Origin of the sequence: Paractinoplanes brasiliensis (genome assembly GCF_004362215.1) — a bacterium.
Lineage (GTDB): Bacteria > Actinomycetota > Actinomycetes > Mycobacteriales > Micromonosporaceae > Actinoplanes > Actinoplanes brasiliensis.
Window position 1 is genome coordinate 3,730,636 of record NZ_SNWR01000001.1, and the last position, 114,330, is coordinate 3,844,965.

Genomic DNA, 114,330 nt, shown 5'->3' on the forward strand with positions numbered 1-114,330 from the left:
CGCTGCGTTCTTCACCGAACACCTCGGTTCCGCGTAATGCCATGGGTCTTCAAGGACTCAACGGCACTGTCACGGCGGCACTTCGGCCTGTGGTGATTCTGGCTGACGTGCCGGTCAGAGGCACGACGATTCGCGTTCGCCACATCGCGGGGTCACCTGTTCGGTCTGGTCCCACGAGGTATTCCTCCCACATGAGCGGAACCTGCCTGATGTGGTGCAGGGCCAGCCATTCGCTGAGCCGGTCGTAGGTGTTCAGCAGCGTGGTCCACGGTCCGTGGTGCAACGCCCGCACCACGAGACCGCCGGACAGTCTGCAGGTCGTGAACGGCTGGCCGATCCTGGGCCGTCTGCTGGTGGGGTAGGCGGCCAGGACGTCGAATTGTCCGTCGCCGCGAGGGCGCAGAACGCAGACGGGCGGGCCGGCAGCCTGGACCCGGAGGCGTTGCAGGGCGCTCGCGACGACGGGAAGGATGTCCTGCGGGTAGCTGCGCAGCACGGTCAGTTTCACCGTGCCGCGGATGCCGAACAGCGACACCGGTTGACTGGTCGCCACCTCGGCGTCGTGCGGTGCCACCCCGGCGTCGAGAAGTCCTTGCTCATGCATGACGCCCCCTTCTGAATCGACGCCCGTCTACCCAAGGTGAACAGGGGCGCGAAGGTGGGGGCAGTGCCGGAAGCCTCTTGACGCCGCGTGCTGGCGTTGGGTATAGGGCCCGACGCTCGGGTTCGCCGTCGCCCAAGTGCCATCGCGCGGCTGCGGCGGGCGCTTTCGGTCCTGGACACGGCAGCCGGCATCCGCTACACAGGGTTCCGGTCATTTCACCGTGCGAGGTGATGTCGATCTTCGGTGCGGCGTGTAAACGCTTCACCAGGCACGGTTACACGAGATGATCGGAGTCAGGTGGTGCAGCATTCGGTCACTGCGGTCTTGGATCACCAGACGGCGATCGTCGAAATCGCGGTGACCGGCGCATGGGATCCTCGCATGTGGCTCGAAGCGCATCGGTGCATCGGCAAATGCCTGGCCGAGCATCCCGCCGGGATGCTTCTCGACCTCACGTTCCTCGACGATGCCACGGCCGGCAGCGCACCCCTATGGGTGGCGACCAGCGCGCAGGCGGCCCGGACGCAGCCGCCGATCCCGGTCGCGGTGTGCATGCCCGCGCAGTCGCCGTTGGCCGCGCGGCTGGCGCGACTCGGGGCCGGCCGCCGTTTCGCGATGTACGCCGACCTGATGCAGGCGCGCACGGGTCTGGCCGCCGCCCGCCCGTTGACCGATCAAATCCTGCTACGCCTGCACCCTGAGCCGATGGCGGCATCCGCGGCCCGTGACGTCGTCACCGCGGTCTGCCAGGAGTGGGGCATGGAGCCGCTGCTGGATCGTGCCCGGCTGGTCGCTTCCGAACTGGTCAACAACGCGGTCGAGCACGCCGGAACCCGCATCGACTTCGTCGTCACCCGGCTCGGTCCGCTGCGCCGAGGGATCAGCCGCCGGCCCAACCGGCTGCGCGTCGCCGTCTACGACCTCGACCCGCATCTGCCGGCGCAGCCGTCACCCGCCATGCCGCCGGGCATCGGGCTCAATCAGCGAGGGTACGGGCTGCGCATCGTCGATGCCGCCGCACGAGTCTGGGGTTCCCTGCCGACACCGGCCGGCAAGGTCGTCTGGGCTGCGCTGTACGACGATCCGCCGATCGGCTCAGAACCGAAACCGCGACGATAGGCCGGCATGCGGCCATTCCGTCTTCAGGTCGGCGCCCGCTTCGTGGGCGAGGGAGGCGGCGCCGTGACGGAGGTCGTGGAGCCGGACCGGGAGTAGGCCGGCGCGGTTGATGAGGATCCGGAATTCCGGTGCCGGCCGTAGTCGGTACGCGTGTCAGTCGCCTTCTTGCAGGCGGTAGCCCATGCCGAGCTCGGTGAGCAGGTGCTGTGGGCGGGCGGGGTCGGCCTCGAGCTTGCGTCGCAGTTGGGCCAGGTATTGCCGCAGGTAGTGGGTTTCGTGGGTGTAGGTGGGTCCCCAGACCTGGGTCAGTAGCTGGGTCTGGCTGATCAGCTTGCCGGGGTTGGTGGCCAGGATTTCGAGGATGCGCCATTCGGTGGGGGTGAGCCGGACGGGGTTGCCGTCGTCGTCGCGTACCTGTCGGTCGGTGAGGTGGACGGTGTACCGGCCGATCTTCACGGCGGGGACAGCGCTGGTGGTGACTGTCCGGCGGGTGGCGGCGCGGATACGGGCGAGGAGTTCCTCGATGCCGAAGGGTTTGGTGACGTAGTCGTCGGCGCCGGCGTCGAGGGCTTCGACCTTGTCGGTGCTACCGCTGCGGCCGGACAGCACGATGATCGGGGTGGTGGCCCAGGTGCGCAGGTTGGTGATGACGTCGACGCCGTCGGTGTCGGGCAGGCCCAGGTCGAGCAGCAGTAGGTCGGGGTGCCGCGCGGTGGCCAGTCGTAGCGCGGTGGTGCCGTCGGCCGCGATGTCGACGTCGTAGCCGCGTGCGCGCAGGTTGATGCGCAGGGTGCGCAGGATCTGCGGGTCGTCGTCCACGACGAGGATCCGGGTCACGGGGTGTCCTTCGCGGCGGGTGAGCGGCGGTGGAGGCGTTCCACGGCGGCGCGGTCGGTGAGTTCACCGGCACGTGTCTCGTCGGCCGTCGCCGGGGGTGAGACGGTTGCGGGCAGGGTGAGTTTCATGGTGACGCCACCGCCGGGCGTGGTGTGCGGGGTCAGGGTGCCCCCCATGGCTTCGGTCAGCCCGCGGGAGAGGGCGAGTCCGAGTCCGGTTCCGGTGTCGTTGGAGCGGTCGCCGAGGCGTTGGAAGGGTTGGAAGACGCGGTCGCGTTGATCGTCGGGGATGCCGGGTCCGTGGTCGATGACGGATAGTTCGATGCGGTCGTCGGCGTCGGCCGCGGTGATCAGCGGTGGCCGGTCGGGTGGGCTGTAGCGCAGGGCGTTGCGGATGAGGTTGACCAGGACGCGTTGCAGCAGTCCGGCGTCGGCGTTGACGGTGGGCAGGTCGTCGGGGATCGCCATGGTGACGGCATGGGCTTCGCCGCTGACCTCGTCCAGGGCTGCGGGTACGGCGTCTTCGAGTCCGACCGCGGTCAGGGTCACGCCGAGGGCGCCGGCTTGCAGGCGGCTCATGTCGAGGAGGTTCTCGATGAGCCGGTGCAGGCGCTGGTGGGATTCGGCGGCGCTGTCGAGTAGTTCCTGCTGGTCTTCGTCGGAGAAGTGGATGTCGGGGCTGCGCAGGCTTTCCACGGCGGCCATGGCAGAAGCGAGTGGGGTACGCAGGTCGTGGCTGACGGCGGCGAGCAGCGCCGTGCGCAGCTTGTCGGCTTCTTCCAGGGGGCGTGCGCGGGCGGCCTGCTCGGCGAGTCGTTCCTGGCGCAGAGCGGTGGCTGCCTGGGCGGCGAAGGCTTCGACGATGCGCTGGTCGGCGGCGGCGAGGCTGCGGCCGTGCAGGACCAGGGTGAGGTCGTCGTCGACGGGGACGGTCGTGTCGCCGTCGGCGGGTGCCTGACAGGGTGGGTTGCCGACGGTGGCGGCGATGTGCCAGGCGGCGGGGTCGTCCTGACGGCCGCCCGGCGTGCCGGGTGGCCGTTCGAGCAGGGTGACCGAGTTGAGCTGGAAGTTTTCGCGTAGGCGTTCCAGCAGGGCGGTGAGCGGGCGGGTTCCGCGCAGGACGCTGCCGGCGACGGTGGCCAGGGTGGTGGCCTCGGCGCTGGCCGCGGCGGCTTGGCGGGTGCGGCGGGCGGCGAGGTCGACGACGGCGGCGACGGGTACGGCGACGAGGAGGAAGACCAGCAGGGCGATGAGGTTGTCGCGGTCGGCGATGTCGAAGGTGTGGTAGGGCTCGGTGAAGAAGAAGTTGAGCAGCAGGAAGCCGATCACCGCGGCGGTCACGGCCGGCCACATGCCGCCGAGCAGCGCCACGGCGACGACGGCGGCGAGGGTGACCAGCACGTCGCTGGCCAGCGACAACTCGTCGCGCAGCGCCCGTAGGGTGAGGGTGAGTACCGGCAGGCCGAGCAGCGCCAGGGTGAAGCCGGCCAGCCGCCGCCGGCGCGACAGCGGGCTGCTGCGGGCGGCGGGCCGTCGGCGTCCGATCTCGGCGTGGGTGACCAGGTGCACGTCGATCGGTCCGGACAGGGCGGTGGTGGTGACGCCGACGCCGGCGGACAGAATCTGCGCGAACCGGCCGCGGCGGCTGGCGCCGAGCACGAGCTGGGTGGCGTTGACGCCGCGGGCGAAGTCGAGCAGGGCGGTGGGGATGTCGTCGCCGGTGACCTGGTGGTAGGTGCCGCCGAGGCTTTCCATCAGGACGCGTTGCCGGGCGAGCCGGGCCGGGTCGGCGCCGGTGAGGCCGTCGGAGCGGGCGACGTGGATGGCCATGAGTTCGGCGCCTTTGGTGCGGGCGGCGATGCGGGCGGCGCGGCGGATGAGGGTCTCGCCTTCGGGGCCGCCGGTGAGGGCTACCACGACCCTTTCCCGGGCTTCCCAGGTGGCGCCGATGCCGTGATCGGCGCGGTAGGTGTCGAGTTGTTCGTCGACCTTGTCGGCCAGCCACAGCAGGGCGAGTTCGCGGAGCGCGGTGAGGTTGCCGACCCGGAAGTAGTTGCCGAGGGCGGAGCTGACCTTGTCGGGGGCATACACGTTGCCGTGTGCCATCCGGCGGCGCAGCGCTTCCGGTGTCATGTCGACCAGTTCGACCTGTTCGGCCTGGCGGACGAAGCGGTCGGGGACGGTTTCGCGCTGGGCGACGCCGGTGATCTGTTCGACGACGTCGTTGAGCGATTCGAGGTGCTGGATGTTGACGGTGGACAGCACGGTGATCCCGGCGTCGAGCAGTTGCTCGATGTCCTGCCACCTCTTGGTGTGCCGGGATCCGGGGACGTTGGTGTGCGCGAGTTCGTCGACGACCGCGACCTGGGGACGGCGGGCCAGCACCGCGTCGAGGTCCATTTCCTGCAAGACGGTGCCCCGGTAGGTCAGCGGGGTGCGGGGCACCGTCTCGAGGCCGGCGAGCATGGCAGCGGTGTGCTGGCGGCCGTGGGTCTCCACGACGGCGACGACCACGTCGGTGCCCCGGCTCTGCCGGCGGTGGGCCTCCTCCAGCATGGCGTAAGTCTTGCCGACGCCGGGGGCAGCGCCGAGGTAGATGCGCAGGTGACCACGGGCCATGTGCCGATCCTTCCGGATGCGCGGTTACCGCGGGAACGCGCGGTCGAGGGCGAGGTTGAGTTCCAGGACGTTGACGGCGGGTTCCCCCAGGAAACCGAGGGCACGGTCCTCGGTGTGCGCGTCGATCAGCTGCGCGACGGTGGCGGGGTCTGTGCCGCGTTCCCGGGCGACGCGGGCGGCCTGCAGGTCGGCGTATGCGGGGCTGATGTGCGGGTCGAGGCCGGATCCGCCGGCGGTGACGGCGTCGGCCGGCACGGCCGGCCGGTCGGGGGCGTCGCCCCGCACTGGTGTGATCACGGCGCCGGCAGCGATGTAGTCGACGCCCGGCTGGGCGCTTTCCACCCGAATGCCCTGGTAGGTGGCCAGGAACGGGGTGCCGGTCTGGTTCACGCTGACGGCCCGTACGACGGGTCCGGTGAGCCCGTCGCGGTGGAACACCGCGAGTACGGCGCCGACCCCGTCGCTGGTGCAGTACGGCCGGCCTCCGTCGACGCCTTCGAGGTCGCCGACGGCCTTGCTGCGGGTGCAGACCTGGGTGAGCAGGCTGGTGCGCTCGGCGGTGTCGACGACGTCTTCGGGGCCGAGGTTGCTCGCGGAGGTGGCGGTGGGGTCGTAGCCGTCGCCGGCTGCCGACGGCCGTGACTGGAAGTACCAGCGGATCGGGTTGCCGTCGGTGTCGACGTACGCCTGGCCGATCAGCCGGCTGCCGGCACGGTTGCCGCCGGCATCGGTCACGAAGGAACCGGCGGCTCGCTCGTGCAGGCCGGGGAACTGGGCCACCGCGACCACGGCCAGCGGATATGCCAGGCCCGTGAGGATGGTGAGGACGAGCAACGCGCGTAGCGCGGCGAGGTGGTGGGCGAGCCAGGAGGGTAGGCGCATGGTCAGATCCCGGGGAGGAATTGGACGAGCAGGTCGATGAGTTTGATGCCGGCGAACGGGACGAGAACGCCACCGAGGCCGTAGACCCACAGGTTGCGGGCCAGCAGCGTTGAGGCGCTGGACGGGCGGTAGCGCACGCCGCGCAGCGCGAGCGGGATCAGCGCGATGATCACCAGTGCGTTGAAGATGACCGCGGACAGGATCGCCGACTCGGGACTGTTGAGCCGCATGATGTTGAGCCGGTCCAGGCTCGGGTAGACGGCGGCGAACATGGCCGGGATGATCGCGAAGTACTTGGCGATGTCGTTGGCGATCGAGAACGTGGTGAGCGCGCCTCGGGTGATCAGCAGTTGCTTGCCGATCTGCACGATGTCGATCAGCTTGGTCGGGTCGGAGTCGAGGTCGACCATGTTGCCGGCTTCCTTGGCCGCCGAGGTGCCGGTGTTCATGGCCACGCCGACGTCGGCCTGGGCCAGGGCGGGGGCGTCGTTGGTGCCGTCGCCGGTCATGGCGACCAGCCGTCCGCCCTCCTGTTCGCGTCTGATAAGGGCGAGTTTGTCCTCCGGCGTGGCCTCGGCGAGAAAGTCGTCGACGCCTGCCTCGTCGGCGATCGCCTTGGCGGTGCGCGGGTTGTCGCCGGTGATCATCACGGTGCGGATGCCCATCCGGCGCATCTGATCGAAGCGTTCCCGCATCCCGGTCTTGACCACGTCCTTGAGGTGGATCACCCCGAGCGGCCGGGCCGGGTGCCCGTCGACGTGCTCGGCGACCACCAGCGGGGTGCCGCCACTGCCGCTGATCGCGTCGACGATCTCACCGACCTGAACGGTGGGATGTCCGCCGTTGTCGCGGACCCATTTCATGACCGCGGCGGCGGCGCCCTTGCGGATGCGCCGGCCGGCGATGATGCCGTTGGCGGCCAGATCGACGCCACTCATCCGGGTCTGCGCGGTGAACGGCACGAACGTGGCGTGGGTCATCAGACCCGGCTCGCGTTCGCGCAGCCCGTGCTCGTTCTTGGCCAGCACCACCACCGACCGTCCTTCGGGGGTCTCGTCAGCGAGGCTGGACAGTTGCGCGGCGTCGGCGACCACCAGCGGAGTGACCTCGTCGACGGGCAGGAATTCGGTGGCCTGCCGGTTGCCGAGGGTGATGGTGCCGGTCTTGTCCAACAGCAGGGTGTTCACGTCTCCGGCGGCCTCGACGGCCCGGCCGCTCATCGCGAGCACGTTGCGCTGCACGAGCCGGTCCATGCCGGCGATGCCGATCGCCGACAGCAGCGCGCCGATCGTGGTGGGGATCAGACAGACCAGCAGGGAGATCAGCACGACGCCGGTGACGCCACCGGCGTCGATCGCGGCGGTGTCGGGCGCGGCGGCGTTGAACGTCTTGGCGTAGATGGCCATCGGCTGCAGCGTGACCACGGACAGCAGAAAGATGATCGTGAGCGCGGCGAGCAGGATGTTCAGCGCGATCTCGTTCGGGGTCTTCTGCCGGGCCGCGCCCTCCACCAGGGCGATCATCCGGTCGATGAAGCTCTCTCCGGGTTTCTGGGTGATGGTCACGACGATCCGGTCGGACAGCACCCGGGTGCCGCCGGTGACCGCGCTGCGGTCGCCGCCTGACTCGCGGATCACCGGCGCGGACTCGCCGGTGATGGCCGATTCGTCGACGCTGGCGATGCCCTCGACCACGTCACCGTCGCCGGGGATCACGTCACCGGCCTCGCACACAACGACGTCGCCGGGACGCAGTTGCGGCGCGGCCACCTGATCCTCGGTCCAGGTGCCGGGGGCGGCGTGCGGCTGCCAGCCGGAAAGCCGGCGGGCCACCGTGTCGGTTCGTGCCTTGCGCAGGCTCGCGGCCTGGGCCTTGCCGCGGCCTTCGGCGACCGCTTCGGCCAGGTTGGCGAAGATCACGGTCAGCCACAGCCAGCCGGTGATCAGCCAGGCGAACACGGAGGGCTCGGCGAGGGTGAGCACGGTGGTGAAGACGGCGCCGATCTCCACGATCAGCATCACCGGATTGCGCCACAGGGTGCGCGGGTCGAGTTTGCGTAGCGCGTCCGGCAGTGATCGCCAGAGTTGCCGCGGGTCGAGCAGGCCGCCGCCGACCCGGTCCTGCCGGGTGGCTGGTGCGCTCGCTGTAGCGGCGGGAGCCGACACGGTGTCCTCCGTACCGATGGGGGTGGTCATGACAGTCCTTCCGCGAGCGGGCCGAGGGCCAGGACCGGCAGGAACGTCAGGGCGACCAGGACGACCGTGACGCCGACGAGCATGCCGACGAACAGCGGCCGATGGGTGGGCAGCGTGCCGGCCGACGCGGGCACCGGCTGCTGCCGGGCCAGTGACCCGGCCAGGCCGAGCACGAGCAGGATCGGCAGGAACCGGCCCAGCAGCATCGCGATGCCCAGCGCCGTGTTCCACCAGGGTGTGTTGACCGTCAGCCCGGCGAACGCCGAACCGTTGTTGTTGCTGGCCGAGGCGAACGCGTACACAACCTCGGAGAAACCGTGCGGGCCGGTGTTGAGCGCGGTCCGCCAGTTCCCGGTCGCCATGGCCGCCGCCACGCCGATGAGCACCAGCGCCGGCGTGGTCAGGAAGTACAACGACGCGAACTTGATCTCCCGGGCGCTGATCTTCTTGCCCAGGTACTCCGGGGTGCGGCCCACCATCAGCCCGGCCACGAACACCGTGACCACGGCCAGCACGAGCATGCCGTACAGACCGGCGCCGACCCCGCCGGGCGCGACCTCACCGAGGAGCATATTGATGATCGGGATCATGCCGCCCAGGGCGGTATAGGAGTCGTGGAACGAGTTGACCGACCCGGTCGACGTCAGCGTCGTCGCCGCGGCGAACGTAGCCGAGTTCGGCACCCCGAACCGGGTTTCCTTGCCTTCCAGAGCGGCGCCCACGGCCTGCGGCACTGTGCCCTGATGGGCCGCCTCGAACCCGATCGTCAGCGCGACCGCGGTGACCGCGATGATCGCCATCGCGGCCAGGATCGCGTAACCCTGCCGGTTCTGCCCGACCATCCGGCCGAACACCCGGGGCAGGCTGAACGGGATCACCAGCAGCAGGAAGATCTCCAGCCAGTTCGTCCACGCCGTGGGGTTCTCGAACGGGTGCGCGCTGTTGACGTTGTAGAAGCCGCCACCGTTGGTACCCAGGTCTTTGATCGCCTCCTGGGAGGCCACCGGCCCGCCGGTGATGTGCTGCACCGCCCCGCCCAGGGTGGTCACGTCGGTGCCGGCGGAAAGGTTCTGCACCGCCCCGGCGGCGATCAGGACGATCGCCGCGATCACGCTGACCGGCAGCAGCACCCGCAGCACGATCCGGGTCAGATCGACCCAGAAGTTGCCCAGTTTGTCGGTGCCGCGGCGGGCGAAGCCCCGGACCAGGGCGATCGCGATGGCGATACCGACGGCGGCGGAGACGAAGTTCTGCACCGACAGGCCGGCCATCTGCACCAGATGCCCCATCGTCGACTCGCCCGAGTACCACTGCCAGTTGGTGTTGGTCACGAACGACACCGCCGTGTTCCACGCGCCGTGTGTCATCACCCCTGGCAGCCCCAGCGAGAGCGGCAGAAGGTTTTGCAGGCGCAGGAACCCGTACAGCAGCAGGATGCTGACTGCGGAGAAGGCCAGCACACTGCGGGCGTAGACCGCCCACGACTGCTCGGCGTGAGGATCGACCCCGACGAGCCGGTACACCCCGCGTTCCACCCGCGAGTGCCGGTCACCGGTCACCACCCGGAACAGGTAGTCACCGAAGAACCGGTACGTCACCGTCAGGGCGGCCACCAGCGACACCACGAACAGCCAACCGGCCAGGTCGCCGCTCATCAGAACCGCTCCGGAAACAGCAGCGCCGCCACCAGGAACACCAGCAGACCCGCAGCCACGATCAGGCCCACCGCGTTGACCACGCTCACAGCCGCTCCAATCCTTTCAGCACCGCGGCGAAGACCACGAACAGTCCCACCGTCAACAGCACCAGGGCCACGTCAGCCACCGTGCGACTCCCTCGCATAGACAGGCGTTTCGACCCCTGCGGGTCGAAGCCGAACGCTTCCGAGCCAGGACCGCCTGCAGCCGGCGTACGGCGACACCCACACCGGCCGTCCCCGCCAGCACCACCACAGGCCACACCTCGGCCTCGCCGTGCCAGGTCAACTCGCCGAAACGGTTCACCAGGAACCCGTTGAACAGCAGACAACCCAACTCGGTGGACCGCGGCCGCATCACCGGCTCCCGACTCGACTCGGCACGGCTCACTCGTGCCGTGCCGGACAATCACAACGCGCAAACGCACTCGCCGGACAGGGTCCTTGACGCGATCCCTACGCCCCGGCCACGAATATTGATGCCGTCTTGACGCCTGCCCCACCAGGTGCCGCCGGCCGTGCGACGATCATTGACCACGGCGCGCCGAACGGATCAGAACCTGCAGATGATGGAGTCCACTGCCGGACAGCTTGTCCTGGGGTTGCTGCTGCTCGCCGTGGCGGCGCTGGCCTTCATTGCGGGTTTGTTCCTGCTTGTCTGGCTGCCGCTGGTCGTGCCGCAGCCCCACCGGCGAACACCGCGGCGCGGTCGGGCACGAATCCGGGCGACGGCCCGGACAGCCCGCGACACGATTGCAACCCGGCTCCGACGCTGGCCGGTCACGGCGACGCTGACGCAGGTCGTCGGGCATCCGGCCCGGATGGTGGTCCTCGGGTTCGGCGCCGCGGTGCTGCTCGGCTCGGTGCTGCTGGCGCTCCCGTTCGCTACCGGGTCCGGCCAGGCCGCACCCGTCATGACCGCGGTGTTCACCGCCACTTCCGCGGTGTGCGTGACCGGCCTGGTCGTGGTGGACACCGGAACGTACTGGTCGACCTTCGGTGAGCTGGTGATCCTGCTGCTCATCCAGATCGGCGGCTTCGGGATCATGACGCTGGCCTCGCTGCTCGGCCTGCTCGTCGCCCGCCGGCTACGGATGCGCCTGCAACTGGGCACCCAGGCCGAGACCAAAGCCCTCGGCGTCGGCGAGGTCCGCCGCGTGATCCTCAACGTCCTGCGCATAACGGTCGTGGTGGAGGTGCTGATCGCCGCGGTGCTCACCTGGCGGTTCGCCGACGGGTACGGTCACGGCTGGGGCCGGGCGACCTACCTCGGAGTGTTCCATTCGGTGTCGGCGTTCAACAACGCCGGCTTCGGCCTCTACCCGGACTCGCTCATGCGGTTCGTCGGGGACCCGCTGATCTGCCTGCCGATCGTCACCGCGATCATCATCGGCGGCCTCGGCTTCCCCGTGCTGTTCGAGCTGCGCCGGGAATGGCGCACCCCGCAACGTTGGTCACTGCACACCAAGATCACAATGGGGATGACAGGGATCCTGCTGGCCGGCGGCTGGCTGGCCATCGGCCTGGCCGAGTGGACGAACCCCAAGACCCTGGGGCCGCTCGGCGTCGCCGACAGACTGCTGGCCGGCCTCGTCACGGCGGTGATGCCACGCACCGCCGGGTTCAACAGCCTGGACATCGCCGGGATGCACGACTTCACCCTGCTCATGCACGACGTGCTCATGTTCATCGGCGGCGGGAGCGCCAGCACCGCCGGCGGCATCAAAGTCACCACCTTCGCCGTCCTCGGATTTGTCATCCTCGCCGAGATCCGTGGCGAACCCAGCGTGCACGCACTCGGCCGCAAACTGCCCGCCGGCGTGCAACGTCAGGCGCTCACCATCGCCCTGCTCGGCGTCGCCGCCATAGCCGCCTCGACGCTCGCGCTGCTCGTGCTCACCCCGTTCGCCCTGGACGTGGTGCTGTTCGAAACAGTGTCCGCGTTCGCCACCGTCGGCCTGTCAACCGGGATCACCGCCCAGGTCGGCACCGCCGGGCATGTCATCCTGAGCCTGCTGATGTTCATCGGCCGACTCGGCCCGATCACCGCCGTCACCGCACTGGCCCTGCGGGAACGGACCCGCCGGTACGAACGACCCGAGGAGCGACCCGTCGTTGGCTAGAAAACCGATCGACCACCGCATCGTCGTGCTCGGCCTCGGCCGCTTCGGCGGCTCCCTCGCCGCGGAACTCGTGCGTCGTGGCTGGGAAGTCACCGGCATCGACGCCGACGCCCAGGTCGTGCAGACGTACGCCGACCGGCTCACCCACGCCGCCATCGCCAACACGACCGACGAGCAGTCCCTGCGCCAGCTCGGCGTTCGCGACATGACCCACGCTGTCGTCGGCATCGGCACCGACCTGGAAGCCAGCATCCTGACCACCAGCCTGCTGGCCGACCTCGGCATCCCCAAGATCTGGGCCAAAGCGATCAACCGGCAGCACGCTCGCATCCTCGAACGCGTCGGCGCCCACCACGTCGTGCTTCCCGAACACGAGATGGGCGAACGCGTCGCCCATCTCGTCACCGGCCACATCCTGGACTTCATCGAGTTCGAAGACGACTACGCCCTTGTCAAAACCCACGCACCCGAGGAGGCCGTCAACAAAACCCTGGCCGACTCCGGTCTGCGCTCCAAATACGGCATCACGGTCGTGTCGATCAAACGACCCGGCGAGGAATTCACCTACGCCACCGCCGAAACCACCGTCTACGCCGGGGACATCCTCATCGTCGCCGGCCGCACCGGTGACGTCGAAACGTTCGCCAACTTGAGCTGAACGACCAGATCGCGACGCCTACCGCGCGCCGCTGCCCGAGCCGGATGAACGAACGGCTTGCACCCGGGCACGTCTCATGAATCCTGGGGCCGGGCGCCCCGGTCGCGCCAGCGTTCGATCAAAGCGGGCATTTCACTGAGCATGTAGGCGTAGAAGTCGCGCATGTCTGCCAGCCGCCTGCCTGCGAGAGTGTCCGGGCCGGCGACCTTGATGCCCTCGTCGGCGGCACCGGTCATCAACGTCAGCGCCATGTTTTGCTTCGACATCAACGTGGCCCACGCGCCGTCGCGGAAGCGGAAGTGCTCCCGGCGGCTGCCCGGGGCGGGCACGCGCTCGATCATGCCGAGCTCGGTGAGGTTCTTCAGGGCGCCGGACATGGCGCCGGAGCTGACGCCGAGCTGGGCGCCGATTTCTCCGGCGGTCATGGTGTCCTGCTGGGTGAACAGCAGTGCTGCCATCACCCGGGCGGTCATGCGCTGGAGCCCGTACTGGGTCAGCGTCAACGCGAAGTGCTCGGCGGCGTCGGTCAAGTCGTCGGTCACACGGATATCCTACCCGCGAACGGAGAACTCTGAGACTTCACAGATCTCTGAGACTTCAGTACGGTGGCGGGTATGGACGACGACGCGATCGTGCTCGACAACCTCACCAAGACCTACGGCAGACGCCGGGGCCTCGACGGCCTCGACCTACGCGTGCGCACCGGTGAGGTGCTCGGCTACCTCGGCCCCAACGGGGCCGGCAAGTCCACCACCATCCGCCTGCTGCTCGACCTGATCCGCCCCACCACGGGAAGCGCCCGGGTGCTCGGCGTGGACCCGCGCATCGACGCGGTGGCGCTGCACCGGCGGGTCGGCTACCTGCCCGGCGACTTCACCGTCGACGGCCGTCAGACCGTCCGCGGCTGCCTGCGGTTCCTCGCCGGCCTGCGCGGCGGGCTCCCCGCCGCGCGCATCGACGTGCTGGCCGAGCGGCTCGACCTGGACCAGTCCGCCCGGATCAAGAGCTTGTCCAAGGGCAACCGGCAGAAGGTCGGCCTGGTGCAGGCGTTCATGCACGAACCCGAACTGCTGATCCTCGACGAGCCGACCTCCGGACTCGACCCGCTCGTACAGCAGACTTTCCTCGACATGGTCACCGAAGCCGCGAACCGCGGCGCCACCGTCTTCATGTCCAGCCACGTCCTGGCCGAGGTGCAGGCCGTCGCCGACCGCGTCGCCATCATCCGCGACGGCCGGCTCGTCGCTCTCGACACCGTCACCGCCCTGCGCTCTCAGGCCGTACGCACCGTCGAGCTCACCTTCGCCGAACCGGTCACCGCCGCCGAGTTCGCCACCGTGCCCGGCGTCGACGACCTCACCGTAACCGGCACCGTGCTCACCTGCCGGCTCACCGGTGCCCCGGACGCGTTGCTGCGCGCCGCGACCCGGCACACCGTCACCGGCCTGACCGCGACAGAACCCGCCCTGGACGACCTGTTCCACACCTACTACGCGGGAGCCGATCATGGCGTCTGACGTGTTCACCAAGACCCTCACCGACGACCGTCGTAGCCTTGCCGGTTGGGCCGTCGGGGCCACCCTCGCCGGGATCATGTACGCCTCGTTCTACCCCCAGCTCGCCGACGGTCAGATGGCCGAAGCCGTCGCCAACTACCCCGAGGCCATGCGCGAGGCATTCCGGCTCGAAGACCTCACCTCCGCCGCCGGCTACCTCGGCTCCTCAGTCTTCGGACTGATCCTGCCGCTGATCGCCATGTTCTACGGCGCAGCCACGGGCGCCCGCGCCATCGCCGCCGACGAGGAAACCGGCCGCCTCGACCTCCTCCTCGCCCACCCGATCAGCCGCACTCGATTCCTGCTCCACCGCTTCGCCGCCCTGACCGCCGGAGCCCTCGTCATCGCCGCCACCATCCTGCTCGGCATGCTCGCCATCCGCTCCGGCGCACAGCTCACCAGCATCTCCGTGACCCAGTTCGCCGCCCAATGCACGCAACTGGCCCTGCTCGCCATCGCCTTCGGTGGCCTGGCCATCGGGATCGGCGCTGCCACCGGCCGTCGCGCGCTCGTCTTCACCGTCACCGCCGTCATCGGCGTGCTTGCCTACGCCCTGCACGCCTTCGCCGGACAACTCGGCGTAGGCGGCGCGAGATACCTGTCGCCGTTCCACTACTACATCGGCGGCGAACCGCTGCGCCACGGCATGCAGTGGGCCGACGCCACGGTGCTGCTCGCGGGCGCCGTCCTGCTGGTCGCCGCCGGTGCCCTCTGGTTCAACCGTCGCGACCTAAACACCTGACCGACGGCGGCCGGACCCGTTCGTGTTCCGTCCCACCACCTCGCCCGTGGGCGCTCTCAAGCTGTCTGGCTTCCTGTCCTCAACGCCGACCACATCGTCTTGCCGCCAGTGACAGGGCGACAGCCCCACCGGTCTGCGGTCGCGGAGACGAGTATCAGCCCGACGGCGAACCCGGGGCCGAGCCGCGCGACTCCTGGAGTCCGTAGCGGTTTGTGCCGGGACAGTGGTACTGCCGTCGCTGACCAGGATGAGCAGCTGCCCGTCGTTGTTGATGATCTGCAAGTCGATGAGGTGCCCGCGTGCACGACGGCATTGGTGACGAGTTCGGTGATGATCAGGCTGGCTGGGCCGATCAAGTGCGGTAGTTGCCATCGCTCGCACGCCTCGGCGACGAGATGGCGCGCGTGACGCGCTGACCCGGCGGTGGGCAGCAATAGGTCGATTACTGGCGGAAAGTGGTGATCCGGTCGGTGCGTCATGCTCGTGCCCCTGTCCATCGCCAAGGGCTGCGCCGGGTGACCCGCTCGCTGACGGCGTCGGGGATGCTGGGTCGGCGTGCGAAAGATACGGCGCCGCTTCGCGACATGATGCTGTTGTGACCGACGGTGCATACCCGCCGCGGGGCGGGTTACTCGGAATGCTCCGACAGAGGCCGCAGTGCAGCCCACCCCAGATCCAGACCTGTTCACGCCAGACAGCGCCAACAGGCCTTGACCGACGAGATCGGCAGCGGAAGACGGTGCTCAGCCAGCACCTCATGTGTCACCGAGGAGCCCTTCGGGGACAGAATGGGTGAGTGGGGGCCCGTTACGGCGTGGACAGCCCGGACGATCGAGACCGGGCCGGGCAAGCACGCGATGATGCCGCTGATGCCCGTGACACGGCGGCGCACGATCGCGATCAAGATGCCGAAGCCCGTGATCAGGCGGCGGCGATCCGCGACGAGACCGGCTACGAGGCACAGCAGGTCGCACAGGAGTGGCTGCGAGCCGCCGAACATCGTGACCGGGCGGCGGCCGAGCGAGCGGAAGCGGCTCTCCGGCGCGAACAGGCGGCAGCCGGCGACCAGCCCGACCGGGAACAACTGCTGCTCTTGTGGGAGCTGGCCGCATCCGACCGCGACGCCGCAGCCATCGAACGTGACCAGGAGGTCGCCGACCGGGCCGCCTTCCGCGACTACCCGGATCACGTTCGAGGTGAAAGATCGGCCGCAGCCAGGGACCGCGCCGCCGCCGACCATGACCGGACGGAGGCCGGCGCCGACCGGGACGCCTCAACAGTCGACCGCGCTGCCAACGACGCCACGCGCCAGCAAGCCGCCCTCGAACGCGCCATTGACGACAACGCCGACCCACACGACGACCGATAGACCACGAGTCTCGGAGTCGCAGATCACCGGCCATCCGTGCCTACTGTCAGCAACGGACTTTCATGGGCATGCCGGTGGTCATGGCGAGGCAGGTGATCCGCCGGCAATCGCATGTCATCGCGGCCGGCCTGCGGAGCAGATGTTCTCCGCCACGGGTCCGGTGGAACCCTCGTCGAGCTTGACAAAGGTCGATGGTTTCGAGATCCTGATTCCACTACTTAACTAGTGGATTGGTTGATTGGTTGATCTTCCGGGTCGATCGGCGGGCCGGGACTTCGGTGTACGTGCAGCTCGTTCAGCAGGTTCGCCAAGCGGTTCGGATGGGGCGGTTGGAGCCGGGTGACAGGTTGCCCACGGCTCGCGAGGTCTCCGAGAGCACCGGCATCAATCCCAACACCGTGCTCAAGGCGTACCGGGAGCTGGAGACGGCGGGGCTGGTGGAGGCGAGGCAGGGTTCCGGCACGTACGTCCGTCACGGCCTGGCGCCGCTGCCTGAGGACGCCGAAGGGTTGCGGGGTGAGCTGGCGGCTTGGGTGGCCCGCGCCCTGGCGGCTGGTCTGGACGTCTCGGATATGCAGGCCCTGGTCGCCGAGGTGGCGGCTTCGAAGGAGGCGCGGCGTGTCGGCTGACACCGCTCTGGAGGTCACCGGGCTCACCCACAGCTTCGGTCGCCGGCGGGCGCTGGACTACTGCTCGTTCACGGTGCCGGTCGGTGCGGTCACCGCGCTGGTCGGGCGCAACGGGGCCGGCAAGAGCACGCTGCTGCGCGCCGCGAGTGGGCTGTTGCGACCGGACGGCGGCGAGGTGCGAGTGTTCGGGGAGCCCGCCGGTGACCGCTCACTTCCCCGGATCGGGTACGTGGCGCAGGCGGCGCCGTTGTACCCGACGCTGACGGTGGCGCAGACGCTGGACCTGGGCGCCCGGCTCAACCCGAGTTGGGACGCCGCCTACGCGCGGCAGCTCACCGACGGGGCGGCGCTGCCGTTCGCGGCGCGGGTGGGCATGCTTGCGCCGGGCCACCGCAGTCGCTTGGCGCTGGTGATGGCGCTCGCCAAACGGCCCGACCTGCTGCTTCTGGACGAGCCGTTGGCGCCGCTCGACCCGGTTGCCCGTACGGAGGCTCTTGGGACGTTGATGGCCGACGTCGCCGAGCGGGGCACGACCGTGGTGTTGTCGTCGCATGTGGTGGCCGACGTCGACGGCGTCTGCGACCACGTGGTGGTGCTGGCCGAGGGGCGGGTGCGCCTGGCCGGCGAGGTGGAGCCGATGCTGGCCGCGCATTCGGTTGCGGTGGGACCCAGCGACGCGATCAGCGCACTCGGTGGTGTGGAGATCGTCGACGTACGGACCGCGGGTCGCGACGCCACCGCGCTGATCCGGTCCGCCGGGCCTGCCACCACCGAGGGTCTCTCATGGCACCGCCCGACGTTGGAGGAACTGCTTCTCGGTCACCTGCGGTCGGCGGGACTGCAGCCGGAACGAAAGGTCCCCGCCTGATGAACTGGCTCGTCCTGCGGTTGATGCGTCCGTATCTGATCGTCGCCGCCGCTCTGAGCGCCGTCTCCACGACGTTTGTCCTCATTGGCGCCCGTGTCATCGGGCAGCAGGCGGAGGCGTACGGCATCGTCGTCGAGGCGTACGCGCCCGACCGTACGGGCTTGTGTGAAGTGGCCGTCAGTTGCCTGCCGGCCGGGGCGGCGACCAATCTGGCGCAGGCCGTCGTCCTGGTCGCCACGTTCGTGCCGTTGCTGATCGGGCTGATCCTGGGCGTGCCCCTGTTCGCCCGGGAGCGGGAGGATGCGACCGACGTTTTCGTGCTCACGCAGTCGGCGCCTCGGCGGCGCTGGTTGTCAGTCAAGCTTTTCTGGGCACTGACCGGCAGCGCGATCTGTACGGCCGCGGTAGCCGTCAGCTTCCGCCTGGCCGCCGCCCGGTACACGCTGGTCCTGGATGAACTGGGCTACGCGCTGCTGCGCGAGGTCCACAAGAACAGCATCGCGTTCATGGTGATGCAGGCGGTGTTCATGACCGCGCTGGCCGGCGTCGTCGGACTGATCACCGGGTGGACGCAGCGCACCCTGGTGACGTCGGTTCTGCTGTGGCCGGTGGCGCTTGTGGTCGCGCAGATCGGCGGGCTGGTTCTCGGGATGCTGGCCTTCCTGCTGACGTCGTGGTCCGACTCGCTGTCCCGGATGTTCGGGACGCTGGGCGAGGACGAGACGGCCACCTTCGCGGCGATCGCTCTCGCCGCATGCACCGTCACCGCCGTGTTGGTCGGACGACGACGCATCGCCCGCTGAACCCGGTTTGCCGCGCTGGAAACGCAGACGTCGTGGACCCGCGAAGGCTCGCCCGTCTCCGAAAAAGATCGAAATCGAATTCCTGTGCCCGCCTGGGTGCATGGTCACCCTGGGGCCCTCCCGGGGGGAACGGCCTGGGTGCCTGGTCACCCTCCTCCAAACCACGTCGGTGACCAACGCACTCTCAGGTGCCTACTTCCCGATGGAGAGTTACCCGCTGATAGTGGAGCGGCATCCGGAACTTCACGAAACAGAGGTTTGAGCATGTCGTCTCTCTCCCTTCCCGGCGGCACCTGGAAGCTGGGCGACCTGACCGTCCCCCGGTTCGGTTACGGCGCCATGCAGCTCGCCGGTCCCTGGGTCATGGGTCCGCCCGCCGACCACGCGGGCGCGCTGGCCGTCCTGCGTGAGGCGGTCGAACTCGGCATCACGCACATCGACACCGCCGACGCGTACGGGCCGCGATTCACCAACGAGATCATCCGGGAGGCGCTGCATCCGTATCCGGAGTCGCTGCACATCGCGACGAAGGTCGGGGCCGTCCGCGACGAGCAGGGCGGGTGGCCGCCGGCACGTCGTCCCGACCAGCTCCGGCGCGCTGTCGAAGAGAACCTGCAAGTCCTCGGTCTGGAGACGCTGGACCTGGTCAACCTGCGTCTCGGCAACGCCGAGGGCCCCCAGCCGGAGTCACTGGCGGAGGCGTTCGAGACGCTCGTCGACCTGCAGCGGCAGGGCCTGATCCGGCACCTCGGTGTCAGCAACGCCACCCCGGAGCAGGTCGCCGAGGCGCAGTCCATCGCGCCGATCGTGAGCGTGCAGAACATGTACAACCTGGCTCACCGCCACGACGACGAGCTGATCGACCGGCTGGCGGCGGAGAACATCGCGTACGTGCCCTTCTTCCCGCTCGGTGGTTTCTCGCCGCTGCAGTCCGACGCGCTGGAGAACGTGGCGGCGCGGCTGCAGAGCACCCCGATGGCGGTGGCCCTGGCCTGGCTGCTGCAGCGATCGCCGAACATCCTGCTGATCCCGGGCACCTCGTCGGTTGCCCATCTGCGCGAGAACATCGCCGGTGCGGGCATCACGCTCTCCGGCAAGGACGTGGCGGAACTCGATCAGATCGGCCGCTGACCCACTTCCCATCGGGGAGCAAGCCCTGCGCGGGGGCGTAACATTCCTCGCGCAGGGCAGGGCAGGGGAGGTCGGGATGGTCACCAGGACGGCGGCTGACACCAGAGCCGAGGCCAAGGCGCAGTACAACGCGTTTCTCGCGGTGTGCCCGAGTCACAAGATGCTGGAACGGATCTCCGGCAAGTGGGTCACGCTCATCCTGTCGATACTCGGAAGCGGGCCGGACTGCGCCGGGGAACCCCGGCCGATGCGCTATTCCGAGTTGTCCCGGGCGCTGGCCGGCGTCAGCCAGAAGATGCTCACCCAGACGTTGCGCTCTCTTGAACGTGACGGCCTGATCAGCCGCACGGTGACGCCGACAGTGCCCGTGACGGTCTCGTACGAGCTGACCGACCTGGGCCTCTCCCTGCACGGGATGATGCGCGGGCTGAAGAGGTGGACAGAGGCCCACATCGAGGAGGTGTCGGCCCACCAGGCCGAGTACGACAGCGCGCGCGTCAGGACGCCGAGCGCGGCGCGTACATGATCACGGCGACGCCGACGAGGCAGATGGCGGCGCCGACGAGGTCCCAGCGGTCGGGGTGGAACTTGTCGACCACAACGGCCCAGCCGAGGGAGCCGGCGACGAAGACACCGCCGTACGCGGCCAGGATGCGGCCGAAGTTCGCGTCCGGCTGCAGGGTCGCGACGAAGCCGTAGGCGCCCAGGGCGACGACGCCGGCGGCGATCCACCAGAGGCCGCGGTTCTCGCGCCGTCCCTGCCAGATCAGCCAGGCGCCGCCGATCTCGGCCAGGGCGGCCAACGCGAACAGCAGCAGCGAGCGGATGACGGTCATGCCGGCAACCTACCGGCCCTTGTTGCCGCCGCGACGGCCCGCCGGGGCGACCGTATGCTGCGCGTATGGAACCATCGGTCGAGGTGGCGCTGGCCGGGATGCTGACGGCCGCCGAGGACGCCACGCCGGTCGACGCCGTTGAGGCCGTCACCCGGGAACTCGGCTTGGCGTTGCACGCCCGCAGCGTGTCCTTCCTCATCGCCGACCTCAGCGGGCGGGCGCTGGTGCGGCTGGCCCACGTGCCGTTCGATACCGAGGCCGAGGGTCGCCGTGACGGCAAAGAGGTGGCGAGCCTGCTGCCCTTCGACGGCGGTCCTCAGGAAGAAGCGCTACGCACGCAGGCTGCTCAGGTGACGCACGGCGATGCCGGATGGGTTGTCCTGGCGCCGGTCACGGAACGTGGCGAGGTGATCGGCCTGCTGGAGATCACTCTGGGCAGTGAGCCGGCCCCGCGGGCGGTCGCGGAGATCGAGCGTACGGCGCATGCCCTGGCCTTCGTGGTGATCGCCAGCCGCCGCCACACCGACCTGTTCGAGTGGGGGCAGCGCACGACCCCGTTCAACCTGTCCGCCGAGATCCAACGCCGGCTGCTGCCCAGCGCCTTCACGTGTGAGGGCGGCTCGTTCACCCTGTCCGGCTGGCTGGAGCCGTCGGCGAGCATCGGCGGGGACACCTTCGACTACAGCCTGGCGCGGGACACGCTGCACTTCAGCGTCACCGACGCGATGGGGCACGGCGTGAGCAGCGCCCTGATCGCCACCCTCGGGGTGGGCAGCCTGCGCAACTCCCGCCGCGCCGGGCACACCCTCATCGAGCAGGCCGAGCGGGCCGGCGCCGCGATCGCCGAGAGCGCCCCCGTACGCGGGGCCTTCCTCACCGCCGTGCTCGGGCGCCTGGACCTTGAGTCCGGCACATGTGACCTGGTCAACGCCGGGCACGTGCCGCCGATCCTGGTCCGGGACGGTGAGCCGGAGGATCTGGTGCTGCCTCGCAACATCGCCCTCGGCATCCTCCCCGAGAGGAAGGTCAGCTCCGGCACGGTCACGCTCCGGCCCGGTGACCGCCTGGTCGTCGTGACCGACGGCATGCGTGAACGGGGGGCTGCCGCCCTCGACCTCGCGGCCTGGCTCCGGTCGCTGACCGCCCTGCACCCGCGGGAAGCCGCACGCGCCCTGGCCGACGGGGTTCTCGCCGCCGTCGGCCCCATCCTGCAGGACGACGCGACACTGCTGATCATCGACTGGCACGGGCATCACGGCCGGCAACGCCGTTCGCGGGCGGGCGCCGACGTGTCCGCCGCCACCTCGGCCGATCACCGCTGACGCGGCGCCCCGTTCACGTCGTCAGCGGCCGCATGTCCGCCTCGGCCGCCGCCACCGTGTCGTACACGCCGAGCACCTGGTCGACCGCGGACACCCGCAGCACGTACGCGACCAGCTCCTGCGTCGCGGCGACACACAACCGCCCCCCCGCGGCCGCGCAGCTCCTTGAACCACACCATCAGGACGCCCAGCCCGCTGGAGTCCATGAACGACACGTCGGCGAAGTCCAGCACCACCTGAACGGCGCCGACCCGCTGCAGGAACTCGTCCAACAGAGGAGCGGTGTCCATGTCCAGCTGGCCGCCGACCTCGACCACGGTGCAGGCCTTGCTCGCGCGCGCCGACAACTGAAGATCCACGACAAGCCTCCGGTCTCCCCCGTTGACCACCCCCCTTTTATCTAACCCGGAAGTGGCGGCGTCAATCACGAGAGCCGCGGTTCTGCCGCAGGTGAAGGGTGGCACGCCGGTAACCTTGCCGAAATCATCTTAGTCATTAAGATAACCGCATGGGCATATCGACAGGCCTCTCAGTGGCCATTTCCGGCGCGGGCCTTTCCGGCCTCTGTCTCGCCCAATACCTGATGCGCGCCGGCATCGACGTGCACGTCTACGAGCGAGATCCGGGTCCCTTCATCCGGCAGCAGGGCTACCGGATCATCCTCGACCGGCACGGACTCGAGGCCCTGCAGGAAAGCCTGCCCCGTCCGCTGTATCGGCTGGCGCTGGCCACCGGCGACGAGCCCGGCGGGCACCTGCGCTTCACCGACAGACGGCTGCGGAACGCGTTCACCATCAACTTCAAGGACGAGCCCCACGCGACCCGGCAGGTCGACCGGCTGACCCTGCGCTCGATCCTCATGGCCGGGCTCGACGGGCGCATCCACTACAACAAGGCTGCCGTCGCGGTGGACGACCACGGCCGGGGCGGGTTGCGGCTGCGGTTCGGCGACGGTTCGGCCGTCGACGCGAGCGTCGTGGTGGGCGCGGACGGCGTCGGCTCGGCCCTGCGTGCGCAGCTCGCGCCGGACGCCCGTCCCGCGAACACTCCGATGGCGGGCGTCTACGGCCGATCTGCCCTGCGGCAGAACGGGGCCGGCGTCATCCCGGAATCGCTGCGGACGAGCGGGGTTCTGGCCATCGCCAACGAGCCGGGCCGGGCCTTCTTCTTCACCTCGATGCGGTTCGGCGAGAGCCCGCAAGAGGCGTTCGCGCGCCTGGCCCCGGGCAGCTATGCGCCCATCGCCGACGACTACGTCATGTGGGGGTTGCTGTTGCAGCAGGAAGAAGTGCCCATGGGCGTACGGGGAAACCTGCTGGCGATGCGGGAACTGGCCGCCCGCCGGAGCGCCGACTTCCACCCGCTGATCCGCCGGCTGGTCGAGACGGCCGAGCTGGACGCCACCGTGCTCAACCTTTTCGCCACCGGCCGGCGTCCACGCCAGTGGGCGGTGCCGCGGGCGACTCTGATGGGCGACGCCGTGCACGTCATGCCGCCGTTCGGTGCGCAGGGCGGCAACACCGCACTCCGCGACGCTGCTCTGCTCGGCCAGAGACTCGTCGAGGCCCGCCGCAACGGCACGTCGATCGAGGAGGCGATCGCCGACTATCAGGACGAGATGCTGCCGTACGCGTTCCGCGCCGTGGACACCGCTGCCGGGCTGATGCGCCGCCTCACCGGGGGCGCGGCCGCACCGCACTGGGTGCTGACCCGCGTGTTACCTCGGCTGCACCGGGTCACCGTGCCGGAGGCATGATTGCGGGCATGCTCCACGAGCCGGCCCGTACGTCCGCGATCGCCGGCCTGATGCGCGCCGGACGGGAGACCTCGCGGCTGTCCGTGGTGTTCCGCTATGCCATCGCCAACCGGCTGGGCCTCACGGTGAGCGACCTGGAGTGCCTCGACTTCCTCGCGGACGTCGGATCGGCCACCGCCGGGCAGGTCGCCGAGCGCACCAACCTCACCACCGGCGCAGTGACCAGCATGCTGCGCCGGCTCCAGCAGGCGGGATGGGTCACGGCCGAACGCGATCCGGCCGACCGGCGGCGGGTGATCGTCACTTTGCGGCCGGAGCGGGCCGCCGAACTGGAGAAGCCGTACGAGGGATTCGCCGAGCGCGCCGGCCGGCTCGTCGAGGGTTACAGCGCCGACGAGGTCGAGTTGCTGGTCCGGCACCACGCCCGCCTGCAGGCGATGTATCTGGCCGAACTCGACAGGCTGAGTGGCGCGGACGCCGACGGCCCGGCGATCACGCCGGGCCGTACTGCGGATCAGTGATCAGGGAAGGTCGATCGGGCGCAGGACGCGGTCGATGCCGTGGGCGATCTGACGGTTGCCCTTGTTGATGTCGAAGCGGTTGACGCGCGGGTTGCGGTCGGTGCGGTCGGCGTCGATCAGCGCGATCCGCTTGTGCCAGCGCGGCCCGTACACGTCAACTTTGATCTTCGAGCCGGCCGCGGTCGCCAGCTTCGCTTTGTCGGACTTGAGGGCCGCCTTCTTGGTGACGGTGGCACCCGGAACGACGTGGTAGAGCAGCACCGACTCGACGGTGTCGATGCCGAGACCGGCCACCGCGGTGAACGCCTTCTTCTCGCCCGGCAGCCTCTTGGACTTGGTGATGTCCTTGACGAGCAGCTGGAACGCGCGGTCGTTGGGGAGGAAGGCGGTCAGGGCGGTCTTGCCGTCGGCGAGCACGGCGACCTTGCTCTTCGGCTTGGCCTTGAGCACGGCCTGCACGGCGGCCGTCAGGATGTCGTAGTCATGACCGTTGTGGTCGAAGCCGCTCTTGTCGGCGGTGAGCACCGCGGCGAGAGACTTGGTCTTGAGCGGCTTCTTGCCGGCGGCCTGCGCGGGCGCGGCACCCAAGGCGGAGGCGACGAGCGCGGCTGTGACGACAGCGGCGGCCTGCTTGCCGAGACGGTTGAACCTCATCTTCGAGCCTCTTTCCGATCTGTACGGGGTGTGGCTCCGACAGCCACACCCGTACTTCGCTCGGCCCGCCCGGGATGGATGCAGTTCTCCGTGAGTGTCGCAGGTCACCCTGCAGTCGGCCTGGCAACCCGGGTGGATGAAACGGGGCGAAAGCCCATAAATAGGTGCTTAAGCAGATCTTACGGTGCTGTGGTGACTACCAATCAGGATCGTCGCGCCGGATGGTCTGTCGCTGTGGCCCTGGTGGGGCTGCTTGCGTTCACCGCCACCGCCGCGCACGCCCAACCGCGAACCACCTCCGCCGGGCAGGCCGACACCGCCCGCTCCCGCAGCGTCGTCCCGGGGGCGTCCGGCCAGATCGCCGTACGCCCGGACGGAAAAGTCTTCGCCACCGTGAGCAAGGAAACCGTCCGGCAGTGGAAGACGGCGAACGGTCACCGGGGCGGGCCCGTGCTCGCCGTCGACGCCGGGCCGATCAACTCCATCGCCTACAGCGCCGACGGGCAACTGCTGGCGGTGGCGGGCAACCGCGAAGTGTCGCTGTGGGACCCCACCACGGGGCAGCAGGCCCGGCCGCCGCTGACCGAGCACACCGGGCCGGTGCGGTCGGTGGCCTTCAGCCCGGCCGGGCTGCTGATGGCCACGGCCAGTGACGACGGATCCGTGCGGGTGTGGGACGCCACCACCGGGGACCTGCTGCGCACGCTGACCGGACACCCCGGCGGGGTACGGTTCGTCGTGTTCAGCCCGGACGGCGAGCGCCTGGCCAGTGCCGGCGCCGGCGACGACAACACCGTACGGCTGTGGTGGGCCGGCACCGGCCTGCCCATCGGCTCGCCGCTGCGGGTCACCCCGGGCCCGGTGTACGCCGTGACCTTCAACCCCACCGGGCGGCTCCTGGCAGCGTCCGGCGGCGGGAGGACCGTACGGGTATGGAACGCGGCCACCGGTGCGCCCGTGGGTAAATCCCTCACCAGCAGCACCGCGCCCGTGTACGCCCTCACCTACAGCCGCGGCGGCAGGATGCTGGCCACCTCGTCGGGCGGGAACAACACCGTGCAGCTGTGGAACATGGCGACCCGTAAGGCGGCCACCGAGCCCCTCACCGGGCACACCGGCCCCGTACGGGCGATGCGGTTCGACCCGAGCGGAAAACTGCTGGTCACCGGCAGTGACGACGGGTCCGTACGGGTGTGGAACGCCACCACCGGAAACCAGAAGGGCAAGGCGCTGCTCGGGCACACCGGTGCGGTCTGGGCGGTTCGTGTCACGCCGGACGGCAAACGCCTGATCTCGGCCGGCGCCGACAACAAGGCCCGGATCTGGCGGATCAAAGCCAAACCGGCGGCCTGACCTGGGAGCCCGCGCGCTGTTTCCCCGCAGCGCGCGGGCAGCTTCCCGGCCACGTTGATAGGTTGCCTGCGTGGGTCATGTCCGGGCAGCGCTCTACCTCGACTTCGACAACGTGTTCGGCGGGCTCTATCGGCTTGACCCGGAAGCGGCTGTCCAGTTCGCCAGCGACCCGGGCGGCTGGCTGCGCCGGATGTCCGTGACGGCCACGTCCGAGGCGCCCCGGCGGTGGCTGGTGCTGCGCTGCTACCTCAACCCGGCGGGCTGGGTGCACCACACCGACGCGGCCGGCGAGCAGACCCGGCTGTTCTTCTCCAAGTTCCGGCCGTGGTTCGTGCGGGCCGGTTTCGACGTGATCGACTGCCCGCGCTACAGCGGCACGAAAAACGCGGCCGACATCCGCATCGTGGTGGACGCCGTCGACGCGTTGTCCGCCGACACCCGGTACGACGAATTCGTCATCGCGTCCGGTGACTCCGACATGACACCCCTGTTGCAGCGGCTGCGGCGCTCCGACCGCCGTACGATGATCGTCTCGCCGGCCGACGCAGCCGAGGCGTTCACGTCGATCGCCGATCACGTGCTCGACAGCCAGCAACTGCTGGAGCTGGTGCAGGGCGAACCGGTCGAGCTGGACGAGGAGTTCCCGGTCGACACCGCGCAGGGCGGGGAGGCGTACGAGACGTTCCGTGAGGTGGTGTCGGCCGAGTACACCGCCGCCACCGAGCCGCTGAACATGGCGTCCCTGGCCGCCCGGGTGCGAACCCAGCTCGGGCAGTCGATCACCGACAGCAACTGGTTCGGGTTCGGCAGCTTCGCCCGCGCGGTGGCCGGTCTCAAACTGCCCGAACTGCGCATGTCACAGCTCTTCCTGTGGGACGAGACCCGCCACGACGCCCCCGAACCGGGCGCGACCACGGTGCAGGGTCCCGCCCAGCCCGAACCCGTCGAGCGTCTGGCCGCGCAGCTCGACCTGCCACGGCTGCCCCAGAAGTGGTGGCCGGCGATCTACGAGACGCTGGCGGCGTACGTGGAGTCGCACCGCTTCAACCTGACCCAGTGCACGAGCTGGTCCCGTGATCGGCTGCGTGACCAGGGAGTTCCGGTGAGCCGGGGAGCGGTCGCCTTCGTCGTACGCGGCTCGGCGTTCGGGGGCTGCCCGCTGTTCCGCCTGCCCCCGCCCACGGCGGCCGAGATCGGGGCGGCCTTCGTCGACAACGTGCTCAGCCGCGCCGAGTCCATCGACATGACCTTCACCGACGAGGAAAGCACCACCGTACGGGGATGGCTCCTCGACAAATAGCACTTGGCCATCGTGACCTAAGAACGAAGCCAGGGTTCAATCACGGCGACGGGCGCGAGGGGCAGGGCGGCGATCGGTCGCTCGACGGCATCGATCTGATACCCGTCGTCCTCTTCGTAGATGCGCGCTCGTGTGCGTGCGCCGTGAGGATCCACCAGCCAGAACGCACTGGGCGGAAGCGGGATCTCTTTGTAGGCCACGACAGTCTTCAGCCGAGCGGCGAGAAATGCCACAGCGACTGTCGTCGGCGGCGTCTTCACGACCGCATCCGTGAAATAGATGTCGAGGTGCCAGGAGAGGTCGCCGATCAGCGGCGTCACGGTGCAGCTGACCGGCGCGGCCCAGTTGCGGTCATCCTGCCCGTCGTCGCCGATGTCGACCTCGCTTTCCGTGAGGTCGGTCAGGGCGGCGGCGAGTACTTCCCGGTTCAGCGCGCCGACCAGGTAGAAGATGTAGCCGTCGTTCACCACGTCTTCGCCCAGTCGGGTGGCGGGACGACCTTGAGGCCCGGCTCGCCGGGGATGGGCTCCAGCGCGTACAGGATGGTCAGGTCGTCGTTGTCGGGGTCCGTCATCACGCGGCCGAAGCTTCCGTCGGCGGCGACCAGGAACCAGTAGTCGGGTGCCGGGCTGCCCTCGTCGAGCAGCGCACGGGTGCGAGCGATCCGGCAGACGGCCTGGGCCAGCTCGAGCGGCGTCGCGCGGGTCAGCTCCTGAAGCTTCTCGCCGGCGGACAGCTCGTGACCGAATGGACCGTCCGCGGGGGTGATGAGGGCGACCGGCTGAGGGCCGGGGTGCGAGCTGAGTCGCTCGTAAGGACCTATGTAGACCAGCTCGGGCGTGATGTTGTAAACCGTGTGCAGCGCCTGGCGCAGCGCTTCGGCAGGGGTGCTGCTGTCGAAGTAGATGCCGTACGTCATGCGCCACCTCGGTAGTTCTTGTGGTGTTGGAAGACCTCGAGGGCTATTGTCCAGTCCGCCTCGCTCACGCTCGGATCTCGGCGTAAGGCTTCGCGGGTCGCGGCGATGTCCCCGTCGTTGCCGATCAAGTTCTTGAGGACCTTGTACGGGGAACGTTCGAGCCGGACGAAGCCCGGTCCTTCGATCGGGAAGGTCGTCCCCCCGGGCTCGACACCGTAGGTGCGGCCGTTGACCCGATATTGGTTGGTCACCGAATCCCACGTGCCGCGGCCCGCGGAGATGTCCGCCAGGTCGCCGGCGACATCGGTGCCGGGAAGCACGATGGTGTTCTTGTCCTTGCTGCGGCTGTTGAGCTTGACGCTGTTGAGGTTGTGGCGCAGCGCGTTGGGCGGTCGCAGCGGAGTGGTGGCCGCCGGCCCGCCCACCGCACCTGATCCGCCGACATTCGCCCGCGCTCGCGCGCCGAGGTGGCCGTCCTGGGCTTTGCCTGTTACCTGGGCCTGGGCGGCCGCGATGCTGGGGGCGTCACCGCCGTCGGGGCCGCCTGTGGTGTGGCGGCGGGGTGGGGGTGGGTCGCCGCCGTCGCCGCCGCCCGGGGAGTGGGGGCGGGGCCGGGCCGGCATCGCGGGTCCTCCGTGGAGTCGTGGGCGGTCCAGCGTCAGGTTAGCGAGCCCTGTCCAGCGTCAATGTCTAAAGTTTGTTTACAAAAACTATTGACCGGACCTGGCGACATTTGCTTTTGTCGATGTATCGCGCGCGCCCTCTGTCCCGGCGCTCGAAAGGTTCCGCCATGAAGAGAAGACGTCTGGTGACGCTGCTGGCTGCGCTCGCCCTGGGTGTGGTCGGCGCGGTAGCGCCGATGACGGCATCCCAAGCGGCCGCCGCGTGCGTGACCCCCTACAACAACAGCGCCGTCTACACCGGCGGCATGACCGCGTCGTACAACGGCCGCAACTGGACCGCCAAGTGGTGGACCCAGGGTGAGGCGCCGAGCACCGGCGGCTCGAACGTCTGGCAGGACAACGGCGCCTGTGACGGCAACAGCGGCGGTGGCGGCGGCACCCCCAACTGCAACTACCCGAACTGGGTGGCCGGGCAGTACTACGCCGCGGGCGCGATCGTCCGCTACACCAACGGGCAGTACTACCAGGCCAGTCACGAGAACCCGGGGTACGACCCGGTCATCAGCACCTGGTACTGGTCGCCCTACACCTGCAGCGGCGGCGGTGGTGGCGGCAACAACGGCGGCGGGTTCGTGGTCAGCGAGGCCCAGTTCAACTCGATGTTCCCGGGGCGGAACGGCTTCTACACGTACGCCGGCCTGGTCGACGCCATGCGGAAGTTCCCCGCCTTCGCCACGTCGGGCAGCGACACCGTCAAGAAGCAGGAGGCCGCGGCCTTCCTGGCCAACGTCGGGCACGAGACCGGCGGCCTGGTCTACATCGACGAGATCAACCAGGCCAACTGGCCGCACTACTGCGACTGGTCCCAGCCGTACGGGTGCCCGGCCGGTCAGTCGGCGTACCACGGTCGCGGGCCGATCCAGCTGAGCTGGAACTTCAACTATTACGCGGCGGGCAACGCGCTCGGCGTCGACCTGCTCAACAACCCGAACCTGGTCGCCACGAACTCGTCGATCTCGTGGCAGACCGGCCTCTGGTACTGGATGACCGGCACCGGCGCCGCTGGCACCACCTCGCACAACGCGATGGTCAACGGCAACGGGTTCGGCACCACGATCCGCGCCATCAACAGCATCGAGTGCAACGGCGCCAACCCGGCCCAGGTGCAGAGCCGGGTCAACAATTACACCCGGTTCGCCGGCCTCCTCGGCGTTCCCACGGGCGGCAACCTGACCTGCTGACCACCCCCGGATGGACGGTGCCGCCGGTAGTTCCGGGCCGGCGGCGCTCGCCCTTTTCTGACGTTTCGCGGTCATCCGGCGTCGCGGCTCGACCGGCGCGAGCGAGGCCGCCGAGAGAGCATCACCGGGGTGGCGCAGGCGGCCTGCCAGGTGACCTCGGGCGCCACCGAGACCCAGCAGACCGCCTCCGAGTTGGCGCGGACGGCCGCCGACCTGCAGGGCACGGTGGCGACGTGCCGTCTCAGCTGAGGATGTGCACGAGGCCGACCACGGTGGCCACCACGACGGCGGCCCGGAGCAGCCAGAAGGCGTGGTCGACGAGGAGCCGCAGGACCGGGACGGCGGTGGTCAGCACCGCGGCCAGGGTCAGGGCGCAGGCGGAGGAGTAGACGGTCAGTTCGGTGCGGGTGGCTTCCGCCGCGGGGACCGCCTCGGCGGTGGCGGCGAAGACGAGCAGGGCGATCGCGAACATCAGGCACCGAGCCAGGTCCCGACGCGGGTCGGGGCGGCGCCTGCGGGTGGCGGTCGGGTGAGTTCGGCCGGCTGTCAGTCGAGAGACCTCTAGGTTCATCTCGCGCCCCCTGAACTTCAGGAAACTTCAATGAAGGCCAGGCTATGTCAGAGGCGTGACGTGAATCCCCGTTCAATCACGTTCTCGGCACAGTTTGTACGGCGGGGAATTTCCCGTAGCGCAACGTTGTGGTCTGGATCTAAACTTCGGCGGCGTTCCCTGAAGTTCAGTGAAGGGTGCGACCTCATGGAATCGGCAGAGCGGCCCGAAACACGTCTGGCGCGACGTCTGCGTGCGCTCCGCCATCAGCACTGGCCCGGCCTACGCATCACCCAGCAGCAGGTGGCCGAGGCGCTGGGCGGCGGGGCCCCGTTGAGCCTGTCGCTCATCTCGTCGTGGGAGTCCACCCACAAGCCGGTCGTGCCCCCGGTGCACCGCCTCGCGCAGTACGCGTTGTTCTTCGCCAGCCGCCGGACGGTCGAGTCGAAGCCGGCCCGGCTGCTCGACGAGCATGCGCTCACCGAGGAGGAACGGGTCATGCGCGAGGGCCTGCACACCGAGCTGCTCAGTCTGCGGTCCTTCGACGACGCTCCCGACGAGGCCGGGGCGTACGGCTCCCGCCAGGTCACGCTGGCCGGCCCGGGCGACGACACGATCGGCGGCGGCACGTGGTTCTTCCCCGATCAGCGGCCCATCATCATCGTCGGCGGCAGCCTGCCGAAACGATTCCGGGAACGCATGCCCTATACGGATGTGAAGGACCCTGACTACGTACGGTCATTCAGTCTCGCCGATTTGGATGCGCTCATCGAGCTCCATGGACATATCCGGGCCGTGAATCCGGCCGCTGAGGTGCGCATTCTCAAGTCCGAGGAGATGGGCGAGGACGACTTCACGTCGCACCTTGTGCTGATCGGCGGGGTCGACTTCAACTCCGTCAATCGTGACGTCACACAGCGGCTTGACCTGCCGATTCGTCAGCAGATGCGTCCCAGCGACTCCGATTCGGGCTTTTTCTCGGCGGCCGACGGAACAACCTTCGAACCGGTCCTCGATCAGGGGAACGGCAGTCTCATCGAAGATGTCGCCTATTTCTTTCGGGGAAAAAGCCCGTACAATGCTCGCCGGACCGTAACGTTGTGTAATGGGCAATACGGTCGCGGAACCTATGGCGCGGTTCGTGCGTTGACCGACGCGAGGTTTCGGGACCGGAACGAAGAGTTTGTCCGGAATCGTTTCTCGGGCGCGCAGGCCTTCAGCATCCTGATGCGGGTCCGGATCAATCCGAACGGAGCTGCGGTGACGCCCGACTGGACCCAGGCGGAGAACCGGCTGCACGAGTGGCCGGCCGACGGTGAGGCGTGAGCGAGGGCGCCCATCATCTGTCGCACCGGGGCCTGATCAGTTCGTCGGCCCCGGGCGACCTCGGGGCACCCGTCGACGCGATCATCGTGCCGAGCGCCCGCTACGAGGTGTCGCTGCGTGAGGCGGCCCGGCTGGCCGCCGAGCTGAAGTGCGTGCTGCTGGTCCTCTCCAGCAAGAGCTCCAAGGCGCGGGACGTCGCCGATTTCCTGCGGGACGTCGAGGCCGAGGTCATCGCCGTCGACTTCCCCGAGGAACCGGTGGCCAAGCTGCCGGTGCTCGAGACCTCCACCATCCTCAACAAGTCACGGTTGCGACGGCGTACGGACACGAGCGCCAAGAGGAACCTGGGGCTGGTGTTCGCCCGGATGGCCGGCTGGAAGCGTGTGGTCTTCCTCGACGACGACATCGTGGTGCCCGATGCCAACGACCTCCGCCGCGCGGTCGCCCTGCTCGGCGCCTGCGACGCCGTGGGCCTGCGCATCGACGGCTTCCCCGACAACTCCGTGGTCTGTCACGCCAACAGGGACACGGGCGCCCTGCAAGACACGTTTCTCGGTGGTGGGGCGATGGCGGTGGCGGCGGATCGCATCGACTCGTTCTTCCCCGAGATCTACAACGAGGACTGGTTCTTCCTCGTCGACGACACGACGCTGCGACCGGTCGGCCAGGCGGGCCTGGCCCTGCAGAAGGCCTACGACCCGTACGCGAATCCGGAGCGGGCACGCGACGAGGAGTTCGGCGATGTGCTGGCCGAAGGGCTTTTCGCGCTGTTCGACGACGGCGGCAAGATCGGCGATGCGACCCTGGGCTACTGGAAGGGCTTCCTGGAAGCCCGTCTCGCGTTGATCAACACGATCAAGCAGCGGTGCGGAACCGACCCGGACCGCGAACCGATGCGGACATCGCTCGTCGCGGCAAGCGGCCGGCTGCAGATCATCACCCCGAAGGACTGCGTCGTCTACATCGGAGCGTGGCAGCGCGACCGCGAGGCCTGGCGACGGTTCATCCGCGGCATCCGGCCGATCCGCCGGACGGACGACCCGATCGCGGAGGCGCTCAAACGGCTCAAGCTGGAGCGGGTCAGTCCGTCGGATCAGCCCCCGTCAACGCCGGCGCCAGGAGGGCGACGAGCAGTGCTAACGGGAGCAGGGTGAGCATCGCGGCGCCCAGCCCGGTGGCGTGGGCCAGCCACCCGATGCCCAGCGGTCCGAAGACGCTGGCGCTGTAGCCGACCGCGGTCATCCCGGCGACCGCTGACGACGTCGCCGCGTCACCGGCCGCGCTCAGGGCAGCCGGGAACACCCAGCAGATGCCGACGCCCCAGCCCAGCGCGCCGATGAAGGCCCACGGTCCGGCATCCGCGAACACCACCAGGACGATGCTGATGCCCGCGGCGATCGCCCCGGTCCGGACGACCCCGGTCGCCCCGATGTGGCGATGTGGGCGCTCGGCGAAGAGCCGCCCGGCCGCCATGGCCGTGACGAACAAGGTGTAGCCGAGGGCGGCGCCGGTGTGGGACAGGCCGCGCTCCTGGTTGAGGAACACGGCGAGCCAGTCGCCGGCCGCGCCCTCGACGATCGCACCACAAAAGATCAGCACCCCGATCGGCAGGAGTCGCCGCAAGGGCCACCGCTGCCGGGTTCGCGGCTCCTCTAGGCGACCGACCACATCCTCGCCGAACGAGCGGAGGCTGAGCGCGCACAGCACAGCCGCGAGCGTGGCGGCCACGGCCAGATGCGGCAGCAGCGGGACGGAGAAACGGGCAGCCGCGAGGCCCAGCCCCGCGCCGGTCATGGAGCCGACGCTCCACCAGCCGTGGAAACGGCTCATCAGGTGTTTGTCGAGGCGGGTCTCGACGGCGTGGCCCTGCACGTTCATGCCGGCGTCCCAGGCGCCACTGCCGATACCCATGACCAGCAGCGTCATGGCCAGCACGGGGGTGGACCGGCTGAGCGCGATCGCGAGCAGCGACACCAGCGTGACGGCGAACCCGAAGGCGAGCACCCGGCGGCTGCCGAAGCGATCGCAGGCCGCGCCGGTGAGCAGCATGGCGGTCAGGGTGCCGAGGCCGAGCATCACGAGCGCGGCGCCGAAGCGTACGAAATTGGCCTGGGTCTGCTCGAGAACCGGCGGCAGCCTGGACATCCAGGACGCCTGTGTGGCGCCGCTGAGGGCAAACACCAGACTCACGCCACGAGCGGCCCGCACCAGTCACCCCCGTCGATGACTCTAACGGGGGCTACTACAAGTCGCTGATCACGCGAGTGCGCAGAGTCACCCGGCTGCGGTCGAAGCCCTCGACCACGTGGCGTCCGCCTGGAGCAGCCGCAGGGCGGCCTGGTCGGGGGAGCCGGCCGGGGCGGTGTAGACGAACAGCGTCTGCTCGGCGTCGTCGGGCAGCGTGAGGGCCTGATAGGTGATGGTGAGGCGGCCCACGATCGGGTGGTGGAAGCGCTTCGTCCCGCTGGTGCGGGCCAGGACCTGGTGATCGGCCCACCAGCGGCGGAACTCCTCGCTGCGTACGGACAACTCGCCGACCAGGGCGGACAGGTCGGGGTCGTCGGGGTGGCGGCCGGCGTCGACCCGCAGGGTGGCCACGGTCTCGGCGGCGATGACGGCCCAGTCGGGGTGCAGGTCGCGGGCGTTCTCGTCGAGGAAGATGAACCGCGCGTAGTTGCGCTCACGAGCCGGCAGGGCGTTGAAGTCGCAGATCAGTGCCCGGGCGGCGTGGTTGATCGCCAGCACGTCCATCCGGCGGCCCACGATGAAGGCGGGCGCGCCGGCGTCGTCGAAGGTTTCGAGCAACTGGTACGTGGCCGGGGCGACCCGCTGCGGACGGCGCTGCGGGCGGCGGCGTGCCTCCCGCGGCCGCGCGAGGTCGAACAGGTGGGCCCGCTCGGTGTCGTCGAGGCGCAGCGCGCGGGCCAACGCGTCGAGCACGGCCTCGGACGGATTGAGGTTGCGACCCTGCTCAAGGCGTACGTAGTAATCGACGCTCACGCCGGCCAGCGCGGCCAGCTCCTCGCGCCGCAGCCCGGGCACGCGGCGAGCGCCGGCCGTGCCACCCAGGCCGAACTCCTCGGGCCGCAGCCGGGCGCGGCGCGAGCGGAGGAACTCCTTGAGGTCCGCGTTGTGGGTCACGTCCACCAGTATCGACGCGGCCGGTCCGGCGCCGGGAGCCGAACCTGGTACTGCCGTTCCTAGGGTGGCCCTGGCCTGTTACGGCCGCTCACGGGCCCCTTCCGGCGGGTCTGATGTAAAGGACTTCGAAACGAGAGAGGTTCTGCCATGAGCATGATCCGTTCCGCCCAGGTCACCGAGCCGGGCGCCCCGTTCCGCATCGTCGAGTCGGACCGGCCCGAGCCCGGCCGCGGCCAGGTGCGGGTCGCCGTCGAGGCCTGCGGGGTCTGCCGCACCGACGCGGCCTTCGTCAACGCCGCCTTCCCGGTGTCGTTCCCGCTGGTCACCGGCCACGAGATCGCCGGGCGGGTGGACGCCGTGGGCGAGGACGTCACCACATGGCAGCCCGGCGACCGGGTGGCGGTCGGCTGGTTCGGCGGGCACTGCGGCGTCTGCGACCCCTGCCGTTCGGGCGACCTCATCCACTGTGCACGCCTGCAGGTGCCCGGCTGGGCCTACCCCGGCGGCTACGCGGACGCGCTGGTGGTTCCCGCCAACGCCCTGGCCCGCATCCCCGACGCCATCACCGCGGTCGAGGCGGCGCCGATGGGATGTGCCGGTGTCGCCACGTTCAACTCGCTGCGCAACAGCGCGGCCCGTCCCGGTGAGCTGGTCGCCGTGCTGGGCCTGGGCGGTCTCGGGCACCTCGGGGTGCAGTTCGCGGCCAAGCTCGGCTTCGAGACCGTGGCGATCGCCCGCGGCGACCACCGGGAAGCGGACGCGAAAGAGCTCGGCGCGCACCACTACATCGACAGCGCGGCCGGTGACGTGGCGCAGCGTCTGCAGCAGCTCGGCGGGGCCTCGGTCGTGCTGGCCACCGCCGGCAGCTCGGCCGCGATGAGCGCCACGATCGACGGGCTGACCCCGAACGGGCAGCTCGTGGTGGTCGGCGCGGACCCGGCCCCGATCGAGGTCAGCCCGTTCCAAATCATCGCAACCAGCCGTACGGTGCACGGCCACCCGTCCGGCACCGCGCGGGATGTCGAGGAGACCCTGCGGTTCGCGGCCCTCACGGGCATCCGCCCCCGTACGGAGACGATGCCGCTGACCGACGTGCAGGCGGCGTACGACCGCATGCTCGCCGGCGACGCGCACTATCGCGTGGTGCTCACCCCCGGCCGGTGACCTCGGCTACCAGGCGACGACGCCCTGCGTGGCCGGCTGCAGAGTGCCGACCTGGAGCGACTTCATGGTGATGTTGTGCTTCTCGGGCGCCGGGAAACCGACCAGGTCGGCCGCCGGGCCGTCGGTCGACGCCTGCAGGTTGAACGAGAGCGAGTTGCCGGCGCTGCAGTTCACGTCGTCCTTGTCGCAGGGCACCCACTTGATGCCCTCGAACGCGCTGGTCCCCGGCTTGAGCACGATCGGGGCGGCCGAGCCGGGCTGGTTGACCTGCGTGACCGGCACGTCGGCAACCTCGTCGGCCGCGTTGCGCAGCGAGATCGAGGCCCGTCCTTCGACGGTGCAATTCGTGGCCGACCTGTTGGTGACGGCGACCAGCCCACGCTGGGCGCCGTCACCCTGGCTGGGCTGCAAGGAGACCTCGACCGTCACGTCCTCGTTGGTGCAGTTCCGCGTGGTGGCTGCCTTGGTGGGTGCCTTGGTCGGTGCGTTCCCCGCCTCCCCGCCCGTGTCGGCGCTGGTGGGTGCGGGTCCGGCCGGTGCGCTGGTGGCGGCGTCGAAGGGCGCGGGCGCCGCCTTGTCACCGTCGACCGAGCAGGCCTGCATTCCGAGGGTCAGACCCGCGAAGGCAGCCCCGAGGACGACGATCCGGAAAGAACGCGCTGGCATGGGTTACTCCTTCATCGCTCTGGCGTGTCGGTCTCCACAGTGGCCCGGCAAGATCCGAACCGGGTTCCCCGTACGCCGGAGTGGCATGAAAACAGGAGCACTGAGCTAGCGCGTGATCACCGTGCGGGTGGCCCCACCCGGCTGAGCGATCAGCTTGGGGACGTCGCTGTCGGGGATGCCGTGCAGGTCGAGTCCGGTGCGGGCCAGGTCGAACGAGGCGCCGATGGAACGGCCGAACGCGAGGCCCTGATAGAACCCCGCGGCGAACTTGATCGCCGACTTGTCCAGCACACCCCGGCTCATGCCGACCACACCGGGGATGTGTGCGGCGATGGCCCGGGCCTGCGGTTCGGTGAAGCAGGCGTTGAGCACCACGCACTCGACCCCGTCGGCGAGGATCCGGAACAACTCGCGCAGCGCGTCCGGCGGGACGTCATGGGCCAGGCCGCGGTGATCGGTGACCTGAATACCGCGTACGGGATCGCCGTGGCCGCTGAAGTGAACGACCGCCGGCCGGTGGCGCAGCAGGGCGTAGGGGAGGTCGTCCAGGCGTACGGCATCGGCGATGCGCACCTCGAGGAGGTGGCTCGCCCCGGCGTGCGCGACGGCGAGATCGACCGCCCGGTGCTCCTCGTCGAGCCGCAACGGCTGGGTGGTGAGCGGATTCGCGCTCAGCATCAGGATCACCTTCGGCTGCCGTGGTGGCCGCGGTGGCTGTCCCATCACGATCTTGTCACCGTGCACCCGGTCACCGCCGTACTTGTCACCCGCGACGAAGTCACCCATGCCGCTCTCTGACGGACGTGTCCGTCAGAGAGCGGCATGAGGACCAGACACCGGGACGTGGAGTTCCGGATCAGCCGCCGGATGCTCTGGGTCGACATGGAGGCGTTCCCCCTCCAGATGGTCACCCGGGTGCGACCCATCGAGATCACGCCGAATCGGTCGAAGATCCTTATTGCGTACGCCCGGAAGGCGGCGGCCCTGCTCGGACTTGGGGTGCTGGGGTTGGCGCTGTTGAGCTGTGCCGGTGACGCCGTGCCGAACTGGCTCACCGGCGTGGTCGCCGTCGTGCTCGCGGGCGCGTTCATCGCCCAGACCGTCCGAGCGATCCGCCTGCTCACCCGGCCCGCGCTGTATGTGCTCAGCGTGGCCACGGCTGGAACGGCCCGCGCCGCACTGGTCAGCGACAAGCGGGACCTGATCTACGACCTGACCCGGCGGGTCGCCGAGGCCATCGACAACCCGGCCATGGAGTACGCCATCCACGTCGAACACATCGAGGGCGACCTGGTGGCCGGCGACAAATACTCCGGCGACCGCGTCGACGGCGACAAACTCGTCTTCGGGAGCTGACATGCAGACGCTCAGCGACGCCCTGGTGAGCCAGATCCTGAACATCGCCTCGGTGCTACTCGTGCCGACCGTCCTGCTGCTGATCCTGCGCCGGCTGATCCCGGGCTTCGGCGACGCCCTCTGGCGCGGCTACTGCCAGTTGCTCACGTGGATGGTCGTCCTTCCGGTCCGACTGATCCGGCTGCTGATCCTCGAGGCGGCCGGACGCCGAGGGCGCCGGCGGCCCTGAGCCGGGTCTTATTGCGTTGCCGGAGCCGGGTGGCCTGCCTAGCCTTGTTCCCATGACGAACACCGAACGGTCTTCCGAGGGCAGACGCGGGTAGCCACTTTTGCGTGGTTGCGCCGCCTCTCCCGTACGGGAAGGGCGGCCTTTTTTGTTTGTGCGGGCTGTTGGAGTAGCGGTCAACTCACCTGATTCTCAATCAGGAGATCACGGGTTCGAATCCCGTACGGCCTACGTTTGTTTTGCTCTTGGCGCGGTGGACGAAAGGTGGAGTCGCCCGGCTTTCACCCGGGACACGTGCGGGTTCGAATCCCGTCCGCGCTGCTGAGGCCTGGTAGCTCAGAAGGACAGAGCGGCCGAAAACGTTGAACGGTGTCACGGCGGGAGAGTTGCGGATGCACCGGGACCGGGCCTGTGGTGTAGAAGACCACGGGGCAGGGAACCTCAGCCCCCGGCAGGGAAGCGCGTTGCCTCACCGTCGACAAGGGGACGTGGGTTCGAGTCCCACCCAGGCCACACTCTGTCCGGAGTTGGTGCGGTCACCTGGTGGTTGCGGTGGTCCGTCGGTAGGTGGTCGGTCGGCCTCTGCCGCCGTTCTGGTGGACCAGGCCTCGATTGCGCAGGCTGCGGAGCGCCTTGCGGATGTTCGGTCCGGTCAGGCTGAGGGTGGTTTGGAGCTCGGCGACGGTTTGCGGGCCGGGTGCGAGTGCGTCGTAGACGCGTAGCTCAGTCGTGTTGAGGGTCGGCGCTGGGTTCGTTGCGCTGGCGGAGGAGCGCAGCAGCACGGTGAATCTGATGTTGGCGTCGATGAATTGTGCTGGTGGCAGTCCGTGGTTCGACAGGGCCTGCGTGATTGTGGGGATGCCGCTGGCCAGTGCCTCGATGACCCGGCCTCCTGAGCTTGCCGAGCGGACGTGTTGGCAGATTCCTACCAGGAGTCCGTTGCGGGCGGACGTGACGGCGTCGTTGCCGAGGCGGTCGACGGTGATGCCGTACAGGCCGCCGGGGTTGGTGACGACGAGGCGGTCGCGGCGTAGCCGTACCTCGACGGCGAAGGCTTGCGACCAGTCGTCGAGATCGCGATGGATCAGGGCGTTGGCGATTATCTCGCGGAAAGCGAGCAGTGGGTACGCGGGTTCGTCGGTGACGCTGCCGTCGGCCCTTTCGACGATTTTGGTGTCGAACGTGCGCCGGGCCCAGTCGAGGGCAGCGTCGAGCATTCGGGGGATGGGTCCGGTGATGGTGATCTGGTTGCGGGCACGGACCGCGGGCGAATCCTGCGGCAACGGTTCGGCGGCGGCCTGGATGACATATCGAGGGAAGAACTGCTGAGGATGTACGCCGAGAGCGAGGAGGCCGGCCACTGTTGGCTGTCCTTCCGACACCGTCACGCCCGCTCGGCGTAGCAGCTCCCCGTCGTCGGTGAAGCGGCCGAGTCCGGTCCCGTCTCGTTCACGGACGGTCGCCAGGTAGGACGCGACCAGGTCGGGGTCGAGGTCGTCCGGGCCGGCTCCGTCGACAGGTCGCCGGTCGAACAGCGGTGGCCTGCGCGCGGTAAGGAACCCTTGGACTTCCAGGTCGGACAGCAGGAAATCGCCGTCGTAGCCACGGATGTACGCGGCGCCGGTCGCGGTGACCCGGCATGGCTTGGCCGACGGGTCACACTCGTGAACGCGAGCCACGATGACGGGTTGTTCGTCGACCGTGCCGTCGTCGATCGACAGGCGTACCGGTGGTGTGAAGGCGCGAGCCTTCGCTGCGAGACCCTGCTTGAGTGCCTGCGGATCGGCCAGATATACGGGGCGGAAGCCGGCGCGTTCGTCCAAGCCGAGGATGATGGTGCCGCCGCCTGCCAGGTTGGCGAGGGCGCTCAGCGAAGAGGTCAGCGAGGTAGGCAGGCCACCCGCTGCGGCCTTCACCTCGACGGCGGTGGTGTCTCCACCGGACGCGCGCAGGGCGCTGACAAGGTCTTCCAGATCCTGGGGCACCGCATGAATGTAACCGTCGACGAGTTACATTTCAATGGGTTCGAGTTACATTTCCGATTACATTGCAGTGAGTCCTATGGCTCCGCCGCGCGACGGCGCCGCTTGATGGATCTTGCGGTGAGTAATGGCAGATAGTCGCCGATCACGCGCATAACAGGTTTCGTCATACTGTCGGTCTGGGCCTGCAATCGCATTGAGGGCACCACTGCCGGGGCGGCGGCCGTATTCTCGACTTTCGGTGGGGCGGCGAAGGGGCGAGCATGCGGATTACCGTGCTGGGCGCGGGGTCTTGGGGGACGACGGTTGCTTCCGTGCTGACCCGGCGGGATCACGAGTCACTTATCTGGGCTCGTAATCCGGAGGCGGCGGAAGAGATCAACGACAAGCACACCAACGAGCGGTATCTCGACGGCTTCACGTTGCCGAGCCGGTTGCGCGCCACCGCGGAGCTCGACGAGGCGGCGGCGCACGCGGAGTTGCTGGTCGTCGGCGTGCCCACCGGGGCGTTTCGCGACACGCTGGAGCGGGTGCGGCCGCGGCTGCACCCCTGGATTCCCGTGGTGAGCCTCAGCAAGGGGCTGGAACGCGACTCGCTGTTGCGGATGACCGAGGTGATCAAAGAGGTGCTGCCGGGGCATCCGGCGGCGGCGCTCACCGGGCCCAACCTGGCCAAAGAGATCATGGCGGGTATGGCGGCGGCCACGGTGATCGCCACGGAGGACCTCACCGTTGCCGCGGAGATTCAGCGGGTGTTCCGGCGCGGGTTGCTGCGGGTGTACACCAACCATGACGTGATCGGCTGCGAGGTGGGCGGGGCGTTGAAGAACGTCGTCGCGATCGCCACCGGCATCGCCCAGGGGCTCGGCGTGGGGGACAACACCCGGGCGGGAGTGATCTCGCGGGGGCTGGCCGAGCTGACCACGCTGGCGGTCGCGATGGGTGGCGAGCCCAACACGCTGGCCGGGCTGGCGGGCATGGGCGACCTGGTGGCGACGTGCATCAGCCCGCACAGCCGCAACCGGTACGTGGGTGAGCAGCTCGGTCGCGGGCGGAGCCTGGACGACATCCTGGCCGAGATGGGGCAGGTGGCCGAGGGGGTCAAGACGGTGCACGCCGCGGTTCGCCTGGCCGACCAGTACGAGTTGGCGATGCCCATCACGCGCACGATCCACCGGGTCGTCACCGGGGAGATCACGGCGGAACGGGCGTACGACGGTCTGCTGCGCTCGCACCCGGCGGGTCACGAATCCGAGCCGGGCTGAGGCACTGAAGACGTTGCCGAACTGCAGGGCGCCCGTTGTGCTGCTCCGGTTGGCGTTTCGGCCAGGGCGCCACGGCCGCGGGTGTTTGGCGGTGATCGCATCAAGTGGGTTTGATGTATTGTGCGGGGATGGAACCGGAGGTGTTTCGGGCGGCGGGGCATCCGCTGCGGTGGCGGTTGCTGACGGCGCTGGCCGAGGGTGACCTGCGGGTGCAGGAGCTCACCACGCGCGTCGAGCAGCCGCAGAACCTTGTTTCCTACCACCTGAAAGAGCTGCGGAAACTGTCCCTTGTGGAGGCGCGGCGGAGCCTGGCCGACGGGCGCGACACCTACTACCGGCTCGACCTCGCGCGGTGCGGGCAACTGCTGGCCGACGCCGGTGGGTCACTGCATCCGGGGTTACGGTGGGTGTCGCCGCCCGTTCCGCGGTCACCTGGCGTTCGGGTGCTTTTTCTCTGTACGGGTAACAGCTCGCGCTCGCAGATGGCTGAGGCGTTCGCGCGGCGGGCGGGCCTCGAGGCGTACAGCGCAGGTAGTCACCCCAAGCCGGTGCACCCGCGCGCTGTCGAGGTGATGGCCGCCCGTGGGCTCGATCTCGGCGCGGCCCGGTCGAAGCATCTGGATGAGTTCGCCGGTCAGGGCTTCGATCGGGTGATCACGTTGTGTGACAAGGTGCGCGAGGTCTGTCCCGATTTTCCGGGTGCCCGGCATTGGAGCATTCCCGACCCGGCCCGCGAGCCGGCACTCTTCGACGCGGTTGCCGACGAGCTGGACGAGCGCATCGGCTTCCTGCTGCACACGCTCGCACGGTCATGACGGCTCCGGAGGTACGGCTGACCACCGTGCTGCGGGAATGGGGACGGATCGGCTGTGTCGGGTTCGGCGGGCCGCCCGCGCACATCGCCCTGCTGCGCAAACTCTGCGTCGAAGACCGGAAATGGCTGGACGCGCAGGAGTTCGAGGACGCGATCGCGGCGTGCAACCTGCTGCCCGGTCCCGCGTCCACCCAGTTGGCGATCTTCACGGCCTGGCGCGTACGGGGAAGGCCCGGGGCCGTGGTCGGTGGCCTCGCCTTCATCCTGCCCGGCCTGATCGCGATCCTGGGGCTGGCCATGCTGTTCCTGGGTGATCCGCCGCTCTGGGTCGAGGCCGCCGGGGCCGGGGCTGGGGCGGCCGTCGCCGCGGTCGCCGTTCAAGCCGGGTGGAGTCTCGTGCCGCCGGGCTGGCAGCGCACGCCGAGCCGGCGCCGCTGGATCGCCTATTTGTTGCTGGGCGCGGTCGGCGCCGCCACGGTCGGGGCCTGGCTGGTGCTGCTGCTGATCGCGTGCGGGGTGGTCGAGGCCGTCTTCCAGCGGGTGCCCGCGAGCCGGCCGCCGCTGGGCGCGTTCCCGCTGATCGCCTCGGCGGGGCTGGCGGGCAGCATCACCTGGGTGGCCCTCAAGGTGGGCGCCCTCTCGTACGGCGGCGGCTTCGTCATCATTCCGCTGATGCAGGCCGACGCGGTCGACCGTTACCACTGGATGACCAGCGCCGAGTTCCTCAACGCCGTGGCGCTGGGGCAGATCACGCCCGGCCCGGTCGTGCACACGGTCGCCGTGGTCGGATACGCCGCGGCCGCCCTTCCCGGCGCGCTCCTGGCGGCGGCGGTGGCGTTCGGGCCGTCCTTCGCGTTCATTCTGCTGGGCGCCCACCGGTTCGACCGGCTCCGCTCCGACCAGCGGGTTCGCGCCTTCCTCGACGGCGCCGGCCCGGCCGCGATCGGGGCCATCCTGGGCTCGGCCGTGCCGTTGACCCTGGCTCTGTCCGAGGTCTGGCAGCTGGTCGTCCTCGCCGGCGCGCTCGTGCTGATGCTGGCCCTGCGACGCGGCCCGGTCCTCACCTTGCTGTCCGCAGCCGCCGTCGGCGTAACCGTTGTCCTGCTCGGCGGCCCCCTGCCCAGCTGAGCCCGAGGTCTGCTGCCCTGCTACCGGGCTGAGTCCGAGGGCGGCTGCCTTACACCGCGCCTGAGCCCGAGGGCGGCTCCCCTGCACCGCGCTGAGCCCGAGGTCTGCTGCCCTGTTACCCGGCTGAGCCCGAGGGCGGCTGCCCGGTTGAGCGCCGCCGGGCATGAGTGACAACCCGCACCCGACGCCGACGGGCCACTGAGTTGACTTCTACAAGCGAATAAAAGAAGGTAAGCCTCAGTTAGGTCAGGCTTACCTAGGGAGTTCGATGACGGCCATCTACCTGATCGGGCTCCGTGAGGGGCTGGAGATCACGCTGGTGGTGTCCATCCTGGTCGCCTTCCTCGTCAAGTCCGACCGGAAACCGCTGCTCAGGTGGGTCTGGGCCGGCGTCGCCGTGGCCGCTGGGCTGAGTGTCGGGTTTGCCGCGCTGCTGCAGTTCGGGGTGGCCCGTCTCGAGTACACGCATCAGGAGCTGTTCGAGGCCGTCGCGTCGATCGTGGCCGTGACCTTCGTGACCTGGATGATCTTCTGGATGCGGCGAATGGCCCGGAAGATGGGTTCCGAGCTGCGCGGACGTCTGGAGGACGCGATCACGGTCGGCCCCCTCGCCATTGTGGGTGTCGCGTTCCTGGCCGTCGTGCGGGAAGGCCTTGAGACCTCGATCCTGTTCTACGCCGCCGCTCAGGGGACCTCGGACAGCGTCCGCCCGCTCGTCGGCGTCTCGCTCGGCCTGCTCACGGCGGTCGTGCTCGGCTGGCTTCTCTATCTGAGCGCCGTGCGGATCAACCTCACCCGGTTCTTCACCTGGACCGGCGCGCTGCTGGTGCTGGTCGCGGCCGGGATTCTCAAGTACGGCGTGCACGACCTCCAGGAGGCGGGCGCCCTGCCGGGTCTCAACACCACGGCGTTCGACATCAGCGGCAGCTGGCCGCCCGGCGCCTGGTACGCCGAACTGCTGCGCGGCATGGTCAATTTCACGCCCGCGCCGTCCGTGCTCGAGACGATCGCCTGGCTCGCCTACGGCATCCCCGTACTGGTGATCTTCCTGTGGCCCCAGAGGCCGACCAAGCCCGCCCGTAAAACCGAGCCTGCACTCAGTAAATAGGAGAACCATGCGTACCCCTCGTCTGCTCGCTCTCGTCGCAGCCGCCGCGGCGACCGTTCCCCTGGCCGCCTGCGGTGACAGCGGTGACGGTGACGGCGCGGCCACCGGCGCGAGTGACAAGATCACCGTCGACGCCTCGGACACCGAGTGCAAGGTGGCGTCGTCCGAGTCCGCGGCCGGCACCGTGACCTTCACCATCGCCAACAAGGGCGCCAAGGTCACCGAGTTCTACGTCTACGCGCCGGGCGACCGGGTCATGGGTGAGGTCGAGAACATCGCCCCCGGCCTGTCCCGCGACCTGATCGTCGAGCTCACCGCCGGCACGTACGAGACCGCCTGCAAGCCCGGCATGATCGGCAAGGGCATCCGGAACGGCTTCAAGGTCAGCGGTTCCGCGGCGGCCCTCACCGAGGACGCGAAGCTGGGCCAGGCCACGACCGACTACCAGCGGTACGTGAAGAGCCAGACCGGCGCGCTGATCGAGAAGACGACCGAGTTCGTGAACGCGATCAAGGCCGGCGACGCCGAGAAGGCCAAGGCGCTCTTCCCGGTGGCGCGCACGTACTGGGAGCGGATCGAGCCGGTCGCGGAGATCTTCGGCGACCTCGACCCCCAGATCGACGGCCGTGAGGGCGACCAGGAGCCGGGTCAGGAGTTCACCGGTTTCCACAAGCTCGAGAAGGACCTGTGGGTCACCAAGGACATCAGCAAGTCGGGTCCGATGGCCGACCGGCTGCTGACCGACGTGCAAAAGATCGTGGACGAGGCGAACAAGGCCACCCTCTCGCCGGTGCAGCTGGCCAACGGCGCCAAGGAGCTGCTGGACGAGGTCGCCACCGGCAAGATCACGGGTGAGGAGGACCGTTACTCGCACACCGATCTGTGGGACTTCGCGGCCAACGTCGAGGGCTCGCAGGCAGCGATCGCCGCCCTGCGCCCGGCGCTCGAGGAGAAGGACGCCGCGCTGGTCAAGACCCTCGACGAGCGGTTCGCCTCGACCGAGGCGGCGCTCGAGAAGCACCGCAGCGGCGACGGCTGGAAGCTGCACAACGAACTCAGCCAGGCCGACCTCAAGGTGTTGAGCGACGAGATCAACGCGCTGGCCGAGCCGATCAGCAAGGTCGCCGGGCTGGTCGCCGGCAAGTAGAGGTCACGGGCGCCGGGCCCAGATCGAGGGCCTGGTTCCCCCGTACGCGGGAAAGGGTCTGCAAGTGCAGCGGCGCAAGGTGATCGGGCTGGCGGGTGCGGGCGTGCTGGGGGTGGCGGCTGCCGGCGCGGTGGGATTGCAGGTGACGGGCGATGAGAAGACGACGCCGGTTGCCTCGACGAGTGATGCCATCGCGTTCTTCGGCGAGCGGCAGGCCGGAATCGTCACGCCCGCGCAGGACAGGCTGCACTTCGTCGCCTTCGACGTGATCACCAAGGACCGGGCAGCGCTGGTCGGCATGCTGGAGTCGTGGACAGCCGCGGCCGCCCGGATGACCGCGGGGCTCGACGCGGGCACGATCGGCGCGGTCGGCGGCATCCCCGAGTCGCCGCCCGACGACACCGGCGAGGCGCTCGGTCTGCCGCCGTCGGGTCTCACCCTCACCATCGGGTTCGGGGCGAGCCTGTTCGCCAAGTTCGGGCTGGGCGAGAAGAAACCGGCCGCGCTGGCCGACCTGCCCAAGTTCCCCGGCGACGCGATCGACCCGGCAATCTCCGGCGGCGACATCTGCGTTCAGGCGTGCGCCCACGATCCCCAGGTGGCGGTTCACGCCGTACGCAATCTCGCGCGCATCGGCATGGGTGTGGTGAGCGTCCGCTGGTCGCAGCTGGGGTTCGGGCGTACGTCGTCGACCTCGACCACGCAGGCGACCCCGCGCAACCTGTTCGGCTTCAAGGACGGCACGGCCAACCTCAAGGCCGAGGAACCGGCGCTGCTCGACGAGCATCTGTGGGTGCGCCCCGGTGACGGGCCGGACTGGATGACCGGCGGCTCGTACCTGGTCACCCGCAAGATCCGCATGATCGTGGAGACGTGGGACCGCACCTCGCTGCTCGAGCAGGAGACGATCGTCGGGCGCAGCAAGGGCGAGGGCGCGCCGCTCAGCGGGACGCAGGAGTTCGACGAGCCGGACTTCACCGCCGTCGACGGCGAGGGCGAACCGAAGATCGCCAAGGTGTCCCACGTACGGCTGGCGCATCCGACGGAGAACAACGGCGCGCGTCTGCTGCGGCGGGGTTACAACTTCGTCGACGGCTCGGACGGTCTGGGCCGGCTCAACGCGGGGCTGTTCTTCATCGCGTTCCAGCGGGACCCGCGTCGGCAGTTCGTGCCCATCCAGACCAACCTGGCGCGGCACGACGTGATGAACGAGTACCTCAGGCACGTGTCGAGCGGCCTGTTCGCCTGCCCGCCGGGGCTGCGGGCGGCGGACGACTTCTGGGGCCGGTCGCTGTTCGCGTGACCGCGACGGGGTGGGTCGCTGTTCGCGTGACCGCGACGGGGTGGGTCGCTGTTCGCTGACTCAGAGGATGCACAGGAAGCATCGATAGGGTTTTGTGCGTGACACCACCGACCGGGGGCAGCCGGCGCCGGCCCGGCCAGTTGGAAACCGAGATCATGAAGGTTCTCGACGGCGCGGCGCGGCCACTGACCCCCGGCGAGGTTCGTGATCTCCTCGAACCGGACGGATCGCTCTCCTACAGCACCGTTGTGACGACTCTCACGCGCCTGTTCGAGAAGGGCGCGGTGACCCGTCATCGCGACGGCCGAGCCTTCCGGTACGGGGCTTTGAGCGCCCCGGCGGGTCTGGTGGCCGACAGAATGAGCCGCCTGATGGCGGTGGAACCCGACAGGGCGACGGTATTACGCCGATTTGTCGCCACGCTCAGTGACGACGACGAGCGTCTGTTGCGTGAACTTCTGCGTGAGGATCCCTCGGCCGGTTGAGCCCGCGGGGTGACTCACCCCTGTGAGGACGCTGAAACCGGGATGCTGCCGGTAACGCACCAATGGCAGCATGGACCTTTCCTGTGCGCGCGGAACCGCCTGCGCGCGGCCCGGGGCCCGGGCCACAGAGCTGGGGGAGTTCTTTCGTGACCGATCAAGCCGCCGCGCCTCCGGGCAAGCTCGACGCCGCGGTGCTCAAGATCGCCGGGGTGGTGGTGCTCGGGGCGATCATGTCGATCCTCGACATCACCGTCGTCAGCGTCGCCCTTCCGACCTTCCAGAACGAGTTCAACGCGACCTATGCCGAGGTCGCCTGGACCATGACCGGATACACCCTGGCCCTGGCCACGGTGATCCCGCTGAGTGGTTGGGCCGCTGACCGGTTCGGCACCAAACGTCTTTACATGATGGCCCTGCTGCTCTTCACGGCCGGCTCGGTGCTCTGCGCCACCGCCGGCTCGATCGAGCAACTGGTCGCGTACCGGGTCCTGCAGGGTCTCGGCGGCGGCATGCTCATGCCGATCGGCATGACGATCATGACTCGTGCGGCCGGACCGGAGCGGATCGGCCGGCTCATGGCCGTGCTCGGTGTGCCGATGCTGCTCGGCCCGATCGGCGGCCCGATCCTGGGCGGCTGGCTGATCGAGGCGGCGAGCTGGCACTGGGTCTTCCTGATCAACCTGCCGATCGGTGTCATCGCGCTGATCTACGCGCAGCTCGCGCTGCCCAAGGACGAGCCGCACGCGTCGGAGTCCTTCGACTTCGTCGGCATGCTGATGCTCTCGCCCGGTCTGGCCCTGTTCCTGTACGGCGTCTCGTCGCTGCCCGAGGAGGGCACGATCACGGCGACCAAGGTGTGGGTGACCATGCTGGTCGGCGCGCTGCTGGTGATCAGCTTCGTCTTCTACTCGTTCCGGCCCAAGCACCCGCTGCTCGACCTGCGGCTGCTGAAGAACCGCAACCTGAGCGTGGCGTCGATCTCGCTGTTCGTCTTCGTGATCGCGTTCATGGGCGCCGGCCTGCTCTTCCCGAGCTACTTCCTGCAGGTGCGCGGCGAGTCGACGCTCGACGCCGGTCTGCTGATGGCGCCGCAGGGCATCGGCGCGGTGCTGACCATGCCGATCGCGGGCATGCTGGCCGACAAGATCCCGGTCGGGCGCACGGTGCCGTTCGCGATGACGCTGATCGCCGTCGGGTTCTTCGGTTTCACCCAGGTCGGCACCGATACGTCGTACCTGTTCCTGTGCGGTTCGCTGTTCGTGATGGGCCTCGGCATGGGCGGCACGATGATGCCGATCATGACCTCGGCGCTGCGCACGCTGCAACCGGTGCAGGTGGCCCGCGGCTCGACGCTGGTCAACATCCTGCAGCAGATCGGTGGCTCGATCGGCACCGCGATCATGTCGGTGATTCTGACCAGCCGGCTCAACGGCTCCGCGCCCGTTCCGGGGCTGAACAACCCGCAGACCGGCGAGCCCATCACCGAGGCCGGCGCGGCGATCGCCAACAACCAGGGCGCGAACATCCCGCTGCCGCCGGAGATCCTGCAGCGTGGTCTGCAGTACGCGGCCGACTCGTTCTCGACCACGTTCTGGGTCGGCTTCGCGCTGGTGCTGGCGACGTTCATCCCGATCGCGTTCCTGCCGCGCAAGCGTCGCGCGACCCCGCCCGGCGCTCCGGGTGAGCCCGCGGTCGAGGCGCCGATCTTGATGCACTGAAATAACAACGCCCCCGTCTCCTGCTCGGAGGCGGGGGCGTTGTTACAAAGGCGGACAACGGGCCCGGCCAAAACGATCGATAAGGGTCGCTGTACCCGGCATTTACCTGCAGCAATGCTCAACCGTTACCCGAAAGAGAATCGATCGTCACGCTCCTTCCCTAGCCTCCGGCGAATCACCTGCTCCCGGAGGAAAATCTTCCATGCATCGATATCTGCGCGGCGGGCCTTCCGCGGCGGCGTTACGAGCGATCGGCGCTGCCGCGCTCGCGACCGCGATCGGCGTGAGCCTGGCCGGACAGGCCGTGGCCGCCGCACCGGGCGACCCGTTCATCAGCGAGATCCACTACGACAACGCCGGCGCCGACAGCGGTGAGGCGATCGAGGTGCAGGCCCCGGCCGGCACCGACCTGACCGGCTGGCAGATCGTCCTCTACAACGGCAGCGGCGGCGCGCCCTACAACACGGCGACGCTCAACGGCGCGGTCCCGGCGGCCGGCGTGGTCGTGCAGAACTACCCGGTCAACGGCATCCAGAACGGCGCGCCCGACGGTGTGGCCCTGGTGAAGCCGGACGGCTCGGTGGCCGAGTTCCTCAGCTACGAGGGCGTCCTGACCGCCGTCGGCGGCCCGGCCAACGGCCAGGCCAGCACCGACATCGGCGTCTCCGAGCCCGACTCGACTCCGGTCGGGCACTCGCTGCAGAAGATCGACGGCGAGTGGAAGGCGCCGGCGGCCTCGAGCTTCGGCACGGTCAACTCGGCGACCACCGACCCGGAGGACCCGCCGGCCACCTGCGACACCGCCGTCACCCACACGATCGCGCAGGTGCAGGGCACCGGCGCCGCCACTCCGGTGGCCAACACCAAGGTCACCGTCGAGGGTGTCGTGACCGCCGACCACCGCACGGGCGGCTACAACGGCGTCTACGTGCAGACCGCCGGCACCGGTGGGGACCGCCCGGTCGAGGCCGGCGCCGCCTCGGACGCGGTGTTCGTCTTCTTCGGCTCGGCCGCAAACGCGCCGGCGGTCGCGATCGGCGACAAGGTGCGGGTCACCGGCACGGTCACCGAGTTCAACGGCCTCACCGAGATCACCACCACCGCGAAGAGCGACACCGCAGTCTGTGCGAGCGGCGTCGCGCTGCCCGCCCCGGTGGCGCTGAGCCTGCCGCTGGACGACGCGGCCCGCGAGTCGGTCGAGTCGATGCTGGTCGCGCCGGTCGGGGCGTACACGGTCTCGGACGTCTTCAACGTCAACCGGTTCGGCGAGATCATCCTGGCCGCCGGCAACGAGGTCGCCAAGATCCCGACCGACCTGGCCCGCCCGGGCACTGCCGAGGCCAACGCGATCAAGGCCGGCAACAAGGCCCGCCGGATCCTGGTCGACGACGGCCGCACCACGAACCTGGCCGACGCCGGGCTCGCGCCGGCCTACCTGACCAAGGACAACCCGGTCCGGGTCGGCGACGCCGTCGAGAAGTTCGGCCCGAGCGTGCTGAGCTTCGGCTTCAACGAGTGGCGCCTGCAGCCCACCGACCCGGCCGCGCTGCAGACCACCTTCAAGGACACCAACCCCCGTACGCCGGCCCCGGTCGACGTCGGCGGGGACATCCGCGTGGCCAGCTTCAACGTGCTCAACTACTTCGTCCACTTCGGTGGCGAGGCCCGCGGCGCCGAGGACCCGGCCGCGCTGGCCAGGCAGCAGGCGAAGATCGTCTCGGCGATCAGCGCGCTGGACGCCGACGTCGTCGCGCTCATGGAGATCGAGAACTCGGTCCGCTTCGAGCCGGACGACCCCCAGGTGGCCCTGAAGACGCTGGTCGGTGCGTTGAACGCGAAGGACGGCGCGGGCACGTGGGACTACGTGCGCTCGCCGGCCGAGCTGCCGGGCGCCGAGCAGCAGGACTTCATCACCACGGCGATCATCTTCAAACCGGCCGCTGTCGCCCCGAAGGGCGCCGCGCGTTCGGTCAACGACGAGACCGTGTGGTCGAACGCGCGGGAGCCGATCGCGCAGACCTTCACGGCCGGCTCGGCGACCTTCACCGTCGTGGCGAACCACTTCAAGTCCAAGAGCGCGTCGACCCCGCCGAGCGGGGACAACGTGGACACCGGGGACGGGCAGGGCGCGTACAACGGTGACCGCAAGCGGCAGGCCGCCGCGCTCGCCGCGTTCGTCGAGTCGCTCGGGACCTCGGACGTGCTCCTGCTGGGCGACTTCAACGCGTACAGCCAGGAGGACCCGATTCAGGTGCTCGCCGATGCGGGTTACCGGAACATCGCCGGCGCCGACGAGAAGTCGTACGTCTTCGGCGGTGAGTCCGGTTCGCTCGACCACGCGCTGGCCAGCGCCTCGCTCGCGTCCAAGGTGACCGGCGTGGACGTCTGGAACATCAACTCGGTCGAGTCGTTCGCCTACCAGTACGACGGTTACGCGCCGTTCTACGACGACGGGCCGTACCGGGCCAGCGACCACGACCCCGTGGTGGTCGGCCTCAAGACCCAGGCCACCGGCCCGGTCGACCTGCAGCTGCTCAGCATCAACGACTTCCACGGCCGCCTCGAGCAGCCGTCGGCCGGCAACGGTGGCGCGGCCCAGCTCGTCGGCATGGTCAACCAGCTGCGCGAGGCCAACCCGAACACGGCGTGGGTCTCGGCCGGCGACAACATCGGCGCGTCGACCTTCATCTCGGCCATCGACGCCGACAACCCGACGATCGACGTGCTCAACGCGGGCAAGCTGGCCGTCTCGGCGGTCGGCAACCACGAGTTCGACAAGGGCCTGGCCGACCTGCTGGGCCGGGTCGAGGACAGGGCCGACTTCCCGTACCTGGCGGCCAACGTCTACAAGGACGGTCAGCGGGTGCTGCCCGGCTACAGCGTGCAGACGCTGGGCGGCGTCAAGGTGGGCTACATCGGCGTGGTCACCGAGCAGACCGCTTCGCTGGTCAGCCCCGACGGCATCGCCGGTGTCGAGTTCCACGACCCGGTGGCCGAGGCCAACACCCTGGCGGCGCAGCTCTCCGACGGCAACCAGGCCAACGGCGAGGCCGACGTGCTCGTGCTGCTGGCCCACGAGGGCGCGGCGACCGAGAACATCGGCTCGGCGGCGGCGCTGCAGGCCGACCCGGTCTTCGGCGACTTCACCCGGGTGAACGCCGAGATCGACGCCATCTTCAGCGGGCACACCCACCAGCCGTACGCGTTCGAGGTTCCCGTTCCGGGCACCGACCGGACCCGTCCGGTGATCCAGGCCGAGGACTACGGCCTGCGGGTCGGCAAGGCGGTCCTCACGGTCGACCCGGCCACCAAGTCGGTCACCGCGTCGACGGCAGAGCTGCTCGACGTGACCGGTTACCCGGCCGACGCCGCGGTCGCCAGCATCGTGGCCCAGGCAAAGGTCAACGCCGACGAGCTGGGCAAGCAGCCGCTCGGCAAGATCACGGCGGACATCAAGCGGGCCTACACCGCCGCGGGTGCCGAGGACAGGGGCGCCGAGTCGGTGCTGGGCAACTTCATCGCCGACGTGCAGCTCGACCAGACCAGCGCGCCCGGACGCGGAGGCGCTCAGATCGCCTTCATGAACCCGGGTGGTCTGCGGGCCGACCTGCTCTACGGGGCCGACGGCACGGTCACCTACGCCAACGCGTTCTCGGTGCAGCCCTTCAGCAACGACGTGATCACCCAGACCCTGACCGGCGCGCAGATCAAGCAGGTGCTCGAGGAGCAGTGGCAGCCGGAGGGCGCGTCCCGCCCGGTGCTGCACCTCGGCTCGTCCAAGGGGCTGACCTACTCGTACGACGTCAGTCGGCCGCGGGGCTCGAAGATCATCGCGTCGAGTCTCAAGCTGAACGGCGTCGTGCTCAACCCGACCGGCACCTACCGGGTCACGACCAACTCGTTCCTGGCCGCGGGCGGCGACAACTTCACCACCCTCGGGCAGGGCGCCAACCGCGTGACCACCGGCGACAACGACCTGACCATGCTGGTCAACTACTTCGCCGCCAACTCGCCGGTCACTGCCGACCCCGCGCCGCGCAGCACCCCCGGCACGGCCACCCCGGACGACACCACGCCGCCGACCGGCACGTTCAAGCTGGGCGCCACAGCGCTCTGGGCGGGTCAGACGGTGACGCTGAACCAGGTCGCCCTGGCCGACGACGTCAGCCCCGCTGACAAGATCAAGAGGGTGGTGACCTGGGGCGACGGCTCCACTTCGGAGGGCCTGACCCACACGTACGCCAAGGCCGGCAACTACACCGTCTCGGTGCAGCTGACCGACGAGGCGGGCAACACGGCGGCGGCGACCATCCAGGGCGCCGCGGTCGTCATGGTCACGGCCCAGCCGAAGGGCACGTACCTGCTTGCCCCGCAGTCGATCTGGGTCTCGCAGTCCACCGTGCTCACCGTGACAAAGGTCAACGGCGCGTCGAAGCTTGTCGTCAACTGGGGTGACGGCAACTCGTCCGACATGTCGGCCAACGGCTCGCTGGTCTCGCGCGCCTACACCAAGGCCGGCACCTTCACGGTGACGGTCACGCCGCACAACGCGGCCGGCGCGGGTACTGCGGTCAAGGCCGGCACGGTCAAGGTCACGGCCGACACGTACGCCCCGACCGTGTACTTCGTACCGCCGCTGATCCCGTCGGTGGCGTCCTCGTGGCGCTCCCTGAACGGCCTGACCGGCGACACCGGCACGGGAGTCGCCACGGTCTCGGCCACGCTGATCCAGGAGCGTGCCGGTAAGTGGCACTACTTCGACGGCGGCAAGTGGGTCAGGGCGGCGTCGCAGTCCGAGGCCGCGGCCAAGGCCAAGGTCCTGACCGACACCCCGCTGCCGATCATCGGCGTGTGGAGCATCGCGCTCAAGGGCGTCGAGAAGGGCACCCTGAAGGTCACCTATTGGGCGACCGACCGGGCCGGCAACTCCTCGGCCAAGCAGTCCTACACGGCGAAGATCACCAAGTAACACCCCACGCGATGGCCCCCGTCTCCTCGGTGGAGGCGGGGGCCATTCACGTGAATCGCGTTTCCGGTGGCGTGAATGAATGCATACATAGGCAAGCGACGACAGTTAGACGGTTGCCGAATCAACGACAGAGGTATTGACATGTGAATGTGCAACGGAGGGCCCGCCGAATGTATCGGATCCCTCTTGGCGAGCGGTCCGGGCATCGGTTACGTTGAGAAAACCGTATCCGTGCGGAGATCTCGACAACGCCCGAACTGACCTGCTCAGACGGCCATCCGGGGAGTCGTACCGTGACCGATTCACCCCCACTCGAGCTGACCCCCAGAATGGAACCGGTCATCCAATCGGTTCTCGCCGAGAACGCGCTCCTGCACCAGCTGGCGGACGGACTCGGCTCGCCCCTCAACATCGTGCTGCCCGAGGCTCTGGCCCCCAATGTGGAGTCTTTCCGAGCGGTCTATCGGCGGCATCGGCTGCGTGGCCACATCTATTTCGCCCATAAGGCGAACCGTTCCGCGGCGCTGCTGCGGCAGCTGGCCGCCACCGAGGCCGGGGTCGACGTGGCCTCCCTGGCCGAGCTGCAGCACGCGCTCGGTGCCGGCTTCACCCCCGACCGGGTGATCGCCACCGGGCCGAAGAACCGGGAGTTCCTCTGGCTGGCCGCGCGCACCGGCGTGCTGGTCAACGCCGACTCGCTCGACGAGGTGAGCGAGCTCGCCGCCCTGGTCGCGGTCGACCGCCTGCCCCGTGTACGGGTCATGGTGCGGCTGTCCGGGTTCGCCTCGCACGGCGTACGGCTGATCAGCCGGCGCAGCCGCTTCGGGGTGCCGGCCGACCGGCCGGCCGAGGCGCTCGACCGGCTCGAGAAGCACGCCGACCAGCTGGAACTCGTCGGGGTCGCGTACCACCTCGACACCATCGGGCAGCCCGAGAAGGCTGTCGCGCTGGAGGGCTGCCTGGCCGCGATCGACGAGTGCCGCCGCCGGGACGTCGGGGCCTGGTCGATCGACATCGGCGGCGGGTTCGGCGTCAACTACCTCGCCGACGCCGGGCAGTGGGAGCGTTACACGTCGGAGCTGGCCCAGGCCGTGCTCGGGCGGCGGCCGCCGATGACCTGGAACGGGCACGGGTACGGGCTGCGCAACGAAGGCGGGACCCTGCGCGGGGCGCTCGGGTTGTATCCCGCGTACCGGCCGGTCTCCGGGCCCGGTTATCTCGACCAGCTGCTCGCCACGCCGGCCCCGGAACAGCGCAGGCCCCTGGGTGAGCTGCTGCTCGACAGCATGATCGACCTGGACATCGAGCCGGGGCGGGCGCTGCTCGACCAGTGCGGCCTGGTGTTGAGCCGGGTGCTCGAGGTGCGTACGGAATCCTCGGGTCTGCTGGTCCGGCTGGAGATGAACGCCCGCGACGTGAGCCTCGAGGAGCACGGCGTGCTGATGGATCCGGTTCTCGTCGGGCGTGCCGAGGACGAGCCCACCGAGGTCTTCCTGCTCGGCAACCTCTGCCTGGAGTCCGACCTGATCACCCGTCGCAAGGTGACCCTGTCCGCCCGGCCCCGGCCCGGTGACCTGCTCGCCTTCGTCAACACGGCCGGCTACTTCATGGACTTCAGCGCCACCGCAGCCCTGCGCCAGCCGATCGGTCGCAAGGTTGCCCTCTACCGCGACGACGGCCGGTGGGGCTGGTGCCTCGACGAGCAGTACTGGCCGGTTCACGAGCGCACGGAGGCAGCATGAGATACGACGACATGACCGAGGCGATCGGGAACACGCCGCTGGTGCGCATCGACCCGGCGGTGCACGGCCTGGTCAACATCGACCTCTACGCCAAGATGGAGCTGCTCAACCCGTTCGGCTCGGTCAAGGACAGGGCCGCCCTGCAGATGATCCGCCCGCTGCTGCCCGGCGCGGCCGAGCGCGGCGACACCGTGGTCGAGCTGTCCAGCGGCAACACGGCCAAGGCGCTGGCCCTGATCGCCGGGATGCACGGCCTGCCCTTCAAGAGCGTGACCAACCGGATGAAGGTTCCCGAGATCAAGGACCTCTTGCTGCTGCTCGGGGCCGAGATCGAGGAGCTGCCGGGCCAGGCCGAATGCCTCGACCCGACCGACACCGAGGACCCGCTCTCGCGCATGCACGCCACGCTCAGCGCCAACGGCAGCGGCTATGTGCACACCGACCAGTACTTCAACGAACGCAACGTCGAGGCGCACCTGCACGGCACCGGGCCCGAGATCGTCAAGGATCTGGACGGCCGGGCGCCCGACTACTTCGTCGCCTGCGTGGGCACGGCCGGCTCGTCGACCGGGACGGCCCGCGCGCTGCGCCAGCACGACCCCGACGTACGGGTGATCGGGCTGGTCGCGGCGAAGAGTGACTTCATCCCGGGGATCCGCACGATCGACGAGGTGCACGAGGTGGGGCTGTTCGACCCCGGCGTCTACGACACCCTCGAGACGATCACCTCGGACGATGCCATCGACGGGCTGCTGACGCTGGTACGCCGTTGCGGAACCCCGGCCGGACCGACCGGGGGCGGAGCCTTCCAAGGGGCCGTACGCCACCTGCGCCCGATCGACGCCACGTTGACCTCGCGCCGGACGGCCGTCTTCATCGTGTGCGACCGGGTCGAGAGCTACCTGAGCTATTTGCGGGAACGCCGTCCCGCGCTGTTCGGCCGGCCCTCACGCCGCAACGACGTGTCCACGCTGACGGCGGAGGAGATCGCCGCGGCGCCGACGGTCGGCGTCGAGGAGGCGTCGCGCCGGCCCGGGCTGATCATCGACCTGCGCAACCCGCACGCGTACCGCGCGTTGCACATCGACGGGTCGATCAACATCGTCGACGAGCTGTTCGCCGAGCTGCTCCACGGTGGACTGCCGTTCGGGCGGCGGCAACCGGTGCTGCTGGTCTGCCCGGTCGGCGAGAAGTCGGCCCGGTACGCCGCGCTGCTGCGCCGGATGGGACACCTCGAGGTGCGGTCGCTGGCCGGCGGGGTCATCGCCTGGCGGGACGCGGGTGCTCGGCTGGTGCGTGACTGATGACGCTGACCCTGGAGACGAGCTGGCCGGTCGGCGTGCGGTCGCAGTTCCCGCTTCTGATGGCCAACCCCGGCGTGGCCTATTTGGACAGCGCGGCCACCTCGCAGAAGCCACAGGTGGTGCTGGACGCCGTGATGTCGTACCTGACCAGCGAGAACGCCAATGCCGCGCGGGGCACGTATCCGTGGGCCAACCGCACCACGGCCCGGATAGAGGACACGCGCGACCGGGTGCGGCGTTTTCTGCACGCGGGGGACCGGTCGGGCGTGCACTTCGTCGACGGGACCACAGCGGGGTTGCGTACGGTGGCTCTGGATTGGCTTGTGTCGTTCCTCTCGGACGGCGACGAGATCATCGTGCCGTTCGCCGATCACAGCGCCAACCTCGTGCCCTGGCTGGACGCCGTCGCGCTGCTGGAACGGCAAGGGGTGCGGGTCACGGTGCGGCCCATGCCCTACGACGCGGCGCACGACTACGACGTGGCCCGGCTGCCGATCGGGCCGCGTACGCGGTTCATCGCCGCCACCCACGTGCATCACGTCTACGGCAACGACATGAACGTGCACCGGCTGCGAGCGGCGGCCGGGCCCGACATCCCCATCTGCCTCGACGCGGCGCAGAGCTTCGGGCACATGCCGATCTCGGCGGACGCGCTGGACGTCGACTTCATCGTGTTCTCGGGGCACAAGGCGATGGCGTTACCGGGAATCGGGGCGGTGTGGGCCGCGAACAAGCGCGGACCGGTGTTCCAGCCGGCCGGGTGGAGCGGGTCGCCCAACACGGCCGGGATCGTCAGCCTGGCCGCGGCGATGGACTGGCTCTCGTCCGTCGGGCTCCCGCGTATCTCGGCACACATCGTCGCGCTGGGCGGACGGCTCACGGCCGGGCTGTCCGCCCTGCACAGCTACGAGGTGCTGGGCTGCCAGGACAGTCTGGCGGCGGGCTCGGCGGTGCAGCGGCGGCACGGCATCGTGACGTTCCGGCACCGCGAGATCGGCTCCAACGACCTCGGTTTCATTCTGGCCTCCGACGGGTTGCTCGTCCGCGCCGATGGCCACTGCCAGGGCACGGAGGGAGAGAAGACGTCCTCCGTGCGGGTGAGCCTGCACGTCTACAACACCGCGGAGGAGGTGGATCGGCTGCTCTCGGTGTTGTCCGCCCTCGACTGACAGCCGGCGTGCTCTGGCGCGACGGCCGCCACGCCGCGATGGCGGCCGTCGCCTGACACTCGTTCGTTCATTCACTCTCCGCCGCACCGGCGGCCGGCCGGCCGTTTTCACTCACGGCCGGTCAACGGCCTCATTCGGGAGCCGGTCGGGGGCAGGTCAGCTGCCGATCGGGCCGCCGTCCAGCCGCCACGTCACCACCACGGACGGTTTCGCGTAGTCGCCGTCGGGCCAGGTCGAGGCCGGCTTGTCCATCGTCGCGCCGGTGACCTCGCCGGGGTGCTGCACGGCCACGAAGACCGAGCGGTCGTCCGAGGTGATGAACGGCCCGCACGTCTCGGCCCCCGGCGGAACCGTGAGGAACTGCCGCAGATGCCCCCGCTCGGGCCCCTCGATCGGGGTCGCGAACAGGCCGTCGTTGCTGCCCAGCGCGTTGCCGTCGGTCGAGATCCACAGGTTGCCGGCGCTGTCGAAGGCGACGTTGTCGGGGCAGGAGATCGGTGACACGGCCGTCTTGTCGTAGCCCGCGAAGTAGGTGTTCGGGTCGGCCGGGTCGCCGCACACGATCGGCAGCGACCAGGTGAAGCTCTCGCCCGTGTGGTCGCCGCGGTCCTCGACGATCTCCAGGACCTGCCCGTGCCGGTTCGCGCGCCGCGGGTTCGCCTCGTCGGGTCCGGCGTTCGTGCTCACGCCCCGGTTGGTGTTGTTGGTCAGGGCGGCGTAGATCTTCCCCGTACGCAGGGAGGGCTCCACATCCTCGGGACGGTCCATTTTGGTCGCGCCGACGGCGTCACCGGCCATCCGCGTGTACGTCAGCACCTCGACCGCCGTCATGCCCGGCACGAACGACTTGTTCCCGGCGACCAGCTTGATCCACTTGCCGGCGCCGTCGAACGCTCCGTCGGCGGGCAGCTTGCCGGAGCCGTCGATCTCGGCCGCCGGGCTGTCCCCGGTGAGCTGGGCAACGTAGAGCGTGCCCGATTCGAGCAAGGTCAGGTTGTGCCGCCGATCGCCGGGCCGGTACTTCTTGTCCGACACGAATTTGTAGAGGTATTCGAAGCGCTCGTCGTCACCCATGTACGCCGCGACCCGCCCGTCCTTCGCCACGATGACGTTGGCACCCTCGTGCTTGAGGCGGCCCATCGCCGTGTGCTTGCGCGGCGGCTCGTCGGGAGCGAGCGGGTCGACCTCGACGATCCAGCCGAACCGGTTCGCCTCGTTGGGGTGCTTGGCCAGGTCGAAGCGCTCCTGCGCCCGTTCCCACCGGCGCGATTCGCTCGGATAACGCGTGGTGGTCGTGATGCCGTACCGGGCCAGCCGGGGCTTGAGATCGGCGGGCGCCTCATCGCCGCCGACGAAGTACTGATTGAAGTTCTCCTCACCCGAGAGCACCGTGCCCCATGGGGTGACGCCGCCGGCGCAGTTGTTGAGGGTGCCGATCGGGAACAGGCCGCGCGGGTCGGCCGCCGTACGCACCAGCGCCGACCCGGCAACCGGCCCGTCGAGGCGGAACGGGGTGGACAGCATCGTCAGGCGCCGGTTGTACCTCAGCCGACCGCCCCTGGCCTGCCGCCACTGCCCGGTGCCGCCGACACGTTCCAGCTCGACCACCGACATGCCGTGCGCCGCCATCGCCACCTCGATCTGGCCGACGGTCATCGCCTCGAGCGTGGTGAAGCCGGGGAACATGAGTTCCTCGGTGGTGTACTCGTGGTTGGCGACCAGCAGGGCGCGGTCCCGGCCGAGCGGGATGACGCCGAGGAAGTCGTTGTTGTAGCCGAACTGCCGGACCTGTCGCTGCGCGGTCTGCCGGTCGGGGTCGAACTCGGGCGCGCCGGGGATGATCGGGTCGCCCCAGCGGATCACCACCGCGGAGTCGTAGCCGTTGGGCACGATGAACGTGTCGAGCGTGTTGGGCGGGATCGGCTTGAAGCTGAGTTCACCCGGCTTGGCGCTCCCGCCGGCTCCGCCCCGAGCGGCCTGATCCGCTGCCTCTTCTGCGGTCCAGCCCTGCGCGGCCTGATCACCGGCCGGAACGGCCCCGGAAACGGGCGCCACCCCCGGAGCGGCAGAGGCTGGACTCGCGGCGGCCGCGGCCGCGCTGCCCAGACCGAGCACGAGCGCGCCCGCCCGCATCACGCCGCGCCGGGTCATCGCCGCGCTGACGACGTCGCCGAAATATGGGTTGTCCGTGGGGTTGGCCACCGGGTGCTCGCAGGCGTTGCCGCAGCGATAGCGGCACGTCATCGCGTCCCGCGAGCCTCCGCTGTGGCCGAGCAGGGGTAACGGGCGGCGGTCCGGATCGGGCATCGTTGCCTCCTCGACGAAGTTGATCCCAGGTAAACACAGATCCGACCGGCGATCGTGATAGATCGAAGTCGATGCGCTTCCTGCCAACCGTGAGGATCCGGACCTTCCGCGGCGAGCGGCCGCCACACTCGGCGGGTGTAGCCGACCCCCGCGCTCGGGTGTGGCGTCCTTCGTCCGGTGTGGCGACTTCCGCGCCCGGGAGTGGCGATCCCCCGTCCGGGGCGGCGGCCGTTCCGGTTGTGGCCGCCGCCGCGCGGGGATGGGAGCTGCCGCCGGGGTCAGGCGCCGACCGGGCGGCCGTCGAGGCGCCACGTCACGACCACGCCCGGCTTCGCGTAGTCGCCGTCGGGCCAGGTCGACGCCGGCTTCTCCAGCGAGGCGCCCGAGATCTCGCCCGGATGCTGCACCGCGACGAACACCGAGCGGTCGTCCGAGGTGATGAACGGCCCGCACGTCTCGGCACCCCTCGGCACCGTGAGGAACTGCCGCAGATGTCCGCGCGAGGGGCCCTCGATCGGCGTCGCGAAGAGGCCGTCGTTGCTGCCCAGCGCGTTGCCGTCGGTCGAGATCCACAGGTTGCCGGCGCTGTCGAAGGCGACGTTGTCGGGGCAGGAGATCGGCGAGACGGCCGTCTTGTCGTACCCGCCGAAATAGGTGTCCGCGGCGGCCGGGTCACCGCACACGATCGGCAGAGCCCACGTGAAGGACTCGCCGGTGTGGTCGCCCCGGTCTTCGGTGATCTCGAAGATGTGTCCGTGCTTGTTGGCGTTCCGCGGGTTCGCCTCGTCGGCCGCGGGGTTCGAGCCGACGCCCCGGTTCGAGTTGTTGGTCATGGCCGCGTAGATCTTCCCCGTACGCGGTGACGGCTGCACGTCCTCGGGACGGTCCATCTTGGTCGCGCCGACCTTGTCACCGGCGAGCCGGGTCCACGTGAGCACCTCGGCGGCGGTCATGCCGGGCACGAACGACTTGTTCCCGGCGACCAGCTTGATCCACTTGCCGGCGCCGTCGAACGCTCCGTCGGCGGGCAGCTTGCCGGAGCCGTCGATCTCGGCCGCCGGGCTGTCCCCGGTCACCTGGGCGACGTACAGGGTGCCGGATTCGAGCAAGGTCAGGTTGTGCCGCCGATCGCCTGGCCGGTACTTCTTGTCCGACACGAACTTGTAGAGGTAGTCGAAGCGTTCGTCGTCACCCATGTACGCGACCACGTGCCCGCTGCGAGCCACGATGACGTTGGCGCCCTCGTGCTTGAAGCGGCCCAGCGCGGTGTGCTTGCGGGGCGGCGCCTCCGGGTCGAAGGGGTCGACCTCGACGATCCAGCCGAACCGGTTCGCCTCGTTGGGGTGCTTGGCCAGGTCGAAGCGTTCCTGAGCCCGTTCCCACTTGCGCGAGTCGCTCGGGTGACGCGTCGTGGTCGAGATGCCGTACCTGGCGAGCTTTGGCTTGTCCGCCTCGGGCACACCGTCACCGCCGACGAAGTACTGGTTGAAGTTCTCCTCGCCGGACAGCACCGTGCCCCACGGGGTGACTCCGCCGGCGCAGTTGTTCAGCGTGCCGATGACCCACTGGCCCTTGGGGTCGGCCGCCGTCCGTACAGGCGTGGTTCCCGCCACCGGACCGGTCAGCTTGAACCGCGTCTCGAGCGCGGTGATGCGGCGGTTGTAGCGCAGGTTCCGCGACTCGACGGGACGCCATTCGCCGGTGCGCCCGACCCGCTCGATCTCGACCACGGACATGCCGTGCGCGGCCATCGCGACCTTGACCTGCTCCACCGAGAGCGCGTCCTGGCTGGTGAAGCCCGGGAACATCAGGTTCTCGTTGGTGTACTCGTGGTTGACGACCAGCAACGCGCGCTCGTTGGAGATCGGCAGTACGCCGACGAAGTCGTTGTTGTAGCCGAACTGCTGCGACTGGGCTTTGGCGGTCTGCTTGCCCAGGTTGAACGCGGGGGCGCCGGGCACCACCGGGTCACCCCAGCGGATCACCACCGACGAGTCGTAGCCGTTGGGCACGACGAAGCTGTCCAGCGTGTTCGGCGGGATCGCGGTGAAGGTCAGCTTGCCGGCCTTGTCGCCGGCCGGGGGAGCCTGCCCGGTGCGAGGCGCGGCCACCGCCGGAGTCGCGGTCGCCGCGGCCGTGCCGCTCAGACCGAGCACGAGCGCGCCGGCCGCCCCGGCCCGCATGACCCCGCGCCGGCTCATCGACGCGTTGACGACATCGCCCAGGTACGTGTTGTCCGACCGGTTGGGCACGGGGTGGTCGCAGGCGTTGCCGCAGCGGTACAGGCAGGTCATCGCGTCGCGCGCGCCACCGCTGTGTCCGAGCAGCGGCAGCAGCCGGCGAGAGAGCTCAGGCATGCTTCTCCTATCTCAGGGTTGCCCGCACGCTAAGAGGGCAGGTTGGCGCGGCCCTCGACCCGAGATGAACTGCGGCTTAACGTATCGACGCGTGGCGCCCGGCAGGGTGCTGCCCGAGCTTCGCCTCCAACTGCTCGGCGGGCTGCGGCCGGTCGAGGTGATAGCCCTGCAGCAGGTCGGCCCCGGCCGCGGCGAGGGCAAGCGCGGTCGGCTCGTCCTCCACCCCCTCGGCCACGACGGTCAGGTCGAGCGCCCGCGCGATGGCGATCACCGAGTGGACGATGGTCGCCCGGGCGGGCGAGTCGTGCATGCGGCTCACGAACGACCGGTCGATCTTGAGCTCGTCGATCGGCAGCTCGGGCAGCAACCCGAGCGAGGTGTAACCGGTGCCGAAGTCGTCGATCGCCACCCGGATGCCGGCCGCCCGTATCTCGGCGAGCCGGGCCGCGGCCTGGTCGGGCCGGGTGAGCACGGCGGTCTCGGTGACCTCGACGGTGAGCAGCCGCGCGGGCAGCCGTTCCAGCTCGAGCAGGGCCAGGATGGTCGGCACCGCGCGTTCCTGGGCGAGGTACGCGGGCGACAGGTTCACCGACACCGGCACGTCGTGGCCCGCGCGATGCCACACCGCGGTCTGGTGCACGGCCTCGGCGAACACCCAGTCGGTGAGTTCCAGGATGACGTCGGAACGTTCGGCGTCGGGCAGGAAGACCCCCGGCGGCAGCATGCCCCGCTGCGGGTGCTGCCAGCGCACCAGCGCCTCGGCGCCGTTGATCTCGCGGGAGCCGGCGCTGTAGAGCGGCTGATAGTGCAGACGCAAATGCCCGGCCCGGATCCCCGTACGCAATTCCGTGAGCTGCCGCAGGTCGGCGCGGTGCGTCGTGGTGTCCCCGGCGGTCCAGAGCACCACCCCCGTACGGTCCCGTTTGGCGCTGCGCAGCGCGTCGGCGGCGTGCCGCAGCACCACGGCCAGATCCCGATGGTCGGCGAGCGACACCCCGATGCTGGTCTCGACGCTGACCGGGATGCCGTTCACCGTGTACGGCCCCCGGATGGCGTCGGTCAGGCGGCGGGCGATGGTGGTCAGCCCCTCGGCCGGCCCCGGCGCGGCCAGCAGCACCACGAACTGGTCGCCGTCGAGCCGGGCGACCAGGTCATCGGCCCGGCAGGTGGCCCGCAGCTCGGACGCGACCCGCTGCAGCAGCACGTCGGCGCCCTGCGGCCCCAGCATGTCGTTGGCCTCGGTGAACCGGTCCAGCCCCAGGTGCAGCACTGCCGTCAGCCGGCCGTCCTCGAGCCGTTCGCGTCCCGCCGACAGCGCCGCCGCGCGGTTGGGCAGGCCGGTGAGCTGGTCGGCGCGGGCGAGCCGGGCGTACCGGCCGGCCATCGCGGTGAGCAGGCCGAGCACGGGCGCGATGCCGAAGCGGCCGTCGGGCCAGCGCACCACGAGGGGCTCGTCGCGGGCGTCGTCGGGACGGGCCAGGGCGGCCTGGGCGGCCAGGTCGATGTCGGTGTCCGCGGGCAGCGTGAGGGTGGCCGGCCCGTCCGCGCCCACGGCGGTCAGCGCCGAGCCGAGGTTGCCCCGACCGGTGGCAACCTGATCGACCCGGGCCCGGCTGAGCAGACGGTGGCCGTCGGCGGCGGCGACCAGCACGCCGGGCAGCAGCGGCTCGGCGTTCACCATCTCGGCGACCTCGGCGAAGCGCGTGGTGTCGGGCAGGACGTCGACCGGGATGCCGAGCTCGCCCAGCTTGCGCGGGAGGCGTACCGAGGTCATGTGCGGTCCAGGTCGAAGCAGGCGCCCTCGACCACCCGGCGGCCGTTCACATCACCGGAACGCAGGCGCAGCCAGAGACGGCGTACGGCCGTTCCCTTGATCTCACCCTCGAACTCGGCGGTCTCCCCGCCCAGCGCCGCCCGCACGGCCTGGTGGAGCCGGTCGTGGTCGGCCGGGTCGAGCACCGCCCGGAACGCCGCGAGCACGTCGACCGAGGGCTCACCGGCGCCCAGCACTGGGGCCGGGTCGCCGAACGAGGCGGTCAGCAGCGGCGCACCGGCCGGGCCGGCGATCGCCGTGAAGCGGTAGACGGCCAGGCGGCGGGTCAGGTCCTCGAGGTCACGGCGGCCGGCCTCCAGTGCCAGCTGGGTGCAGCGTTCGGCGGTGCGGTCGAGCAGCACGCCGTCCCACACCGTGCTGCCGTCGCCGAGGCGGTACGGCCGTCCCACCCCGTGCAGCCAGCACCGTTCGCCGTTGGGCAGGATCAGGCTGCCCTCCCACCGCCACGGGTCGAGCGTGACCATCGATTCGACGACCGAGGCCTCGTACGCTGCCGCATCCTCCTGGGACACCAGGCCCAGCAGCAGGCCGGCGTCGGCCACCAGCTCGTGCGGGTCGTACCCGCAGATCTCCCGGGACCCCTCGGAGACAAAGGTGAACGTCCGGGTCCCGGCAACATCGATCTTGAACTGGAACAGCATGCCCGGCACGTTGTTGACGGTGGCCCGGAAGCGCCGCTCGGTCTCGCCCAGCGCTGCTTCGGCCCGGCGGCGGTCGGTGTCGTCGATGCCGATCGAGCAGACGCCGTACACCGAGCCGTCCGGGTCGGTGAGCGGGAAACGGGTCACCACGTACTGCCGGATCTCGTCGCCGAACGGCAGTTCCTCCAGCGCGGTGACCGCCTCGCCCCGCTCGATCGCCTGCTGGTCGTGCCTGCGGGCGGCAGCGGCCACGATCTCGGGCATCACCTCGGCGTCCCGGTGGCCCACCAGGTCGGCCGCGTTCACCTGGAACACGCGTTCGTACTCGGCGTTGACGAACAGGTACGACCCGGCGAGGTCCCTGGCCGAGATCATCGCCGAGGTGTGCTCCAGGATCGCGTTGATCAGCGTCGTGCTGCGCTGCAGCTCCTGCTCGGCCTGGTCGTGGTCGGTCTCGTCGGCGAGGAACGCGCAGAACCCGTCGGGCAACGCGTTGATGATCAGCTCGATCTGGCGCTCGGAGCCGTCGCGGTGGCGGCCCGGCACCTTGGCCCGCAGGCCGGGCCAGGCGTCGTCGGCCACCAGCCGCCGGGCGAACGCGGCCGTGTGCGCCGAGCGCAGGCGCTCCGGGACCAGCGTGTCGGCGAGCGGGCGGCCCAGGACCTCGGCGCGCGACCAGCCGAAGAGGCGCTCGGCGGCGGGGTTCCACTCGCGCAGGTTCCCCGCCCGGTCGATCTCGACGTAAGCCAGTGTGGTGGCCCGGAGCGCGTCACTCATCACCGTTGTGGCTTCGACCTGCACTACTTGTTGATCGGTAACCGGAGCGACATTCTGAGAGTTATCCGAGGTTCTGGTCGCGCGATCCGGCCCGCACCAGCCCGGACTCGTACGCGAAGACCACCGCCTGCACCCTGTCCCGCAGCCCGAGTTTCATCAGCACGCGGGCCACGTGGGTCTTGACCGTGGCCTCGCCGACAGTGAGCGCGGCGGCGATCTCGCCGTTCGACAGGCCCCGGGCCACCAGCCGCAGCACCTCGGCCTCGCGCGGGGTCAGCTCGCTCAGCTCGGCCGGCGGCCGCGGGCCCGGCTGACCGGCGAAGGCCGAGATGACCCGGGTCGTGATGGCCGGGTCGAGCAGCGCCTCACCGGCCGCGACGACCCGGATCGCGGTGATCAGGTGCTCCGGCGACGACACCTTGAGCAGGAACCCGCTGGCCCCGGCCCGCAGCGCCCGGTACAGGTTCTCGTCGGTGTCGAACGTCGTCAGCATGATCACCCGTGGCGGGTGCGGGGACCTGAGCAGCGCGGCCGTGGCGGCCAGCCCGTCCTGCCGGGGCATGGCGATGTCCATCAGCACGACGTCGGGCCGGACCCGGCGGGCCAGCGCCACCGCCTCCACCCCGTCACCGGCCTCACCCACGACCGTGATGTCCGGTTCGGTCTCGATCACCATGCGCAGGCCGGCCCGGACCATCCGCTGGTCGTCGGCGATCACGACGTTGATGCTCACGCGGCCGCCGTCACCGGCAGGGGCAACCGGGCCCGTACGGCGAAACCGCCCTCGTCGACCGGGCCGGCCACCAGTTCGCCGCCGAACAGGGCCGCCCGTTCCCGCATGCCGATCAGGCCCTGGCCGCCGCCGCTCACGGACGCCTTCCGGCCGTCGTTGACCACTCGCAGGCGCAGCCCGTCGTCGTGGAAGCCGACGGTCACGACGACCCGGGCCGGCCCCGCATGCCGCAGCACGTTGGTCAGCGCCTCCTGCACGATCCGGTACGCGGACACGTCGATCGCCGGCGGCACCGGCACCGGCTCACCCTCGCGGCGTACGGTGAGCTCCAGCCCGGCCTCGCGGACCTGCGCGAACAGGTCGTCCAGCCGCTCCAGCCCGACCGGTGGCTGCGCGCTGTCGGCGCCCTCGCCGCGCAACAGGCCCAGCGTGCGGCGCAGCTCGCCGACCGCGTCCCGCCCGGACGACTCGATGCTCTGCAGCAGCTCACGGTCGACCGGCAGGCCCGCGTCCAGCCGCCGCCGCACCACCCCGGCCTGGATCACCATCACGGTCACGCTGTGCGCCACCATGTCGTGCAGCTCGCGGGCGATGCGTACGCGCTCCTCCATGACCGCCTCGCGGGCGTGCTGCTCGCGGATGGCGGCCCGTGCCGAGGCGGCGTCGGCGCTGCGCCGGGCCTGCACCGACAGGGCGACCCCGAGCACGTACGGCGCGAGCGGGAAGAAGATCGCGGCCATCGGATCGCCCGGGTTGTTGATCAGGTAGACGGCGAAGGTCAGCGCCACCATGACCGCCCCGATCAGCCCGCGGCGGCTCTCGCGCGACGGCGGCACGTACCGCCCGACCGTGTACAAGATGATCATCACGCCGACGAGCTGCCACAGGCGGAAATTGACCGTCTGCTCACCGGCGATCACGGCCGGCTCGTAGAAGAACGGCAGCGGCTCGACGATGTGCGGGGCCAGGGCGAGCAACGGCACGAACCGGCGCACCAGCACCAGGCCGGCCGAGACCGCCAGCACGAGCGGCCACCACCGGCCCGGCATGCCGATCAGGAACTCCTCGGCCAGCGCGAACAGCACAAAGCCGCCGGTCAGCGCGAGATCGGTGGGTCGCAGCCGCATGAGACGAATCTAGGGGTCACGGGCCCGCGCCGAACCCACCTCGAGGATGACGGCGTCTCCGCCGCGCGGGGGACAACAACTCATTCCGCGTACGGGTTACCGCGCGGCCCACCGTCCCTACCTTCGGCTGCCATGAACATGTGGCGTAAGGCAACGGCGGCCGGCCTGGTGCTGGCGCCGATCGCGTTGGCGGTGTCGACCGGCATCGACCCGGCGTTGGGTGAGGACCAGAGTTACGGGATCTATCGGGAGCACCCGGACGCGACGCAGTGGCACTCGCTGCTGCTGCACTGGGCCTGGGTGCTCTATGTGCCGGCCCTGCTGGGGCTGCTCGCGCTGGTGCGGCGGCGCGGCTTCGCCCTGGCCGTGGTGGCGTGGGTGGCGACGGTGTTCGGGCTGGTGACGTTCTCGGCCCTGATGGCGTTCGACTTCGGGCTGCTCAGCCTGGAGCAGCAGCCCGGTATCACCGACGCGCAACTGACCGCGTACGACGATCGGATCGCCGCGATGAGCTGGGCGGTGTGGGGGTGGCAGATCCCCGGGATCGGCGGCTGGGCGGTGGCCCTGCTGGTCACGCCGCTGGCCCTGCGCCGGGCACGAGTGATCAACTGGTGGACCACGGGCCTGTTCCTGGCCGGGACGGCGCTCTATCTGATCTTCGCGATCTCGCCGGTGCCGGTGAACCTGACCGGGCCGATCGTGCTCATCGTGGCGGGTGTGCTGGCGGCGCGGACGGTGCTCGGTCACGAGCCCCCGCGGGACGAGCCGGACCGGTTCGGCGCGTTCCGGCGTACGGCGGGAATGGTCTGCCTGGTCGCGGCGCCGCTCTCGTTCGCGGTGGGAATGGCCACGGTGCCGCCCGCGCCGGAACTCGAGCACCCGGGACTCTGGGAGGCCAGCGCGTTCTTCCTCCACCTGGCGTGGGTGCTGTTCGTGCCGGCGGTGCTCGCGGTGGCCGCACGCGGCGGCCGGTTCACCCGCGTCGTGTCCGGGCTCGCGGTGCTCGGCCTGATCAACTTCAGCGCGCTCATGTTCGGCGACTACATGGACCTGGCGGCGCGGCAAACCCTGGGGGAGGCGGTGGCCGATCGGGCGCAGGAACTCAGCGGGGGCTACGCCACCTTCTCGCTCGGCTGGGTGCTGCCCGGGATGGTGCTGACGTTCCTCGGGCTGATCCTGGTCGCGGTCGGGGCGGCGGTCGACGGGCTCGTGCGCTGGTGGGTGCCGGTGATCGTGGGGGCCGGGTTCGCCGGGTTCTTCCTGTTGGGACTCGGGCCGGTCGGTGTGGTCGGGCCGCTGATCCTCGTGGGCGGCTTCGGACTGATCGCGACGGCGCTACGGCGTACGGGGGAACCGGTTTTGGTGTGATCTTTGTTCTGGGCGCCGGGCTCGGAGTGGCGGCTCCGAGCCCGGCCGGGCTGGGGTCTCGGTGGGGCCCTTTCGACTCGCCCGGGCGTGGGGCGGGTTCGGGGCTTTCGATTCACCCGGGCCGGTGGGCAGGGTCTCTCGACTCGCCGGGTGCGCGGGTGGGCTTCGGGCCGGGCCGGTTTCGTGCCCGGACGGTACGGTCGGGGGAACACCGCCCACGCCCCGGAGTCCGCCGCGATGACGAGCCCCGATCCCGCCTCGAACCCGCTGTCGAAGCTCGCCACCGCCGGCGAGCGTCTCGGGTGGATCTTCAACGACCGTAACCTGTTCCGGCAGGCGTTCGGCGAACCACCGCCGCAGCGCGCGCCGATCGACCCCGAGCTGCGGGAACGCCTCACCCGAGCCGAACGCGGACGGGTCAGGCGCATCCTGATCCTCCTCGGCGCCGGGGTCGGCCTGGCCGTGCTGATCGGCTGCTGCGGCGGCATTCTGACCCGCGACAACGACGGCGCGCGGGCGCTCGTGCTGTTCATGACAGGACTGTGCTTCCTGGCCGGCACGGCGGGCGCGATCCTGGCCGGCATCATGCCCACGCTGGCCCGCAAGTCCATTTCGGACGCCGAGGAGAAGGCCCAGGCGTCGTGCGCGGTGGAGTACGCCGCGTGGGACAGCCGGCGGTCCTGGCACGACCAGCAGCAGCAGGCCCTGGTCGACGAGATGCCGGAGTGGTCGGCGGCCACCCCGTCGCCGGGCACCCGTCGGATCGACGTCGTGGGCGGGACCACGTACGGGTGGGAAGCGGTTCTGACGGTCTTCGGCGGGTCACTGCTGGCCACCCGGGGGCGCATGGTGCTGGCCGACTTCACCGGCGAGGCGTTGTCGGGGGAGCTCATGCAGCTCGCCTCGACAACCGGGCGGTCCGTGCGCGAGGTGGTGCTGCCGGCGCAACTGGCCGAGTTCGACCTGGTGGCGGGGCTGGAGCCGGCCGAACTGGTCGACGGTCTGGTCGAAGCCATGTACGGCGACGTGCCGGGCGGCGGCAACCGGGCCGAGCGCTCGCAGGACGCCCTGCTGCTGAACCAGATCGCGGACATCCTCGCCCCGTCGCTGACCATGGGCCGTCTGCTCGCAGCCATGCGCGTGGTCTCGGGTGGGTCTTCCGTCAGCCCTTCTCCTGCCAACCCCCATTCCGCCGGCTTCGCACTTCCCACGGGACAAATCGGATTTGTCGGCGCCGAGCTGGAGCGGCTGGCGGCCATCAAGGCGGAAGAGGCCCGCGTACGCCGGATTCTCGCGTTTCTGCATCCGCTCGCGTCGATGGGCAGCACCCCCGCCACCACCGCCCCGGCCGACCTCACCTGCCTGGTCGCCGAGCACGGTGGCGGACGAGCCCAGCACGAGCTGCTCAAGGACCTGATGGTGCAGTGGCTGAGCCACCAGGTACGCCGCGAGGCCGCGCCGATCGGCTCGCTGGTGCTGCTCGGCGCCGACGAGATCGATCACCGCGCCCTGGAGCGGCTGAGCACCCTGTGTGAACGGCGCGGCATCCGGCTCGTATTGTTCTTCCAGCACCTGCGGGCCGAGACGCTGCGGACGATCGGCGGCGGCGAGGTCGCCCTGATGCGGCTGGGCAACCACCAGGAGGCGGCGCAGGCGGCCGAGTTCGTCGGGCGTGGACACAAGTTCGTGCTGAGCCGGCTGACCCGTTCGCTGGGCGGCGAGGAGACGCACACCGTCGCGGACACGGTCGGCGAGTCCGAGACGAAGGGCGGCACCAAGGGCGAGCGCGCCTCCCGGCATGGGCTGCGGCGCTACACCAGCACCAACTGGAGCAAGACCCGCAACTGGAGCCAGACCGAGTCGACCGCCAACGGCACGAACTGGAGCAACGCGGCCTCGGCCGAGCGCGTCTACGAATACGTGCTGGAGCCGCGCGTCCTGCAGGACCTTCCCGAGTACGCGATGGTGCTCGTCAAGAACGAGGGGCAGGGCTCGGTGGTGCAGGCCGTCGAGGTGGATCCCGCGATCGTCACGCTCCCGCGCGTCTCGATGACACCCCTCGGAAGGCAGGCGCCCCCGGCGCAGTGGGGGACGATCACCGACGCGCCGGACCGGTCGACTCCCGGATTATCAGCTCCGTAGCCAGCTCGACGTGCAGGGCGTCCAGCCGGTGATGGTCGAGCAGCCGGACCAGCAGCCCGACGGCGATGCGGCCCATCTCGGCCAGCGGCTGGCGCACAGTGGTCAGCGGCGGACGGGTGGCCTGGGCCAGGTCGATGTCGTCGAAGCCGGCGATCGACAGGTCTTCGGGCACCCGCAGCCCCAACCGGTCCGCCGCGGCCATCGCCCCGGACGCCACCTTGTCGTTGAAGGCCACCAGCGCGGTCGGCCTGTCCGGTTCGGAAAGCAGCTGGCGCGCCGCCTCGAACCCGAACCGGACGGTCGGCTCGCCGGCGACGACCAGCCCGGGGTCGAGCAGCATCCCGGCGTCGGCCAGGGCCGAGACGTGCCCGGCGCGACGGGCGTTGCCGGCGAGCCAGTTGTCCGGCCCGGCCAGCAACCCGATCCGCCGGTGACCGAGCCCGGTCAGGTGCGCCGTGAGGCTGCGCGAGCCCGCGAAATGTGACGCGGACACCGCGGCGATGTCGCGGGGGACGTCCTCCCGCGGGTCCACGATCACGAACGGGAAGCCCGCCGCCTGCAGGGCGATCAGCTCGTCGCCGGGTTCGGGCGGCAGTACCACGATCGCGCCGCCGATGCCCGGACGGGTGGGCAACGTCGGCAGCACCCGGTTGTGCTGGGCGGCCTCGCCCGCGTTGAGCACGACCTGCCGGCCGTGCAGGTCGAGCGTCTCGGCGATCGACGACACGATGAGTCCGAAGTAGTCGGTCAACACGTACGGGCAGCGCAGGAAGACCGCGCCGGCGCGGGCCGGTCGTCGTCGCGGGCCGCGGCCGCCCAGCTCGCCGATGGCCTGCTGCACCAGCTCACGGGTGGCGGGCGAGACATGCTCCTGGTCGTTGAGCACCCGCGAGACCGTGGCGATCGACACGCCCGCATGGGCCGCGATGGCGCGAACGGTCGGTCCGTGGGTCACCACCGAAGCATAGACATCGACGGATCTGCATTGCTTCGGACGGCCTGATGGAAGCGCCGGCCGAGCCCGCGGTTCGCGCCCGTGACGAGGAAATCCCCGCGCCGGATATGCTGAACCTGACGTTGACGTCAGAGGGAGGTCATGGTGCGCATCGGTGAACTGGCCGAACAGGCCGGCGTGAGCGTGCGGGCGTTGCGCTACTACGAGGAGCAGGGTCTTCTCACCGCCGAACGCAGCTCCAGCGGCCAGCGGCACTACGCCGAGGCGGCCGCCGAGCGGGTGCGGCTCATCCAGATGCTCTACGGCGCCGGGCTGACCAGCCGCACCATCGCCGGCCTGCTGCCCTGCGTCGACGCCCAGGTCAGCACCCCGGAATCGCGTGCCCTCCTGGCCGCCGAGCGGGACCGTATCAACGCCCAGATCACCGAGCTGACCAAGACCCGAGACCGCCTGGACGCCGTGATCGAAGCCTCCACCGCGCCCGAGAACGGCTGCGTCGTCGCTCACGCCCCGCACGGCCTGGCGGCTGCCACCGGGATTTAGCACACGCCAGGACGCCGCGCTGACAATCGGCAAAACGCACCCTTGATGAGCGCTTTCCGACCCAAACCGCAGTTTGTCGGGTTTGGGTCGTTCTAGCGTGAGCGCTAATGACTGAGACAACCACGTCCGGCGTACGGCCGGCGGCCCATGCGGTCGCGGGCCGGTCCGAGCGGTTCCGCCCCGACATCGAGGGCCTGCGAGCCGTGGCTGTCGTTCTCGTCGTGCTCTTCCACGCGGGTGTGCCCGGCCTGGCCGGCGGCTTCATCGGCGTCGACGTCTTCTTCGTCATCTCCGGATTCCTGATCACCTCGCTGATGCTGCGCGAGGTACGCCGCACCGGCCGCCTCTCCCTCGTCGGCTTCTACGCCCGCCGCGCCCGCCGGATCCTCCCGGCGGCGGCGTTGGTGCTGGTCACCACATTGCTGGCCAGCTATCACCGGCTGGGTTTCCTACGCGGCGACGAGATCTCCGAGGACGTGATCTGGTCGGCCCTGTTCGCCGCGAACTTCCGTTTCGCCGCCCAGGGGGTCGACTACCTCGCGGCGCAGGACGCTGTCTCGCCCGTACGGCATTTCTGGTCCCTCGCTGTCGAGGAGCAGTTCTATCTTGTCTGGCCGGCCGCGATCGTCCTGCTGATCTGGCTCGGATTCCGCTGGGCGATCGGATATTGGCTGGCCGCCGCGGTGGCCGTCTCGCTGGCCTTCTCGATCTGGCAGACCGGCACATGGTCGTACTTCTCGCCGCTCACCCGCGCCTGGGAGCTGGGCGCCGGATGTCTGCTGGCCCTGGCCGCGACCCGGCTCGACCGCATCCCCCGCCGCCTCGCCACCGCAATGGCCGGCATCGGGTTGTCGCTCATCGTCATCGCCGCACTCACTTTCGACGAGACAACACCCTTTCCTGGGTACGCCGCCACGTTGCCGGTGGTCGCGACAGTGCTCGTGCTGGCCGGTCGGGGCGACTCGGTGCTCGGCCGCCCGCCCCTGGTCTGGTTGGGCCGGTTGTCGTACTCGTTCTATCTGTGGCACTGGCCGGTGCTGGTGATCGCCGAACAGGCTTACGGGGAAACGCTTCCTGCCGTCACCCGGGTGCTGCTCGTGCTGGGGTCGCTCGGCCTGGCCGTCGTGACGTACTTCGCCGTCGAGGACCCGTTCCGGCGCAGCCGCAGCTTGCGTCGCTCCGACGTGCTGACCCTGTCGATCGCCGCCTGGTTGATCGTCGCGCCGCTCGCCGTCGCACGGTGGAAGACGTCCACCTCGCCCGCCGCCGACCCGGGCCGGAGCGCCGAACATCAACCGCGACTAGGAGCGCCGGCGCATGCCCAGCAGCCTTGAGTTCACCCGTACGTTCCGTCTGGCGCTGCTGGTGGCGCTGCTGTCCGTGCTCGCCGGGTGCACTGTCGCCGTGCCGCCGCCCCCGCGTGTCGAGCCGACGCCACCCGCGCCCCGGATCGCGCTGAGCGAGGTGCTGGCCGCCGTGGCCAAGGCTCCCGCCCGGCGCGAACTGCCCGCCGACCTCACCCCTTCGCTGGCCACCACGGCCGAGGACATCGGCTTCGACAATGAGAAATGCGAGGCCGGGCCCACTGCCGACAGCGTGGAGGCGTGCGTTTTCGGGGACCGGGCCAGTGCCGTCGACGTCGTGCTCTACGGCGACTCGCACGCCGGGATGTGGCTGCCCGCGTTGACCCAGATCGCCGACCGGAGGCATTGGCGACTGTGGTTCTACGGCAAGCCGGGCTGCCCGGCGGTTGCGATGACCATCTGGAACCAGCCCGAGCAGCGCGTCTTCGACGAGTGTTCCCGGTTCCGCGACTTCGTCGAAAGACAGATCACCACCGTACGGCCCGAGCTGGTGATCGTGACCAACGAGAGCTTCTCGCAGAAGCGGGACAACGGGCGGCTGATCACGCCCGGCGAGTGGACGGACGGCCTCACCCGAACCCTGCGTACGGTGGGAAGGTCTGCCGCCGATGTCGTGGTGCTGGGCAACACTCCGGTTCTGGACGAGAGCGCCCCCGAGTGCCTGGCCGCCCACCAGACCAACATCTCGCGCTGCTTCACGACTCGCAAGGCGGCCACCGCCCGTACGTGGAACGAGGCCGACGAGGCAGCGGCCCGGAAAACCGGCTCCGGTTACATCTCGGTGCTGCCGTGGCTGTGCACCGCTATGTGCTCCCCGGTGATCGGCAACGTCACCGTCTATCGCAACCGGTTCCACCTGACCGGCACGTACGCCCGGATGGTGAACGGCGTCCTCGAGGACGAGCTGCTGAAGCGCTTCCCCTCGAACGCCGTTCCCTAGAGCTTTGTCAGCGGCGGCGGCGACGCCGGAGCAGTGTTGCCGCCGCCGCAGCGCCCGCGAGCAAGACCCCTCCGGCGACGGCCAGCGGCATCGGCCGGCGCTCCCGGAGCTTCCCGTCGGCGTCCGTACGGCCGACGAACTGCTCCTTCGTCTCGGCGGCGTGCTCGGCCACCCGGGACGCGGTCTCGGCCGTCGACTGCTTGACGTGCGTCAGGCCCTCGGCCGCCGATCGCGTCTTCTCGGCGGCAGCCTCCTTGAGCTGCGCGGTCTTCTCCGCCGCGGCCTGCTTTTTCTCCGTCACCGCGTTCTTGACCTGGGCCTTCACGTCGGCCTTGGCCGCCAGGGCGGACGCCGTCCCGGCGAGCTCGGCCCGCGTCCCGGCGATGTCCTCGCGAACCTCGTCCTTCGACCTGGTGTCGCTCATGAGCGCCGTCCCTCCTGGAAGGCCGCCTTCACGGCTTCCACGTCACGCTTGCCGCTCTCCATCGCCTCGATCGGCTCCGGCGGCACCGCCCGCTTGACCTGGTTCTTGCCGATCAGCGCCGCGACCCCGGCCGCGGCGAACAGCACCACGGTCACGATCAGCGCGGCCGCCCATACGGGCAGGATCAGGGCCAGCAGTGCCCCGATCGTCACGAACAGCGCGGCCAGCCCGTACAGGGCGATCACGCCCGCCCCGCCCAGCAACCCGGCGCCGGTGCCCGCGCGCTTGCCCTTCTCGACCATCTCCATCCGGGCCAGCGTCAGCTCGTCCCGGACCAGTGTCGTCACCTGCTCGCTCAACTGGTTGACCAGCTGGCCGACCGGCTGTTGCTCGGTATGCGTCGCCATCAGTGAGCTCCCTTCGTCCGACGCTCACTTACCCGTCAGAAGCGGGGATAACCCCAGCTCAACGGCTTATGACCCGATCTCGCTGACCTGAGCGAAGGGGCGGTCGTTGTGCCACGTGGCGTGGATGATGAAGCTGTGGCCGGTCTCGTTGAAGTAGACCGCCAGGTTGTCCGGCGTGTCCTGAACCTTCTGCACCTGCCACCCGTCGGCCGGGGTCGCGGTCACCAGCTGCACCACCGCGTCGGAAGTCACCCGGATGACCGCCTGCCCGCCCTCGACCCGGAAAGACCGCACGTACGTCCGTTTGCCGTCGCCGGCGGTGGTGACCGTCCAGCCGTCCTCGGTGGTGGTCGGTGGGGCGGTGTTCGCGGGCGGCTTCGGCGCGGTGGTGGTCGGGCGCGGCGGTGTGGTCGTGGTTGTCCTGGTCGCCGTGGGCCGGGGCTTGGTGGCCGTACCGGTTCCGGCGCCGGGCGTCGGCGTGGTGCTCGTCGGCGCCGGGGCAGTCGCGCTCGGTAACGGCGCGGGGAAGTCGCCGGCATCGGAGGCGGGCAGCTGCGCCAGCGCCCTGTCCTCCGGCGCGTTGGTGCGCAGCACCGGCAGCAGGGCTACCGAGGCCAGCACGATGCTCGTCGCGGTGGCGGCCAGCCACCCCGCGATCGGCGTCCAGCGGGAAGATCGCACGAGGACATCGTCTCATCTGCCCCTATGGTGTACGCCATGGCGATGATCCTGCTGGTCGAGGACGACCGCATCATCACGGCGGCGCTGTCCCGCGCGCTGACCGACGCCGGTCACGTCGTGCGACCGGTGGGACGGGCCGCCGACGCTCTCAAGATCGTGACGGATGAGCGTCCCGACCTGGTCATCCTCGATCTCGGGCTGCCCGACATCGACGGCACGGACGCGCTGCGGATGATGCGCTCGGTGTCCGACGTGCCGGTCATCGTGGCCACCGCCCGCCGCTCCGAGGCCGACATCATCAGCCTGCTCAGCGCGGGCGCTGACGACTACGTGACCAAACCGTTCTCGGGCGGGCACATCCTGGCCCGCATCTCGGCGGTGCTGCGGCGCTCGCGGGCGGCCACCACCGAGGCGCCGAGCGCGATCACCGTGGGCGACTTGATGATCAACCCGCGTCAACGCCGGGCCGAGCTGCGCGGCGAGCCGCTGCAACTGACCCGCCGCGAGTTCGACGTGCTGGCGTACCTGGCCGAGCGGGTGGGCCAGGTGATCAGCCGGCGCGAGCTGATGAACGAGGTCTGGAACCAGGCCCGCATCGGCGAGGAACAGACCATCGACGTGCACATCTCGTGGCTGCGCCGCAAGCTTGGCGAGACCGCCGCCCAACCCCGGTTCCTGCACACCGTACGCGGGGTCGGGGTCATGATGGTCGATCCGCGATGAGGTGGGCGCTCAACCGGCTGGCCCTCGCCATCACCTCGATGGTCGCGCTCGCCTTCCTCGTGCCGCTGGCCGTGGCGACCCGGCAGATCGCGCACGACCGGGCCGTCAGCGACGCCCGTCAGCAGGCCACCTCGCTGGTCACCGTGCTCGGGGTGGACGCCGACCCGACCCTGCTGACCAACGCCGTGGCCAGCACGACGGCGGGCAGCGAGGGCCGGCTCGCCGTGCACCTGCCCGACTTCGCCGCGATCGGGGTCTCGCACACGACCGCCGCCCAGATCACCATCGCCTCGCAGGATCGCCGTTCGGCCCTTGCCCCCGTCGACGACGGCCTGGTCTACCTGCAGCCGACAGTGCTGACCGACGGCCGTACGGTGATCGTCGAGGTTTTTGTGCCCGACACCGAACTCACCCGTGGGGTGTGGGCGGCCTGGTTCGTGCTCGGCGGCCTGGCGATCGGGCTGGTGGCGGGCTCGATCCTGTTCGCCGACCGGCTCGGCAGCCGGCTCGTCCGCGCCACCCGGGAACTGGCCGGATCGGCCCGGCGGCTCGGGGCGGGCGAGTTGCAGACCCGGGTCGAACCACACGGTCCCCGCGAGCTGCGCGACGCCGCGAACGCCTTCAACACCATGGCCGACGACCTGAGCAGCCTGCTCGAACGCGAACGAGAACTCGCCGCCGACCTGTCCCACCGGCTGCGCACCCCGCTGACCGCGCTGCGGCTGGACGCCGAGGCGATGCCGCCCGGCCCGATCGGCGAGCGGATGCGCCAGGCCTGCGACCTGCTCGACGAGGAACTCGAGGCGATCATCAAGGGGGCGCGGCTGGGGGTGGCGGCCCGCGGCAAGGAACAGACCGACCTGGTCGAGGTGCTGGCCGACCGGCTCGCGTTCTGGTCGGTGCTGGCGGAGGATCAGGAACGGCCGTGGCAGGTGGTGGGCGGCGACGAACCGGTGCTGCTGCCGATCCCGCGCAGCGAGCTGATCGGGGTGGTCGACGCGATGCTCGGCAACGTCTTCTCGCACACCCCCGAGCGGGTCGCGTTCCGGGTCAGCGTCTCACCCGCGGGCCTGCTCGTCGACGACGCCGGCCCGGGCATCGCCGACCCCGCCAAGGCCGTGCAACGCGGGGTCAGCGGGGCCGGATCGACCGGGCTCGGCCTCGACATCGTGCGCCGCGCGGCCGAACAGGCGGGCGGCGAGATGGTGATCGCCCGCAGCCCGCTCGGCGGCGCCCGGGTCGGTTTCCACCTGCCGGCGCCGGCCCGTCCCCGCCGGAGCCGTCGCACGGTTTCATGATTGTTTTCGGGGCCTTTAAGGCTCTGTTATGGAACCTGCCCATAGCGTCCCCGCCGTAACTGCCGCGACGAGACAGTACGGAGTGAGCCGACATGCGCAGGAAGATCGCCTACCCTTTGGTCGCCCTCGGAATGACAGCGGGCGCAACGGTGGGTGTCGTCTCACCCGCCTCGGCCCACGGGTACGTGTCGTCGCCGCCGAGCCGCCAGGCGCTGTGCGCGTCGGGCAAGGTCGCCGACTGCGGCGCGATCCAGTTCGAGCCGCAGAGCGTCGAAGGGCCCAAGGGGCTCAAGTCCTGCGACGGCGGGCTCGCCGGGTTCTCGGTGCTGGGTGACGAGTCGCGCAACTGGCCGGCCACGACGGTCGGCTCCTCGGTGCAGTTCAGCTGGGTGCTCACCGCCCGCCACCGCACCTCGACCTGGGAGTACTACGTCGGCGGGACCAAGGTGGCGACGATCGACGACGGCGGCGCGCAGCCTGCCGCGGTGGTGAACCACACGATCAACCTGAGCAAGTTCCCGGGACGGCAGAAGGTGCTGGCCGTGTGGAACATCGCGGACACGCCGAACGCGTTCTACAACTGCGTCGACCTGAACGTGGGCGGTGGCGGTAACACCCCGGCCGAGCCCACCAAGCCCCCGACCGCTGCTCCGACCAAGGCGCCGACGGTTGCTCCCAAGCCGACCACTCCCCCCGCCGCCCCCGCCGCCCCCGCCGGTGGCTCCTGGGCCGCCGGAACGGCGTACAAGACCGGTGACGTGGTGACCTTCAACGGCGCCAAGTACCAGTGCCGCCAGTCGCACACCGCGCTCAGCAGCTGGGAGCCGTCGATCTACACGCTCGCGCTGTGGCTGCCGCTGTGAAGCGCCGGCTGATCGCCGCCGCCCTGGTCGCTCCGTTCGTCCTCGGGGCCTGCGGGACCGCTCGTGTTGCCGACCCGGACCCGGCAGGCCAAGCAACGGTTGCGGCCGAGGCGGTCGCCGAGATCAAGGCCGGGGACGACTTCAACGACACCGACGTGATGTTCCTGCAGATGATGGTCTTCCACCAGAAACAGGGCCTGCAGATGACCACGACCGCCGTCAAACGGGCCCGGAACCCCGAGCTCAAGGTCCTGGCGCAGGCCATCCAGGCCACCGAGAAGGACGAGCTCGCCATGGTCGAGTCGTGGCTCAAGGGCTGGGGCAAGAAGACCGACGTCGACCAGGCGCCCAGCCTGCACGCCGACCACGGCGGTCTGCCCGGCACCGGAGCGGCCGAGATCAAGGCACTGACCACGGTCAAGGCGGCCTCCTTCGACACCGCGTTCCTCAACCTCTTCCTCGCCCACCAGCACCAGGCGATGGAGATGTCGAAGATCGAGAAGACCGGTGGCAAGAACGAAGAGGCCAAGAAATTCGCCGTACGGGTGCAGCAGTCCCGCCAGGGCGAGATCCAGCAGATGCTCAAGCTGATGAACGGATAAACCGGTCCCAGTTGCCATTCGGTAGCGCGGCTCCGTCGGAGCGAAGGCGCTCCCGGCCACTTCCCGAACAAACAGAGGACGCCGACCGACGGCGTCCTCTGTTTTGGGGGGTGCCGCCGCCTTGGCTCCGATGTTCGCTCCACTCCGAGTGCGCAATTTCCGACTCTGGGCCGCCGCCGACCTGGTGTCGGTCGGAGGCACCTGGATGCAGGTGCTGGGGCTGAACTGGCTCATCCTCTCGGCGACCGGCTCGGCCGCCACCATGGGCATCGTCGTCATGCTGCAGTCCCTGCCCGTGCTGCTGCTGGGCAGCTGGGGCGGCGCCCTGGCCGACCGCCTGCCGGCCCGCCCCATGCTGATCGCGTTCCAGGCGTTGCGGGCCGTTCTCGCCCTGACCCTGCTCCTGCACGGCGGCGTCTGGATGATCTACGCCGTCGCGCTGGCCTCCGGCGTGATCGGCTCGTTCGAGGGCCCCGTACTGGGCCGTTTCGGTTCGGCCCTGGTCCCGAAGGAATCCCTGGGCTCGGCCCTGGCGCTGGGTTCGGTGCTGTCGTCGGCCGGCCGCATCGGAGGCATGGCCCTCGGCGGCGTGCTGGTCGGGCTGACCGGCCCCGGCGTGCTGTTCGGCATCAACGCCGCGTCCTACCTGGCCGTGATCGCCGCCCTGGCCCTCATGCGTACGGGCGAGATGCGCGCCCTGCCCGTCGCGGCCCCCTCGGAACGCGGTGTGGTCGCCGGCCTGCGATACGTCCTGGCCCAGCCCGTGGTCCTGATCGTGCTGACCCTGTCGTTCCTGCTGGGGGCCCTCGGCCGCAACTACCAGGTCTCCATGGCGGCGATGGTGGCCGGCCCGCTGAACGGCACCTCCGGCTCGTACGGCCTGCTCTCCACGGTCTTCGCCATCGGCGCCGTCCTCGGCGGCCTCCTGCTGGCCGGTTCCGGCCGCTCCACCCTGCGGGTCCTACTGGCCACCGGCTTCATCATCAGCGTCCTGCAGTTCACGTCCGGCCTGGCCCCCAACGTCCTCGGCTTCGCCGCCCTGATCCTCCCCATCGCGGCCGGCGCCGTCATCTTCGACACCGTCGTAGCCACCCGCATCCAACTCGACACCCGCGAAGACATGCGCGGCCGCGTCCTGGCCACCCTCGGCCTGGTCTCCTCCCTCTCCGGAATCGTCGGCGCCCCGCTGGTGGGCTGGCTCTGCGACGCCGCCGGCCCCCGCGAAACCTTGCTCCTGGCGGGCGCGGTGACCACCGTGGCAGCCCTCACGGGGGCGGTCGCCCTGGCCCGAGTGAAGGGCCTGGCCCTGCCGACGTTCCGCCGCCCCGTCCCCCAACCCGCCTGACCTGAGTGCCGCCTCCCGATGCCCGGCCGGCTCTCGCCGACCGGGCATCGCCGTGCTGCGACCTGGCGACACGGAAAGCATCAGCCGACCGTCGAACTCGGCTGTCCGAGGGTCCGTACCCGGATGGGATCTTGCGGCATGTTCGTGTTCTTTTCCGCGTCGTCGTCCGTACGGAGGTGTTTCCTGTTCAAAGATGACCACATCGGTCCTGGGAGCGGTGATCGGTGCGCGGCCTGCCGACCAGCCATGCTGGTTAACATGCCGGCTAGGAACCGGTGGGGGAGAGCTGAGGGAACATGTCGACTCAAGATCCGCGTATGGAAAGTGCCTGGAACACGTACCGGAACTTTCTCGACAACGCGCCACCGCATCAGGTCACTCAAGATCTGCGGAATCTGTTCGTCCCAGACGACCTGATCAATGAACTGATCAGGCGGCACGATATCGAGTCGACCAAGTTCGTCAGTTTGAAGGAGCCGCTCAGCGTCGGGCGGGAGAATGCCGTCAAGTGGTACGCGGGTCCGCGCAGCGACGACAAGAACTGGCCCGCATATCGATCCCACCTGCAGAAAAGCCTCGACAACGACGCCATCAAAAAGATCAACGATGCCTCGGACAAGGTCGTGGCGATGCTCGACCACCCGGCGACGGCGAAGTTCAACTCGCGTGGTTTGGTCGTCGGTCATGTCCAGTCCGGAAAGACCAGCAATTTCACCGCGGTGATCGCCAAGGCTGCTGACCGCGGCTACCGGATGTTCATCGTGCTTTCCGGTGTGCACAACGCTCTCCGTCGGCAGACGCAGGCACGCCTCATTCGGGACATAGTCAATCTGAACCCGCCGTTGTGGCACCAGATCACGAAGCTCGAGCACGACTTCATGCCGTTGCCGAACCCGGCCGCGCTGCTGACCGCCAAGGATCAACATCTCCTCCTGGTGGTCAAGAAGAACGCCGTTGTGCTGCGCAAGCTCAAGAAGTGGTTGAGAAGCGCGCAGGCTCACCTGCATAACTGCCCCGCACTCCTGATCGACGACGAGGCGGATCAGGCCACGATCGCGACCCAGAGCATCAACCCGTTGATCAACGGAGTTATTAACAGCCTTCCTCGGGTCTGCTACGTCGGATACACGGCTACGCCGTTCGCGAATCTGCTCGCCGACCCGGTCAAGGACGACTCGTTCTATCCTCGCGACTTCATCCTCAGCCTGCCACGGAGCGAGGACTATCAAGGTCCCGAGAAGCTTTTCGGCCGTGCGGCGCTCGACGGTGAGGACCCGGCAACAGCGCCGGGTGGCCTCGACATGATCCGTAACATCCCGGACGACGAGGTCGTTGAGCTGCGACCGGCGTCGCGGGGGGACGCGGCGTCGTTCGAACCGGCCATTACGCCGTCGTTGCGGCGAGCCGTGCTGTGGTTCTGGCTGGCAACGGCCGCGCGGAGGGTGCGGTCCGGCAAGACCGATCACTCCTCCATGCTGATCCACGCGCATTCCGACACGAGAGTGCACGACTCCTATGGGCCGCCGCTCCACCGCTTCCGCCGTGAGGTGCTGGCTGATTTGGCCGAACCGGACTCACGCTTTCTGGCCGAGATGCGTGACCTCTGGGCCGCGGAATCCGAGCGGGTTCGAGCCGTCGAGATGGGCGAGAAGCCGCTCGTGATCGACGACGTCCTGGACGTCGTCCTGGACGTCGTCGACGCCACCAAAATCATCATGGACCACTACCGGAGCACGGACCGGCTGGACTACGAGTCCGAGCCCAAGCCGGTGATCGCGGTCGGCGGCAACACTCTGTCGCGTGGCCTGACCCTGGAAGGCCTGGTGGTCAGCGTCTTCGTCCGGTCCTCGGACGTCTACGACACCCTGCTGCAAATGGGCCGGTGGTTCGGCTACCGACCCGGCTACACCGACCTGCCCCGCATCTACATGCCGGCCGAGATGCGTCGGTGGTTCGCTCATCTGGCGACGGTCGAGGCAGAAATGCGGATCGAGATCGATCGACTGCTCGAGGAGCACAAGACCCCGATGGAGTTAGCAGTCCGGATCCGGTGCCATCCGAAGATGCGCGTCACTGCGCCGAGCAAGGAGAAAGCAGCGGTCCGAGCGGCTGCCGCGTACGGCGGCGCGCTGGTGGAGAGTCGGTACTTCCCGACCGTTCCGGCCGAGACAGCCAAGAGTTGGCTCGACGAGAACTCAAAGGCCGTCCAGGCCCTGCTCAGCGCATCGGTCGAACACGGTCGCTACGTGAGAGTGGACGACGGAAAGTCGCTCTGGCGGGAGGTGCCCACCGAGGAGATCGTGGCTTTCGTTGATACTTACAGATTCCACGCGATGTCCACCGACGCCCCAGGAAAGCTGATGTCGGCCTACATCCGTAAGCGCCGGGACAACGGCGGGCTGTACTCGTGGAACGTCGCAGTCGTCGGCAACCGGCCCCGCGACGTGGGAAAGACCGTCAATCTGCCGGACGGACGCAAGGTCGGTCTGGTCATGCGTACTCGGACGGCGGCGAGTCGTGGCGACGACATCGCGGACATCCGTACCCTCACCGGTCCGCGGGACGAGGGGCTCGACCTCGCCCTGGACCCGAACGAGTCGGTGAACCGTACGAAGCTGAAGCGAGAGAGGTCGAAGCAGCAGCCTGAGCGGGGTCTGGTGCTGCTGTATCCGATCGACGCGAAGTCCACGCCGGCGCCGGTGCAGCAGAGGACCGCGGAAGGTGTTTCCAAACCGGCCCGACAGCAGGACAGGGCGCCCTTGGCGGCACCCGGCGAAGTCGTCTGGGGCGTTGCTCTGGTATTCCCCGACCCGAGCAAGGGCCAGGACGTTCTGGTCGAGTACGACTACGTCGCCGCCGACCTCTCGAAGGTCTTCCCGACCGCGACCGATGAGGAGCCCGAGGACGTATCCGTCTTCGAGCAGGATCTCGACAGCGTCGAGGCGGAGCCGGCGCCATGACTGCCGGAGGCGGCGAGCAGGCGCTCGAACTGCGCAGGACCTTGGAGAAGCTGTGGCAGGAGGTCGCGTCCGAGGTGCCCGCTACCGACGAAGATGCCTTGGCGAGCGCGGAACTGGCCCTCTACGCCGCCGAAGGTCCACTGCGGCTGGCCGTCGACCGTCTCGGCCATCGGCATCTGCTGGTCCCCACGGTGGCCGACCGCGGGACCGTACCGGAGTGGCGCAGCGAGGGCGTTCAACTTCGCCCGGTGACCAAAATCGTCGACGACGAACCCGTGGGGTTCCTGGATCTGGAATGCCGTCGGGACGATCTGAACGGCGTCTACACCGGTCTGGTAGCCGATGTCTGTGTCGCGGTCGCCAAGGACGCGCGGATCTCCGGTCTCCGGCTCATCGAAATGTTGGAGTCCTGGCGGGAACTTCTGGGAGGAAGCCATCGGGATTGGACCGTGCCACGGCTGGCCGGGCTCTATGGCGAACTCGCGATCCTAGAGCTTCTGCTCCGCCTGGACCCCGCGGCTACCGAGGCCTGGGTTGGACCAACAGGCGCTCCGCAGGATTTCCGTCGCCGTGCAGGCGCCTTGGAGGTCAAATCGTCCACGGCGGCGGTGGGGCGGTTGGTTCGCGTTCATGGCGTCGACCAGTTGGAGACGCCGGTGGGCGGAACCCTGTCGTTGATCTGGTCGAGGTACGCGGCCGTGCCGCACGGAGAGGGTGACAGCATCCCCTCGATCGTCGAGCGTTGCCTCGCCGGGGCGAACTCGGCCCTGCTTCTTGGGCTGCTGGATCGGATGCGGCTCCCGTCGTTCAACTCCCCCGAGCTGCGTGACGTGGGCTTCACGTTCGTGGAGCGGAGCGTCTACGACGTGGGACCAGACTTCCCGCGCATCACTCCTGATCGATTCATTGGAGGTGCCGTGCCGGCAGGGGTGCAGGCTGTCGAGTACATGGTCGACCTGGACACGGTCCCGTCGACGGAAGATGACCTGATCAGAGTCCTCGGCCGCTTCCTGGAGTCCGAATGAGCACACCGACCTGGTACGCCCAACCGTTCCGGCCGGACGGCGGCATCACCGCTGAGGGCCTCCGCAACCAGTTGGGTCGACCGTCCCTCTCGGTGCTGACGGTCCTGGTGCGGGAGTCCGCGCAGAACAGTTGGGACGCCAAACAGGGTGGCGATGTCGACTACCAACTCGACCTTGTGACGGTCTCGCCGGCACACCGGCAGGCCTGGGTGCAGTTTCTGGTGCCCGGGGTACCGAACGACTCGTCGTTGGGCCGATCGCTGCCGGAGGTGCTGCGCAGTCAGAGCATCCGCTACCTCGCCGTGTCGGACCGCGGAACGACCGGGTTGGGTGGCCCCACACGATCCGACGTCCATGCCGAGCCGAACAAGCGGGCGTGGTTGTCGTTCGTCCTGAACAGCGGTGAGAAGCAGGACGTCGACGGCGGTGGCGGCACGTACGGGTACGGCAAGGGCGCATTCTTCCTTGCCTCCCGGGTCGGGACCGTCCTGATCTACACGAGGTTCCGGGACGAGGCTGGTGGCCTTCGGTCGCGACTCATCGGGTCGTCCTTGCTGAGCTCGGTGACCGTCGACGAAGTGCCGTACACCGGTCGTTACTGGTGGGGCCGGCCGAGCGAAGGTCACTGTGAGCCGCTGAAGGACCAAGACGCCGACATGGTTGCTCGTGCCCTGGGTTTGCCGGACTTCCGCGGCGAGGAGACGGGCACCACGGTGGTGGTACTTGATCCGAACCTCGCCGATCCCTTGGTGGAGGATCTGACCGAGATGACGGTGGAGGATGCCGGCAGATTCCTGGCCGATGCCGCCGCTTGGAACCTGTGGCCGCTCACGCTCGAAGACCGGGACAGTCGGCTTCGTATTGCCGTCACGGCGCACGGAGCACAGATGGAGGTTCCCAGCGAGCGGACCGACGCCGTACTGGCCAACTTCGCCGCCGCGTATCGGGCGATGCGGACGACAGCCGAGCCGAACATTCGCTGCGGCAACCCTAAGAAGATGCTCGGCCGGTTCGGCTATGTCGACACCTTCGGCGCAAAGGTCATCTCACCGGCCGCGCAGGAACTCGGCCTGAGCGGGTCGCCGCATCATGTCTGTTGTATGCGTAGACCTGACCTGGTCGTTCAATACCTCGAACAACCCGCCAAGGCGCATCCGGACGTGGGCTACGCGGGGGTGTTCAAGGTCGAGGACGATCTCGACGCCGTCTTCGCCAAAGCCGAGCCACCCACTCATGACGCCTGGATCGACGCGCAGCTCGCAGGACGGGAGGCCACTTTTGTCCGGGTCTACCGACGGCGGCTCAACGAGGAAAGCGCGAAGATCGTCGGACCCAAGGCGCGCGAGGCAAAGGTTGTCGGCGTGCCGGTCGGACCGGTCGCGCAACGCCTTGGTTTTCTGCTGGCCGGAATCGGCGGCACCGGTGCGGCCGAGACCGTCCCGGTGAACTCCACCGTCGACCCTCCCGCCTGGTCGGGTCCACCACAGCAGCCAGGTGGTTCAGGGGATCCGGCCGGATCGAGGAACTCGGCTCCGAGCGTCGGCGGTAGGAAGCGGCAGCGTCCCGTGCTCGTCGGCCGGCCGATGTTCCGTTCGCGCGGCGGCCGACACATGCTGGCGCAGAAGGTGCGCATCTTCGCCGGCACCTCAGTTCGCGGTACCGCCACCGTGATCACGGGTGACGGAAGCGCCGAGACCGCCGGCCCCGTGGGAAGTGCGCAACCGCAGATCATCGGATGGAGCCACCAGAACATGATCCTGGGTGGTGAGATCTTCGTGGCAGGGGCGGAGTCCGTGGAGGTCGACCTTTTGATCTCGGCGGTCGAGGACGCGGCGATCGACATCGGGGTGGAGGTGGTGCCCTGATGGCCGTCCGGGCCTACCCCTACCGCGTCACGGTCGAACACGTCATTCCGACGCCGTGGATCTCGCTCGACACCGGAGCCGAGATGGGCGAACACGTCGAGTCGTGGGATTACAGCTCGGTATTGCGCGTGCAGCGCCGAGTCGAGGTCGACCTCACGTCGCTGTTGAGTGAGTGCGGGCTTCCGTCGACCGCACGAGCGGCACTCAGCGTGCGCTATTGGCCGGTTACCTCCTTGATCCGGCACACCGCCGTGCACCTTCCTCTGACCGATCCCGATCCGACGGGCAAGGTGCTCGCCGTGCTCACCGCCGAGGTGCCGGGCGCCGAACTAGCGGGAGCTGTGACGCTCGAGACATCCCTGGTGCTGGTCCAGGCGCCGGTGGACGCCGTCGAACCCTTCGTCGCACGACGGCCGGGCAGTGTGCTGTGGCGCGACGAGAGAACAGTTCGTCTGGAAGGCACCGCCGGCCTACTCCCGGTCGCACCGGTCAGCTTCAAGGAGCAGGGACTGCCTGAGCAGGCGGCCTGGTACGTGAGTCTCGACTCCGCCGATTGGATGAGCGCTGCTATGGGCAGCCTGCTCGTTCTCCTCAACGACGACAATCCGGCGGTGCGCAAGGCGGTCGAGCAGCCGGATGAACCCGATTCGGCAGTCGTGCTGCAGGCGCTCATGATCGACGTTGTTTGTGACTTGGTCGGCCGAGCGTTGATGGACGAGGAGTTCCCGAGCGACGCGGTTCGCCGCGGCCGCGCCTCCGAGATCTCGACCGCGGCCTTGGTGCAAGGATTGATCGGAGGGTTCCTCAGCATGCCGTCCGAGTCGCTGCCCGACGCGGTGAAAAGGCTGCGTGACGAGTGGCAACGGGATCCGTCGAGGGTGCGGGCCCGTGCACAGAGCGGCCTCAACTTCTTGGGGCGCCGCTCATGAGCACTCTCTATCCACGGCTGCTCCCGAACGAGACGGAGAAGCTGTTCAATGCGATGAGAGGAAAGACGCCCGAGGCGCTTCGGGAAAGCGCGCAGTCTGCCTCCGGTCACGCCGTGTTCGCAGCCACCGGGGGCACACGAGTCACCCGCGACGAATTGCGGGTGCTTGCGGCGGAGCTGGAGAAGATCGCGGTGGCCTACGGCTATCCGAACTCCGGAGACGTCATCGAATTCGACCGAGCGGCCGCCCGTCACCTGCACCAGCACACCGGCATGACGCCGGGAGAGGCCTCCCAACGCCAGGTCTGGGCTTTCCTTGCGCTGGTTCTGGTCCCGCACATCTGCGCCTGGCGATTCCCGATGAAGAGCGACGGAACGTACGCCGTGGACCGGTTCAAGGGCTCGGACCTGACGAGGCACACTCTTGGTCGGCTCTGGACCAGGGCGTACGTTCTGCACGACCCCGCGTCCGCGAGTCCCTACGGGCTGCTGGACGAGCTGGGCGAGGCCGACCTGGACCAGATCATGGCTCGACGCCGTGCGTTGGCCGCCACGCCGTCTCTCGTACGAGCTGTCGTCCGAGCACACGCCGAGGATCGCGACAACGGCGAGGTGCCGGCGAGGGCAGTGCTGCGGGACTCACTGCAACGCATTCTCCGACTCACGGCGTTCCTCGATCTCGATTGGATGCCCGAGGACCACCTGCTCGAGTTGGTTCGTGAGCAGCGTGTGGAGTCGCGGAAGAACCTCGCAGTAGCGTGATCGACATGGCAGCAAATGAGCTTCCTGTTCCGAGTTCCGCCGGCGTGTCGAACCGGATGAGCCGCCAGCGTCGACGCGACACGGAACCGGAAGTGATTATCCGCAAGCTCCTGCATGCCTGGGGCCTGCGTTTCCGAGTGACCCTGCCGGTTCCCGGGATGAAGCGCCGTTCGATCGACATCGCCTTCCCGCGTGCGAAGGTGGCGGTCTTCGTCGACGGCTGCTTCTGGCACGTCTGCCCGGAGCATCAGACCAGCCCGGCCGCTAACTCCGAATGGTGGGCGACCAAGCTGGCGAAGAATCAGGCTCGTGATGTCGCGACTACCGAACACCTGCGCGAGCTCGGCTGGACCGTCGTACGAATTTGGGAGCACGAGGATCCGCAGGCGGCAGCGGAAAAAGTTCGGGATGTCGTACGAGGCGGCCCGTAGGCTCCGCGACTCCGTCCAGGCCGGCTGCCAGGTGACGGGCGATAGCCTCCGCGAGCTGCACCGGAACCGCGTTGCCGATCTGCCGAGCGATTTCGACTTTGGAACCGCACCACCGGAAGTCGTCGTCGAAACCCTGCAGACGAGCCGCCTCGAAATGGGTGATCGCGCGGTTCTCGGTGGGGTGCAGGTAACGACCCTTCTCAGGCTTGAAGAATTCGGTGCGGATGGTGACGGAAGGCTGGTCCCATCGGAGCCGGCCCATGACGTCCCCAGAGCCGGTGGTGTGCTTCCTCCAGCAGGGGCTCTTCAGCTCGTAGGGCAGATCGAATCGATTGCCACCCGCCGGAATCGCGCGGAAGCGGTCCAGGGAGAGCTGCTGGTAGTTCCGGGTCAGATGGAGGTCGGAACTTCTGAACCAGCCGGGGATCGGCGGACCCTCAAGGTGCGTCACCGTGCCCGACGGCAGCAACTGGTTCTCCGGGTGAACGCCCGGCTGGATCCCCTGGAGGGCCTTGGCGACGGTGAGCCAGTCCTCCCGTCGCTTGACGGTCTTGCCGGGAATCTCGATCTGTTCGAGATCCTTTCGAGTACCGATGACGATGGTGCGCCGACGGATCTGTGCCGCGCCGTACTCGGCCGCGTTGACGACATCCCAGTCCAGGCTGTAGTCCGTGAGTTCGCCACCGGGGAGCGTCTCCGCTCGCAGAGCCGCGAACTCGTCACTCTTCAGGAAACGATCGACGTTCTCGATCACGAACACCTTGGGTTTGATCTCGGTCAATACGCGGACGTACTCCCGCCACAGCTGATTCCGAGGGTCGTCCAGACGTTTGGCTCCCAGGTTCGAGAAACCCTGGCACGGTGGCCCGCCTACGACGACGTCGGCCTTGCGAGCTTCGCCGGTCGGGGACCAGCCCACGATGCTGCGCTGGTGCACGATGCCGGCGCCGAAGTTCTCGGTGTACGTGGTGGCAGCGGCGCGGTCCAGTTCAACAGCGCCGACGGTCCGGAACCGGCCCGTCCGGTGGAAACCCGCGGTGATGCCGCCGCATCCGGCGAAGAGGTCGACCACCCGGAACGTCTTTGCCATGGTCATCACCTTAGCGGCGGACGACCTGCCACATCGCCCGCCACGTGCGAGTTCGATCACCGGGTGCACCCGATGCGCCGATCGGGGTCGGCTAGCGTGACAAGCACCGGTCAATTTCGGCTAAGGGGAGCACGTGGAGCTGTTGCACTCGGGGAAGGTTCGTGAGGTTTATGCGGACGGGCGGGACATCCTGCTCGTGGCGTCGGACCGGGTCTCGATCTATGACGTGGTTCTCCCCACTCCGATCCCCGACAAGGGCAAGATCCTGACCCAGCTTTCGCTCTGGTGGTTCGAGCAACTGGCCGACGTGGTGCCGAACCACATCATCTCCAGCACCGACGTGCCGGCGGAGTGGGCCGGGCGCGCCGTGCGGTGTGAGCGGCTCGACATGGTGATGGTGGAGTGCATTGCGCGGGGTTATCTGGCTGGCTCGGGGCTCAAGGAGTACGAGCGCGACGGCGCAGTGTCCGGGGTTGAGCTGCCGGAAGGGCTGATCGAGGCGTCGGAGCTGCCGGAGCCGATCTTTACGCCTACCACCAAGGTCGCGCCGGGGGAGGGGCATGACGAGTTCATGACCTATGCCGATGTGGAGGCCAAGGAGGGCGCGGAGCGGGCGGCCGAGCTCAAGCGGATCACGCTCGAGGTTTACCGGCGTGGGCAGGATGTGGCGCGGGCCAAGGGCATCATCATCGCGGACACGAAGATCGAGCTGGGGATCGGCTCGGACGGCGTGTTGAAGCTCGGCGACGAACTGCTCACGCCCGACTCCTCGCGGTTCTGGGCGGCCGACGAGTGGAAGCCGGGGGGCACCCCGCGTTACCTCGACAAGCAGTTCCTGCGGGACTGGTCCTCGTCGCTGACCGAGTGGGACCGTACGGCGCCGGGGCCGGAGATCCCGGACGAGGTTGTCGAGGCCACACGTAACCGCTATGTCGAGGTTTATGAGCGGCTGACCGGCGACCGCTGGAACTAAGGCACTCGGCGGGTCGCCACCCACCACGCCGGCTGGGGGGCGTTGCCGTTGCGCTTGGCGTAGAGGCGGAACCCGTACGCGCAGCAAATGGCCGCGAAGATGGCGCCTGTCCAGCCGCCGAAGACGATGCAGAGGGGGGCGAGCAGCCAAAGGGCTACCGCCGCCGCTGTGTGGAGGCGTGGTTTGGGCGTGCTCAACCTGTCTACGCGCCGGCAGAACCTGGGGTCGGCCGCGCGCAGCTGGGTTATGAGGCCGTCGAAGGCCGCCTTCTCCTTGGGATCGAGCATGAGAGCCACCTCCGCCAACCGAACCGCCCGACGCGGCATAGATACCCACCGTCGTCATGCGATAACCCGCGACGGCACTCACGGCACAGCATCGGGATATTCGCGCGCAGCAGCAAACTACCCAAGCGCACCTTGTCGCGAAAAATCAGGACAATCGAGACGGGGAGGCAATCGAACGAGTGTCCCCCTGAAGAGCGCGCGGCATACACGAAGAGTGGCCAAAGTGGAGGGCCAAGAAAAACGACTTCCGGGACAATTCCCGAGCGAAATAATTGCACACCCTGTGTGCAATTGCGGTGGCTGATCCAATAACAAAAGACCCGGGGAATTCCCGGGTCGGACAGATGGTGGATCAAACCGTCAGGGGGCGGCGGCCGCGCTCTCGGGCAACGCCGGATCTTCGCCGCGGCCGCAGCCGGCGCAGGACGGGCCCCCGTCGTCGGTGGGCCGCAGATGCCACCCCAGGGCGACGCCGCCGAGGAGGCTCAGCAGGCCCACAACGGCAGCAACGGCGACCGCGCCGGTCATGCCGCGGAACCCCGGACCGGAAGGCCTGCGGGCGTGTAGATGCCGCGGCCGAAGTGGCGGCGGTCGACCGCCGGGTCCTCGCTCGAGCGTGCGGTGACGTAGGGGGCGGTAAACGTGTCGACCCCGGTGCCGAGGTGGGCGCCGGGGCGATAGGTGACGGTGACCGCGCGGGGGGAAGCTGCCTCGATCACTCCGGCACGCCAGCCGTCGCGGTAGACCCAGACGCGGTCGGAGGGGTGATAGCTGTCGGCGGGCGCCACGTCCGCCGGGTCGCGCTGGGGCGGAGCGGTGGTCGGGGCGGACGTCGGTGCCGTGGACATCGAGATGACCCTCCAAGATCTCGGGACTCGGTCGTCCAGGTGGCGGGGGAACGCCACCGAGCCTTGCGTGCCGGCCGAGAAGCCGAACTTCCGCCACGCTGTGTCAGCAGGCGGTGCGTGTCTGTCAGCTATCATGCTCGCGTACCAAGGCGTTCGCAAGGCCGGATGCACGTGCATTCGCTTCGGGCAGACGCCAGGGCGGCCGTCCCGTCTGTTTCGTTGTGGACGATCTCCCCCTTAGGATGCTGTGGGACTGCGGCCGGGCAGCCCCCTTGAGAGCGATGACGAGGAGCCAGGTGAGCGCGGGTACGCAGCAGGAGGAGGCGCCGACCGGCGGCCCCACCGTTCTGCGCATTCTGCTCGGGACCCAGCTCCGCAGGCTGCGTGAGGCCAGGGGCATCTCCCGCGAGGATGCCGGCTGGGAGATTCGGGCCTCGGGCTCGAAAATCAGCCGAATGGAGCTCGGACGGGTCAGTTTCAAGGAGCGCGACGTCAGCGACCTCCTGACCCTGTACGGCGTGAACGAGCCGGCCGAGCGCGAGGCGTTGCTCGTGCTGGCCCGTCAGGCCAACAACCCGGGCTGGTGGCAGCAGTTCAGTGACGTGATGCCGGGCTGGTTCCAGTCGTACCTGGGGCTTGAGGCGGCCGCGACGCTGATCCGGACGTACGAGATTCAGTTCGTGCCCGGCCTGCTGCAGACCCCCGAGTACGCCCGCGCGGTCATCATGCTCGGCCACGCCGGTGTCACGCCCGAAGAGATGAACAAGCGGGTCGAGCTCCGCCGTCAGTGGCAGGCCATCCTCGACCGCCCCGAGGGCCCCCAGCTGTGGGCGGTCATCGACGAGGCGGTCCTGCGCCGGCCGATCGGCGGCGTCGAGGTGATGAGGGCTCAGATCGAGTTCCTCATCGAGGCGGCCAAGAAGCCCAACGTACGGCTGCAGATCATTCCGTTCCACGCCGGCGGTCACGCCGCGGCGGGCGGCCCGTTCGCGATCCTGCGCTTCCCCGAGCCCGAGCTGCCCGATGTGGTGTACGTCGAGCAGCTCACCAGCGCGATCTATCTGGACAAGCGCGAGGACGTCGACCAGTACGCGATGGCGATGGAGCGGGTCTGCATCGATGCCGAGCCGCCGAACCACACGCCGGAGATTCTGGGCAAACTGCTCCACGAAGTGGGCCGTCCGGCCTGATCTTTCGCCACTCTCTGGAGCCGCGCCTCAACCGGCGGTACGCTCTGCGCACTTGCCTGTCGCCTGGCGTGACGGGTCAGTGCTGGTAAGGGCTCGCCCACGTCCGCTGCCGACGACCGTGGACGAGACCGCATTACCGTCCCGGGTCCTGCCTGGCTTGAACCGCTAGGCAGGCCCATCCCTTTCCGGGGTACGCGGCCGCAATCGTCGCGTTACCCGGCCATCTCATCGTCTCGCCGCCTGTCAACTGACGGTCGTGATCGGACGGATGGCTCCTGAGCCTCGAGCCGGACGCGGGAATGGGCACGTCGCGGGTGAGGCGGCCGGCCGTTGTCGGCCAGCGGCGCTGTGGCTGGGCCGGCTCGATCACGGTCGACTTCTCGTTGATTCGTCAGGCGAGCAGGTTGTCGAAGTCACCGTCGTGGACGCCGCCGAGGAAAGCCTCGATCTCGGCCCGGGTGTAGATGAGAGCCGGACCCTCGGGGTCGCGGGAGTTGCGCATGGCCACCTCGCCGTTGGGGAGGACGGCGCACTCGACGCAGTTGCCGCTGGGGTTGCTGCGCCGGCTCTTCTGCCAGGTGACACCTTCCAACTGGCCGGCCGGGATGCCGTTGACCGCGTACTGCATGTTGACGCTCCCTTGGTTCTCCTCCGGTCGGGGATCGTCCGGAGTCACATGATCTCCCGGTGAGCTACCGTTGCCTTACAGCTGGTGCAAATGCACGTGCATCTGGCCTTGCGTACTCACGGGATTGTGAGCATGATAACGCACGTACGAAATTCTTGGGTTCACTTAGGGTGACATCTTTGAGTGACGGACCGGTCGCGGAAACGGTGTTCGCGGCCTCGGCGCAAGGCTCCTGGCGGGGCGTCCTAGCGAGAGGTGACGAGATGACGGTTCCCAACATCGGTCCCGAGCACTTCGACCAGGGGGATGCGTTCGGGGTGGAACTGCGGATGGGCAACCCGGCGCCGCTCTGCCGGGATGAGCCGAACATGGACGATGCAGGCGCCGCGACGGCTCGCACGGCAGGTGTTTCGCACCGTTTTGGGGACGTCAGGCATGCCCTGTCCCGCCCGAACGCCAGCTCGGTCCACGTGTGGTCGGCGAGCGACGAGGGGAACCCCGATGCCCGGAATTGATCGCCATCGGACGCTGACGGGGCGTCAGCAATGATCACTTTGAGTAATGGTCAGAAGAGGTCATGCCGCTCGCCCGCCGTAGTCATGCGGAGGCGCAAGGTGATTACCGACCGTCGCAGCTATGTGGACGCTCAGACGCAACTGCTTGCTGAACAGCAAATTCCCGTAACAAGCCTGCCATAAACCTCGTGACGCAGCGCCTTTCCCCGCCGCGTCATTCCGGCTCCGGCCGGGTCGTCCGGTTCCCCCGTGCCGGGCGGCCCGGCCGGTTGTAAACGCTCCCGCGGATCAGGAGCGCTTGCGCCGGCCGGGAGCGCTCGCGCCGGTCAAACCCCCTCGCATCAACGCTCGCGCCAATGAAGATCAGGGCTTGCGGGCCACGCCGGCCCAGTAATAAGCCGCTTCGGGGTTGTCGACCGGCTCATCAGGCCGCCAGTTCGACACCGGAACCAGCCCCGGATCCAGCAGCTCCCAGTCGCCGAAGAAGCGTTCGACGTCGGCTCGTGATCGCGGCACCAAGGTCACCCCGGCGTTCTCGGCCGCCGCCACCGCTTCGTTCACCTCGCCGGGCGCGAAGTCCGCGGTCGGGTGCGTGATCGCCAGGAGGCTGCCGGACGGCATCGCGTCGCGCAGCGCGTCGACCTTGCCCCACGGGTCCTCGTCGTCGGCGATCAGCATCAGGATGGCGATCAGCGTGAGCCCGATCGGCTTGCTGAAGTCGAGCGTGTCGCGAAGCACCTCGTCGTCGAGGATCGACGACGGGTCGCGGATGTCGGCCGAGATGTACTCGCTCCGCCCCCGCTCGGTGCTGATCATCAGCGCTCGCGCGTGCGCCAGGACGATCGGGTCGTTGTCCACATAGACCACGCGGGCCTCGGGGGCGATCCGCTGCGCGATCTCGTGCAGGTTGGGCCGGGTCGGGATGCCCGTCCCGATGTCGAGGAACTGCCTGATGCCTTCCTTCTGCACCAGGTCACGGGCGGCGCGGTGGACGAACTTGCGGTTCTCGGCGGCCATGTAACGCATGCCCGGGATCGCCTTGATCATCGCCTCGCCGACGGCCCGGTCGACGGCGAAGTTGTCCTTGCCGCCGAGCCAGTAGTCGTAGATGCGGGCCGAGTGCGGCACGTTGATGTTGACGCCCGGCGGCGCGACCTCGGGCACTGAGGGAACCTCGTCCACGCGTCGCCTCCTTCGCCCGATCCGCACCGGGCCGACTGTCCGTCAGTCGGTAAAGCGTAGCGGTCCGGAACGATCATATAGAGATCGATCGTTGGTGGGGTGAAGAAGCAGGTCAGGCCGCGGACGCCCGGTCACGGTAGGAACGGTTCCGGTCCGGCCCGGGGATTCCGCATACCACCTGGTCGCGCCCGCGGTGCTTGGCCGCGTACAGGTTGCGGTCGGCTGTGGACAGCAGGCCGGGCTGCGTACGGAATTCGGCGTCGTCCACCCCTGCCACACCGATGCTGACCGTGACCGGCAGCCCGTTGGTCATGCCGGTCCAGTCGTAGGCGCCGACGGAGCGGCGAATGTGGTTGATCTCGTGGCCGGCTCGGGAGGAGGGGCAGCTCGGCAGCACCAGCAGGAACTCCTCGCCACCCATCCGGGCGACGAACCCGTCGGGTGACACTGCGGCCAGCTCGGTTTCGAGGAGCTTGGCCACCTGCACCAGTACCTGGTCGCCGACGTCGTGCGAGAGCTGGTCGTTGATCCGCTTGAAGTGGTCGAGGTCGACGATGGCGACCGTGATGTCGGGATCGTTCTCGATCAGCCGTGGCAGCTGCTCGTCGATGTAGCGGCGGTTGCGCAGCCCGGTCAGCGGGTCACGCCGGGCCTGCTCGCGGAACCGTTCGGCTTCCTGCCGCGCCTCGGCCGTCTCGAACATCGCCTGCCGGGTGCGGGCCTGCGCCTCCCGCTGGCTGGACTGGAGCACCTTGTAGGCAGCGAAGAAAACCTTGTGAGCCTCGAACGCCTCGGCGAACTCACCCCGGGCGGCGTGCAGCTCAGCCTGCTCCTGGTAGGTCTGTACGAGGAAATGGCCCAGCTCGCGGTCGGCGCAGAGCCGGCGCGACTCGTCCAGGCTGGCCTGGGCCCGCTCGTACGCCCCGAGCCCGCGCTGGGCCCGGGCCAGGTTGAGCAGGTATTCGGGCATGGCGTCGGCGTCGTGCCGGCGCATCGACCGGTACTTCTCGATCGAGGCCTGCATGGTCCGCTCGGCCTGCGCGTAGTGCCCGTTGCTCATCTCGATCGCGCCGATGGTGTCGAGCACCGTGGCGTCGAGTTCGAAGCCGTGTTTGGCGGAGAGCGCGCGCACCCGATCGGCGACCTTGGCCGCCCGGGCGAAGTTGCCGGCCGCGTGCTCCGAGTAGGCGTAGTTGTTGAGCACGTAGAGCAGCAGGAACGGCCGGTCGAGCTCTTCGGTGAGGCGCTCGGCCTGGACGAACCGTTCGCGCGCGGCCTCCATCGAGCCGGCGAAGGCCAGCGCGTCGGCGAGCTTGGCGCGGTGCCAGATGTGCATGAACGCGGTGGCGGTGTCGTCGAGCAGCTCGACACTGCGTACGGCGTGGTCGAGGCTCTGGGCGGCGTCGCCGAGGTGGCGGTGAATGGCGGCCCACACGAGGTGGGTCCGTGCGGTCAGCTGGCGGGCGCTGTTGTCGACCGCCCACTGGTGGACCTGCCACATGCGCTGCGCGGCGTCGGCGACGTCACCGGCGCGCATCCGCATGTTGACCTGGCAGAGGCGGGCCCGGGCGACCAGCAGTTCGTCGCCGAGCAGGTGGGCCTGCTGCTCGTAGCGCTGGGCGAGCTCGAGGGTGGGGGCGGCGTCCCAGTGGATCTCGTCTTCCAGCTGGAGCAGGGCAGCACTCAGCTTCTCCCGGTCGAGCACCTGCCGGTCGTGATCCACGTGGCCAACCCCCTTTCGCTTCTGGGCCACTGATCGACAGCGTCGCCCGTCGGTTGAGGGATTCCGTCATGATCAGCGCTCTGCTTCCGAAGGTTAGCTCTCGGTGAGCCCGCGATTCCATCGTCACAGACGTGAGCAATGTCGCCACAGAAGGTCACATAGACCACGCAAGGCGACGGCGCCCGTCGAAACGGGCGCCGTCGCGGGGTTGACGTCAGCGGCTGAGCGCCGGGACCTGTTCCTCTTCGTCCACGACCGGGGGCTCGGGCGTCGCGTCGACGGTCGAGCGGAGCGCGGTGGGGCGCATCAGCAGCGCGGCCACCACGCCGACCACCGCGATCGCCGCGCTGATCAGGAAGATGTGCCCGGTGGCGTCGCCGTACGCGGCCCGCACGATGTGCTGGACCGAGTCGGGCAGCGCGGCGAGGTTCAGCGTGCTGCCGCCGCTCGTGCTGCCGGCCGGCACGCCGGCGCCGGCCAGGTCGCGGGTGATCTGGTCGCTGACCCGGCGGGCGAGCACCGCGCCGAGCACCGAGACGCCGATCGTGCCGCCGAGTGAGCGGAAGAACGCCACCGTCGAGCTGGCCGCCCCGATGTCCTTGAGCGAGACCGTGTTCTGCACCGAGAGCACCAGGTTCTGCATCGACATGCCCACACCCGCGCCGACCAGGGCCATCGCCACACCGACGTACCAGAGTGGGGTTTCGTGGTCGAGGAAGGAGAGCAGGGCGAAGCCGATGACCAGCACGATCGTCCCGGTCACGATGTACGGCTTGAGCCGTCCGCTCTTGGTGATCATGCGGCCCGAGACCGTCGACGAGACCAGGATGCCGGCCATCATCGGGACCGTGAGCAGGCCCGCTTCGGTCGGGCTGTAACCTCGGCCGATCTGGAAGTACTGCCCCAGGAAGACCGCGCCGCCGAACATCGCCATGCCGACCGCGAGGCTCGCGATGATCGACAGGGCGGTGCCGCGCTGCTTGACGATGTCGAGCGGGACGACCGGCTCGGCGACCCGGGACTCGACCCAGATCGCGGCCGCCAGCAGTGCCAGACCCGCGCCGACCATGGCCAGGGTGGGCCACGAGATCCAGGCGAAGTTGCTGTCGACGAACGAGACCCAGACGAGCAGCACGCTGACTCCGGCGGCGATCAGGGTGGCGCCGAGATAGTCGATCTTGACGTTGGCCCGGCGGATGACCTCGAGGTTCAGCGTCTTCTGCAGCACGATCAGGGCGACGACCGCGATCGGGGCGCCGATGAAGAAGCACCAGCGCCAGCCGAGCCAGGCGGTGTCGACGATCAAGCCGCCCAGCAACGGGCCGCCGACCGTGGCCAGGGCCATGACGCCGCCGAGGTAGCCGTTGTAGCGGCCGCGCTCCCGGGGCGGGATCATCGCGGCGATCGCGACCTGCACGAGGGCTTGCACGCCACCCATGCCGAGGCCCTGGAAGGCGCGGGCGGCGATCAGCTGGCCGGCGGTCTGCGAGAAGCCGGCCACGATCGAGCCGAGCACGAACACGACGATCGAGATCTGGACCAGCAGCTTCTTGCTGTAGAGGTCGGCCAGCTTGCCCCAGATCGGTGTGGAGGCGGTGGCCGTCAGCAGGGTGGCCGTGACGACCCAGGTGTACTGGGTCTGGCTGCCGTCGAGCGAGCCGATGATCTTCGGAAGCGCGGTGGAGACGATGGTCGAGCTGGCCATCGCGACGAACAGAACCAGCAGGAGGCCGGAGAGCGCCTCCATGATCTGGCGGTGGGACATGGCGCCCGGGCGGGTGCCGACGGTGGTGGCGCTCATGCGCGCAGCCGCCTCTCTCGCAGAAGAAGTGATTGCTTCATACAACTATCTAGAAAGCTTGCCTATTGCGCAAGCTTTCTCATTGAGAAGCGAATCACGCGCCGGTACGCTCAGGTCATGAGCACCACTGCCGAGCCCGGTCTGCGCGAGCGGAAGAAAGCCGCGACACGGCAGGCGCTGCACGCCGCCGCGATGCGACTGGCGATCGAGCACGGCTTCGACCGCGTGACGGTGGAGGCCGTGGCCGACGAGGCCGGCGTCTCCCGGCGTACGTTCTCGAACTACTTCGGCAGTAAGGAAGAGGCGCTGCTCTACGGCGAGCGCCAGCGCATCACGCTGCTGATCGAGCAGGTGCGGGCCCGTCCGGCGGCCGAGCCGACGTGGGATGCGCTGACCGCAGCGGCCCGGCAGTTCTATCTGCGGCTCGGTGAGCTCGACCCGCACTGGGTGGCACAGAGCCGTCTCGTACGGGCTCAGCCGGCGCTCGTGGCGGCCCAGGTGCAGACGTTCGCGGCGCTCGAACGCGACCTGTCCGACGAGATCGCGGCCCACTCCGGGGACGACCCGGGCAGCGTACGGGTGAAAATGACGTCGGCCGTCTTCCTCGCGTCGCTGCGGGTCGCGCTGCACATTTGGCTCGACCGGCCGCCGGGCACGAACCTGTGGGACCTGGTCTCCGAGACGCTGGCCGAGGCCCGCCGCGGCTTCGGCTAAAGATCTTTGGAAACCCCAAGACCTTCCAGTACGAGGGAAAGGTAGCGCTGCCAGGCGCCGGAGTCGGGCGAGGAGCGCAGCACCCCGGCGTTCGCGCGCATGAGCAGGCTGATGTCCTCACGGGTGAAGTCGTCGCGCAGCCGGCCCGCGCTCTGGGCCCGCTGGATCACCTCGGTGGCGCCGCGCTGGGCTGTCGCGAGCAGCCCGGCCAGCCGCTCGTCGTCGTCGAACCCGCTGTTCGCGAGCAGCTCGGACAGGCCGCGGTCGGTCGCCTGGGCCTCGAAGAGCCGGGTCAGGTAGCCGACGAAGCCGGCCCACGGGTCGGGGTCGGCCAGCGCGGTCTCGGCGAGTTCGACGTACCCGGTCATCTGCCCGGCGAAGACCTCGGCGACGAGGTCGCGACGGGTCGGGAAGCGCCGGTAAAGCGTGGCGTTGCCGACCCCGGCCCGGCGGGCGATCTCGTCGAGCGACGCGTCCAGCCCGTGCTCGGCGAAGACGTCGCGAGCCGCGGCGATCAGCGCAGCCCGGTTACGCTGCGCGTCCGCACGCAGTCGATCGGCCATGGGTGACAGGGTATTACGGGACCGGGGATTCATCCCCATTTGGTGTTACCGTCGCGCCCATGCAGACCACTACCGTGCAGATCTCCACCGCGGACGGAACGGCCGACGCCTACCTGGTGAAGCCCGACGGCGACGGGTCGTACCCGGGCGTTCTGTTCTTCATGGACGCGTTCGGCCTGCGCCCGCGCATCGCCGAGATGGCCGGGCGGATCGCCGAGCGCGGGTTCACTGTGCTGGCGCCGAACATTCTCTACCGCGGCGGGCCGTCGCCGCTGGTCTCGCCCGAGGAACTGGCCGACAACGAGAAGCGTGGCGCCGCGTTCGGCCGGCTCATGCCGATGATTCAGGCCCTGACCGCCGACCGGGTCGCCGCCGACACAGCGTCCTATCTCGACTTCCTGAACACCGAGGGACCGGTGCTGATCGTCGGCTACTGCATGGGCGCGCGGAACGCGCTGGTGGCGGCCGAGAAGCATCCCGACCGGATCACGACGGTGGCCGGCTTCCACGCCGGCGGAGTCGTCACCGACCAGCCGGACAGCCCGCACCTGGGTGTCGGGTCGCTGAGCGGCGAGGTCTACTTCGCCCACGCCGACAACGACCGGTCGATGACCGCCGAGCAGATCAAGATCCTGGAGACCGCGCTCGACGAGGCCGGCGTGACCTATACGTCCGAGGTGTACGCGGGGGCGCCGCACGGCTTCACCATGTCCGACACCGCGATGTACGACCGCGAGGCCGAGCAGCGGCACTGGGTCAACCTGTTCGCGCTGCTCGACCGTTTCGCCGGTTAGTTGGCGTACAGGCCCGGGAAGAAGCGGTCGGTCGCGGTCACGTCGTAGACCTGGCGCACCTCGGTGATCCGGCCGCCCGCGATGGTCAGGAACTCCACCATCCGGGCCGTGCCGAACGGCGCCTTGAGGTCGTAGACGAGCGCGGCGCCGTCGTCGGCCCGGGTCTGCCCGACCAGGGTCACGGCTTCGGCGAAGACCGCGATCCGGTGGAGCACCTGCACCAGTTCCTCGTCGTCGACCGGCGCGTCCAGGTTCCATTCGATCTCGGCGTCCGGCGCCAGCATCTGCCGTACCGCGACCCGGTCGTCGCTGGTCCACGAACGGGTCCAGAAGGACGCGACATCCACCGTTTCCTCCTTCATCGGGCCACGCCGGCCACGGGCTTCGCGGGCATCGGGTCGGGGAACTGCCCGTGCCCGAGCAGGGCGGCGGTGGCCTGGGCGATGCGATAGGCGGCCAGGCCGTCCCCGTACGGGTTGCCGGCGATCGCCATCGAGTCGCGCTGCACAGGGGTCTCGAGCAGCGCCGCCACCTCGCTGGTGATGGCGGCCGGGTCGGGCTGGACCAAGCGGGCGCTGCCGGCCAGCAGCGCCTCGCCGTGCTGGGACTCCATGCCGATCATCAGGACCGGGCAGTACGCGGCCAGGGCCTGCTCGACCAGGTCCTCGTCGTCGGTGACCACGGCGTAGGCCTGGGCCAGCAGGGTGGCGAGCTCCAGGCCGGGCGCGGTGTCGGCGGCCCGCACGACCTCCAGGTCGGGGTAGCGGCCGCTCAGGTAGCGCAGCGCCGGGCCGATCGCGTCGGCGCGCTCGGTGGGCAGGCCCAGCACGACCGTACGCTTTTCACGGGGCGGGGCGACGATCGTCCGCGCCGCCAGCAGTTGCGCGGCATCCTGCGCGGTGCCGCCGGTGAGCAGGGTGTCGCCCGCAATCACCCGCTCGTCCAGCAGGTTCATCGCGGCGAGCGGTGTGGCGGCCAGGTGAACGGTGGTGATCTGGGCCAGCATGCGCCGCTGCGACTCGAGGGCCGAGACCGAGCCGAGTTCGCCGGAACGCCGGCCGGCGTCGATCGTCATGATCGGTACCCGTCGCCAGTACGCCGCGAGCGCGGGGGCGAGCCCGTCGCGGACCACCACCGCCGCGGGCGTACGGGCGGCCCACAGGTCGTCGAAGCGGCGCATCGTGCCGGCGTCGTCGGCGCCGGACGGCAGGGTGATCTTCGGGGTGAGGCCGAATTGCGTCAGCGTCGCGCCGACCGTGTCGGGTTCGGCGCCGGTGACCACCGCGATCGGGGTGAGACGGCCCTGTTCGCGCATGGCGAGCGCGACCGGCGCGAGCCGCACGGCCTCGGCGGGGGTGCCGGCGACCAGGTGGACTTCGGGCAAGGGCATCGAGCACTCCGAGACGTACGCAGGTGGGCCGCGGAAACCGGTGTAGGTCACGCGCCGTAGCGGGAACGACTCGAACGCTATTTCAGTTACTGAGCGTGATACAAGCCCGGCGAGACGAAACTGGCCGAACGGCCTAACCCAGACATCTCAGGCGGGTCAGACGGGGCAAAACCGGGCACGTCGACGATACGCAATGCTGCTACGTCGACATTACGGTGAGCGACGGTCAGCCTCGCGGGCCGTCGAGCAGCGAAGGGTCGTCCCGCAGCAGCGCGGCCAGCCGGCGGGCTGCCATCTCGGTCTCTTCGGGCCGCTCGACCTGCAGTGGAATCGGCTGCGGCAGCGGGGTCGGCATGCCACGCTGCTCCGGGATCGGGCCGGGCGCCGGCACGCCCCGCTCGGCCGCGGACGGCTCGGCGGGCGGGCGGTGCTGCTCGGGCTGGATGCGGCGAGTGGCGGCCGACGAGTCGGACGGGGCCTGCGAATGCTGCGGCGGCACGGGCGGGGGCGGCGTGGCCGCGAACGGGTGGGGCGGATAGGCCGCTGGTTGAGTGCCCGACGCCATGCCGAGGTCACGCAGGCGTGCGCCCAGGTCACGGGAGGACTCGCCCGGGTCGCGCTCCGGATAGGCGTCGGCGGCGGCCGGGGAGCCGAACGAGCCGTACCGGCGCTCGGCGGTGTCGGAATCGCCGTAGAAGCGATCGTCGGACGGGTAGCCGACGCTCGCCGGGCCGAACCTGTCCTGATCGTCGTGACTCACCGGCTCAGCGGCGGGGGCAGCGGGCGAATAGGGCGCCGCCGAATAGGGCCGATCGACCGGCTCGTCGGCGTCGAGGTCGAAATCCACGTGCCGGGGGCCGGGCTCATCGGGCGTCAGGGCTGTGGCGTTCTCCGCGTTGACCTGCACCTGGCCGTCGGAGAGATAGAAATGCAGCAGAAGTGGATCGCCGGCGCCCTCGACGCCGACGCTCACGCCCAGTTCCGGATGGCGCGCGACAACCGCCGCGATCGCCTCGACGAGCTCGTTGACGGCAGGAGGTGTGGTCGACGGCGCCTCACCGGCGGCACGGCGGCGCAGCTCATCACGGCGCGCGAGCTTTTCGAGAGCGTCATCCAATCCGCCTCGCACCTGATCGTCCTCTCGTAGCGGGTCTCGCCGGTTACCACTCTGCCCGCTCGGAGGCCGATTTGGGAACCTCGATCTGCGCGACCCGCCGCACACCCGCCGTCAGGAGTACGAGGACTTCTGACGGATGGCCTTGTCGAGGGCCTGATCGAGCACCACGAGCAGCGCGTCCCGTACCGACGCGCGGAAACGGGCGTCGAAGGAGAGGATTGGCACGTCCTCGCGTACGGCCAAAGCCCAGCGCACTTCATCCAGGCTGTAGCTCATTTGACCGTTGAACGTGTTCACGCCGACGACGAACGGAAGCCCGGCGCGCTCGAAGTAGTCCACGGCGGGATAACAGTCGTCGATCCGGTTGGTATCGACCACCACCAGCGCGCCGAGAGCCCCCTTGATCAGGTCGTCCCACATGAAGGCGAAGCGCGACTGCCCGGGCGTGCCGAAGATGTAGAGCTTCAGCGTCTGGTCGATGGTCAGCACGCCGAAGTCCATCGCGATGGTCGTCGTCGTCTTCATCGTGGCCTGGCCGGGGTCGTCGATGCCCATGGCCGCCGAGGTCATCTCGGCCTCCGTGGTCAGCGGTGAGATCTCCGAGATGGCGCCGACGGTGGTCGTCTTGCCGACGCCGAAGCCGCCCGCAACGATGATCTTTACCGGGACCGGCGCCTTCTTCGGACGGTCGCCGCTGCCGACAGCGGCGGTGCCGACAATGCGGTCAGGTGATTGCTCGTAGTCCACGGATCACTCGCATGATGGTCTCAGGGTCAGGGGTCTCGTTGTCCAGCACGTGGACGTCCAGTTGGCCGGCGGCCCGAAGGTCGCCGACGAGGATGCGGGTGACGCCGAGATGTAGGCGCAGCCGGGCGGAGATCTCCGCCACGGAGACGGGCTCGCCGCAGAGGCCCACGATGGCGCGCATCTCGGGGGAGAGGCGCACGGGACCGGCGGCGGGGTTGACGGTCACCTGGGTTTCCATCCCGATGTTGGGATCGGCGCCGTCGGTGCGCCCGGACGTGATGACGAACGGGCGCAAGCCAGAGGTCTGCTCGCCGGCCGGCGGCTCCTCGTCCCGGGTCGCGGGACGGTAACCGCCGGCCGAGAGCGGGCCGGACTGCAGGAAGGGGCGGACACTCGGCCGAGCCGGGTGTGCCGGGTCGTCGGGGTCCGAATAGGTCATTGTTGAACGGCGTTCTTCAACTCGGCGATCAAACGCGGGCTGAGGGCGCCACCCGCGCGGGTGGCGAAGAGTGTCATCTCGTACGCCAGCGTGCCCAGGTTTGCCGAGCGATCGGCGATGACGCCGAGCACCGAGCCGGCGCTGATCGCGGTGACCAGCAGATACCCGTCGGCCATGTCGATGATCACGCGGTTCAGGGAACCGAGGCGGTACCAGCTCGCGGCGCCGCCGGCCAGGCTGGTCAGGCCCGAGACGACAGCAGCCAGTCGCTCCGCGTTCGGCCGGTCCTTGATCGCCGACATCGCCATCAACAGGCCGTCGGAAGACACCGCAATGGCCTCGATCACCCCGGCCGTGCCCGAGGTGAAGGAGTCCAGCAGCCAGTTGAACGTCTTGGCCTCGGCGCTCAGCTGAGACTGGGCGTAACCGTTACCGGTGTCGGTGCTGTAGGGGGAAGTCATCGCGGTTGTCCCTCGGGTTGTGGCTGAGTTTCGTTCAGCGCGAGTGCGACGCCGTACTCGAACTGTTCCATCAGGGCTCGGGCCGCCTCCGGGTCGAGAGGCAGGCTCGGTGAGGCGGGCGGCGGGTAGTTCGGCTCGTCCTGGGGAAGGGTCGCGCCGGGTACGCGGCGCGCCAGGGGAGCGTGTCCGGCCGACGGCGGCGACGACATGTTCGTCTCGGCGACGTGCCACTGGGCGCGGCTGACGCCGGCCTCGAAGTCGTCGAACGCGGCCCGTGCCGCCATCGCGTCGTCCTCGGACGGCGGACGGCTGGGCAGGGGCGTGCCGCTCTCGGCCGGCAGCTGGCTACCCGGCACCCGCCGGCGCAGCGGACCGGTGTTTCCGGTGCTCGGCTGCGGCGGCTGGGAGGCCGGCTGGTGCTGAGGGACTGACGGCTGCTGGTATGCCTGGGGGGCGTACCGGTAGTCCTCTTCACTGGTGCGCTGGTGCGGAATCGCCGGCCGGGCGGGCGGCGGCTCGACGGCCGGCGCCGTCCAGGTGGCCTGGGGCGGCTCCGGTGACTGCTGGTGCCAGGCGTTGGGCCCGGCGGCCGGCAGCTCCGGCATCGCGGCCGGGACCCGGCCCGCGACGGGCGCGTTCAGGTCGTAGTCCGGCGTGATGACGGGCTGCTGGAAAACCACCGGTTCCTGGTAGGGAACCGGTTCCTGATAGGCGACGGGCTGCTGATACGGCGAGTACACCGGCTCGGCGTCGTAGACCGGCTGGCCCTCGATCGGCGCTCCGCCGCGGGCCGGGGCGAACGCGTTCCACGACTGCCCGCTCTCCAGGGTCTGCGTGGCGCGCTGCAGCGCGTTGGCATCGAACGGCTGCTGGCTGCCGGGAACCGAGGCCCGCGCCGCGGAACCGGCGATGACCTGGGCGAACTCGGAGGTGTGGTGACTCGGCGCGGTCGGGGCGGACACCGACGGGAACGGCGGGATCTCCTGCATGTGCGTGTTCGACACGCGGGCGATCAGGTGCGACGGGTTCAGGTCGACCCACGCCGTGATGCCGCCGCCGGGCGTCTCGGTCAGCGTGACCTCGATGCCGTGCCGGCGGGCGAGCCGGCCGACCACGAACAGGCCGAGCACCTCACTGGGCGCCAGGTCGAGCCGCTCACGGCGGGTGAGCCGGGCGTTCTCCTCGGCCAGGCGCTCGGGTGGCATGCCCAGGCCCTGGTCGATGATCGCCAGACGGGCGCCCCCACGCAGCTCGTTCGCGCTGATCACGACGCGGGTGTGCGGCGGCGAGAACGCGGTGGCGTTCTCCATCAGCTCGGCGAGCAGCAGGGTCAGGTCGGCCAGGACGGCCGGCACGACCACGATCTCTTCCGGGACATCGACGTCGACGCGGGTGTAGTCCTCGATCTCACCCAGGGCGAGACGGACGACGTCCTGCAGCGGCAGCGGGGCCATGTGCTCGTTGGCGCCGGCGCCGCCGGAGAGCACGACGAGGCTGGACGCGTTCCGGCGCAGACGGCTTGACATGTGGTCCAGGCGGTAGAGCTCGGAGAGGCGGTCGCTGTCGGTCTCGCGGCGCTCCAGGTTGTCGATCAGGGCCAGCTGGCGGCCGACCAGGTTCTGCGTACGCCGTCCGACGTGCGCGAACATCTGGGCGACGTTGCGGCGGCCGAGCACCTGACGTTCCACCAGCCGGACGGCGGTGGTCTGTACGCGGTCGAACGCGCGGGCCAGGTCGCCGATCTCGTCCTGGGCCTCGACGTCGACCGGGTCGAGTCGAATCGGGCGCACCGACTCGGCGTCGTCGTCGGCCACCCTCTCGAGCTCGGCCTCGGCGGCGCGGGCGATCCGGTCGGCCGAGGTGGTGAGGCGGCGCAGCGGCCGGGCGACCGCGCGGGCCATGAACAGGCTCAGCGCGACCACGATGAGCAGCAGAAGCAACGAGCCGCCACCGATGAGGAAGGCGTCCCGGATGGCCGTGTCGCGGTTGTTGGTCACGATCGCGTCCACGTCCGCGGCCACGCGCTTCTCGACGAAGCCGCCGAGGACGAGCACGGACTGCAGCGACGGGAACAGCGTCTCGATCTTCAGCCGTCCGACCGCCTCGACCGGGTTGGTCTGGGCCTCCTCCAGGAACTGGGCGCCGACCCGGGCCGAGAACGCGTCCTGGGCGCCGAGGTAGAGCCGGTACTGGCTGGGCGTGAAGAACTGCTCCGCGTTGGTGATCACCTGCTGGAGCTGGAGCAGTGACCGGCTGAAGAGGCCGATCAGCGGCACACCGTCCTGCTTGAGCACGACGGCCGCGGTGAGGTGCCCCGACGCCTGGCTGATCAGGTCGTCGCTGAGCAGGGACTGCTCGAGGGCGAACATCTGCCGGCCGACGCCGGTCTTGAGGTCGGCGTTCGACGACAGCCCGAGTCCGGTGATGATCGGGGTGATGACCTTGGTGAAGTCGTCGACAATCGCGTTCGGCGCGATGGCCTGGTTGAGCACGTTCTGCCGGGTGATGTCGAGCTTGGCCGCGTTGCGCAGCGCTCGGGCCAGGTCGCGGGACACGGCGTCGCCGCCGTCGTCCACGCGGGCCACGGCGTCGCGGGCGGCGGCGCTCTGCACCGCCAGGTCGTTCTGGTTGACCAGGCGGAAAAGGAACCCGACAGAGAGCAGACGCTCCTCCTGCAGTTCCTGCACCGCGGTGCCGACGCGGGAGGCCAGGGCCACCTGATCGGACGTGTTCTGCGCGTCGGTTGCGGCCTGGACGCGGTTGACGATGATCGGCACGCTCAGCGCCACGACGCCGAGCAGGGGCACAAGCACCAGCAGGGCGAGTTTGCCCAGGATGCGGAGCTTACCGAAGAGCACCGGATCGCTCCCCACGTGTCGGGTCGAGCTCGCCGTAACCGGGCGATTGACCGTACGGGCTCGGCGCGCCGTAGGGCGGGGGCGGTGCTGCGCCGTACGGGGTGGGGGTGCCGCCGGGCCGGTCGAGCGCGACGTCGCGGGTGGACTCGCCGATCGGGCGTTGGTCGGCCGGGGCGGCGGGCGTGGCCTCGCGGCGACGCGAGAAGGTCGGCCAGACCAGGGCGCCGGCCACGAGGAGCAGGGCCAGGACACCGATCGCGATCGCCTCGCCGCGGCGGTAGCTCAGCGAGTCGAGCCGGTCGTCGAGCAGGCGGTCCGTCTCGCGCAGCGTCACGCCGGCCAGATTGCTGAGCGCGCCCTGCAGGGTGGTCTGCGCCGTCGTGATCGTCGCCGCGCTGGGCTGACCACCGGTCGGGTCGGCGCCACGGATGATCTGCTCGATGCCGCGCCGGAACGAGTCGAGGGCGTTGACCAGGCTGCTGCTGAGCGTCGCGCTGGTGGTGTTGTCGACCGCGGCCTGCAGCGCCTCGGTGAGCCGCTTGACCGATTCCTGCACGGCGATGACCTGGTAGCCGAACTGCGCCTGGATCTGCGGGCGGCTGGCCGCGGGCAGGACCTGGAGCAGGTTCGCGTAGTCACCCGTGCGGTTCACCTCGACCGTCACGCGCGGCATGTAGGTGGCGACGGCCTGCTGCAGGCTGGAGACGTCGGCGTCCGGGTCGAGGGACAGCTTGGAGTTCCGCTGTACGGCGGTGTAGAGCGCGAGCGTGAGGTCGGTGACCTCGATGTGCGTGTTGAGCTTGTTGACCGCGCCGGCGGCGTCGGGCAGCTTGCCGATCTTGGCCTTGATGTCGGCCCAGCGCTCCTTGGTGCGCAGCTGGTCACCGATCCGGCCGTCGACGGCGGAAACGCCGGCAACCGCGGCGGCCAGCGTCTCGGGTGGCTCGGCGACCCCGGCGAGGGCCGTCGACTGCGACTCGGCCAGCGCGCTGACCAGCGGAGTCAGGGCGGTGATGTACTCCACACCCTTCTTCTCCAGCTCCGTGTTGTCCCGTAAGTCGGCGTTGTCGGTCCAAACACGGCCGAAGAGCACCGCTGTCGGCACAAGCACCAAAACCGTCAAAATCACCGCGATCGCGGAGCCTAAACGAGTTCGCCGGCTGTTCATTGCTTTCGTCCTCCGCCATGCACACGCGATGAGCCGTAAATTTGGCTACTTTCCGTAGCCGTCAGGCGCACGGATCCGGACCAATCTATCCGAGAAAACCTCAAGTAACCCCTTTCCAAGGGACACATCTCTCTCGGCTGATCGGGGGATACAGGGTGCGGTTGTCGTCGTTGTAACAAGCGTTCAGTTTCCGAAACAGCGGGTAGAACCCCAGTCCACACCGGTTCCGGAAGGTACCGCGGCGATGTTAACGGCAGAGTAGCCCGACGAGAAGCCGCAAGATTTTTCAGTCGTGACCGATAAGACCGGTGTCAATTCAACCGTTTGTAGTCGCGCTATAGCTGTGCGTAATATTTTGCCGATAGTGGCGGGAGGATTACGCCAGAACGGGCGGAGGAACGGGCCTTTCCCCGGCGTAAGCCGACAGGCAGCGGGGAAAAGCCCGAAACCGCTCAAATGCGGGCGAGTGCCTTGCGAAGTGGATCGAGACCCAGGGCTCCGAGGTTCAGTGCGTCCCGGTGGAACGTCTTCAAATCGAAATCCGCACCCTTGCGCTGCCGGGTCTCCTCGCGCGCCTGCATCCAGATCCGCTCACCGATCTTGTACGACGGCGCCTGGCCCGGCCACCCGAGGTAACGCTTCCACTCGAACCGCAGCGTCTTTTCCTCCATGCGCGTGTGCGCCCGCAGGAACTCCCAGCCCAGCTCCGGTGTCCAGCGCTCGCCCGGGTGGAAACCGAACGGGTTGTCCCGCGGGATCTCCAGCTCCAGGTGCATGCCGATGTCGACGATCACCCGGGTTGCCCGCAGGGCCTGGCCGTCGAGCATGCCCAGCCGGTCGCCCGGGTCGGAGAGATAGCCCAGCTCGTCCATCAGCCGCTCGGAGTAGAGCGCCCAGCCCTCGCCATGCCCCGAGCACCAGCAGAGCAGCCGCTGCCAGCGGTTGAGCGTGTCGGCGCGCAGCAGGGCCTGGCTCACCTGCAGGTGATGACCCGGCACGCCCTCGTGATAGACCGTCGTGACCTCACGCCAGGTGGAGAACTCGGTGACCCCCTCGGGCACGGCCCACCACATGCGCCCCGGGCGGCTGAAGTCCTCGCTCGGGCCGGTGTAGTAGATGCTGCCGTCGCTGGTCGGGGTCAGACAGCACTCGATCCTGCGCGCGGGCGGCTCGATGTCGAAGTGCGTGCCGTTCAGCTCGGAGATCGCCTTGTCGGCGAGCGCCTGCATCCAGTCGCGGAACGCCTCCTTGCCGGCGATGTTGCGGGCCGGATCGGCGTCGAGCGCGGCCACGGCCTCGTCGATCGAGGCCCCCGAACCGGCGATCAGCGCGGACGTCGCGCGCATCTCCTCCTCGAGCCGGAACAGCTCGGCGAACCCCCACTCGTACGTCTCCTGCAGGTCCACCTTGGCGCCCAGGAAGTACTGCGAGGCCAGCTCGTACCGTTCCAGGCCGGCGGCCTCCTTGTCGCGTCCGCGCGGGGCCAGGTCGCGGCGCAGGAACTCGGCGAAGTCGGCGGTGGCCGCGGTCGCGGCGTCGGCGCCGCGGGTCAGCTCGGCGGCGAGCGCGCCGTCGGCCTCGAGCCCCGCGGCCAGGCCGCGATAGAAGTCGTCACGGTCGGGGTCGGTCCACGCGTCGCACTGCTCGGCCACGGCCAGCATCTGCGCGCGGGCGCTGACCCGGCCCGCGTCGGCCTCCTCCAGCAGTGTGCGGCGATACTGGTCGAGCGCGCGCGGCAGGTCGTTGAGCCGAGCCGCGATGTTGGCGACCGCCTCCTCACCCGTGGTCGGCATCACGTCGAAGACGCCGCGCAGCGCGTGCAGGCCGCTGCTGATGACGCTGATCTCGCTCTTGGTCACGCCGGCCTCCTCCCGGGCCAGCTCCAGCCCGAGCCGTTCCATCATGGCGTCCTTGGCGACCGCCTCGGACTCGGTTTCCGGGTAGACCACGTCAAGATCATTGAGCGTACGGCGGGTCAGCTCGGCCTGGGCCGCATAGCCCTCGGCGGAGAAGTCGTCGGTCTTGGCGTCGTGCCCCGAGATGCCGACATAGGTGGCGCCGAGAGGGCTCAGGTCCGCCCATTCATCGACATAACGGTCAGCGAGGTCATCAATTCGTCCCACTGGGCGACCATACGTTCTCTCCGTGCCTCACGGGCCCGCTTTTTACCCCGGTGAGCCGCCGTGGGCGGCGGTCCACTCCAGCAGGCGGTCCATCGGCCAGGTGTTGACCACGTTCTCGATCGGCACGTTGCACATCGCGGCCCGCTCGCAGCCGAAGCCCAGCCAGTCGAGCTGCCCCGGCGCGTGCGCGTCGGTGTCGACGCTGAACAGACAGCCCGCCTCGACCGCGACGGTGAGCATCCGCTTGGGCGGGTCCAGCCTGTCCGGCCGGGAATTGATCTCAATGGCCTTGTTGTGCTCGAGGCAGGCGGCGATCACCTTGTCGAGGTCGAACGTGCTCGGCGGCCGGGTGCGGACCCGCCGGTGCGCCTGGTCGCCCTCGCCCGCCGCCGGCACCTTGCGGCCGGTCATGTGGCCCAGGATGTCGAGATGCGGGTTGGCCAGCGCGTTGACCATCCGCTTGGTCATCCGCGGCGACTCGTCGCGCAGCTTGCTGTGCACCGAGCCGACCACCACGTCGAGCCGGGCCAGCAGCTCGTCCTCCTGATCGAGCGAGCCGTCGTCGAGGATGTCGACCTCGATGCCGGTGAGGATGCGGAAACCCTCGGGCAGCTGGTCGTTGAGCCGGGCCACGTAGTCGAGCTGCTTGCGCAGGCGGGCCGCGGGCAACCCCCGAGCCACAGTGAGCCGCGGCGAGTGGTCGGTCAGCACCAGGTATTCGTGGCCCAGGTCGGCCGCGGCCAAGGCCATCTCCTCGATCGGGGAACCGCCGTCCGACCAGTCCGAGTGGCAGTGGCAGTCGCCGCGCAGGGCCTCACGGAGCTTACGGGCCGCGCCGTGCAGGTCGATGCCGTCGGTCGACTCGAGCCGGCGCAGGTAGACCGGTTCCTCGCCTCGCAGCGACTCCTCGACACAGCGAGCGGTGACGGCGCCGATGCCGCTGATCTCGCCCAGCGTGCCCTCGCCGGCCCGCGCCACCAGCTCCTCCTCGTCGAGCGCGGCGACCTTCGCAGCGGCCGAACGGAACGCGCGCACCCGATAGGTCGCCTCGTTCGAACGTTCCAGCAGAAAGGCGATGCGCCGCAGGTCCGCCACCGGGTCACGAGAAGCCATGCCAGACAGCCTAGAAGCTTCGGTGACTAGCATCGCGGGCATGCGGACGATCGACTGGGTGGACGGCGCTGTCGAGATCATCGATCAGACGGTGCTGCCGGGGGAGCTGAAGATTCTCCGCCTGCACACGGTGGGCGAGCTGGTCGCGGCGATCCAATCCTTGGCCGTACGGGGTGCTCCCGCCCTCGGCGTGGCCGGCGCGTTCGGCGTGGCGCTGGCCGCCCGCGTGCACGCCGACGACCCGCAGGCGCTCGCCGCGGCGGTCCACCGGATCGAGAACGCCCGC

Annotated in this window: 105 protein-coding genes, 2 tRNA genes and 1 pseudogene (1 of these 108 only partly in view); 58 read left to right on the forward strand and 50 right to left on the reverse strand. The window is 69.3% G+C overall.

Features of this window, described 5'->3' with window-relative positions; genetic code table 11:
* Positions 1-49 precede the first annotated feature (49 nt).
* Positions 50-604, reverse strand: coding sequence for a GyrI-like domain-containing protein (locus C8E87_RS16665; RefSeq protein WP_133873948.1), 555 nt, complete (start codon positions 602-604; stop codon positions 50-52).
* 705 nt (positions 605-1,309) lie between these two features.
* Between C8E87_RS16665 and C8E87_RS46930 the strand changes: the two genes are divergently transcribed.
* The gene (locus C8E87_RS46930) at positions 1,310-1,723 is read left to right on the forward strand and encodes an ATP-binding protein (protein WP_438866178.1); all 414 of its coding nucleotides are present in this window, start codon (positions 1,310-1,312) and stop codon (positions 1,721-1,723) included.
* A 153-nt stretch (positions 1,724-1,876) separates the two neighbouring features.
* Here the strand turns inward: C8E87_RS46930 and C8E87_RS16680 are convergent, their stop codons facing one another.
* From C8E87_RS16680 to kdpF, 6 genes are read right to left on the reverse strand one after another with little or no spacing between them, the layout of a single operon-like run.
* Positions 1,877-2,560 carry a response regulator gene (locus C8E87_RS16680; protein WP_133873950.1) on the reverse strand — a complete coding sequence of 228 codons (684 nt, stop codon included), beginning with the start codon at positions 2,558-2,560 and terminating at the stop codon, positions 1,877-1,879.
* Positions 2,557-5,178: a DUF4118 domain-containing protein gene (locus tag C8E87_RS16685; protein WP_133873951.1), complete on the reverse strand. Its 2,622-nt coding sequence runs from the start codon at positions 5,176-5,178 to the stop codon at positions 2,557-2,559. The genes C8E87_RS16680 and C8E87_RS16685 overlap by 4 nt, the downstream gene beginning before the upstream one ends.
* 24 nt (positions 5,179-5,202) lie before the next feature.
* On the reverse strand, positions 5,203-6,060 hold the full coding sequence (locus tag C8E87_RS16690) for a potassium-transporting ATPase subunit C (RefSeq protein WP_133873952.1): 858 nt from the start codon (positions 6,058-6,060) through the stop codon (positions 5,203-5,205).
* Between the two features lie 2 nt (positions 6,061-6,062).
* Positions 6,063-8,255 (reverse strand): potassium-transporting ATPase subunit KdpB, encoded by a 2,193-nt coding sequence (gene kdpB, locus C8E87_RS16695; RefSeq protein ID WP_133873953.1) that lies wholly within the window; start codon positions 8,253-8,255, stop codon positions 6,063-6,065.
* Positions 8,252-9,910, reverse strand: a complete 1,659-nt coding sequence (kdpA, locus tag C8E87_RS16700) for a potassium-transporting ATPase subunit KdpA (RefSeq protein WP_203720661.1) — start codon at positions 9,908-9,910, stop codon at positions 8,252-8,254. Before kdpA ends, kdpB begins: the two co-directional genes overlap by 4 nt.
* Complete coding sequence (gene kdpF, locus C8E87_RS16705) at positions 9,910-9,999, reverse strand: K(+)-transporting ATPase subunit F (RefSeq protein WP_133873954.1); 90 nt, start codon at positions 9,997-9,999, stop codon at positions 9,910-9,912. Before kdpF ends, kdpA begins: the two co-directional genes overlap by 1 nt.
* 518 nt (positions 10,000-10,517) lie before the next feature.
* Between kdpF and C8E87_RS16710 the strand changes: the two genes are divergently transcribed.
* Both C8E87_RS16710 and C8E87_RS16715 read left to right on the forward strand, forming a co-directional pair.
* Entirely contained in the window at positions 10,518-12,074 is a 1,557-nt protein-coding gene (locus tag C8E87_RS16710) for a TrkH family potassium uptake protein (RefSeq protein WP_239080218.1), read from the forward strand.
* Entirely contained in the window at positions 12,067-12,732 is a 666-nt protein-coding gene (locus tag C8E87_RS16715) for a potassium channel family protein (RefSeq protein ID WP_203720660.1), read from the forward strand. Before C8E87_RS16710 ends, C8E87_RS16715 begins: the two co-directional genes overlap by 8 nt.
* A gap of 74 nt (positions 12,733-12,806) precedes the next feature.
* On the opposite strand, the gene C8E87_RS16720 is transcribed toward C8E87_RS16715, so the two are convergent.
* Entirely contained in the window at positions 12,807-13,274 is a 468-nt protein-coding gene (locus C8E87_RS16720; RefSeq protein ID WP_133873955.1) for a GbsR/MarR family transcriptional regulator, read from the reverse strand.
* A 72-nt stretch (positions 13,275-13,346) separates the two neighbouring features.
* Between C8E87_RS16720 and C8E87_RS16725 the strand changes: the two genes are divergently transcribed.
* The 8 genes from C8E87_RS16725 to C8E87_RS16760 all read left to right on the forward strand — a co-directional run bounded on the left by C8E87_RS16725 (position 13,347) and on the right by C8E87_RS16760 (position 20,356).
* A complete protein-coding gene (locus tag C8E87_RS16725) occupies positions 13,347-14,249 on the forward strand; it encodes an ABC transporter ATP-binding protein (RefSeq protein WP_133873956.1) in 903 nt (300 codons plus the stop codon).
* On the forward strand, positions 14,239-15,030 hold the full coding sequence (locus C8E87_RS16730) for an efflux permease Rv1217c-related protein (RefSeq protein WP_133873957.1): 792 nt from the start codon (positions 14,239-14,241) through the stop codon (positions 15,028-15,030). Before C8E87_RS16725 ends, C8E87_RS16730 begins: the two co-directional genes overlap by 11 nt.
* Positions 15,031-15,844: 814 nt before the next feature.
* The gene (locus tag C8E87_RS16735) at positions 15,845-16,399 is read left to right on the forward strand and encodes a hypothetical protein (RefSeq protein ID WP_133873958.1); all 555 of its coding nucleotides are present in this window, start codon (positions 15,845-15,847) and stop codon (positions 16,397-16,399) included.
* Between the two features lie 284 nt (positions 16,400-16,683).
* Positions 16,684-17,028: a GntR family transcriptional regulator gene (locus C8E87_RS16740; protein ID WP_341771756.1), complete on the forward strand. Its 345-nt coding sequence runs from the start codon at positions 16,684-16,686 to the stop codon at positions 17,026-17,028.
* A complete protein-coding gene (locus tag C8E87_RS16745; RefSeq protein ID WP_133873960.1) occupies positions 17,018-17,896 on the forward strand; it encodes an ATP-binding cassette domain-containing protein in 879 nt (292 codons plus the stop codon). The genes C8E87_RS16740 and C8E87_RS16745 overlap by 11 nt, the downstream gene beginning before the upstream one ends.
* Positions 17,896-18,699, forward strand: coding sequence for an ABC-2 membrane transporter-related protein (locus C8E87_RS16750; protein ID WP_133873961.1), 804 nt, complete (start codon positions 17,896-17,898; stop codon positions 18,697-18,699). The genes C8E87_RS16745 and C8E87_RS16750 overlap by 1 nt, the downstream gene beginning before the upstream one ends.
* Positions 18,700-18,963: 264 nt before the next feature.
* Positions 18,964-19,830, forward strand: a complete 867-nt coding sequence (locus C8E87_RS16755) for an aldo/keto reductase family oxidoreductase (RefSeq protein WP_203720658.1) — start codon at positions 18,964-18,966, stop codon at positions 19,828-19,830.
* 76 nt (positions 19,831-19,906) lie between these two features.
* Complete coding sequence (locus tag C8E87_RS16760) at positions 19,907-20,356, forward strand: winged helix-turn-helix transcriptional regulator (protein ID WP_133873963.1); 450 nt, start codon at positions 19,907-19,909, stop codon at positions 20,354-20,356.
* On the opposite strand, the gene C8E87_RS16765 is transcribed toward C8E87_RS16760, so the two are convergent.
* Positions 20,328-20,666: a YnfA family protein gene (locus C8E87_RS16765; protein WP_133873964.1), complete on the reverse strand. Its 339-nt coding sequence runs from the start codon at positions 20,664-20,666 to the stop codon at positions 20,328-20,330. The genes C8E87_RS16760 and C8E87_RS16765 overlap by 29 nt on opposite strands.
* 65 nt (positions 20,667-20,731) lie before the next feature.
* Here C8E87_RS16765 and C8E87_RS16770 point away from each other — a divergent pair, with 65 nt between their 5' ends.
* Positions 20,732-21,988: a PP2C family protein-serine/threonine phosphatase gene (locus C8E87_RS16770; RefSeq protein WP_133873965.1), complete on the forward strand. Its 1,257-nt coding sequence runs from the start codon at positions 20,732-20,734 to the stop codon at positions 21,986-21,988.
* A 13-nt stretch (positions 21,989-22,001) separates the two neighbouring features.
* Here C8E87_RS16770 and C8E87_RS46365 read toward each other — a convergent pair whose 3' ends face one another.
* Both C8E87_RS46365 and C8E87_RS45565 read right to left on the reverse strand, forming a co-directional pair.
* The gene (locus C8E87_RS46365) at positions 22,002-22,127 is read right to left on the reverse strand and encodes a hypothetical protein (protein ID WP_275409074.1); all 126 of its coding nucleotides are present in this window, start codon (positions 22,125-22,127) and stop codon (positions 22,002-22,004) included.
* Positions 22,128-22,173: 46 nt separating this feature from the next.
* Positions 22,174-22,278: pseudogene (locus tag C8E87_RS45565) on the reverse strand (STAS domain-containing protein); the annotation flags it as partial.
* 218 nt (positions 22,279-22,496) lie between these two features.
* Here C8E87_RS45565 and C8E87_RS16780 point away from each other — a divergent pair.
* A complete protein-coding gene (locus C8E87_RS16780; protein WP_133873966.1) occupies positions 22,497-23,744 on the forward strand; it encodes an FAD-dependent oxidoreductase in 1,248 nt (415 codons plus the stop codon).
* An 8-nt stretch (positions 23,745-23,752) separates the two neighbouring features.
* Entirely contained in the window at positions 23,753-24,265 is a 513-nt protein-coding gene (locus C8E87_RS16785; protein ID WP_239080217.1) for a MarR family transcriptional regulator, read from the forward strand.
* On the opposite strand, the gene C8E87_RS16790 is transcribed toward C8E87_RS16785, so the two are convergent.
* On the reverse strand, positions 24,266-24,919 hold the full coding sequence (locus tag C8E87_RS16790; protein ID WP_133873968.1) for a fasciclin domain-containing protein: 654 nt from the start codon (positions 24,917-24,919) through the stop codon (positions 24,266-24,268).
* A 192-nt stretch (positions 24,920-25,111) separates the two neighbouring features.
* On the opposite strand from C8E87_RS16790, the gene C8E87_RS16795 reads away from it, so the two are divergent.
* Positions 25,112-26,272 (forward strand): WD40 repeat domain-containing protein, encoded by a 1,161-nt coding sequence (locus C8E87_RS16795; protein WP_239080216.1) that lies wholly within the window; start codon positions 25,112-25,114, stop codon positions 26,270-26,272.
* A 70-nt stretch (positions 26,273-26,342) separates the two neighbouring features.
* Entirely contained in the window at positions 26,343-27,572 is a 1,230-nt protein-coding gene (locus C8E87_RS16800; RefSeq protein ID WP_133873969.1) for an NYN domain-containing protein, read from the forward strand.
* A 17-nt stretch (positions 27,573-27,589) separates the two neighbouring features.
* Here the strand turns inward: C8E87_RS16800 and C8E87_RS16805 are convergent, their stop codons facing one another.
* Genes C8E87_RS16805 through C8E87_RS16815 form a run of 3 tightly spaced genes read right to left on the reverse strand, consistent with a single transcriptional unit; the run spans position 27,590 to position 29,114 of the window.
* Positions 27,590-28,039, reverse strand: coding sequence for a hypothetical protein (locus C8E87_RS16805; protein WP_133873970.1), 450 nt, complete (start codon positions 28,037-28,039; stop codon positions 27,590-27,592).
* Positions 28,036-28,491: a hypothetical protein gene (locus C8E87_RS16810; RefSeq protein WP_133873971.1), complete on the reverse strand. Its 456-nt coding sequence runs from the start codon at positions 28,489-28,491 to the stop codon at positions 28,036-28,038. The genes C8E87_RS16805 and C8E87_RS16810 overlap by 4 nt, the downstream gene beginning before the upstream one ends.
* Positions 28,488-29,114, reverse strand: a complete 627-nt coding sequence (locus tag C8E87_RS16815) for a hypothetical protein (protein WP_133873972.1) — start codon at positions 29,112-29,114, stop codon at positions 28,488-28,490. The genes C8E87_RS16810 and C8E87_RS16815 overlap by 4 nt, the downstream gene beginning before the upstream one ends.
* Before the next feature lie 167 nt (positions 29,115-29,281).
* On the opposite strand from C8E87_RS16815, the gene C8E87_RS16820 reads away from it, so the two are divergent.
* Entirely contained in the window at positions 29,282-30,355 is a 1,074-nt protein-coding gene (locus C8E87_RS16820; RefSeq protein ID WP_133873973.1) for a glycoside hydrolase family 19 protein, read from the forward strand.
* Between the two features lie 241 nt (positions 30,356-30,596).
* On the opposite strand, the gene C8E87_RS16825 is transcribed toward C8E87_RS16820, so the two are convergent.
* On the reverse strand, positions 30,597-30,827 hold the full coding sequence (locus C8E87_RS16825) for a hypothetical protein (RefSeq protein ID WP_133873974.1): 231 nt from the start codon (positions 30,825-30,827) through the stop codon (positions 30,597-30,599).
* 285 nt (positions 30,828-31,112) lie between these two features.
* On the opposite strand from C8E87_RS16825, the gene C8E87_RS16830 reads away from it, so the two are divergent.
* Positions 31,113-32,231, forward strand: coding sequence for a helix-turn-helix domain-containing protein (locus tag C8E87_RS16830; protein ID WP_133873975.1), 1,119 nt, complete (start codon positions 31,113-31,115; stop codon positions 32,229-32,231).
* Entirely contained in the window at positions 32,228-33,385 is a 1,158-nt protein-coding gene (locus C8E87_RS16835; RefSeq protein ID WP_133873976.1) for a hypothetical protein, read from the forward strand. Before C8E87_RS16830 ends, C8E87_RS16835 begins: the two co-directional genes overlap by 4 nt.
* On the opposite strand, the gene C8E87_RS16840 is transcribed toward C8E87_RS16835, so the two are convergent.
* Together C8E87_RS16840 and C8E87_RS16845 are read right to left on the reverse strand one after the other, a co-directional pair.
* Positions 33,312-34,421: an MFS transporter gene (locus tag C8E87_RS16840; RefSeq protein ID WP_133873977.1), complete on the reverse strand. Its 1,110-nt coding sequence runs from the start codon at positions 34,419-34,421 to the stop codon at positions 33,312-33,314. The two genes, C8E87_RS16835 and C8E87_RS16840, sit on opposite strands and share 74 nt — an antisense overlap.
* Before the next feature lie 84 nt (positions 34,422-34,505).
* Entirely contained in the window at positions 34,506-35,372 is an 867-nt protein-coding gene (locus C8E87_RS16845; RefSeq protein ID WP_133873978.1) for a helix-turn-helix transcriptional regulator, read from the reverse strand.
* Between the two features lie 147 nt (positions 35,373-35,519).
* Between C8E87_RS16845 and C8E87_RS16850 the strand changes: the two genes are divergently transcribed.
* Positions 35,520-36,536 carry an alcohol dehydrogenase catalytic domain-containing protein gene (locus C8E87_RS16850; RefSeq protein WP_133873979.1) on the forward strand — a complete coding sequence of 339 codons (1,017 nt, stop codon included), beginning with the start codon at positions 35,520-35,522 and terminating at the stop codon, positions 36,534-36,536.
* Positions 36,537-36,542: 6 nt separating this feature from the next.
* On the opposite strand, the gene C8E87_RS16855 is transcribed toward C8E87_RS16850, so the two are convergent.
* A complete protein-coding gene (locus tag C8E87_RS16855) occupies positions 36,543-37,202 on the reverse strand; it encodes a DUF4232 domain-containing protein (RefSeq protein WP_133873980.1) in 660 nt (219 codons plus the stop codon).
* A 105-nt stretch (positions 37,203-37,307) separates the two neighbouring features.
* Positions 37,308-37,988 (reverse strand): CHAT domain-containing protein, encoded by a 681-nt coding sequence (locus tag C8E87_RS16860; protein ID WP_133873981.1) that lies wholly within the window; start codon positions 37,986-37,988, stop codon positions 37,308-37,310.
* A gap of 36 nt (positions 37,989-38,024) precedes the next feature.
* On the opposite strand from C8E87_RS16860, the gene C8E87_RS16865 reads away from it, so the two are divergent.
* The 4 genes from C8E87_RS16865 to C8E87_RS16880 all read left to right on the forward strand — a co-directional run bounded on the left by C8E87_RS16865 (position 38,025) and on the right by C8E87_RS16880 (position 39,105).
* Positions 38,025-38,558, forward strand: a complete 534-nt coding sequence (locus C8E87_RS16865) for a DUF6232 family protein (protein ID WP_133873982.1) — start codon at positions 38,025-38,027, stop codon at positions 38,556-38,558.
* 1 nt (position 38,559) lies between these two features.
* Positions 38,560-38,787 carry a hypothetical protein gene (locus C8E87_RS16870; protein WP_133873983.1) on the forward strand — a complete coding sequence of 76 codons (228 nt, stop codon included), beginning with the start codon at positions 38,560-38,562 and terminating at the stop codon, positions 38,785-38,787.
* Positions 38,788-38,942: 155 nt separating this feature from the next.
* Positions 38,943-39,015 (forward strand) — tRNA-Glu (locus C8E87_RS16875).
* A gap of 16 nt (positions 39,016-39,031) precedes the next feature.
* Positions 39,032-39,105, forward strand: a tRNA-Glu gene (locus C8E87_RS16880).
* 215 nt (positions 39,106-39,320) lie between these two features.
* On the opposite strand, the gene C8E87_RS16885 is transcribed toward C8E87_RS16880, so the two are convergent.
* Positions 39,321-40,769, reverse strand: a complete 1,449-nt coding sequence (locus C8E87_RS16885) for an ATP-binding protein (RefSeq protein ID WP_203720657.1) — start codon at positions 40,767-40,769, stop codon at positions 39,321-39,323.
* A 260-nt stretch (positions 40,770-41,029) separates the two neighbouring features.
* Between C8E87_RS16885 and C8E87_RS16890 the strand changes: the two genes are divergently transcribed.
* The 12 genes from C8E87_RS16890 to C8E87_RS16945 all read left to right on the forward strand — a co-directional run bounded on the left by C8E87_RS16890 (position 41,030) and on the right by C8E87_RS16945 (position 58,918).
* Positions 41,030-42,031 (forward strand): NAD(P)H-dependent glycerol-3-phosphate dehydrogenase, encoded by a 1,002-nt coding sequence (locus C8E87_RS16890; RefSeq protein WP_133873984.1) that lies wholly within the window; start codon positions 41,030-41,032, stop codon positions 42,029-42,031.
* 128 nt (positions 42,032-42,159) lie between these two features.
* Entirely contained in the window at positions 42,160-42,846 is a 687-nt protein-coding gene (locus C8E87_RS16895) for a metalloregulator ArsR/SmtB family transcription factor (RefSeq protein WP_279536858.1), read from the forward strand.
* Positions 42,843-43,973 (forward strand): chromate efflux transporter, encoded by a 1,131-nt coding sequence (chrA, locus tag C8E87_RS16900; RefSeq protein ID WP_133873986.1) that lies wholly within the window; start codon positions 42,843-42,845, stop codon positions 43,971-43,973. Before C8E87_RS16895 ends, chrA begins: the two co-directional genes overlap by 4 nt.
* A gap of 268 nt (positions 43,974-44,241) precedes the next feature.
* Positions 44,242-45,081, forward strand: coding sequence for an iron uptake transporter permease EfeU (gene efeU / locus C8E87_RS16905; protein ID WP_133873987.1), 840 nt, complete (start codon positions 44,242-44,244; stop codon positions 45,079-45,081).
* 7 nt (positions 45,082-45,088) lie between these two features.
* Positions 45,089-46,228, forward strand: a complete 1,140-nt coding sequence (efeO, locus tag C8E87_RS16910) for an iron uptake system protein EfeO (protein ID WP_133873988.1) — start codon at positions 45,089-45,091, stop codon at positions 46,226-46,228.
* Between the two features lie 58 nt (positions 46,229-46,286).
* Positions 46,287-47,531: an iron uptake transporter deferrochelatase/peroxidase subunit gene (efeB, locus tag C8E87_RS16915; protein ID WP_438866179.1), complete on the forward strand. Its 1,245-nt coding sequence runs from the start codon at positions 46,287-46,289 to the stop codon at positions 47,529-47,531.
* 98 nt (positions 47,532-47,629) lie between these two features.
* The gene (locus C8E87_RS16920) at positions 47,630-48,016 is read left to right on the forward strand and encodes a BlaI/MecI/CopY family transcriptional regulator (protein ID WP_275409067.1); all 387 of its coding nucleotides are present in this window, start codon (positions 47,630-47,632) and stop codon (positions 48,014-48,016) included.
* 146 nt (positions 48,017-48,162) lie between these two features.
* On the forward strand, positions 48,163-49,734 hold the full coding sequence (locus C8E87_RS16925) for a DHA2 family efflux MFS transporter permease subunit (protein WP_239080214.1): 1,572 nt from the start codon (positions 48,163-48,165) through the stop codon (positions 49,732-49,734).
* Positions 49,735-49,936: 202 nt separating this feature from the next.
* A complete protein-coding gene (locus C8E87_RS16930; RefSeq protein ID WP_133873992.1) occupies positions 49,937-54,703 on the forward strand; it encodes an ExeM/NucH family extracellular endonuclease in 4,767 nt (1,588 codons plus the stop codon).
* Between the two features lie 293 nt (positions 54,704-54,996).
* A complete protein-coding gene (locus tag C8E87_RS16935) occupies positions 54,997-56,445 on the forward strand; it encodes a Y4yA family PLP-dependent enzyme (RefSeq protein WP_133873993.1) in 1,449 nt (482 codons plus the stop codon).
* The gene (locus tag C8E87_RS16940) at positions 56,442-57,749 is read left to right on the forward strand and encodes a pyridoxal-phosphate dependent enzyme (protein WP_133873994.1); all 1,308 of its coding nucleotides are present in this window, start codon (positions 56,442-56,444) and stop codon (positions 57,747-57,749) included. The genes C8E87_RS16935 and C8E87_RS16940 overlap by 4 nt, the downstream gene beginning before the upstream one ends.
* A complete protein-coding gene (locus C8E87_RS16945) occupies positions 57,749-58,918 on the forward strand; it encodes an aminotransferase class V-fold PLP-dependent enzyme (RefSeq protein ID WP_133873995.1) in 1,170 nt (389 codons plus the stop codon). Before C8E87_RS16940 ends, C8E87_RS16945 begins: the two co-directional genes overlap by 1 nt.
* Positions 58,919-59,074: 156 nt before the next feature.
* On the opposite strand, the gene C8E87_RS16950 is transcribed toward C8E87_RS16945, so the two are convergent.
* From C8E87_RS16950 to C8E87_RS16975, 6 genes are all read right to left on the reverse strand, one after another.
* Positions 59,075-61,225 (reverse strand): PhoX family protein, encoded by a 2,151-nt coding sequence (locus C8E87_RS16950; protein ID WP_133873996.1) that lies wholly within the window; start codon positions 61,223-61,225, stop codon positions 59,075-59,077.
* Between the two features lie 278 nt (positions 61,226-61,503).
* Complete coding sequence (locus C8E87_RS16955) at positions 61,504-63,582, reverse strand: PhoX family protein (protein ID WP_133873997.1); 2,079 nt, start codon at positions 63,580-63,582, stop codon at positions 61,504-61,506.
* Positions 63,583-63,658: 76 nt separating this feature from the next.
* Entirely contained in the window at positions 63,659-65,356 is a 1,698-nt protein-coding gene (locus tag C8E87_RS16960; RefSeq protein ID WP_133873998.1) for a putative bifunctional diguanylate cyclase/phosphodiesterase, read from the reverse strand.
* A complete protein-coding gene (locus C8E87_RS16965; RefSeq protein WP_133873999.1) occupies positions 65,353-66,834 on the reverse strand; it encodes a PAS domain-containing protein in 1,482 nt (493 codons plus the stop codon). Before C8E87_RS16965 ends, C8E87_RS16960 begins: the two co-directional genes overlap by 4 nt.
* Positions 66,835-66,895: 61 nt before the next feature.
* The gene (locus tag C8E87_RS16970; protein ID WP_133874000.1) at positions 66,896-67,567 is read right to left on the reverse strand and encodes a response regulator; all 672 of its coding nucleotides are present in this window, start codon (positions 67,565-67,567) and stop codon (positions 66,896-66,898) included.
* The gene (locus C8E87_RS16975; protein ID WP_133874001.1) at positions 67,564-68,694 is read right to left on the reverse strand and encodes a sensor histidine kinase; all 1,131 of its coding nucleotides are present in this window, start codon (positions 68,692-68,694) and stop codon (positions 67,564-67,566) included. Before C8E87_RS16975 ends, C8E87_RS16970 begins: the two co-directional genes overlap by 4 nt.
* 132 nt (positions 68,695-68,826) lie before the next feature.
* Here C8E87_RS16975 and C8E87_RS16980 point away from each other — a divergent pair, with 132 nt between their 5' ends.
* Positions 68,827-70,062 (forward strand): hypothetical protein, encoded by a 1,236-nt coding sequence (locus C8E87_RS16980; protein WP_133874002.1) that lies wholly within the window; start codon positions 68,827-68,829, stop codon positions 70,060-70,062.
* A gap of 237 nt (positions 70,063-70,299) precedes the next feature.
* Positions 70,300-72,204, forward strand: coding sequence for a hypothetical protein (locus tag C8E87_RS16985; RefSeq protein ID WP_133874003.1), 1,905 nt, complete (start codon positions 70,300-70,302; stop codon positions 72,202-72,204).
* On the opposite strand, the gene C8E87_RS16990 is transcribed toward C8E87_RS16985, so the two are convergent.
* Positions 72,158-73,159 carry a LacI family DNA-binding transcriptional regulator gene (locus C8E87_RS16990; protein ID WP_133874004.1) on the reverse strand — a complete coding sequence of 334 codons (1,002 nt, stop codon included), beginning with the start codon at positions 73,157-73,159 and terminating at the stop codon, positions 72,158-72,160. The two genes, C8E87_RS16985 and C8E87_RS16990, sit on opposite strands and share 47 nt — an antisense overlap.
* Positions 73,160-73,303: 144 nt before the next feature.
* Here C8E87_RS16990 and C8E87_RS16995 point away from each other — a divergent pair, with 144 nt between their 5' ends.
* The 3 genes from C8E87_RS16995 to C8E87_RS17005 all read left to right on the forward strand — a co-directional run bounded on the left by C8E87_RS16995 (position 73,304) and on the right by C8E87_RS17005 (position 76,006).
* A complete protein-coding gene (locus tag C8E87_RS16995) occupies positions 73,304-73,702 on the forward strand; it encodes a MerR family transcriptional regulator (protein ID WP_133874005.1) in 399 nt (132 codons plus the stop codon).
* A gap of 107 nt (positions 73,703-73,809) precedes the next feature.
* Positions 73,810-75,036 (forward strand): acyltransferase family protein, encoded by a 1,227-nt coding sequence (locus C8E87_RS17000; protein WP_133874006.1) that lies wholly within the window; start codon positions 73,810-73,812, stop codon positions 75,034-75,036.
* Positions 75,020-76,006 carry an SGNH hydrolase domain-containing protein gene (locus C8E87_RS17005; protein ID WP_133874007.1) on the forward strand — a complete coding sequence of 329 codons (987 nt, stop codon included), beginning with the start codon at positions 75,020-75,022 and terminating at the stop codon, positions 76,004-76,006. Before C8E87_RS17000 ends, C8E87_RS17005 begins: the two co-directional genes overlap by 17 nt.
* A gap of 7 nt (positions 76,007-76,013) precedes the next feature.
* On the opposite strand, the gene C8E87_RS17010 is transcribed toward C8E87_RS17005, so the two are convergent.
* From C8E87_RS17010 to C8E87_RS17020, 3 genes are all read right to left on the reverse strand, one after another.
* Positions 76,014-76,430: a DUF3618 domain-containing protein gene (locus C8E87_RS17010; protein WP_133874008.1), complete on the reverse strand. Its 417-nt coding sequence runs from the start codon at positions 76,428-76,430 to the stop codon at positions 76,014-76,016.
* The gene (locus tag C8E87_RS17015) at positions 76,427-76,837 is read right to left on the reverse strand and encodes a phage holin family protein (RefSeq protein ID WP_133874009.1); all 411 of its coding nucleotides are present in this window, start codon (positions 76,835-76,837) and stop codon (positions 76,427-76,429) included. The genes C8E87_RS17010 and C8E87_RS17015 overlap by 4 nt, the downstream gene beginning before the upstream one ends.
* A gap of 66 nt (positions 76,838-76,903) precedes the next feature.
* Entirely contained in the window at positions 76,904-77,518 is a 615-nt protein-coding gene (locus C8E87_RS17020; RefSeq protein WP_133874010.1) for a DNA mismatch repair protein MutL, read from the reverse strand.
* A gap of 36 nt (positions 77,519-77,554) precedes the next feature.
* Between C8E87_RS17020 and C8E87_RS17025 the strand changes: the two genes are divergently transcribed.
* The 11 genes from C8E87_RS17025 (at position 77,555) to C8E87_RS17075 (ending at position 90,320) form a co-directional block, all read left to right on the forward strand.
* A complete protein-coding gene (locus C8E87_RS17025; RefSeq protein WP_133874011.1) occupies positions 77,555-78,241 on the forward strand; it encodes a response regulator transcription factor in 687 nt (228 codons plus the stop codon).
* Entirely contained in the window at positions 78,238-79,539 is a 1,302-nt protein-coding gene (locus C8E87_RS17030; protein WP_133874012.1) for a HAMP domain-containing protein, read from the forward strand. The genes C8E87_RS17025 and C8E87_RS17030 overlap by 4 nt, the downstream gene beginning before the upstream one ends.
* A 92-nt stretch (positions 79,540-79,631) precedes the next feature.
* A complete protein-coding gene (locus C8E87_RS17035; protein WP_133874013.1) occupies positions 79,632-80,402 on the forward strand; it encodes a lytic polysaccharide monooxygenase in 771 nt (256 codons plus the stop codon).
* Positions 80,387-81,004, forward strand: a complete 618-nt coding sequence (locus C8E87_RS17040; protein ID WP_239080213.1) for a DUF305 domain-containing protein — start codon at positions 80,387-80,389, stop codon at positions 81,002-81,004. Before C8E87_RS17035 ends, C8E87_RS17040 begins: the two co-directional genes overlap by 16 nt.
* 148 nt (positions 81,005-81,152) lie before the next feature.
* Positions 81,153-82,349 (forward strand): MFS transporter, encoded by a 1,197-nt coding sequence (locus C8E87_RS17045; RefSeq protein WP_239080212.1) that lies wholly within the window; start codon positions 81,153-81,155, stop codon positions 82,347-82,349.
* Between the two features lie 317 nt (positions 82,350-82,666).
* Positions 82,667-85,309, forward strand: a complete 2,643-nt coding sequence (locus C8E87_RS17050; RefSeq protein WP_166661180.1) for a Z1 domain-containing protein — start codon at positions 82,667-82,669, stop codon at positions 85,307-85,309.
* A complete protein-coding gene (locus C8E87_RS17055) occupies positions 85,306-86,334 on the forward strand; it encodes a PD-(D/E)XK motif protein (protein ID WP_133874016.1) in 1,029 nt (342 codons plus the stop codon). The genes C8E87_RS17050 and C8E87_RS17055 overlap by 4 nt, the downstream gene beginning before the upstream one ends.
* Positions 86,331-88,199 (forward strand): hypothetical protein, encoded by a 1,869-nt coding sequence (locus C8E87_RS17060; protein ID WP_133874017.1) that lies wholly within the window; start codon positions 86,331-86,333, stop codon positions 88,197-88,199. The genes C8E87_RS17055 and C8E87_RS17060 overlap by 4 nt, the downstream gene beginning before the upstream one ends.
* Positions 88,199-89,128: a hypothetical protein gene (locus tag C8E87_RS17065; protein ID WP_133874018.1), complete on the forward strand. Its 930-nt coding sequence runs from the start codon at positions 88,199-88,201 to the stop codon at positions 89,126-89,128. Before C8E87_RS17060 ends, C8E87_RS17065 begins: the two co-directional genes overlap by 1 nt.
* Complete coding sequence (locus tag C8E87_RS17070) at positions 89,125-89,889, forward strand: DUF6339 family protein (RefSeq protein ID WP_133874019.1); 765 nt, start codon at positions 89,125-89,127, stop codon at positions 89,887-89,889. Before C8E87_RS17065 ends, C8E87_RS17070 begins: the two co-directional genes overlap by 4 nt.
* A 5-nt stretch (positions 89,890-89,894) precedes the next feature.
* The gene (locus C8E87_RS17075) at positions 89,895-90,320 is read left to right on the forward strand and encodes a very short patch repair endonuclease (RefSeq protein WP_133874020.1); all 426 of its coding nucleotides are present in this window, start codon (positions 89,895-89,897) and stop codon (positions 90,318-90,320) included.
* On the opposite strand, the gene C8E87_RS17080 is transcribed toward C8E87_RS17075, so the two are convergent.
* Positions 90,211-91,410 (reverse strand): DNA cytosine methyltransferase, encoded by a 1,200-nt coding sequence (locus tag C8E87_RS17080; RefSeq protein WP_239080211.1) that lies wholly within the window; start codon positions 91,408-91,410, stop codon positions 90,211-90,213. The two genes, C8E87_RS17075 and C8E87_RS17080, sit on opposite strands and share 110 nt — an antisense overlap.
* A 133-nt stretch (positions 91,411-91,543) precedes the next feature.
* Between C8E87_RS17080 and C8E87_RS17085 the strand changes: the two genes are divergently transcribed.
* Positions 91,544-92,383 (forward strand): phosphoribosylaminoimidazolesuccinocarboxamide synthase, encoded by an 840-nt coding sequence (locus C8E87_RS17085; RefSeq protein ID WP_133874022.1) that lies wholly within the window; start codon positions 91,544-91,546, stop codon positions 92,381-92,383.
* Here the strand turns inward: C8E87_RS17085 and C8E87_RS17090 are convergent.
* The 3 genes from C8E87_RS17090 to C8E87_RS17095 all read right to left on the reverse strand — a co-directional run bounded on the left by C8E87_RS17090 (position 92,380) and on the right by C8E87_RS17095 (position 93,518).
* The gene (locus tag C8E87_RS17090) at positions 92,380-92,670 is read right to left on the reverse strand and encodes a DUF3040 domain-containing protein (RefSeq protein ID WP_166661181.1); all 291 of its coding nucleotides are present in this window, start codon (positions 92,668-92,670) and stop codon (positions 92,380-92,382) included. The two genes, C8E87_RS17085 and C8E87_RS17090, sit on opposite strands and share 4 nt — an antisense overlap.
* 360 nt (positions 92,671-93,030) lie before the next feature.
* Positions 93,031-93,198, reverse strand: coding sequence for a hypothetical protein (locus tag C8E87_RS43725; RefSeq protein WP_166661182.1), 168 nt, complete (start codon positions 93,196-93,198; stop codon positions 93,031-93,033).
* On the reverse strand, positions 93,195-93,518 hold the full coding sequence (locus C8E87_RS17095; protein WP_133874024.1) for a hypothetical protein: 324 nt from the start codon (positions 93,516-93,518) through the stop codon (positions 93,195-93,197). Before C8E87_RS17095 ends, C8E87_RS43725 begins: the two co-directional genes overlap by 4 nt.
* A 281-nt stretch (positions 93,519-93,799) precedes the next feature.
* On the opposite strand from C8E87_RS17095, the gene C8E87_RS17100 reads away from it, so the two are divergent.
* Complete coding sequence (locus tag C8E87_RS17100) at positions 93,800-94,708, forward strand: Sco1979 family transcriptional regulator (protein WP_208116361.1); 909 nt, start codon at positions 93,800-93,802, stop codon at positions 94,706-94,708.
* Positions 94,709-95,099: 391 nt separating this feature from the next.
* On the opposite strand, the gene C8E87_RS17105 is transcribed toward C8E87_RS17100, so the two are convergent.
* The gene (locus tag C8E87_RS17105) at positions 95,100-95,336 is read right to left on the reverse strand and encodes a DUF397 domain-containing protein (protein WP_133874026.1); all 237 of its coding nucleotides are present in this window, start codon (positions 95,334-95,336) and stop codon (positions 95,100-95,102) included.
* A 263-nt stretch (positions 95,337-95,599) separates the two neighbouring features.
* Between C8E87_RS17105 and C8E87_RS17110 the strand changes: the two genes are divergently transcribed.
* A complete protein-coding gene (locus C8E87_RS17110; protein WP_133874027.1) occupies positions 95,600-95,851 on the forward strand; it encodes a hypothetical protein in 252 nt (83 codons plus the stop codon).
* 363 nt (positions 95,852-96,214) lie between these two features.
* Here the strand turns inward: C8E87_RS17110 and C8E87_RS17115 are convergent, their stop codons facing one another.
* From C8E87_RS17115 to C8E87_RS17125, 3 genes are all read right to left on the reverse strand, one after another.
* Positions 96,215-97,033 carry an SAM-dependent methyltransferase gene (locus C8E87_RS17115; protein ID WP_133874028.1) on the reverse strand — a complete coding sequence of 273 codons (819 nt, stop codon included), beginning with the start codon at positions 97,031-97,033 and terminating at the stop codon, positions 96,215-96,217.
* 112 nt (positions 97,034-97,145) lie between these two features.
* Complete coding sequence (locus tag C8E87_RS17120; protein ID WP_133874029.1) at positions 97,146-98,756, reverse strand: tetratricopeptide repeat-containing diguanylate cyclase; 1,611 nt, start codon at positions 98,754-98,756, stop codon at positions 97,146-97,148.
* Between the two features lie 214 nt (positions 98,757-98,970).
* Positions 98,971-100,557 (reverse strand): MDR family MFS transporter, encoded by a 1,587-nt coding sequence (locus C8E87_RS17125; protein WP_133874030.1) that lies wholly within the window; start codon positions 100,555-100,557, stop codon positions 98,971-98,973.
* Positions 100,558-100,674: 117 nt separating this feature from the next.
* Between C8E87_RS17125 and C8E87_RS17130 the strand changes: the two genes are divergently transcribed.
* Positions 100,675-101,271 (forward strand): TetR/AcrR family transcriptional regulator, encoded by a 597-nt coding sequence (locus C8E87_RS17130; RefSeq protein ID WP_133874031.1) that lies wholly within the window; start codon positions 100,675-100,677, stop codon positions 101,269-101,271.
* On the opposite strand, the gene C8E87_RS17135 is transcribed toward C8E87_RS17130, so the two are convergent.
* The gene (locus tag C8E87_RS17135; RefSeq protein WP_133874032.1) at positions 101,268-101,834 is read right to left on the reverse strand and encodes a TetR/AcrR family transcriptional regulator; all 567 of its coding nucleotides are present in this window, start codon (positions 101,832-101,834) and stop codon (positions 101,268-101,270) included. The two genes, C8E87_RS17130 and C8E87_RS17135, sit on opposite strands and share 4 nt — an antisense overlap.
* A 59-nt stretch (positions 101,835-101,893) precedes the next feature.
* Here C8E87_RS17135 and C8E87_RS17140 point away from each other — a divergent pair, with 59 nt between their 5' ends.
* On the forward strand, positions 101,894-102,628 hold the full coding sequence (locus C8E87_RS17140) for a dienelactone hydrolase family protein (RefSeq protein ID WP_133874033.1): 735 nt from the start codon (positions 101,894-101,896) through the stop codon (positions 102,626-102,628).
* Here C8E87_RS17140 and C8E87_RS17145 read toward each other — a convergent pair.
* From C8E87_RS17145 to C8E87_RS17190, 10 genes are all read right to left on the reverse strand, one after another.
* Positions 102,625-102,975 carry a hypothetical protein gene (locus C8E87_RS17145; RefSeq protein WP_133874034.1) on the reverse strand — a complete coding sequence of 117 codons (351 nt, stop codon included), beginning with the start codon at positions 102,973-102,975 and terminating at the stop codon, positions 102,625-102,627. The genes C8E87_RS17140 and C8E87_RS17145 overlap by 4 nt on opposite strands.
* 11 nt (positions 102,976-102,986) lie before the next feature.
* Positions 102,987-104,018 carry a UDP-N-acetylglucosamine 2-epimerase gene (locus tag C8E87_RS17150; protein WP_133874035.1) on the reverse strand — a complete coding sequence of 344 codons (1,032 nt, stop codon included), beginning with the start codon at positions 104,016-104,018 and terminating at the stop codon, positions 102,987-102,989.
* A gap of 226 nt (positions 104,019-104,244) precedes the next feature.
* Entirely contained in the window at positions 104,245-105,135 is an 891-nt protein-coding gene (locus C8E87_RS17155; RefSeq protein WP_133874036.1) for a hypothetical protein, read from the reverse strand.
* 111 nt (positions 105,136-105,246) lie between these two features.
* On the reverse strand, positions 105,247-105,882 hold the full coding sequence (locus C8E87_RS17160; protein ID WP_438866069.1) for a GTP-binding protein: 636 nt from the start codon (positions 105,880-105,882) through the stop codon (positions 105,247-105,249).
* A complete protein-coding gene (locus tag C8E87_RS17165) occupies positions 105,860-106,321 on the reverse strand; it encodes a DUF742 domain-containing protein (protein ID WP_133874037.1) in 462 nt (153 codons plus the stop codon). Before C8E87_RS17165 ends, C8E87_RS17160 begins: the two co-directional genes overlap by 23 nt.
* The gene (locus tag C8E87_RS17170) at positions 106,318-106,782 is read right to left on the reverse strand and encodes a roadblock/LC7 domain-containing protein (protein WP_133874038.1); all 465 of its coding nucleotides are present in this window, start codon (positions 106,780-106,782) and stop codon (positions 106,318-106,320) included. Before C8E87_RS17170 ends, C8E87_RS17165 begins: the two co-directional genes overlap by 4 nt.
* Complete coding sequence (locus tag C8E87_RS17175; protein ID WP_133874039.1) at positions 106,779-109,640, reverse strand: sensor histidine kinase; 2,862 nt, start codon at positions 109,638-109,640, stop codon at positions 106,779-106,781. The genes C8E87_RS17170 and C8E87_RS17175 overlap by 4 nt, the downstream gene beginning before the upstream one ends.
* Positions 109,627-110,769, reverse strand: coding sequence for a hypothetical protein (locus tag C8E87_RS17180; protein ID WP_243755151.1), 1,143 nt, complete (start codon positions 110,767-110,769; stop codon positions 109,627-109,629). Before C8E87_RS17180 ends, C8E87_RS17175 begins: the two co-directional genes overlap by 14 nt.
* Before the next feature lie 491 nt (positions 110,770-111,260).
* Positions 111,261-112,931, reverse strand: coding sequence for a DUF885 domain-containing protein (locus C8E87_RS17185; protein WP_133874040.1), 1,671 nt, complete (start codon positions 112,929-112,931; stop codon positions 111,261-111,263).
* Positions 112,932-112,973: 42 nt separating this feature from the next.
* A complete protein-coding gene (locus C8E87_RS17190; RefSeq protein ID WP_133874041.1) occupies positions 112,974-114,044 on the reverse strand; it encodes a PHP domain-containing protein in 1,071 nt (356 codons plus the stop codon).
* Positions 114,045-114,084: 40 nt separating this feature from the next.
* On the opposite strand from C8E87_RS17190, the gene mtnA reads away from it, so the two are divergent.
* Positions 114,085-114,330: the 5' portion of an S-methyl-5-thioribose-1-phosphate isomerase gene (gene mtnA, locus C8E87_RS17195; RefSeq protein WP_133874042.1), read on the forward strand. Its footprint extends 717 nt past the window's final position; only the first 246 of its 963 coding nucleotides appear in the window; it begins with the start codon at positions 114,085-114,087; its stop codon lies beyond the right edge, outside the window.

Bases quoted from the DNA above. Each gene is read 5' to 3' on its own strand.
- C8E87_RS16710 (WP_239080218.1), top strand. From the start codon at position 10,518: ATGATGGAGTCCACTGCCGGACAGCTTGTCCTGGGGTTGCTGCTGCTC.
- C8E87_RS16830 (WP_133873975.1), top strand. From the start codon at position 31,113: ATGGAATCGGCAGAGCGGCCCGAAACACGTCTGGCGCGACGTCTGCGT.
- C8E87_RS16810 (WP_133873971.1), bottom strand. From the start codon at position 28,491: ATGACGTACGGCATCTACTTCGACAGCAGCACCCCTGCCGAAGCGCTG.
- C8E87_RS17070 (WP_133874019.1), top strand. From the start codon at position 89,125: ATGAGCACTCTCTATCCACGGCTGCTCCCGAACGAGACGGAGAAGCTG.
- C8E87_RS16780 (WP_133873966.1), top strand. From the start codon at position 22,497: ATGGGCATATCGACAGGCCTCTCAGTGGCCATTTCCGGCGCGGGCCTT.
- C8E87_RS17150 (WP_133874035.1), bottom strand. From the start codon at position 104,018: ATGCCCTTGCCCGAAGTCCACCTGGTCGCCGGCACCCCCGCCGAGGCC.
- C8E87_RS17135 (WP_133874032.1), bottom strand. From the start codon at position 101,834: ATGGCCGATCGACTGCGTGCGGACGCGCAGCGTAACCGGGCTGCGCTG.
- C8E87_RS16945 (WP_133873995.1), top strand. From the start codon at position 57,749: ATGACGCTGACCCTGGAGACGAGCTGGCCGGTCGGCGTGCGGTCGCAG.
- efeU (WP_133873987.1), top strand. From the start codon at position 44,242: ATGACGGCCATCTACCTGATCGGGCTCCGTGAGGGGCTGGAGATCACG.
- C8E87_RS17055 (WP_133874016.1), top strand. From the start codon at position 85,306: ATGACTGCCGGAGGCGGCGAGCAGGCGCTCGAACTGCGCAGGACCTTG.
- C8E87_RS16725 (WP_133873956.1), top strand. From the start codon at position 13,347: ATGGACGACGACGCGATCGTGCTCGACAACCTCACCAAGACCTACGGC.
- C8E87_RS17050 (WP_166661180.1), top strand. From the start codon at position 82,667: ATGGAAAGTGCCTGGAACACGTACCGGAACTTTCTCGACAACGCGCCA.
- C8E87_RS17060 (WP_133874017.1), top strand. From the start codon at position 86,331: ATGAGCACACCGACCTGGTACGCCCAACCGTTCCGGCCGGACGGCGGC.
- C8E87_RS17005 (WP_133874007.1), top strand. From the start codon at position 75,020: ATGCCCAGCAGCCTTGAGTTCACCCGTACGTTCCGTCTGGCGCTGCTG.
- C8E87_RS17105 (WP_133874026.1), bottom strand. From the start codon at position 95,336: ATGCAGTACGCGGTCAACGGCATCCCGGCCGGCCAGTTGGAAGGTGTC.
- C8E87_RS17100 (WP_208116361.1), top strand. From the start codon at position 93,800: ATGACGAGGAGCCAGGTGAGCGCGGGTACGCAGCAGGAGGAGGCGCCG.
- C8E87_RS16820 (WP_133873973.1), top strand. From the start codon at position 29,282: ATGAAGAGAAGACGTCTGGTGACGCTGCTGGCTGCGCTCGCCCTGGGT.
- C8E87_RS16960 (WP_133873998.1), bottom strand. From the start codon at position 65,356: ATGACCTCGGTACGCCTCCCGCGCAAGCTGGGCGAGCTCGGCATCCCG.
- C8E87_RS16690 (WP_133873952.1), bottom strand. From the start codon at position 6,060: ATGCGCCTACCCTCCTGGCTCGCCCACCACCTCGCCGCGCTACGCGCG.
- C8E87_RS17190 (WP_133874041.1), bottom strand. From the start codon at position 114,044: ATGGCTTCTCGTGACCCGGTGGCGGACCTGCGGCGCATCGCCTTTCTG.
- C8E87_RS43725 (WP_166661182.1), bottom strand. From the start codon at position 93,198: ATGACCGGCGCGGTCGCCGTTGCTGCCGTTGTGGGCCTGCTGAGCCTC.
- C8E87_RS17065 (WP_133874018.1), top strand. From the start codon at position 88,199: ATGGCCGTCCGGGCCTACCCCTACCGCGTCACGGTCGAACACGTCATT.
- C8E87_RS17000 (WP_133874006.1), top strand. From the start codon at position 73,810: ATGACTGAGACAACCACGTCCGGCGTACGGCCGGCGGCCCATGCGGTC.
- C8E87_RS16850 (WP_133873979.1), top strand. From the start codon at position 35,520: ATGAGCATGATCCGTTCCGCCCAGGTCACCGAGCCGGGCGCCCCGTTC.
- C8E87_RS16790 (WP_133873968.1), bottom strand. From the start codon at position 24,919: ATGAGGTTCAACCGTCTCGGCAAGCAGGCCGCCGCTGTCGTCACAGCC.
- kdpA (WP_203720661.1), bottom strand. From the start codon at position 9,910: ATGAGCGGCGACCTGGCCGGTTGGCTGTTCGTGGTGTCGCTGGTGGCC.
- C8E87_RS16755 (WP_203720658.1), top strand. From the start codon at position 18,964: ATGTCGTCTCTCTCCCTTCCCGGCGGCACCTGGAAGCTGGGCGACCTG.
- efeO (WP_133873988.1), top strand. From the start codon at position 45,089: ATGCGTACCCCTCGTCTGCTCGCTCTCGTCGCAGCCGCCGCGGCGACC.
- C8E87_RS16980 (WP_133874002.1), top strand. From the start codon at position 68,827: ATGAACATGTGGCGTAAGGCAACGGCGGCCGGCCTGGTGCTGGCGCCG.
- C8E87_RS16975 (WP_133874001.1), bottom strand. From the start codon at position 68,694: ATGCGGCTGCGACCCACCGATCTCGCGCTGACCGGCGGCTTTGTGCTG.
- C8E87_RS16950 (WP_133873996.1), bottom strand. From the start codon at position 61,225: ATGCCCGATCCGGACCGCCGCCCGTTACCCCTGCTCGGCCACAGCGGA.
- C8E87_RS17140 (WP_133874033.1), top strand. From the start codon at position 101,894: ATGCAGACCACTACCGTGCAGATCTCCACCGCGGACGGAACGGCCGAC.
- C8E87_RS16815 (WP_133873972.1), bottom strand. From the start codon at position 29,114: ATGCCGGCCCGGCCCCGCCCCCACTCCCCGGGCGGCGGCGACGGCGGC.
- C8E87_RS17025 (WP_133874011.1), top strand. From the start codon at position 77,555: ATGGCGATGATCCTGCTGGTCGAGGACGACCGCATCATCACGGCGGCG.
- C8E87_RS17015 (WP_133874009.1), bottom strand. From the start codon at position 76,837: ATGGCGACGCATACCGAGCAACAGCCGGTCGGCCAGCTGGTCAACCAG.
- C8E87_RS16760 (WP_133873963.1), top strand. From the start codon at position 19,907: ATGGTCACCAGGACGGCGGCTGACACCAGAGCCGAGGCCAAGGCGCAG.
- C8E87_RS16890 (WP_133873984.1), top strand. From the start codon at position 41,030: ATGCGGATTACCGTGCTGGGCGCGGGGTCTTGGGGGACGACGGTTGCT.
- C8E87_RS16665 (WP_133873948.1), bottom strand. From the start codon at position 604: ATGCATGAGCAAGGACTTCTCGACGCCGGGGTGGCACCGCACGACGCC.
- C8E87_RS16685 (WP_133873951.1), bottom strand. From the start codon at position 5,178: ATGGCCCGTGGTCACCTGCGCATCTACCTCGGCGCTGCCCCCGGCGTC.
- C8E87_RS17110 (WP_133874027.1), top strand. From the start codon at position 95,600: ATGACGGTTCCCAACATCGGTCCCGAGCACTTCGACCAGGGGGATGCG.
- C8E87_RS46930 (WP_438866178.1), top strand. From the start codon at position 1,310: ATGGCGGCATCCGCGGCCCGTGACGTCGTCACCGCGGTCTGCCAGGAG.
- C8E87_RS16985 (WP_133874003.1), top strand. From the start codon at position 70,300: ATGACGAGCCCCGATCCCGCCTCGAACCCGCTGTCGAAGCTCGCCACC.
- C8E87_RS17170 (WP_133874038.1), bottom strand. From the start codon at position 106,782: ATGACTTCCCCCTACAGCACCGACACCGGTAACGGTTACGCCCAGTCT.
- C8E87_RS17035 (WP_133874013.1), top strand. From the start codon at position 79,632: ATGCGCAGGAAGATCGCCTACCCTTTGGTCGCCCTCGGAATGACAGCG.
- C8E87_RS16955 (WP_133873997.1), bottom strand. From the start codon at position 63,582: ATGCCTGAGCTCTCTCGCCGGCTGCTGCCGCTGCTCGGACACAGCGGT.
- C8E87_RS16895 (WP_279536858.1), top strand. From the start codon at position 42,160: ATGGAACCGGAGGTGTTTCGGGCGGCGGGGCATCCGCTGCGGTGGCGG.
- C8E87_RS17075 (WP_133874020.1), top strand. From the start codon at position 89,895: ATGGCAGCAAATGAGCTTCCTGTTCCGAGTTCCGCCGGCGTGTCGAAC.
- C8E87_RS17010 (WP_133874008.1), bottom strand. From the start codon at position 76,430: ATGAGCGACACCAGGTCGAAGGACGAGGTTCGCGAGGACATCGCCGGG.
- kdpB (WP_133873953.1), bottom strand. From the start codon at position 8,255: ATGACCACCCCCATCGGTACGGAGGACACCGTGTCGGCTCCCGCCGCT.
- C8E87_RS17125 (WP_133874030.1), bottom strand. From the start codon at position 100,557: ATGAGCGCCACCACCGTCGGCACCCGCCCGGGCGCCATGTCCCACCGC.
- chrA (WP_133873986.1), top strand. From the start codon at position 42,843: ATGACGGCTCCGGAGGTACGGCTGACCACCGTGCTGCGGGAATGGGGA.
- C8E87_RS16865 (WP_133873982.1), top strand. From the start codon at position 38,025: ATGAGGACCAGACACCGGGACGTGGAGTTCCGGATCAGCCGCCGGATG.
- C8E87_RS17090 (WP_166661181.1), bottom strand. From the start codon at position 92,670: ATGCTCGATCCCAAGGAGAAGGCGGCCTTCGACGGCCTCATAACCCAG.
- C8E87_RS16785 (WP_239080217.1), top strand. From the start codon at position 23,753: ATGCTCCACGAGCCGGCCCGTACGTCCGCGATCGCCGGCCTGATGCGC.
- C8E87_RS16825 (WP_133873974.1), bottom strand. From the start codon at position 30,827: ATGTTCGCGATCGCCCTGCTCGTCTTCGCCGCCACCGCCGAGGCGGTC.
- C8E87_RS17030 (WP_133874012.1), top strand. From the start codon at position 78,238: ATGAGGTGGGCGCTCAACCGGCTGGCCCTCGCCATCACCTCGATGGTC.
- C8E87_RS17095 (WP_133874024.1), bottom strand. From the start codon at position 93,518: ATGTCCACGGCACCGACGTCCGCCCCGACCACCGCTCCGCCCCAGCGC.
- C8E87_RS16770 (WP_133873965.1), top strand. From the start codon at position 20,732: ATGGAACCATCGGTCGAGGTGGCGCTGGCCGGGATGCTGACGGCCGCC.
- C8E87_RS16765 (WP_133873964.1), bottom strand. From the start codon at position 20,666: ATGACCGTCATCCGCTCGCTGCTGCTGTTCGCGTTGGCCGCCCTGGCC.
- C8E87_RS16930 (WP_133873992.1), top strand. From the start codon at position 49,937: ATGCATCGATATCTGCGCGGCGGGCCTTCCGCGGCGGCGTTACGAGCG.
- C8E87_RS17165 (WP_133874037.1), bottom strand. From the start codon at position 106,321: ATGACCTATTCGGACCCCGACGACCCGGCACACCCGGCTCGGCCGAGT.
- C8E87_RS17130 (WP_133874031.1), top strand. From the start codon at position 100,675: ATGAGCACCACTGCCGAGCCCGGTCTGCGCGAGCGGAAGAAAGCCGCG.
- C8E87_RS16870 (WP_133873983.1), top strand. From the start codon at position 38,560: ATGCAGACGCTCAGCGACGCCCTGGTGAGCCAGATCCTGAACATCGCC.
- C8E87_RS16730 (WP_133873957.1), top strand. From the start codon at position 14,239: ATGGCGTCTGACGTGTTCACCAAGACCCTCACCGACGACCGTCGTAGC.
- C8E87_RS17080 (WP_239080211.1), bottom strand. From the start codon at position 91,410: ATGGCAAAGACGTTCCGGGTGGTCGACCTCTTCGCCGGATGCGGCGGC.
- C8E87_RS16750 (WP_133873961.1), top strand. From the start codon at position 17,896: ATGAACTGGCTCGTCCTGCGGTTGATGCGTCCGTATCTGATCGTCGCC.
- C8E87_RS16965 (WP_133873999.1), bottom strand. From the start codon at position 66,834: ATGAGTGACGCGCTCCGGGCCACCACACTGGCTTACGTCGAGATCGAC.
- C8E87_RS16855 (WP_133873980.1), bottom strand. From the start codon at position 37,202: ATGCCAGCGCGTTCTTTCCGGATCGTCGTCCTCGGGGCTGCCTTCGCG.
- C8E87_RS16860 (WP_133873981.1), bottom strand. From the start codon at position 37,988: ATGGGTGACTTCGTCGCGGGTGACAAGTACGGCGGTGACCGGGTGCAC.
- C8E87_RS16940 (WP_133873994.1), top strand. From the start codon at position 56,442: ATGAGATACGACGACATGACCGAGGCGATCGGGAACACGCCGCTGGTG.